The sequence below is a fragment of the Streptomyces sp. NPDC091292 genome (assembly GCF_044757265.1).
Taxonomy (GTDB): Bacteria; Actinomycetota; Actinomycetes; order Streptomycetales; family Streptomycetaceae; genus Streptomyces.
In genome coordinates, this window is sequence record NZ_JBIVUQ010000005.1 from 111,434 (window position 1) to 225,991 (window position 114,558).

Here is a 114,558-nt window from a genome sequence, read left to right on the forward strand (position 1 = left end):
CAGTGGTGCACCTGGGTCAGGCCCGGTTCGACCAACTCCAGACCGTCGAAGAAGGCGGCGACCTGGGCGCGGTCGCGCGCGATCATCGGGATGCCCCGGCTCTCGTACTCGCCGACCAGCTTCTCCGCCTCGTCCTTGGGCGCGAAGTCCGCTGTGCCCGTGGAGATGGCCAGGAAGCTGCCCGAGGGCAGCGGGTCGAGGAGCCGCCGGACCAGGGTGTAGCCGTCGGGGATCGGGATGAAGTGCAGCATCGAGATGATCGTCAGACCGACGGGCTGCTTCAGATCGATCAGCTCCCCGAACGCCTCGGACTCCAGGATCGCGTCCGGATCACGCATGTCCGCGTCGACATAGCCGGTACGTCCCTCGGGCGAACTCCTCAGCAGCGCCTGCGCGTGCGTGAGCACGATGGGGTCGTTGTCCACGTAGACGACGGACGCGTCCGGCCGCTCCCGCTGGGCGACCTCGTGCAGATTCGGCGAGGTCGGAAGGCCCGTACCGATGTCGAGGAACTGACGGACCCCCGCATCGCGGGCGAGATAGCGCGCCACGCGGTGCATGAACAACCGGTTCTGACGCATCGTCACGGGCAGTGACGGCAGTGCGGCGACCATCGCGGCGGCGGCCTCGGCGTCCACGGGGTAGTTGTCCTTGCCGCCGAGGATGAAGTCGTAGACCCGTGCCGGATGTGCCCGGGTCGTGTCGATCCGGCCTGCTACGCCGTCACCATGTGCCATGCCGCAACTCCCGTCGTTTCGCGGATGGTTCAGGAGTCTAGGGACTTTACCGACCGTTGACCCCTGAATCGCCCGCGCGACGGTCGATCACCTCGGAACGACATCTGGTCACAACTGCCGGAGCCGGTCCCCGAGTTGTTCGGTCAGGCCGCTGATCCACGCGGTGGGGTCGGGGCTCATCGGCGAGACCCAGACCTGGTCGATTCCGAGCTTGGCGTAACCGTCCAAGGCCGTGAGGAAAACGTCGACGTCGGCCGCCGGGTCGCCGCCCGCCCAGACGATCGTCTTCTCGATGGTGCTCGGATCGCGGCCCTCGGTCTCGCAGTGGCCGCGCAGTACGTCGAGCTTGTGGGCGACCTCGGCCGGGTCGGAGGCGAAGAGGTTGCACGCGTCGGCGTAGCGGGCGACGAGCCGGAGGGTCTTGCGCTCACCCATCCCGCCGATGAGGACGCGCGGCGACGGCTGCTGGATCGGGCGGGGCAGACAGATGGTCTCGGCCAGCCGGTAGTGCCGGCCTTCGTAGGGACCGTCGTCGTCGCTCCACATCTGCCGACAGATCTGAAGCGCCTCTTCGAGCCGCTCGTACCGCTCGGAGACCGGGGGGTACGGGACGCCGAGACCGATGTGCTCCCGCTCGTACCAGGCCGCCCCGATCCCGAGCATCGCGCGCCCGCCGGACAGTACGTCGAGGGTCGTCACGATCTTCGCGAGAAGGCCGGGGTGACGGTACGTGACGCCGGTGACCAGGGTGCCCAGCGTCATCCGCTCGGTGACGGCGGCCAGATAGCCGAGCGCGGTGTAGCCCTCCAGCATCGGCTCCCGGGGGCCGTTGAGCTGCTCCATCTGGAAGTAGTGGTCCATCACGGTGAACGCGGAGCAGCCGCCCTCCTCGGCGGCGCGCGCGGACGCGGCGAGGGTCGGGGCGATGGAAGGGGTGCCGCCGGGGAGGGTGAAGGAGGGGAAGTGGATCGCGAGCTTCATCAGATCACCTTTTGAATCGGACGTGAATCGGACGAGAAGGTTCCGGCAATCGCGCCCAGATTCTCCCGGGCGGACATGGTCGGCAAGCGCGAGGCGCCCTTTCCCGCCATGCCGGAGGGCCGGGGAGGGCTTGCGGGCGTGCGGGCGTGCGGGCGTGCGGGCGTGCGCACCGGGGCCGAGATAGTAGCCATGGATATAGTATCTATGTACAGTAAGTTTTATGAGTGAGGCACTGGAGGGGGCGACCCCGGGATATCTGGTCTGGCGGCTGTCGATGAAGTGGCGGGTCGCGGTGGATCGCGCGCTGGCGCCGCTCGGTCTCACGCATGCCCAGTACGTTCTTCTGTCGTCGCTGTTCGGCATGCGGCGCGCCGGGCTCCACCCGAGCCAGCGCGAACTGGCCGATCACACCGGCCTCGAAGCGCTGTACGTGTCCAAGCTGGCGCGCTCACTGGAGAGCGACGGCCTTGTCGAGCGCACCCGCGACCCGGCCGACACGCGCGCGATCCGGCTCGCCCTGACGGAGCGCGGGGAGGCGGCCGTACGCCCCGCCCTGACAGCGGTCCAGGCGCTGGTGGATCAACTCCTTGACCCCCTCGGCGGCCAGGACACCCGCCGGACGGCGACCTTCGTCCACGACCTCACGACGCTCCTGAACGCTCCGCTCGACCCGTCGCCGTAGCGGTGACGGTGCACCGGAAGGACTTCCCGTCATGCCTGAGATACGCGTACTCGACTCGACCCTCCACTACGAGGACTCGGGGAACGGAACCGCATTCGTGTTCCTCCACGGCAACCCCGGCTCCTCTCACCTGTGGCGGAACGTGCTGCCCCATGTCGGCCCAGGGCGGCTGCTCGCACCCGACCTCATCGGCATGGGGCGCTCCGGCAAACCCGACATCCCCTACCTCTTCGCCGACCACGCCCGCTACCTCGACGCCTGGTTCGACGCGCTCGGCCTGGACCGTGTCGTCCTGGTCGGCCACGACTGGGGCGGAGCGCTCGCCTTCGACTGGGCGGCCAGGCACCCCGAGCGTGTCCTCGGCCTCGCCTTCCTGGAGAGCATCGTCAAGCCGATGTCCTGGGACGACCTCACACCCCAGGCACGCCTTCGCTCCGAGACGATCCGCACCCCCGGCACTGGCGAGGAACTGGTCCTCGACCAGAACCTGTTCGTCCGCCAGGCGTTCACCGGAGGCGTCCTCACCCCGGTCGGCGACGAGGACCTGGCGACCTACCTCGCCCCCTACCCCACCCCTGAGAGCCGCCGCCCCGTCCTCGCCTGGGCCCGCCAGATGCCCCTCGGCGGCGAACCGGCCGAACTGGTCGCCCGTATCGAGGCATACGACACGTGGCTCGCGGCCAGCCCCGAGATCCCGAAACTCCTCATGACCTTCGAGGGCTCACCGACCCTGCTCATCGGCGAGGACCTGGCAGAGTGGTGCGCCACGCACATCGCCGCCCTGGAGACGGTCCCCTGCGGTCCGGCGGGCCACCACGCCCCCGAGGACCGGCCGAAGGAAATCGGCACGGCGGTCGCCACCTGGGCCGACCGGCACGGGCTGCGGCGGCCCCACGTACGGTAGCCCCCATGCCCGAGCTTCAGCGTCTGCGCCCCGACCATGCCCCCGCCCTACTCGCCTTCGAGCGGGAGAACAGGGACTACTTCGCCGCGTCCATCTCCGACCGGGGGGACGCCTACTTCGCCGAGTTCGACGCCCGGCACGCCGCCCTGCTCGCCGAACAGGCCACGGGGGCCTGCCACTTCCACCTGATCGTGGACGGAAACGGTGAGGTGCTGGGGCGCGTGAACCTCATCGACGTCAAGGACGGGGACGCCGAACTCGGCTACCGGATCGCCCGTGGCGCCGCCGGCAAAGGGCTCGCGACGGCCGCCGTCCGCGATGTGTGCGCGCTGGCCGCCACGGTGTACGGACTGACGTCCCTGCGGGCGGTCACGACGCTCGACAACCTCGGCTCACGGACCGTGCTGGAACGCACCGGGTTCGTGACCACGGGCGAGAGGGAGGTGGCCGGCCACCCCGGGATCGGGTACGTCCGGGACCTCGTCCACTGACGGTCCGGCCCCGGGGCACATTTCGCGTACGTCATGACGTCATCGCTCGGTTCAGCGCGTGCCGGGGCTGTCCGCCTGAACTGGCCGCGACGTCGCGCTGTCCCCCGGGGCGGCCGAGATGGTGTGCGGCGCCGACGAGGGCTCGGGCGCCGGTTCGCCGCGGCCCGGCGCCGACTCGGCGTCGTTCTTCATGGCCTTGGCCTCGCTCTTGAGGATGCGCGCCGACTTGCCCAGTGAACGGGCCATGTCCGGAAGCTTCTTGGAGCCGAAGACCAGAATCACCACCAGGGCCACCAGCAGCAGATGCCAAGGCGCCAGCGCATTGTGGAACATCGTCAGACCACTCCCTCAGATACGATTGCTATGTTGCGCAACTGTATAACCATGGAGTGAGGTCAAGGACCTCCTCCGTGGGCGGACGACCGGGATCACCAGTCCCCGCCGCCGAAATCTCCGCCCCCGAAGTCGCCGCCCCCGCCGAAGTCACCCGGGCTGAAGTCGGCGCCGGTGAACTCCCCGCCGTCCGGGCCGCTGTCGGCGGAGGGTGCGTCGGCGAAGGCCGAGGGGGCGCTGAGCATCGAGCCCAGCATCGTGCCCACGAGCAGCCCGCCCAGGATGCCGCCCGCGCCGCCGAAGTAGCCGCCCGCCCAGGGGGCGTAGGCGGGCCCGGCGTTCCAGTAGGGCTGTGGTCCGTCGGCGGTCTGCACCTGGCGGACCATCGGCTCCTGCCCGCCGGCCAGACGGTCGGCATCGGCCGTACACGCGGGCACCTCGCGGGGCATGCCACCCTGCGGGGCCCACTGCACATCGACGGCCGACGGTCCGTGGCGGGGGTCGAAGAAGCAGGGCGCCCGGCGCTCGGGCAGCGGGGTGCCGGTGCGGCGCGCGGTCAGGGTGGCGAGCGCGAACCGGCCCTCTTCGACGGCCACGGTCACCGGCTGGACGTCCTGCGGCCCGGTGGCGGCGGCCATCAGGTCCTTGGCCCTGTCGTACGCGTCCAGCGCCTTGGTGTAGTCCTGCCGCATCGCGTCGTCGGCGCCGGGCTCGGACGGGTGGAAGTCGAGCCGGTCCAGCTCCTCGCCGAAGGCGGTGATGTCCTCGTCCACGACGACACGCAGGGCGTCCAACTCGGCGCGCTCGCGCTTCTTCCTGGACCGGCGGTACAGGGCATACCCTCCGCCGCCCGCCGCCGCGGCCACCCCTACGGCGACAAGTGCCGCCGTGCCGCCGCTCCCTTCCTCGTCCCCGGAACCGCTCCAGTCGGCCGGGGCCTGCCCCTTGGCCTGCTGTGCCGCCTGGTCGACGAACGCGGTGAGGAGCCCCTCGGGGTCGCCGGGGTGGGAGCGCTTGACGGCGCCGGTCAGATTGCCGACCGCGTTGCGTGACATCACCGAGGAGTCCGCCTGCGCGTTGAAGCCGTCGCCGAGATGGACGGCGTAGACGCCGGTGATGCCGACCTGGGTACGCAGGTCCCGCATCAGGGTCTCGGGAGGAAACTCGGCGCCCTGGGGGAGTACCGCGACGAATACGGGCCTGTCCGCCTCCTCGATCTTCTTCGCGAGGTCTGCGGCACCGGACTCGGAGAGCTGGTCACGGGCGCGCGGATCGACGTATACGGGGCTCTTCCTGAGGGCCTCGGCCACGCTGTCGAGGCCGGTCCCCGCGGCGTGTGCGGGCCGGGGGGCGAGCAGGGCGTACCCCGCCACGAGCGCGAGGACGGCCAGGGTCAGCACCGGTCCGAGCCGTGGCAGCCTCCGGCGGACGACAGGCATGGGGTCTTCCTCCTCCGTACGGTACGTCGGCGTCGAACGTCTGAACCGACAATACTTGCTTAGTTGCGTAATGTAGCAAGTGAGGGGAATGTATGGCGCATGAGGGTTGCTCAGTTGCGCAACCGATTGGGCGTGAGGTCGTCTAGGGGAGAGGGGTGCAGCCGTGGGCGAAGCGGTACATCGCGCGGCCGGAGTGGCGAAGGCGCTGGGTGAGCTTCCGCTGTGCGCTTCACCGCCCGAGGGGCAGGTCCGGTCGGCGTACCGACGCGTCGAGGTGTACGACGGGACCGGTCGGCCCTGGCCCGGCGCCATCACCGCGTGGTGGACGGATCCGGCAGGCGGTGAGCTGTGCCGGTTGCGTCTTTCCGGCGCATCGGCACCGCGATGGACGGTCTTCGACCCCGACCGCATCGTCCTGCTGGTTCAGGGGGGTACCTGATTCCGCTGTTGCTGCGTTCGGCTCTGCCGGGTCGAGCGGTGCCGCGCACCTGCCGATGATCATGCGGACGGCATGGCGGGTAAGGCGCGCGGGAGCGGTGGCATGGACAGCGGTGGCATGGACAGCGGTACGGAACACGGCGGTACGGAACGTGGCGGCGCCCCTCGTCCCGGCGGTCAACTCCCGGTATCGCGAAGCGGCTTGGGCCTGGACCGCAGACGCTTCCTCGTGTGCGCCGCCGGGCTCACCCTGGGGCTGACCACCGCCTGCGACACCGGACCGCGCTCCGCCCACGACTCCGGACCCACCCCCTCCGGCACCGATCGCGCGCCCACCCGTCCGGGCTGGCTCGCCGCCGAACAGGCACGTCCCGGCGACGCGGACTGGCGGATCCGTTCCGTCGGGCCGCCCGACGCGATCGCGGGATACACGGACAGGGCCGCCGTCCTGCCCGGCGAGGAGTGCGGCCTCCACGTCTCCACCACCGCCCCCGGCTTCCGCGTATCGGCCTACCGCGTGGGCTGGTACGGCGGCGCCCAGGCCCGACTCGTCTGGCGCTCCGACCACACCGCCGGACAGTCCCACGGCGCGCAGCGCGTGGTGCCGGGGACCCGCACCGTCCAGGCGGACTGGCCGCGCACCCTCGCCCTGCCCACCGGGTCATGGCCGCCCGGCGCCTATCTGCTGCGCCTCGACGCCGACCACGGACACCAGCGGTACGTGCCCCTCGTCGTCCGGTCGCCGAGCGCGACCGGCGCGACCGTCCTCATGCACGCCCCGGCGACCTGGCAGGCGTACAACACCTGGGGCGGCGCCAGCCTCTACCAGGGTGACGACGGCGCCTACGCGACCCGCTCACTCGCCGTCAGTTTCGACCGGCCCTACGACGCCGACGGCGCGGAGAAGTTCCTCGTCTACGAACGCGCCGTCGTCGTCCTCGCGGAACGCCTCGGCATCCCACTCGCGTACACGACCGGTATCGACGTCCATCAGGCGCCGTCCACGCTGGACGGTGCCACCGCCGTGCTCTCCCTCGGACACGACGAGTACTGGACGCCCGAACAGCGCGACCACGTCACGCGCGCCCGGGACGCCGGCACCAATGTGGCGTTCCTCGGCGCCAACGCCTGCTTCCGCCGGGTCCGTCTCACCCCCGGCGCGAACGGCACGGCCCGCACGGTCACCTGCTACAAGACCGACTACCGCGCCGACCCCTACCTCGCGACCCACCCCGACCGCCCCACCAACGACTTCCGCCAAGCGCCCGCCGCCGCCCCGGAATCCGCCCTGACCGGCGTCCTCTACGAAGGCTTCCCGACCGACGCCCCCTATGTGGTGCACAACCCGGACCACTGGCTCTACGAGGGCACAGGCGTACGGCGGGGCGACAGCTTCGACCATCTCGTCGGCGTCGAGTACGACCGCGTCACACCCGGAATGCCCACGCCCGGGGAGCTGGAGATCGTCGCCCACTCGCCCCTGGTCTGCAACGGCCGCGACAGCCACGCGGACTCCGCGTACTACACCGTGCCCAGCGGTGCCGGTGTCTTCGCCTCCGGGACCATGCGCTGGGCCGAGGCCCTGATGGCGGGCACCTCCGACAACGGCCGCAACCACGGCATGGACGCCCGCACCGGAGCCTTCGTCACCCGCACCACGGAGAACCTTCTCCGCGCCTTCGCCGAGGGCCCGGCCGCCCGAACCCGCCCCGCACCACGGAACAACATCCGGGACGTTTACGACACATGACGCCGGTACGCGGCAGCCCCCCGTCAGTCCGCCCGCTCCGGCACCGGAAACATCCGGCTCAGGCGTGGCAGCCGCCGAGCAGCCTCCTCGCCGTTCCCCGCGTCCCCGTGCTCGCCCTCTGGCTCGGGGTTGCAAGGCAGGTCGACGCCTTCGGCCTCCAACGCGGCCTCCAGGCCGTCCTCCTCACCGGTCAGCAGCTCGAACGCCTCCGCCGCGACGTAGTCCAGCGACTCCCACTCCGGCCACGCGTCCTCCGCCCACATCTGCGAGGGGTGACCGGCCAGACTCCGCAGCTCCGGTGTCTCCGCCAGTGCGTCGGGGTCGGCCGCCGCCCTGCGCACGGTCTCGCGGCCGAGGCCCACGACCCAGAACTGGAAGTACCAGAAGCTGTCGTCGGAGCACCAGCCGCCGAGTATGCGCTCGGCGGCGGCCCACATCTCCCAGGTGTCGAGCGGCCGGCGCGCCTCGTGCAGCAGCGTCTGGAACCGCGCGATCTCGGGCGGCGGCCGACGCACCAGCTGCTCCCGCAGCCAGTCGAGGCGCCGGTCCGGATCGCGATCGTGCCGCTGAGAGCCCTCGATCAGGGCCCAGAAGGTGTCTTCGTCCACACTCGGCACTATGACAGGGGGGTACGACAACGCCCCCTCGCTCCGGCCCACGGCCCCCGGTCAACGGCCCCGCTCCACCCGCGTCACCCCGGACCCCACCGGCCCGATCCGCAGCACGGTACCCGTCGGATCCGTGACCGTCGTGACCTTCACGGGCCCCCGGTCCGGGCAGCCCGTCGCCCGCACGCGGTACGCCTTCGGGTTCGCGTCGCCGATCTCGACCTCCACCACGGCACGGGAGTTGGGCGGCACGGTCACCCGCAGGTCGTGCGTCGACGAGGAGCGGCGTACGGAGACGGAGACCGGACCGCGTATCGACGGCACCGTCCCCTCGACCCGGGTGAGACCACCGGTCCTGGGCTGGATCAGGAACCCCGCCGCGCCCGCCTCGCTGACCTGGACGCCCAGGACATGGCGGGCGATGACGTTCGCGGGCGCGGACGCCCACGCGTGCGAGAAGGTGAGGTTGGGTTTCAGCGCGGGATCCCATGCCTCTGTGACGATGGTCGCCTTGAGGACGTCCAGCATGTGCAGCCACGAGTTCGTCGCCGTCGAGGTGAGCAGGGACAGCGCGGCGTCCGAACGGCCGAGCCGGAACAGCGCGTCGAGCAGGAACTGCGACCCGTACACGCTCACCTTCATCCCGCCCGCCGCGAGCGTGTCCCCCAACCTGGCCCGTACGTCGGCGTCCAGGGCGTCGGCCACACCGAGGGCGACCGGGAACGCGGTGGCGTGCTGGGCGCTGTGACCGGTCCCCACCCCGTCGAGGAAGCGCCCGGCGGAACGGTCCAGGAGGGTGCCGCGCAGTGCGGCGGCCAGGGTGTCGGCCCGCTCGCGCAGAGTCGCGGCGTCACCCTTCTTCCCGAGGACCGCCGCGCACTTGGCGAGGGCGTCGAAGGCCGCGTACTGGAAGGCGTTGACGACGGTGTTGACCTCGGTGAAGACATAGCCGTCACGGTTGCTGACGGGCCAGTCGACCAGGTCGCCGAGGTCCACACTGCTCGACCCCGGCGCCTTGTGCACCAGACCGTCCGGCTTCAGATGGGCGGTGAGGTTCTTCGTCGCCAACAGGTCGTAGTCCTTGGCGAGCTGCCGGTCGTCGCCGGTCGCCAGATAGTCCTCCCAGGCGGACAGCGCGCACATCAGCCGGTACTCGGTCGGCCAGGTGCCCTTGCGGACCAGGTAGTCGTTGGACCAGCGGGCCAGCGCGTACGACCGCTGCACTCCGTACTCGGAGAGCTGGTTGATCAGCGCGTCGCCCTCGTACGGGCCGCGTTCGCGCGTCGGTGTGTCCTGGTAGAGGTCGCCGCGCGTCGCCTCGATCGAGTACCGGCACAGCTCCCAGACCCGGTCGAGCGCCGGGTCCGAACTGCTGAAGGACGCCTGCGTGTCGTCCCAGTCCATCCGCCAGGCCCGCCCGCGCACCACGGCGTCCGACAGATCGAGGGACGTCCGCAGCTCCGCCCAGCGAAAACCCCGGTAACCCCAGTGTTCGAAGCGCTGGGTACCGTCCCGCAGGGTCCACACCTCGCGGTACGTGTTGGTGGCGCGCAGCGCGTATCTCACCGTGCCGTCGGTGTCGAGTTCCTCGCCGAGCCGCACCTCGACCGTGTCCCCTGCGGCGCCCTCGACCGTCAGCGAAAGGCCGCCGACGATCTCCCGCCCGAGGTCCACCAGCCAGCGCCCTTCGGCCACCCGGACCACGGAGGCGGGGACGACGTCGTGCGGCAGCGCGGGCTCGATGAGCGCGGGAACCAGCCCCTCGATCGCGCCGCGCACCACCGGAGTCTCCCAGCCGCCGTCGTCGAAACCGGGCTCGGTCCAGCCCACCGGCTCGTACCGCAGGTCCCAGTACTCCTGCGGCGCGGCGAAGAAACCGGTGCCCGCGCTGCCCCGTGCGGTGAGCAGCCCGTCGTGCCGGCGGGCGCGCCAGCCCGTCCCGGACCCGATCGTGTCCCGGCCGCCGTCCGTGTACGTGATCTCAAGCTGCGCCAGGAACTTCCGCTCGGCGGTGGTGTGGCAGAGCGCGGCCAGCGCGTTCGCCTTTCCGGGCCGCAGCGTCTCCGTGAGGTCGAACGCCTGGTACGCCACTCCCGCGCCGGAGCGTACGGACGCGAAGCCGACCGGGGTCCCGTTGCTCCACACCTTGGCGACGTACTGCCGGGCGGGCGCCGGTGAGGTGGCGGCGACATAGAGCACGGCGGCGGCGACCTTCCTGCCGCGAGGCTGACCGTACTCGTGCCGCAGCAGCGCCCAGGTGTCGTCGGAGCCGTAGGAGGACAGCGAGGTGGCGCGGGCCGGGAAGGTGAGGACGCCGTCCGCGACGGTGCCACCGGAGAAGGTGCCCTTGTCCGTGCGGAAGTCGTCGTCCAGCAGAACGGTGCCGTCGGCCGCGGTGAAGCTGACGCGGTCGTACGTCTGGGACTCCGTACTGCCGTTGCGCAGGCCGACGTTGCCGGAGGCGTAGCGGGAGTCGGTGGTCGTGTCGACCACGGTTCCGTCGACGGTGGTGGTGAAGCTGTCGCCGCGCAGGGTGACGGCGAAGTCGACCCACGCGCCGACCGGCACCGCGAACGGCAGTGTCACTTCGGCGAGGACGGTATAGGTGCCGTTGACGCACACATGCTTGCGCAGGACGCCCTTGGTGCCCGCGCGCAGCTGCCACATGTAGTTGTCGGACGCGCTCGCCGCCCGGAACCACAGCCCCGCGGCCACCGCCGTGATCTTCACCCGGGTGGCGAAGGTTCCGTCGGTCATCGTCGGCCCGGCCCCGACCCAGATCGGCTCGGCCGTCCACTCGTCCTCGACGGACGTGGCCATCAGCACGGGCTCCGACCAGTCCGACCGCCCGTCGGCCCAGGTGCTGACCCGCCACCAATAGGCGGTACGGGGCCGGAGCGGCGGTCCCGCGTACTCCACCGCCGTGGACGCGGCGGACGCCCGCCGCCCGGAGTCCCAGACCAGCCCCCTGCCGTGGAACCCGTCCGGCAGGCTCGCGACCTGCAACCGGTACGCGCGCTGGACGGTACCGCTCCCGGAGTCGGGGACCTGCCAACTGAACCGTGGTCGCTGCCCGGTGGCGGCCACCGCGTGGCGCGGCAGGAGATCGGTGAGCAGCCCGCTGGGCGCGCCACCCCGACCGGCCACCCCGCTCGCCCCGGCCGCCACCGCCGGACTCCCCGCCAGCACGACGGACGCGGCGGCACCCCCACCGAGCTGAACGAGCCGCCGCCGCGACAGATCCCCGACCATGCCCCACCCCATGAATGAAAGGTTTCAGTGAATTGCTGGGGAGGCTATGGCCGTTGTGCTGGGGTGGTCAATGGAGAGGACAGAACCCGAGGGGAGGTGAGTGAAACGATTGAATCGTTCAGTGGCAGACGTGGCGCGATGCCGTAGCCGTATGCTCGCCCGATGACCGAACAGGGGATCACACAGGGGAGCCATCGGGGCCTGCTCGCGGGGCAGGTGGCGATGATTACGGGAGCGTCCAGTGGCATCGGAGAGGCCGCCGCACGCTTGTTCGCGGAGGAGGGGGCCGCCGTCGTCCTCATGGCGCGCCGCGCGGAACGGCTCGACACCCTCGTCAAGGAGATCACCGCGATCGGCGGCAGGGCACGCGCCGTCGCGGGTGACGTCACCGTCACGGCCGATGTCCGGCGAGCGGTCGAAGCGGCCGTGGAGCACTTCGGCGGCCTCGACGCGGCCTTCAACAACGCGGGTTACGCCACCATCGAGACCGCGCTGCACGAGACGGACGACGAGGTGTACGACCGCACCATGGACATCAATGTCCGGGGCGTCTGGAACTGCATGAAGCACCAACTGCCCGTGATGCTGGCCTCCGGCAAAGGGGGCTCGATCGTCAACACCAGCAGTACGGCGGGCCGTTACGCGACCGGCGCATCCGTCCCGTACGTCGCGGCCAAGCACGCGGTCCTCGGGATCACCCGCGCGGCGGCGGCCGAGTACGGCGAACGCGGCATCCGTGTCAACGCGCTTGTCGTGGGCACCACGCGCAGCGAGATGATAGACGAGGTCGTGGGCCAGTTCCCCGTACTCGAAGAGGCGTTCATCGCACCGCAGATCCAGAAGCGGATGGCCGCGCCGCGCGAGATCGCCGAGGCGGCGGCCTGGCTGTGCAGTGGGCGGGCGTCGTTCGTCACCGGTACGGCGATGCCGGTCGACGGCGGCATCTCGGCCCAGGCCAAGGTCGGCTGATACGCCGTCATCGACCTTCGGGACCCCGGCAGGACTCTCCGTCCGGCCGGGGTCTCCCGCTTTCCGCGGCCGGTCACCCATGTCGCCGAGTGCTCCCTTCTGTCACACCCATTGACACCCTGACTGATCAAGTGATCTATTCACTTTATGAGTCGCAGTGAGCAGTCGTTGTCCGAGCGTCTCGCGGACGACATCGTCGAGATCATCCGGGCCGAGGGCCTTGCCCCCGGGGACGCACTGGCTTCGTCACGGGAGCTGGCCCGCCGTTTCGAGGTCACCACACCCACCGTGCGGGAGGCGTTGCGACGCCTGGAGGCCACCGGTGTCGTCGAGTTCCGCCATGGATCGGGCACCTATGTGGGACCGGGGAGCGAGCGACGGCTGCTCGCCAACCCTCATCTCCCACGCAGCAACCGCGAATCGGTCCTGCAACTTGTCGAGGCCCGCCTCGTCATCGAACCCGCCGTCGCCGCCGAGGCCGCCCGTATCCGCGTACCCGAAGCACTCGGACAGCTGGAGACCGCCGCGTCGAACGCGCTCTACCCGCCCGAGGAATCACTGCGCAGATCCGTGCACTTCCATGTGGCGCTCGCCGCGACCAGCGGCAATCCGCTCCTGCGCGAGACCGTCGAGGCGCTGCTCCAGGTCCGCGCACGGGACCAGGTCGAGATCCGGCACCGCTACAACGACCGTGCACGCGACCACGCGGAACACCTGGAAATCCTCACCGCGGTACGCGAAGGGGACGCGGACGCCGCCGAACGTCTCACCCGCGACCATCTCCACGCCATCCGCGACGCCGTCCTTCGCGCCGACTTCACCGGAGGCGCGCAGTGAGTACGGAACTCCCTTGGCGGCTGGCCGAGATGACCACCCAGGAGGCCGCCGACGCGGTGGGCCGCGCGCCGATCGTGGTCGTTCCGGCCGGCGCCTTCGAACAGCACGGTCCCGGTATGCCACTGGCGACGGACACGATCCGCGCCGAACAGGTCGCCGACCGCGTGGCCCGAGCGCTCGGCGGACGCGTCGTGATCGGGCCGTCCCTGCCGGTCGGTGTCTCGCCGCACCATCTCGCGTTCGCCGGGACCGTCACCCTGACCACCACCACCTTCGCCGCCGTGGTCCGCGAGTACGCCGACAGCCTGTACCGGCACGGCTGGCGCAAGGTCTTCGTCCTGACCGGACACGGCGGCAACAACGCCGCCCTCACCACCGTCGCCCAGGACCTGCTCACCACCCGTCCCGACCTCCAGTTCGCCTGGAGCCCGCTCACCGCACTGGCGTCCGACGTGGTCGCCGGTATGGAGGTCAGCGAAGTCCACGGCCACAGCGGCGAGGCCGAGACGGCACAGATGCTCCACCTCGCCCCCCACCTGGTGCACACCGACCGCCTCGCCGCCGGGACCACCTCCACCGCCGGGCTCACCCCGCTCGCCCGCCTGTCGCGCACATCGGGCCACCCCACTCTGACCGTGCGCTACGACCACCTCACCGCCAACGGCGTGCTCGGTGACCCCCGGCACGCCACGGCCCACGACGGCAAGGCCATCGTCGACACCGCCGTCACCCGCGTCACCGCATTCCTCACCCAGTGGCTGGACGCCTGACCCGGGCCCCGCCCTCACCAACCACCCTCAGCAACCTCGCCTTGACGCATTCAGCCGGTCGCCGGGACGCGACCGGCGGAAGGAGCCTGCCATGAAAGGCGCCCCACCACCCGACTACCGCGCACCCCGCGCCAGACGCACCCTCGCCGCCGCCTTCCTGGCCACGATCACCACGCTCACCGGCCTCATCGCACCGGCCCAAGCCGCCACCCCCGCCACCCCCGCCGCCACGGCCACCACTACCGACCGGAGCGCCGTCTCCGCCCGCTCGGACGGCTGCCGCACACCGGCACCCCAACCACCGGGTACCAGCCGGCTGAACTCTCTCACCAGCGGCGGCATCGAGCGCACCTACCAGCTCCATCTGCCCGACGGCTACACGAGTCACCGCGCCTGGCCGGTCGTCCTCGCCTTCCATGGACGAGGCAACACGGGCGCCGGAACGGAGGAGTTCTCGAAGCTCTCCGAACTGCCGGCCGTCGTCGTCTACCCCAACGGGGTCATCGGTACCGGCGACGGCGACCGGCAGGCATGGCAGGGCGCCCCGTACGCCGCGCCCGGCGTGGACGACGTCGCCTTCACCGCCGACCTGCTCACCGCACTCGAAGACTCCCTGTGCGTCGACACCCGGCGGGTGTATGCGACGGGGAAGTCCAACGGTGCGGGATTCACCGGTCTGTTGGCGTGCCGCATGGCCGACCGTATCGCCGCCATCGCCCCCGTAGCAGGCGCCTTCTACCCCGAGACAGGCGCCGACTGCCGGCCGTCCCGGCCCGTCCCGGTCATCGACTTCCACGGCACCGGCGACGCCACCATCCCGTACACCGGCGACGCGGACCGAGGACTGCCCGCCTTGCCCGACTGGGTGGCCGCCTGGGCCCGCAGGGACCGGTGCGCCGCACGCCTGCCCGACCAGGTGATCGCACCCGACCTCACCGTCTCCCGCTGGGTCGGCTGCGCCAAGGGGACGCAGGTCCGGCACATCGCGGTCACCGGAGGCGGCCACACCTGGCCCGGCGCCGACAGCTACAGCGGCGGCGGCTACACCACGCAGACCGTCGAGGCCCATGAGGTCCTGTGGCAGTTCGTGAAGAACTACAAGCTGCCGCTTTCCGGCCGGCACTGATTCCACCCCCTCGCCACCCCCCTCGCCCCCGCCACACCCCTTTCCACCCGCCCGCGTACTCCCGCACGCCCGTTTCCCACCCGGGCGCCCACCCCGTACGGAGCCGTCATGCCCGTCCCCAGCCCCGCGAGACCACAGGCGTCGCCCCAGCCGTCCGATCCCGAACTGCCCCGCATCGTCCGTGCGATGGCCGTGATCGAACGCGCGGGCAACGCCCTTCCGCACCCGTTCTGGCTGTTCTGGATCCTCTCCGCGGTCCTCGCCGTCATCAGCGCCGTCCTCGCCGCGCTCCACGTGGACGTGATCTCTCCCGAGGACGGCAAGACGGTCGCCGTTCAGAATCTGCTCAGCGGCGACGGCCTCGCCATGGCCGTCTCCACGATGATCAGCAACTTCGCCTCGTTCCCGCCGATGGCGACGATCGTCGTGGTCATCATGGGTGTCGCGGTGGCCGAACGCAGTGGATTCCTCGCCGCGTCGATGAAGGTCGGCGTCTCCCGTGTGCCCGCGTCCTGGGTCGTGTTCGCGGTCGCCTTCGCCGGCACGGTCGCCCATGTCGCGTCCGCCGCCGCGTACATCATCCTCGTTCCTCTCGGCGGGCTGGCGTTCCGTGCGGTGGGCCGCTCGCCGATCCTCGGCATCGTCGTCGCCTACACCGCCATCGCCTCCGGTTACGACGCCAGCCCGATCCCCACACCCAACGACGCGATCTTCGCCGGGATCACCACGGCCGCCGCGAAGATAGCCGGGGGAGAGGGCGCGTACGTCTCCCCGCTGAGCAACTGGTTCTTCAACATCGCGTCCTCCCTCGTCCTGGCCGCCGTCATCACCCTCGTCACCCGCTTCGTCCTCAGCAAGCGGCCCGACCTGGACCCCGATCCGGACGCCGATCTGGAGGACATCGGCGCGCTCCGGCTCAGCGACCGGGAACGCTCGGCGCTGCGCCGCGCCGTCACCGCCCTCGTCGTCGCGCTCGTGGCGCTCACCGCCGTGGTGCTCCCGCACTCCTCGCCCCTGCGCGGCGAGGGCGGCAGCATCGTCGAGTCCCCGCTCCTGGACGGCATCGCCGTCGTCGTCGCCGTCCTGTTCGCGCTCGTCGGTGTCGTCTACGGAGCGTCGGCGGGCTCGGTCACCAAGCCCGCCGACGTCCCGAAGCTCATGGTCGAGGGCGTCAAACAGATGGCGCCGGTCCTTGTGCTGTTCTTCGCCATCGCCCAGTTCCTCGCCTACTTCGACTGGACCCGCATCGGCGATGTCGTGGCCGTCGAAGCGGCCCAGGCGCTACGGAACAGCGGCATGCCGATCCTCGTCGTCTTCCTGCTGATCCTCCTGCTTCTGACCCTGGTCAACATCATGGTCACCAGCGGATCCGCCATGTGGGCCCTCGCGGCGCCCGTCCTGGTCCCCATGCTGATGCTCGTCCAGGTCCCGGCCGAGACCACCCAGGCACTGTTCCGGATAGCCGACTCCGGCTCGACCGCCATCACGCCCATGAGCCCCTACTTCGTGATGGCGCTCGGCTTCCTCCAGCGCTACCGGAAGAGCGCGGGCATCGGCACCCTCGCCTCGTACACCCTTCCCCTGGCCGTCGCGATGACGACCGCCTGGACCCTGCTGTTCCTGCTGTGGTGGACCCTCGGGATTCCCCTCGGCCCGGGAGCGCCTGTCCGCTGACCCGGCAGACCGGGGTCATGCCGCGCTGTGGCCCACACCGACCGTGCCGACCGCGCCGTGAAAGGCCGGATGACCGCCGAGGCGTCGTACGTAGTTCCGGAGGCCGTCGTACGAGGAGACGCCGTGGGACGCGTCGAGGCGGACGAGTGCCACCCAGAGGTCCACGTCGGCGGCTGTCAGCACGTCACCCAACGCGTAGGGCCTGTGCGTGAGTTGGCGGTTCAGCAGATCGAGTCGCGGCGTCACGCGCTCCGGCCGGGAGGCCGGCGTGACGTCACGGTCGAGGAGGTCGCGGAGGGCGTCGATCCGCGCGGCGAGAGCCGGCGGGCGGAGTGCGGCGATGCGCGGGTCGCCGGCGTCGGCGGCGTCGGCGGCGAGGCCGCCCAGGTCACGAAGGATGTCGGGCGTGTGGTTGCTGACCACCCGTCCGCTCCATCGGTCGCACAGCGCGGGCACGGTCAGCGGACCGTGGTAGTGGTGCCAGGTGGCCTCGTACGCGCTGCGCAGCGAGGCGAACGCGTCGGATGTGCCGTCGGTGCGGGCGAGGACCGTGGTGGCGACGGACTCCTTGAGGCCGAGCAGGTCCAGGGTGATGGAGACGCGCAGTGAGCGCGGACAACTCGCCGACAGGTGGAGGAGATAGCGGTGGGGCGCGGGGTAGAAGCCGCCGGCGAGGCCGACGCCGATGCGGCCACGGAAGCGGTGCGGGCGGGACGACGGGCGGGACGAGAGGGCCGCCGTGCCGGCACCACGCGAAACTGTCTCGGTCATGACTCTCCCTTGGGGGAACGAGGAAGCCCCGTCTCCGCCGTGCCCGCGTCGATGCGTGAGGAGGCGGAACGGAACCACTGCGCCTGTGTGTTGAGTACCGCGGGGTCTGCGGGTCTGCGGGGTCTGCGGGGACATGAGGGGTCTGCGGGGCCCGATGGAAGGGCCGGACCCGCGTACTACCGGACCCGCGTACTAGCAGGCGCTGGAGACGCGCAGCAGATCGATGTGCAGGCGCCTCGTCAAACAGTTCCAGGGCGATTCCATGTCCACCGGTCCACATCCGGGGCTCGCGAGACGCGAGACCACGCTTGCCCCGCCGCCGCGACGGGACCCGGTCGTCACCCGGGGCACCCCGTCGCGGTGGAAGGGTTGCCTGCCAGCGGGCCGGGGCCGATGACCGCACGAGCAGGCGAACCTGCCCGATGGGCGCTGACAATCGTGACCGTCCCCGCCAGTGTCATCGCGCTCCGTGAAGCCGTCAAGAAGGGGCCGTCGGCCGTCTCACGACGTGGTCACACTCCATCCGGGATGCGGGAATCTCCCGCGGAGCGGCATCGTTATGGCTCAAGACGTGGCGCGGGGCCCGGCATTGCGCACGGCTGTGGCCCTCACGTAGCGTCCCGAAGAGGTGACGAGTGCCGAGGCCGCAGGTCGGAGGTGAAGGACGTGGCGCGAGGGAAAGCGGCGGGAGGGCTGGTGGCGCACAGGCAGGACCTGACGTCCGTGTCCGTCCTCCGTGTCGTCGCCCCGGCCCCGTATCGCCCCGTGCCTGTGCCCGTGTACCTCTACTCCCGGCCGCACATCGACCTGAAGCGTGTCGCCGGCGCGCTCTGTAGTTCCTGACCTGACTGTCACTCCGCCGCCCTCTCCCGACCGGGGCGCGGCGACCCGTACAGCCGATCAGGAAGGCATGCCCGCCATGACCTCAGCATCCCCGTCACGCCCGTCACCCGCTTCGCCCCCCGCCTCCGCCGCCCCGCTGCACCTTGCCGTCGCGCTCGACGGTGCGGGCTGGCACCCGGCCGCCTGGCGCGAGCCGGTCGCCCGCCCCCGGGACCTCTTCACCGCCGGATACTGGACCGATCTGGTCACCGAGGCCGAACGCGGCCTGCTCGACTTCGTGACGATCGAGGACGCACTCGGGCTCCAGTCCTCGCACTTCTCGGCACCCGACGGCCGCACCGACCAGGTACGCGGACGCCTCGACGCCGTTCTCATCGCGGCCCGCGTCGCACCGCTGACCAGCCACATAGGACTGGTGCCGACAGTGGTGGCCACCCACACGGAGCCGTTCCACATCTCCAAGGCCATCGCGACCCTCGACTACGTGAGCACCGGCCGCGCGGGCGTCCGCGTCCAGGTGTCCCCGCGCCGGAACGAGGCCGCCCACTTCGGCCGCCGTAGCGTCCCGGAGTTCCGTTTCGAGGATCTGGACACCCCGGGCGTACGGGAGGCGGTCGTCGGCCTCTTCGATGAAGCCGCCGACTACATCGAGGTCGTACGGCGGCTGTGGGACAGCTGGGAGGACGGTGCCGAGATCCGCGACGTGTCCACGGGCCGCTTCATCGACCGCGAGAAGCTGCACTACATCGACTTCGAGGGCAAGTACTTCAGCGTCAAGGGCCCCTCGATCACACCCCGCCCGCCCCAGGGCCAACCGCCCGTCACCGTGCTGGCCCACGCATCGGCGTCGGGCGCTCCGTTCGGTCTGGTCGGCCGCTCCGCGGACATCGGCTACGTCACCCCGCACGACACCGACCAGGCCCGAGCCGTCGTCGCCGCCGTCCGCGCCGCACAGGAGACGGCCGGGCGCGCCCAGGATCCCGTACACCTCTTCGGCGATCTGGTGGTGTTCCTGGACGACGAGCCCGGCGCGGCGGCGGCCCGACGGGACCGACTCGACACGCTCGCGGGCCGGCCGTACGACAGCGACGCCCGGATCTTCACCGGCACGCCCGCCCAACTGGCCGATCTCCTGGAGGAGTTGCGGTCCTCCGGGCTCACCGGATTCCGGCTGCGGCCGGGCGTCGTCGGCCATGACCTCCCGGCGATCACCCGGGGCCTGGTCCCCGAACTCCAGCGCCGGAACATCTTCCGGCGCTCCTACGAGGCCGACACCCTGCGCGGCCTGCTCGGGCTCGCCCGCCCCGCCAACCGCTACGCCGCCGCCGAGAACGCCTGAGCCGGAGGGACCACTCATGAGCACGTCGCCCGACAAGCCGCTCAAGCAGATCCATCTCGCGGCACACTTCCCCGGCGTCAACAACACCACCGTGTGGAGCGATCCCGAGGCCGGCAGCCATATCGAGTTCAGCTCCTTCGCCCACTTCGCCCGCACCGCCGAACGCGCCAAGTTCGACTTCCTGTTCCTCGCCGAAGGGCTGCGGCTGCGTGAACAGGGCGGCGAGATCTATGACTTGGACGTCGTCGGACGGCCCGACACGTTCACCGTCCTGAGCGCCCTCGCCGCCGTCACCGAACACCTCGGCCTCACCGGCACCATCAACTCCACCTTCAACGAGCCCTACGAGGTGGCCCGGCAGTTCGCGACCCTCGACCACCTCTCCGGCGGGCGCGCCGCGTGGAACGTCGTCACCTCCTGGGACGCCTTCACCGGAGAGAACTTCCGCCGCGGCGGATTCCTCCCGCAGGAGGAGCGGTACTCCAGGGCCGAGGAGTTCCTGGCCACCGCTCATGAACTCTTCGACTCCTGGCGCGGCGACGAGATCGTCGCCGACCGGGCGACCGGCACCTTCCTGCGGGACGCGCGCGCCGGAGCCTTCGTCCACCGGGGACACCACTTCGACATCAGCGGCCGGTTCAATGTGCCGCGCGGGCCGCAGGGCCGTCCGGTCGTCTTCCAGGCCGGCGACTCCGACGAGGGACGCGAGTTCGCGGCGGCCGGCGCCGACGCGATCTTCAGCCGGTACGCCACCCGCAAGGCGGGCCGGGCGTTCTACTCCGACGTCAAGGACCGACTCGCCCGGTACGGCCGCTCCCGCGACCAGCTCCTGATCCTGCCCGCCGCGACCTTCGTCCTCGGCGACACGGACGCCGACGCGGAGGAGCTGTCCCGCGAAGTCCGCCGGCAGCAGGTCAGCGGCGCCACCGCGATCAAGCACCTGGAGTTCGTCTGGAACCGTGACCTGTCCGCGTACGACCCGGAAGGGCCGCTTCCCGACATCGACCCCGACCTCGGGGAACACACCATCGCCCGGGGCCGCGCCCAGGTACGGATGTACCGTGACCCGCTGGCCACCGCCCGCGAGTGGCGGGAGCTGGCCGCCGCCAACAAGTGGTCCATCCGGGACCTGGTCATCGAGACCGGCAACCGTCAGTCGTTCGTCGGCTCCCCGGCCACGGTCGCCGCCACCATCGACGACTTCGTCCAGTCCGACGCCGCCGACGGATTCATCCTCGTCCCGCACCTCACCCCTGGCGGCCTCGACACCTTCGCCGACACGGTCGTGCCGCTGCTCCAGGAGCGAGGCGTGTTCCGTACGGACTACGAGGGCACGACACTGCGCGACCACTTGGGCCTCGCGCACCCCGACCACGTACGCGCCGAACGGAACGCGTCATGAGAACCCGTCACCTGTCACCCGTCACCTGTCACCCGTCGGCGGTCAGCGCGCCGAGTCCCGTTTGACGTCGATGCCGAGCCCTGCCCACAGCTCCTGTTCGACCCGGCTCGGCGGGGTCGAGCAGTGCTGCTCCGGGTGGCCGGCGGGGAGGCCGCGGGGCCGGCCGGTGTTCCCGCGTCGGCCCTGCGCGCGTCCTGGTGGCCACAGCTCCTGCGTCGTGGGGTCGGGGTAGTGGACACCGGGCAGCGGCCCGACGGTGAAGGCACCGAGCTGGATGAGCAGGTTCAACGCGCCGGCGCCGGCCCTGCCGAGCCAGAATCTCAGCCCCATGCCGCTCCTCGATCTCTCCGTCGGACCCGGGGCCGTCCAGCGGCCGGCCCCGTCGGCGTACATGGTCGCCGCCCGCCCTGAAGCGTCGCTTAAAGCGCGTCGCGGCAGGCCGTGACCATGAAAAATTCACACCCCGGGGCAGACGGATTACCGGCCGGATCCATGATCGGCTAAGTGTCCTTGTAGCCGACAACGTGTCAGGGTTCCAGCAGGCGGAAGGAGCAGTGGCATGGAGATCGGAGTTCTCGGGCCGCTCGTGGTGAGCATCGACGGCACGTCCGTGGTGCCGAGCGCGGCCAAACGGCGGCAGCTTCTCGCGCTGCTGGCGGTCAACGCGGGCTGGGACGTCAACGTGACGACGCTGACGGAGGAGCTGTGGGACTCCAGTCCCCCCAGCGGGCCCGCGGGTGTGGTGCAGACCTACGTCAAGCAACTGCGCCGCGCCATCGCCGTCGCCCTGGGACCGGAGCACGCGTGTGCGCCGAAAGAGGTCCTGAGCCGCAGCTACGCCGGGTACGCGCTGCACATGCCCGCGCCCGTCATGGAGGCCGACCTCTTCCAGCAGCTCACCGGCCGCGGACTGCGGGCCCTGGCCGCCGGTGACGACGAGACCGCTTCGAAGCTGCTGGGTGACGCGCTCGCCATGTGGCGCGGGCCGGTCCTCGCCGACGTACGCATCGGACCCGCGCTCCGCGTCGAGCTGCTGCGCCTTGAGGAGGCACGGAGGTCCGCGCTGGAAGGGCGGATCACCGCGGACCTCCGGCTCGGCAAACACGCCGAAGTGATCGGCGAACTCCTCGTGCTCACCGAGCGTTTCCCGCTCCAGGAGAGCCTGCACGGGCTGCTGATGCTGGCGCTCTACCGAGGTGGACGCTCGTGGCAGGCGCTCGAAGTTTTTCGAAAGCTACGCGCGTCGACTGTCCAGGAACTGGGCATCGAACCTTCTACGCGCGTCCAGAAGCTGCACCGGGCGATTCTGGCCGCCGATCCCAAGCTCGACCTCACCGCGCTGAGTTTGGCGGCCCTTTAGCGGTCCCGGGCAGCGTGAGCGCCGCGTCGGCCGGGTCTGCCCACCCCCGTGGACGCACCGCGGACCCGGCCGGCCCCTCGTCCCTGGGACGGAACCGAGACGGAGCGACATGACCCGATACCTGTCCCGGCGGCGTCCGGGCCACGAACCGGACCCTGCGACACGGCTGTTCTGCTTCCCGTACGCGGGCGGCGGCGCCTCGGCGTACCGGCGATGGCAGCGCGGCCTCGACGCCCAGGGAGCCGGAGTACGGGTGATGCCCGTACAACTGCCCGGCCGCGAGGAGCGGTTCGGTGAGCCCAGGTTCACCGATCTGGACGCCCTCGTCGACGACATGGACGCACAGCTCGACGAGGAGCTGGCCGAACCCCACATCTTCTACGGACACAGCATGGGTGCGCTCCTCGCGTACTCACTCGCCCGGCGGCGGCAGTCACGCGGCGCGGCCCTGCCCCGTGCACTCGTGCTGAGCGCCTACCGCGCCCCGCACCTGCCGGCCCCGCCGATCGCCGACCCGGACGCCGGTGACGAGGAACTCGTCGCCGGACTGGTCGCACTCGGCGGCATCCCGGAGACGCTGCTCGACCACCCCGAGTTCCTGTCCGCGTTGCTTCCGGTGGCCCGCGACGATCTCCGGCTGTGCCTCGGCAGCACCGCCGCACCCACCGAACCGCTGCGCGTACCGCTCCACCTGTTCGCCGGACGCGGCGACCAACTCGTCTCCGTGTCCGAGGTGTTCTCCTGGCGGCGGCACGCCGGGAGCGGCTGCGAGGTGCGGTCGATGCCCGGCGGGCACTTCTTCATCCGCACGGACGAGGACGCCTTCCTGCGTGAACTCGCCTCCCTGACACGCCGATACGCCAGGGAGCGGGGCGGGTACGCGGCGGAGCGGGGCGGATGCGGTATGGAGCGCGGTGGACACGGTACGGAGCGCGGGGGAGTGCGACCGGCAGGCACCGTCGGCGCAACGGTGGGGTCGTGAGAATCTCACGTTCCGGTCGTTCCCCTGTCATGTCGCACTCATGGGGGCGTTCCGTCCGCCCGCGAGTCTCTACCTTCCCCCGCGAAAGGAAACAAGTCCCGTGACACACGACGCCACGGAAGGCGCCACCAGGAGTTCGGCCTCACGGCAGGTCCGCGCCGTCTGGGGGCTGCTGGCCGTCCTCCTGCTGATCTGGGCGGTGTTCGAGGCGGCGAAGTACGGCGGATGGGTGATCGTCGCGGCGGTCGCCGGATTCATCGCACCCGACCTGTCGTTCCTCGCCGGCATGTCCGGCCCGCACCAGCACGGCCGACTGCCCCGCAGGGCCGTTCCCCTCTACAACCTGCTGCACCGGCCCGTCGTGGCCCTCGTCGTCATGGCCGCCTGCCTGGTGCCCGACTCCTCGGCGATCGCCGTCCCCGTGTTCAACTTCGGTCTCGCCTGGCTGGTCCACATCGCCGCCGACCGCGCCCTTGGATACGGCCTGCGCACCGCCGACGGCTGGCAGCGCTGACGCAGGATGTGCCACTGACGGCAGGGGGCCCGGCGGCGCCCGCACAGGGTCTCGCGGGCGCTTTGGTGCCGCGCAAGCCCTCGCTGCGAGGCTCGTCCAGGTCCCCGACCGCGCCTCAGCGCCGCGCGTCGGTCACTCGAACCACCGCAGACAAGTAACCGCTGAGCACCTGTTGCCGGAGGAAACGCATGGACACGACGGACACGACGCACGGCGGCCCCGAGACCGGTCAACCGCAACTGGACTACCCGTTCCACCGCCCTTCCGCCGTCGAAGTACCTCCTGTCTACGAGGAGTTGCGGGCCAAGTGCCCCGTCGCCCACGTCCGGCTGCCCAGCGGCGACGAGGGCTATGTGGTCACCCGCTACGACGATGTCCGCACCGTGCTCGCCGACGCCAGGTTCAGCCGGGCCGCCACCATCTCGCCGGACGCACCCCAGCTCACCGCCACGCCTCCCGTGCCGGGCAGCCTGTTCACCACGGACCCGCCCCAGCACACCCGGCTGCGCAGGCTCGTCTCGCGCGAGTTCACGGCCCGCCGTGTGCAGAACATGCGCCCCCGCATCCAGGAGCTGACCGACGGGCTCCTGGACGACATGGAGAAGCTCGAAGGCCCGGTCGACCTCAACACGGCGCTGGCCTTCCCGCTGCCCGTGATGGTGATCTGCGAACTGCTCGGTGTGCCCTTCGAGGACCGCGACCGCTTCCGCGAGTGGTCGGACGCCTTCGTCTCGCTGACCGCGCACACCGCCGAGGACATGGCCGCCCAGCGCCAGGAGATGATCGGGTACCTGGGGGCGCTCGTCAAGCAGAAGCGCGAAGAGCCGACGGACGACCTGATGGGGGCGCTCGTCACCGCCCACGACGAAGAGGGCGCCCTCAACGAGTTCGAGCTGATCGTCATGGCGGCGACCATCCTCGTCGCCGGCCACGAGACGACCGTCAGCATGATCGGCAAGATCGTCCTGACCCTGCTGCGCCACCCCGAGCACATGGCCACGCTGCGCGAACACCCCGAGATGATCGACCACGCCATCGAGGAGCTGCTGCGCGTCAACCCGATCGGTGACGGCGGCCCGCTGCGGATCACCCTGGAGGACGTCGAGGTCGGCGGCACCCTCATCCCGCAGGGCAGCGCGGTCCTGGCGGCGGTCTGCTCGGCCAACCAGGACCCCTCACGTTTCCCCGGCGCGGAGGCGGACGAGTTCGACCCGACCCGGCCCGAGGCGATCCACCACGTCGCGTTCGGCCACGGCCCCCACTTCTGTGTCGGCGCCGCGCTGGCCAGGGCCGAACTGCAGATCGTCGTCTCCTCGCTGCTCAACCGCTTCCCCGGTCTGCGGCTCGCGGAGGACGTCGACGCCCTGGAGCTGACGACCGGGATGATGGTGCACGGCCTGACCCGGCTGCCGGTCACCTGGTGACCCGCACCCGGCCGCCCGTCACCTGCTGAAGCGGCTGACGGTCCCGTACGGCCCGCCCCGGCACCCATGTTCCCCCGGTACGACGTGGTGTGCCGGGGTGGGCGCACAGGAAAGGCCCCGGCCCGCACGATCCGGTGCGGGCCGGGGCCTCCTGCCGTCCGCCGACCCGTACCGTCCCGGTCCGGTCGCGCGGACGCACGGCTCACACCCGGGTGGCGGGGGACTGCGCCTCCACGACGTGCGGCCCCGGCTTCTGGAGCTGGAAGTACGCGCCCCCCAGCACCCGTTCCTTCAGCTTCTGGCTGCGGTCGACCACCCGGTACAGCGAGCGGCGGACGACACCGCCGGCGCCGTGCAGGGCGAACAGCCGCTCCTGCCGCAACTGCAGACCGCGCGAGGTGGCGACCGAACCCTCGCGCACCCGCTGGAACTCCGTACCCGCCCGCAGCAGCGCGGCCTCGCCGCCGCCCGCGTCGATCGCCTCGCGCACCAGCGGCGCCAGCGTCACCGCGTCGATGATCGCGTGGTTGACGCCCTGCCCGAGTATCGGCGTGAGCGTGTGTGCCGCGTCGCCGATCAGGACCAGGCCCGGCATGGACCAGCGCGGCACCAGCGTGGTGAAGATGTCCAGCATCGAGGTGTCGGACCAGGCACGGATCTCACCGCGCACCGAATCGGCCAGCTCGGGAGCGAGCCGGTCCAGCCGCTCGTACAGCGCGGGCAGCCCCTGCGCGCGCAGCTCCTTGAGCCCGCCCTTGGGGATGTTGAAGCCGACGCGCACACTGTCCGGGTGGGTCGGGATGAACAGCCCGTGCTGGTCGCCGCGGATCCGGATGCGATACGTACGGTCGTCCCACTCGGCAGGGAACGGCAGCTTCAGCCACACCACGTCACGGTCCAGCGGCAGCTTCGTGTACGGCAGGCCCGACATCTCACGGACCTTGCTGAACCGGCCGTCCGCCGCCACCGTGAGCGCCGCCCGCACCGTCAGCTCCCCCTCCGGGGTGCGCGCCACCACGCCCGTGACCGGACCGCTCTCGCCGTCCGCGCGCAGCAGCCGGGTGGCCGTCGCCCGGCGCACCAGGGTGAAGTGGTCCGCGTGTTCCTCCTGCCCGAGGTCCGTGAGGGCGGCCAGCAGCGCCGGCTGGGGCAGCTCCACCGGGTAGGGGTGCGGGAAGGGGAAGCGGCGGAAGTCGGCGCGCAACACCGTGCTGCCGGAGTCGATGATCTCCATGCGGTGCATCTGCTGGTAGGCGCCGTCCAGCCGGCCGAGGACACCCAGCTTGTCGAGGAGCCACACCGAGTCGGGGGAGACCGACTCGCCCCGGAACGACCGGTCGAAGTGACCGCTCTGCTCCAGGACCACGACCGAGACCGAACGCTTGGCGAGTTCGACGGCCAGTGTGAGTCCCGCCGGGCCTCCTCCGACCACACACACGTCCGCGGTCAGCTCAGTTGTCGTCATCGTCGCTGCCTTTCAGAAAGGGGCATCCTCCGCCGATGGTCCGCAGTCCGGCTAAAGCAGCTCTTGCGGGTGGCGCGCGGGACGCGTGGCGCAAGCCCGTCTTTAGGGTCCGGGCACAAGCTCGCAAGCGCCTGCCCGCCCCCGCAGAGAGGCGAACCGAACGTGAGCACAGCAGTGACGACGTCCGACCCGGAGCGCACCGCCCCCGCCGCCCCACTCGACCGGCTGCGCGCGCTGCACGGCGAGCGGCGGCTCGCCGCCGACTACCCGGTGGTGCCAGGACTGCTCGCCGAACTCGCCCAGCAGGACGACGGGTTCGCCCAGTTGTCCCGCGCGGGCCGACTGCTCGCCAAGGTCGCGCCCGACGACATCGCGCAGCGGCACCCCGGCTTCGTACCCGCCACCGTCGCCGTCACGGGACACGGCACCATCGACGGGCTGACCGCGCCGCTCACCGCCGAGTTCGCCCGCCACGGCATCCCGCTGCGCCCGCGCGTCGGCGACCACGACGCATGGCGGCGCGACCTGCAGGACACCGGCAGCGACCTGTACGCGCCCGGCACCGAACTCGCCCTCTGCCTGCTCGACGCCCAGATCGTCTTCGACGAACTGCCGCTGCCCTGGGGGACGGAGGACGTCGCCAGGACCGCCGCCGGCACCCTCGAACTCCTCGACGCACTCGCCGCCCGCTACGACGAACACGGCACCGGCACCCTCGTACTCAACACGCTGCCGCTGCTCACCCAGCACACGCAGCAGCTGGTCGATCACCGGTCCCGCACCGAACTCTCCATTGTCTGGCGGGAGTTCAACACCGGTCTGCTGCGCCTGGCCGCCGCGCACCCGCGGCTGCACGTCGTCGACCTGGAGCCGCTGATCGCCGATGGCGGACCGGTCCGCGACCCGCGGCTCGCCGCCTACGCCAAGGTGCACCTGGGCGACGAGGTGCTCGCCAGGTACGCGCGCCACGCGGGACATCTGCTGCGGACGCTGCGCGGCCGGGCGAAGAAGGTCCTCGTCCTCGACCTCGACAACACCCTCTGGGACGGCATCCTCGGCGACGACGGACCCGACGGCATCGCCGCCGCCACCACCTATCGCGGTGAGGCCTTCGGCCGGTTCCAGCGCGTGGTCAAGCAGATCGCGGGCCAGGGCGTCCTCCTCGCGGTGTGCAGCAAGAACGACCGCGAACCGGTCCTCGACGTGCTCCGCGACCACCCCGACATGACCCTCCGCGAGGCCGACTTCGTGCGGATCAGCGCCGACTGGGAGCCCAAGGACGGCAACATCCGCGCCCTCGCCGCCCGGCTCAACCTCGGCACCGACAGCTTCGTCTTCGCGGACGACTCGCCCTTCGAACGCGGCCTCGTCGCCGCCACCCTCCCCGAGGTCGCCCTGATCGGGCTCGACGAGGAACCGGCGCTGCACATCGACCGGCTGCTCGCCGACGGCTGGTTCGACGTACGGGAACTGACCACCGAGGACCGTGGCCGCGCCGTGCAGTACCGGCAGGAGGCGGAGCGGCAGGACCTCCAGCAGGCCACCGGCTCGATGGAGGAGTACCTGCGGGCCCTCGACGTACGGGTCGAGGTCGCCCCGGTACGCGACCACGAGGTGGTCAGGGTCGCCCAGATCACCCTGCGCACCAACCAGTTCAACCTCACCACCCGCCGGCTCCAGGCACCCGACGTCCGCGAACGGCTCGACTCACCGGACCACCTGGTGCTGGCCGTACGCTCCCGCGACCGCTTCGGCGACAACGGCGTCGTCGGCGCCCTCTTCGCGCACCGCGAGGACGAGGCCCTGCGCATCGACAACATGCTGCTGAGCTGCCGGGTCTTCGCCCGCGGTATCGAGCAGGCCACCATCGCCGCGCTCCTGGAGCACGCCGTGGGCGCGGGCGCGGCCGAGGTCCGCGCGAGCTACCGGCCCACCGCCAAGAACCACAAGATGCGCGGCTTCTACCCGTCGCTCGGCTTCGAGCAGGGCGACGAATCGGCGGACGGCACGGTCGAGTTCCGGCACCCGCTCACCCAACTGCCCGGCGTCCCCGGGCACGTGACCCTCGACGCGGCCATACGCGGCGGCACCGGATGACCTGAGCCGTGCACTTGGGGCCGCGCCCGGGTCGCGCCCGGGACCCACCCCGGCCGCGCCTCCCAGGTGCCTGGAACGCACAAGCGTCTCCTTAGCGCCCCGGACGACGATCGTGATGTCAGAGCAACCCGTGGCGCCACGCCAGCGGAACTCGGAGAGGTCGGAGAAAGACGTTGACGAACTTCCGGACCTTCACGGAACTGGTTCTGGAGCACACCGAAGCCCGCAGCGCCGCGGATGCCTTCGTCTTCCTGCCCGACGACGCCCGCGGCTCGGTGCCGCAGCACCTCACCTACACCGGGCTCGACCAGGAAGCCCGCAGGATCGCCTCCTGGCTCCAGGAGCGGAAAGCCGCGAACCGCCAGGTCCTCCTGCTCTACCCGGCGGGCCTCGACTTCATCAAGGCGTTCATTGCCTGCCTGTACGCCGGTGCCGTGGCCGTCCCCGGACCGCTGCCCACCGAGCAGGGCCAGCACTTCTCCCGGGTGTCCGGCATTCTGCGCGACGCCGAGGCGTGCGCCGTGCTCACCGACTCGGCCAATGCCCCGGAGATCTCCGCCTGGCTGGCCGCCGAGGGCTTCACCGACGTGCCGTGCCTGGCCACCGACGATCCCGCCCAGGGCGAAGCGGGCGCCTGGCACGCGCCCTCCCTCACACCGGAGAGCCTGGCCTTCCTCCAGTACACCTCCGGCTCGACCAGCGACCCCAAGGGCGTCGTCGTCTCGCACCGCAATCTGCTCGCCAACGAGGCGGCGATCCAGCGGTCGATCGGCACAGGGCCCGAGTCGGTGTGCGGCGGCTGGCTGCCCTTCTACCACGACATGGGCCTGATCGGGCACATCCTCCACCCGATCTACCTCGGCATCCCCACCGTCCTGATGGCACCCTTCACCTTCCTCAAGCGCCCCGTCCGCTGGCTGAAGATGATCGGTGACTACGGCGTCACGACCGGCGGCGGACCCAACTTCGCGTACGACCTGTGCGTGCGCAGGGTCACCGACGCCCAGCTGGAGACGCTCGACCTGTCCACCTGGACGACCGCCTGCAACGGCGCCGAACCGGTCAGGGCCGAGACGTTCCGCGCCTTCACCGAGCGCTTCGCGCCCGCCGGATTCCGCCCCGAGGCGTTCTTCCCCTGCTACGGCATGGCCGAGACGACCCTGCTGGTCTCCGGCATCCCGCGCGGCGCCGCCCCCCGCGTACTCGACGTCGACGCCGAGGCCCTGGAACAGGGCGAACTGGCCGACCCGCGCGCGGACCAGCCCACCCGCTCCCTCGTCAGCAGCGGGATCGCACGGGACTTCGAGATCCGCATCGCCGACCCGGAGACCCGTGCCGAGAAGCCCGGCGGACACGTCGGCGAGATCTGGCTGAAGGGCGACAGCGTGTCCTCCGGCTACTGGAAGCGGCCGGAGACCAACAAGGAGATCTTCGACGCGGCGCTCTCCGACGCCGCGGACGGAACCGACGGCGGCGGCTGGCTCCGCACCGGCGACATGGGCGTACTCCAGGACGGACAGCTCTACGTCACAGGGCGCCTCAAGGAGATGGTCATCCTCGCGGGCCGCAACCTCTACCCGCAGGACGTCGAACGCGCCGTCCAGTCCACGGACAAGGCCTTCGGCAACGGCGCCGGCGCCGTCTTCGCCGTCGAGACCGACCGCGAGCATCTGGTGGCCGTCCAGGAGATCCGCCCCGGCAGCGTCTCCACCGACCTGCACACCGTCGCCTCCGGCGTCCAGAGCTTCATCAGCAAGGAGTTCAGCATCCCCGCCGGCAACATTCTGCTGGTACGCCCCGGCACCGTCCGCAAGACCACCAGCGGCAAGATCCAGCGGACCCTGATGCGCAAGCTCTTCCTGGAGGGCGGGATCACCACGCTGTACGAGGTCCTGGAGCCGGCCGTCCGTGAACTGATCACGACCGCCCCGGCGGGCGACGCCACCGACACCGGCGACGCCGCCGAACCCCTGGAATCGGTGGTCTGACGTGGAACACCCGCCCTACCGGCTCGCGGAGGAGTTCGACCGCTTCCTCGGCGACCCCGGCGACCCCGACGAGGTCTTCTCGTACGCACGCTGCGCGGAACTCGACGACAAGGAGGAGTTCCCCGCCGACATCTGCCACCGCTTCCAGGAGTGGGGCCTGCCCGACCAGTACGTACCCGTCGAGCACGGCGGCAGGCTGCGCGACTACGAGCAGGTGCTCCAGCTCGTCCGCGCCGTCGCCCGCCGCGATCTGACCTGCGCCATCGGCCACGGCAAGACCTACCTCGGCGGGGTCTCCGTATGGGTGGCGGGCTCCGCGGAGCAGGGCGCCCGGCTCGGCGCCGACATCATGGCCGGCGTCCCGGTCGCCCTGGGACTCACCGAACGCGCCCACGGCAGCGACCTGCTCGCCGGAGAGGTACGCACCGATGACACCGGTGACACCGACGCCACGGACGAACAAGTGGCGGACGCCCCGGGCCACTGGCTGGTCAGCGGTGAGAAGTGGCTGATCAACAACGCGACCCGCGGCTCGGTCCTGTCGCTGCTGACCCGCACCCGCCCGGACGGGGGCCCGCGCGGCTTCAGCGTCCTCCTCGTCGACAAGCGCGAACTCGACGCGGACACCTACCGCCATCTCCCGAAGATCCGTACCCACGGCATCCGTGGCGCCGACATCTCCGGGATCGCCTTCGACGGTGCCCGGGTGCCGCGCGGTGCCCTCGTCGGTGCCGAGGGCGCCGGCCTGGAGATCGTGCTGAAGGCGCTCCAGCTCACCCGCACCATGTGCGCGGCGCTGTCGCTCGGCGCCGGGGACCACGGGCTGCGGCTCGCCCTGGACTTCGCCGAGGAGCGCGAACTGTACGGCCGGCGGCTGATCGACCTTCCGCAGGCCCGGCACGTGGTGGCCGGCGCCGCCGCCGACGTACTGCTGCACGAGGCGGTCGCCCTGGTCGCCGCCCGCGCCGTACAGACCCAGACGGCGGAGCTCAGCGTCATCTCGGCCGTCACCAAGTACCTGCTGCCCACCGGCACCGACCAGGTGCTCGCCGATCTGACCGGGGTGCTCGGCGCCCGCGCGTTCCTCAAGGACGTCCACGCCGACGGCCGGTTCCAGAAGGTCGAGCGCGACCACCGCATCGTCGGACTCTTCGACGGCAACACCCTGGTCAACCTCAACTCCCTGATCAACCAGTTCCGTTCGCTGGCCCGCGGCTTCCGGCGCGGTACCGGCGACACGGCGGGCGGTGCCGCCGCCTGCGACCTCAGTACCCCGCTGCCGCCCCTGGACCCCACGCGTCTGTCGCTGGTCGCCCGGCACGGCAGCGGCGTCGTCGCGGGCCTCGCCGCCTGCGTCGAGGAGATCGACCGGCGCGCGGAACTGAACCCCGCGCTCGGCCCGGTGGCCGGGGCCGCGCGGCGGCTGCTCGACGTCACCACCGCCGTGCACGCCGAGATGGAGGAGTACCAGGGCGTGCTCGCCGAGGTCCCGCCCGCCGCCTTCGAGGTCGCCCGCCGCTACACCCTGTGCTGGGCGGGAGCGGCCTGCCTCGGCCTGTGGACGCACAGCACCGACCACGTCCGGGACGACCCCGGCACCGGGGAGCTGTGGCGCGACGGCCTGTGGCTGCACACCGCACTCGACCGGCTCCTGGTCCGCCTCGGTGAACCCGCGGCGGCCGGCCCGGACACCTACGAAGAACTGCTCGGCGCCCTGCGGACGGCCCGCTCATCGGGACGGCTGTTCTCGCTGCTGCCGCAGCGGGTCCCCGAGCGGCAGCCCGCGACGCCCGGTGCGGTCGCCGGCGAGAGTGAGAGGACGCCATGCTGATCGGCACAGAGTCCCAGGACACGCACCCGGCGACCGCCGCCCGGAACGCCCAGGGGGCACCGGGACAGGAAGCGCGGGCCGCCGCACGGGTGGCGGAACTGGACCGGCGGTTCGGCGACCCCACCGACGAGAGCAACGAACTGTCCTACGCCCGGCTCATCGCGGCGGACGAGGCGGGCGAACTCCCGGAGGCCGGCGAACGCGCCCTCGACGAACTCCGGCTCGGCGCCGACTTCGTGCCCCGCGCCGAAGGCGGCCGACTGGAACGCCTCGACACCCTCGTACGGGTCATGCGGCAGGTGTTCCGCCGCGATGTCGCCCTCGGTCTCGGCTACGGCGTGACCTCCTTCATGGCCGGCGTCAACGTGTGGACCTCCGGCGACGCCGCGCAGCGCGCACGCCTCGCGCGGATCCTCACCGGCGGCGGCAAGGTGTCCGTCGCCTACCACGAACTCGCCCACGGCAACGACTTCGTCCGCAACGAGTTCGAGGCCCGCCCCGCCGAGGGCGGCGGATATCTGCTGCACGGCGCCAAACAGGTCATCAACAACGCCGACCGCGCCGACGCGTGGGTGCTGTTCGGCCGCACCGACTCCGCACCGGGCAGCCGCAGCCACTCCGTGTTCCTCGCCGAGCGCGAAGGGCTCGACACGGACACCTGGCAGGTACTGCCCCGCTACAACGCCGTCGGCGTACGCGGCTGCCATCTGTCCGGACTCCGGTTCGACGGCACACCCGTGCCAGCGTCGGCCCTCGTCGGCGTGCCCGGCGGGGGAGTCGAAACCGCCCTGCGCGCCTTCCAGATCACCAGGGCCGCGCTCCCCGGCATGGCGGTCGGCACCGCCGACACGGCCCTGCGGACCGTCGTACGCTTCGCGCTGGGCCGACGGCTCTACCGCAAGTCCGTCATGGACCTCCCGCACGCCAGAGGCACCCTGTCCGGAGCCTTCAGCGATCTCCTGACCTGCGACAGCCTCTCCCTGGCCGCGACCCGGGCGGTGCACCTGCTGCCCGAGCAGACCAGCGCCCTGGCCGCCGCCACCAAGTACCTCGTACCGAAGCTGCTCACCGACACCCTGCACGAACTCTCCATCGTGCTCGGCGCCCGCTTCTACCTCCGTGACGGCGAGTACGGCATCTTCCAGAAGCACATCCGTGACCTGCCGGTGCTCAGCCTCGGCCACGCAGGCTCCGCGGCCTGCCAGGCCACGATCATCCCCCAGTTGTCCCGGCTCGCCCGCCGCTCCTGGTTCAGCGACGAACCGGCACCCGCCGACCTCTTCCGGCCGCGCGCGGACCTGCCGGACCTCGCCTACGACCGGCTCACGCTGGCGAGCGGACGGGACGCGCTCACCGCCACGCTGGTCGCGGCGGCGGACGAACCGCCCGGCGCCGCACCCGACGAGCGGGCCGTCCACGAGCTGGTGCTGCACTTGGTCGACGAGTTGCGGCAGGTCCAGAAGGCGAGCCGCGCGCTCGCCCCCGAGGACCGGACGGCGCTCGCCCGGCCCGCCGCCTTCGCCCTCGCCGACCGGTACGCCGTCCTGCTCGCGGCGGCCTCGGCGATCGGCGTCCGGCAGCAGGCCGCCCGCGACGGCGGTGACACGTTCCTCGCCGACCCCGCCTGGCTCGCCGCCGCCCTGCACCGGCTGGTCCGGCGGCTCGGCCGGCGGCCCGCCGAACTCCCGGCGTCCGTGGACGCCCGGATGCACGAGGAAGTCCTGCGCAGGTTCCACGCGCGCGGCAGCTACGACCTGTACGACACCCCGCTCGCCGGCTGACGGACACCCGCCGGCCGCACCCGGACCCCGCCGTCCGGGACGGCCGCCGGACGCCGGCACGACAGCAAGCGACCACCTCCCCAAGCTCTCGCTCCCGCTTGAGCAGGGGGAACCCCCATCCCCGCCGAGGAGTGCACCATGCCCGTTCCGACCACCGGACACACCACCGAGTCTCTGACCACGTGGTTGGCCGAGCGCATCGCCCTCTACCTGAAGCGGCGGCCCGCCGAGATCGACCCGGACGTGCCCCTCGCGGAGTACGGCCTCGACTCCGTCGCCGCCCTCAGCCTCTGCGGAGACATCGAGGACGCCTTCGACCTCGTGATGGAGCCGACGGTGGCCTGGGACTACCCGACCGTGCACGCGCTCGCCGGCCACCTCGTGGAGGAGCTGGCCGCGGACACCGCACAGGGCGGCGGCGCTTGATGGAACCCGTGGCCATCGTCGGCATCGACTGCAGATTCCCGGGGGCGCCCGACACCGGCGCCTACTGGGACCTGCTGATGCGTGGCGCGGACGGGGTGGGCGAGGTGCCCCGGCAGCGCTGGGACGCCAAGGAGTTCCACTCGGAGGCCGGCGAAGAAGGACACACCAACACCACCGAGGGCGGCTTCATCGCCGACCCGGACGCCTTCGACAACGAGTTCTTCACCGTCTCGCCGCGCGAAGCCGCCGCCATGGACCCCCAGCAGCGGCTGCTGCTCCAGTCCGCGTGGCGGGCGGTCGAGGACGCGGGAACCGCCCCCCGAAGCCTCGCCGGAACTCGGACCGGGGTCTACGTCGGCATCATGGGCAACGAGTGGGCGCAGCTCCACCTCACCGACTACGCGAACGTCACCGCCCAGATGGGCTCGGGCAACGGCTACTGCATGACGGCCAACCGGATCTCGTACCATCTCGACCTCAAGGGCCCCAGCCTCGCCGTCGACACCGCCTGCTCGTCCTCGCTGGTCGCCGCGCATCTCGCGGTGAACGCCCTGCTCTCCGAGGAGTGCGACACCGCGCTCGTCGGCGGTGTCAACGTGGCCCTCACCCCGGCGCTGTCCATCTTCTACACGCAGGCCGGGCTCTCCGCCCCCGACGGACGCTGCAAGCCCTTCAGCGCCGAGGCGAACGGCATCGGCCGCGGCGAGGGCGTCGGCGTGGTCGTCCTGCGCAGACTGCGGGACGCCCTCGCCGACGGCCAGCGTGTGTACGCCGTTATCAGGGGCATCGCCGTCAACCAGGACGGCCGCAGCAACGGGCTGACCGCGCCCAACCGCTGGGCCCAGCAGGACGTGCTCGGCGCCGCCTACCGCAGAGCCGGAGTGGAGCCGTCCGACGTGGTCTTCACCGAGGCCCACGGCACCGGCACCGGGCTCGGCGACATGATGGAGGTCAAGGCGCTCGGCCACCACCACGCCGGCCGCGGCAAGCCCATGGCGCTCGGCTCGGTCAAGGGCAACCTCGGCCACACCGAGGGCGCCGCCGGCATCGCGGGGCTGATCAAGGTCGCCCTGTCCCTGCACCACCGGACGGTCCCCGCGAGCCGCTTCGCGGCCAAGGAGAGCAGACAGCTCAAGCTCCGCGACCACGGGCTGCGGCTCCTCAAGGCACCCCTGCGGCTGCCCGCGGGCCCCACCGTCGCCGGACTCAGCAGCTTCGGCATGGGCGGCACCAACGCCCACGCCGTCCTGGAGTCCGCACCCGGCCGCGCCGCCCGTCCCGAACCGGCGGACGACGCCACGCCGGGCGGTATCGGCGCCGCCGTCTTCACCCTCACCGCACCGAACGCCGACGCGTTGCGCCGCAACCTGCTGGCCCAGGCCGACGCGGCGGCGGCCCGCCGGGTACCGCTGGGCCCGCTCGCCAGGGCGAGCAACCGCGTCAAGGCCGGACACCGCCACCGCTTCGCGACCGCCGCCGGCGACACCGGAGAACTCGTCGCCCGGCTGCGCGAGTCGGCCGCCGACCCCGAACTGCTGGCCCGGCTCTCCGGCCGGCCCGCCGGACGGCCCCGTACCGCGTTCCTGTTCACCGGGCAGGGCGCGCAGTACCCGAGGATGACCGCAGCGCTGTACGAACAGTCCGCGCTGTACCGCCACTTCCTCGACGAGGCCGACACCGCGCTGCTGCCGCACACCGAGCGGTCCGTACGCGACCTTGTCCTCGGCGGCGACGAGGCGGTCCACAGCACCCGGTGGACGCAGCCCGCATTGTTCGCCGTCGGCTACGCCCTCGGGCGGACCCTGACGGAACTCGGCGTGCACCCGGGCATGCTCCTCGGCCACAGCGTCGGCGAGTTCGCCGCCGCCGTCCTGGCCCGCGCGCTCCCGCTGGACGGCGCCGCCCGGCTGGTCGCCGCCCGTGGCGCCCTCATGCAGCAACTCCCCGCAGGCGGCGGCATGGTGTCGGTCCGCGCCGCACGGGCGGACCTGGCCCCACGGATCGAACGGGAACCCCTGGTCGGCGTCGCCGCGGTCAACGGCCCCGCGTCCACGGTGCTCTCCGGTGACCTGGAGGCCCTGGAGCGGATCGGCGCCGAGATAGCGGAGGCGGGACTCACCACCCGCAGACTCCAGGTCTCGCACGCCTTCCACTCGCCGCTGATGCGGCCCGTACTGGCCCGCTTTGCCAAGATCGCCACCGAGGTCGGCGGGGGAGTGCCCGAGATCCCGCTGTACTCGACGGTACGGGGACGGGTGCTCGACGGCGAGGCGATGGACGCCGCGTACTGGGTCGAACACATCGGTGCCACGGTGCTGTTCGGTGACGCCGCCGCCGCGCTGCTCGCCGACGGCCCGACCCACCTGGTGGAGATCGGCCCTCAGCCGGTGCTCTCCGGGATGGTACGGCGCCTCGACCAGCCCGCCGATTCCACGGCCCCGGCACATGTCCTGCCGGTACGCGGCCCCGAATCCGGGGGGCGCGCCCTCGCCGACGCCCTGGCCGAGCTGTACCGGGGCGGCGTCGAACCGGACTGGGACGCCGCGTACGCACCCGAGGAACGGGTCGCGCATCCGCTGCCGCCGTACGCCTTCTCGACGGAACACCGCTACTGGGCGCGGAATCCGGTGCGGGGTCCGGGAACGGTCGCCGCGCCGCCGCACGCCCCGGCGACGGCGGGGCACCGGGCCGAGGAGTCCGCGCCGGAGTCCGCGCCCGCCTCCGTCCTCACCCTGGACCGGCCCGGCGGCCCGGCGGACCCGGTCGCGGACGCCGTTCTCGGCGCCGTCCGGCTGGTCGGCGGTTACACCGACGCCGCGATCGGCCCGCACGACCGGCTCTACGAGGATCTCGGCTTCGACTCCGTCATGATCATGGAACTCAAGAACCGGCTGGAGTCCCGGCTCGCCGGCATCGGCACCCTGACGGTCCAGGACCTGCTGCCCCGGCTCTCCTCGGTCGGCGACCTCGTCGCCTTCCTGCGCGAACTCGGCGCGACAGTGCCCGGCCCCGCGAACTTCGGCGACATCGGCGAGGACCGGGCGCTCAGGGAAGAAGAGAGGACGGCATGACCACTGCGACCACCGCGACCAGCTATCTCGCCTCCATCGGCACCGCCCTGCCCGGCGACCCGGTCGACAACGCCACCCTGTCCAAGGTCCTCGGCATCAACGAGGAGTGGATCGAGGTCTTCATCGGCACCAGGACGCGGTACTTCGCCCGCGACCTCGGCACCGGCGTCGTGCGCTGGTCGCTCGCCGACCTGTGCGCCCAGGCCGCCGAACGGGCGCTCGCCGCACCCGGTGTCGACGCGTCCGAGATCGAGTTCATCGTCCTCGGCACGGCCACTCCGGACACCCTGATGCCCGCCACCGTCAACCATGTCGCCGACCAGCTCGGTCTGGACCAGGTCCCCACCTTCCAGCTCCAGTCCGGCTGCGCGGGCGCCGTACAGGCACTCGGCGTCGCCCAGGCGATGATCGCGTCCGGCCAGTACCGCACCGGTCTCGTCATCGGCGGCGACGTGTGCAGCAAACACCTCGACCTCCAGCGCGACGTGTCCGGCGCGGCCCCCGGCGACCTTGTCAACTACGTCCTGTTCGGCGACGGAGCGGGCGCGGCCGTCCTCACCGACGAGCCGCGCGGACAGGGCGTCGCGCTGCGCCATGTCCTCAACCGCTTCACAGGGCTTGGCCGCAAGCCGGGTCAGGTCATCGAGTGGTTCGGGCTCGCCGACCGGTACGACGACCGGCAGGCCCTCACCGAGGACTACAAGGCCATCGAGGAGTCCGTGCCCGTCATGGCGGTCGAGATCCTCTGGGAGATGCTCGGTGAACTCGACTGGGAGGCCGACCAGCTCGACTATCTGCTGCCGCCCCAGTTGTCAGGGCGGATGACCCGCCGCATCACCGAGGAGTTGGACCTGCCGACCGCGAAGGACGTCTCGTGCGTCGCGGACACCGGCAACAACGGAAACGCCCTGCCCTTCCTGCAGATCGAGAAGTTGCTGGAGCGGATGTCGGGCGGCGAGCGGGCCCTCGCGGTCGCCGTCGAGTCCAGCAAGTGGATCAAGGCCGGCTTCGCCCTGGAGAAGATATGAGCACCAACAGCACCGACCGTATCGACAGCACCAACCGGATCGACAGCACCGAAAACACAGCCCCCGCCTCCCTTCCCGCCCCGGACGGCTTCACCCTCGACGACTACGTCCGGCTCGTCAACGACGAGATCGGGATGCCGCTCGCCCCCGAGGAGGTGGCCGCCGACTTCGACGACCTCCCCGACTGGGACTCGCTGTACCTCCTCAAGCTCGTCACCGCACTCGAACCCGCCATCGGCCGCAAGGTCCCGGTCGGCAAGGTCCTGGAAGCCCGCAGCCTCAAGGAGATCTACGAGCTGGCGGTGACCGGGTGAGCAGCACCGCCGCCGCCGTACGACGCCGCCGCCACACCCTGTACTTCCTGGAGTGGGCGGCGGCCCAGCGGCCCGTACACCTCGACACCGACGTCGACATGACCCGCATCCAGGCGCACCGCGCCGCCGCCCGCGACAACGGCCGGCGCTATTCGGTCGTCGGCTATCTGCTGTACGCGGCCGGGCGGGTACTCGACCGGCACCCGGCGGCGAACGCCGTCATGGCCCCCGGCTGGCCGGGACTGCTGCGCCGCCCGAGGATCGTCCGCTTCGACGGGGTGACCGCCAAACTCGCCCTGGACCGGCCCGTCGAGGGCGAGCGCACCGTGCTCTCGGCGCTCGTGCCAGGGCTGGAGACCGCGAGCCTGCGCGAGATCCAGGAACGCATCGACCGCTACCGGGGCGAACAGGCCGCCGAACTGCCCGAGTTCAAGGGCGTACGGATGCTGGGCCGGCTCCCGGTCCCGCTCGGCAGAGCCGCCTTCGCCGCGGCGCTGCGCGATCCGCACCGGCGCGCCGGTGTGTTCGGCACCGTCTCGGTCAGCTCGCTCGGCCACCGGAACGTCGACGGCTTCCACTCGGCGGGCGGCACCGCCGTGACCCTCTGCGCGGGCCGCGTCGTGGACCGGGCGGTGGTCCGCGACGGCGTCGTGGTGGCCGCCCCCATGATGCGGCTCGGCCTCACTTTCGACCACCGGGTGATCGACGGCGCGACCGCGGCCGACGTGCTGTCCGATCTCCACCACACGATGGAGACCTTCGATGACGGCACCTGGGCAGCGGACCCCGGGCCCGAGCCTCGGGCAGCCGATCGTGATCCCCGGCCCCTCGGAGGACTGGAGCAGAGTACGCGCTGACCTGGACCGGCACGGCGCCGCCGTCCTCTGCGCCCGCCAGGACGACTGGCGCCCTGAAGGCGCGGGCACGCGGCGGCTGCGCCGGCTCCTGGGCCACGACTGGGAGCGCTACCGGGAGCTGACGCACCCGAGGGTCCGTACCCGGTTCGCCGCCTCCCGTGTCCTGCTGAAGTTCGCCGCCGCCGCCGCGCTCGGCGTACCGCCCGAGTCCGTCGAACTCGGCTACGGCCTCACCGGCCGCCCCTGCCTGCGCGGCTACGACGGTGTGCACCTCAGCCTCAGCCACACCGACGACCTGCTGCTCGTCGGCCTGGCCACCGACGGCGCCATCGGCGTCGACGCGGAGCGCAGCGACCGTGTCCTGTACGGCTCCGGCCTGGGCCGGCACATGTGCACCCCGTACGAGACGGAGCGGATCGAGGCCATGCCGGTCGCGGAACGCAACGCCGCCATGCTCCGCCTGTGGACCCTCAAAGAGGCGTACAGCAAGGCCATCGGTCTCGGCATGCTGTTCCGCTTCACCGACTTCGGCTTCAGCCCGGACGAGGCGCCCACGGACCTGCTGCGCCCCGACGGCACCCCCGGCACGGTCGGCGCATGGGCCTTCCACACCTTGTCGTTCGCCCGCCACTACACCCTCGGCGTCGCCGTCGGTGACGCGGGCTTCGGCCGTACGACGGATCCGGCGGCGGCCACGGCATTGGACCCGGGCATCGTCGACGCCCTGTTGACGGCGTTGCGCGAGGAGGCGCGGGAAGCGCCTGACCGGCGCCGGGGGCAGAACTGCTAGCAGACGCCCCTCGGCACCGGTCAGGCGGACCTCACGCGGCCCGGTGGGCCGGTCGTGACGGGTGGAAGAGCCAGACCCCGGGGCGGACTTCGAGCGGGATCGAAGACGCCACGGCCGGGGCGGCCGACTGGTTCGGCGGTTCCGACGACGCCAGTGCGATGCGGAGGGCGGAGGCCGTGCGCCGCGCGTACTCGGTCCAGCGGTGGTCGCCTGCGGAGCGCGCCGCGCTCTCGCACTCGTCCAAGCGGGCCAGCGCCTCCTCGCGGTGCCCGTCGCACTGCGCCACCAGCGCCAGTCCGCGCAGCGACTCGGCCGCGCCACGCGCGTCGTCGGCCAATCGGCTCACCGACAGAGCGCGTGCGTAGGCGCGTCCGGCCCGCGCGACCTCCCCCAGGGCGAGGAGCACGTCGGCCTCCGCGGACAGACAGCGCCCGGCCGCCGCCTGGTCACCGTGGCGCGTGAACAGGTCCCAGGCGAGGCGGTACCGGTCGATCGCCGACGAGGTCTGGTGGCGCTGCCAGGCCAGGTCCCCGAGGGAGCGCAGGATCACGGCCTCCGCGTGGATGTCGCCCGACCGGCGGGCCGCGTCAAGGGCGAGGTCGTGCGTCGCCTCCCATTCGTCCCACAGGGCGCCCGCCTCGTAGTAGCCGGCCGTGGCCGACGCCAACGCGCTGCACAGACTCCACAACTCGGCCGCATGGGCCTGGCGTACGGCCTCCGCCAGGCCCGCGGACTCCTCCTGGAACCACCGCAGCGGCGCGTTGCCGACCACTTCGTCGGGGGAGACGGCGGGCAGAGGGCCGGCCTCGTACGGGAGCCGTTCCCTGCCGGGTGCCATCCGGGCGTCCGCGTGCCTGGCCAGGGTCAGGAAGGCACGGCACAGCCGTTCCACGGCCGCGGGGCCTTCCTGCGGGGACTCCTCGGCGAGCACTTCATGGGACAGCGAGCGCAGCAGGGCGTGGAAGGCGTAGCGCACGGGGGCCAGCCGTCCCGGCCGCCGCCGCGCCTCCAGGAGATGGGCCTGTACCAGCTCTTCGGTGAGCCGTTCGGCCTCCGCCGGGTCCGTGGCGAGCAGCGCGGTCGCGCTCCACGGGGCGAAGTCGGGCAGGGCGGCAAGGCCGAGGATCCGGAAGGCGCGCCTGGCCGGCTCGGCCACGTCGTGATACGCGGTCAGGAGAGTGCTGCGTACGTCGAGATCGCCCAGTGCGAGCGCGTCGAGCCGGGTCCGCTCGTCGTACAGCCGCTGGGCGAGCCCGGCGGCGGTCCAGTGCGGGCGGGCCGCGAGTCCGGCGGCTGCCACCCGAAGGGCCAGCGGCAGCCGGCCGCAGAGCCGGACGATCTCGCCCGCCGCCTCCGGGTCGTCCTGGATGCGCCGGCCGCCGCACGCCGTGAGCAGCGCCTCGGCCTCGCGCGTGGAGAGCACGTCGAGGGTCAGGCGCCGCACGCTCTCCAGCGCGCCCAGCACATGGCGGCTCGTCAGGATCACCGTGCTGTCGGGCAGGGCGGACAGCACGGGCCGGACCTGCGCCTCCGAGACGGCGTCGTCCAGGATGACGAGCAGCTTGCGGCCCTGGGTGCGGGTGTGCAGCAGTTCCGCCAGTTCGGTCGCGGACGGCGGCAGTGGCTCGGTGCCGGAATCCGTGCCGGAATTCGCGCCCGGGTCCGTCCCCTGTCCCGCTCCGTCGTTCCGCGGTCCGGTCAGTCGCCGCAGCAGCGTCGCCATCGCGGTCCGCGGTTCGACGGCTCGCCCGCCGGCGTCCCGCAACGTCACCAGAACGCGCCCGTCGGGGAACCGGTCGGCCGCGTCGTGGGCGAGCCGCACGGCCAGCGCCGTCTTCCCGGCTCCCGCCCGGCCCGACAGGACGAGCACCTTGTTCCTACCGGACGGATCCCCCGTCAACACCCGTTCACAGAGGGCGAGTTGCTCCGCGCGTCCGGTGAAGTGCGACACGGCAGGCGGCAGCCACACCGTCGGACCCGCACCCCGGCCGTGCCCTGCGGGCCCGTCGACCGAAGCGCTCGACCCGGCCGAAGCGCCAGACCCGGCCGATCCACCTGATCCGCCTGAACCGGCCGCACCGTTCGCCCCATCGGCCGGGCGCCCTTCCGATCCGCCGTCCGATCCGCTGTCGGATCCGCCGACCCGGACGAGCCGGCGCTCGGGCTCACCGTGCCAGGCCAGCGAGGGATCGGACGCGAGCACACGCTCCTGAAGTCTGCTGAGCACCGGCCCCGGCTCCACGCCCAGTTCGTCCACGAGTGAGCGCCGCGCCCGGTGATAGACCTGAAGGGCGTCGGACTGCCGGCCGGCCCGGTAGAGCGCCACCATCAGGTGGCTGTGCAGCGTCTCACGCAGCGGATGCTCGTGAGCCAGGGCCATCAGCTCACCGACCAGTTCCTGGTGCAGACCGAGCCGGAGATCGGCGGAGATCCGCTGCTCCAGCACCTCCGCGCGCAGTTCGTTCAGACGGATCGCCGAGGTCTCCAGCGAGGGGCCGTGCGGGATGCCGGACAGCGCGCGGCCCGTCCACAGCGCGAGCGCGGCGGTCAGCGCCCGCGAGGCGGCCTCGTACTCGCGCCGGCCGTACGCGGCCCGCCCCTCGGCCCGCAGCGACTCGAAGACGGTCAGGTCCAGTTCCTCCGGGGGGACCCGCATCAGATAGCCGGGGGGCCGGGTCACCAGCGGCTGCACCGCGTCCGAACGCGCCTCCGGCCCGCCGGTGTCCTCCAGCAGGGCCTTGCGCAGTTGGGACACGTACACCTGGAGAGTGGTGGTGGCCGTGCGCGGCGGTCCCGCGCCCCACAGCTCGTCGATCAGGGCATGGGTCGACACCACCGTGTTGCTCTGCACCAACAGGGTGGCGAGGACCGCGCGCGGCTTGGCCGCGGACGGTGCACGGGGCGTCATGTGCACAGGGCCGAGAACTCTGTATCTCACGGCGCGGCTCAGCAGTCCTGGAGCACGGAAACGGAGACCCGCGCCACGACCCGGCTGCCCTGGACGAACGACAGGCGCAGCTCCACCACCGGCCGGCCCTCCGCGTCCCGGCACACCCGCCCGTCCGTACGGCGCGCACCCTCGCGCACCGTGCAGTGCAACGGCAGTCCTGGCTCGGCGAAGCCGCGGAACGATGCCTGCCAGCGGGACAGCACCGCGTGCGAGGGGACGAAGCCGCGCAGCTCCGCGGCGGCGAGCAGCCCCACCTGGCGGGAGACCTCCAGGAAGAGCATCGGCGGCACGTCGTCCGGTGCGTCGCCCTCGAACCGCAGCTCCGCCGCGGCCTTGGCGTCGACGGGGAAGGCCAGTCCGTCATGGCCGTCCGCGCCGGTCCGCTCGGGCAGCCCGACCAGCACGTTACGGCTGTCCCGGTGTCCGACCTGTTCGGGCAGCGGTATGCCCGGGGACGCCGGCTCACCGTGCCCGGCCGCCATGGACTCCTCGCTCTGGCGGCGCCCGAGTTCGCGATGGCTGCGGTAGACGCCCTGGGCGAGGAAGACCAGCCGGGCGGACGCGGTGCCGCAGCGCTCGCCGTCGATGGAGACGGAGGCGGCGCACTCCAGGCCGCGCGGCACACCGCCCACCATGTCGAGGGGTGTCATCCCCAGCTCCAGGGCGATCCCGGCCCGGGGGTCGCCGCGGCGCCAGGCGTCCAGACGGGTGATACCGGCGCTGCCGGATGCCACTACGGGGTGCCAGTTCGCGGGCACTCTGAAGTACCGGCTCGCCGCGAACAGCATGGTCTGGCGCAGTGACTCCACGGGGAACAGCAGGTCGTGGAACTGCGATACGGACCCGCCGAACAGCGGGTGTTCTTCGGGTAGTTCCGCGGAGAACGCGAAGTTCTGCCGCATCGGTGCGGTGGCCTTGAGGAGAAACGCCTCGGGGCTGGCCGGCCTGTGGACCAGATGGTGCGCCCCGAGGAGGGAGGGGGACGGTGCGGTAAAGGTGTCCATGGGATGGGGGAATCCTTTGCGGCGGTGTCCGGCGGCTCTTGCGGAACGCTGATGGGGGTAAGTGCGTTGGACAGGCTGCACATTGCCCCACTCCGCTGAAGTACCGGGGAAGCCGCACTGAAGTACGAAAGGTTCGGCGCCCCCCGTACCTCTCGCGCCCCGCCCCCGTACCCCTCGCGCCCGGCCCGTACCCCTCGGGCCCCGCCCCCGAACCTCAGCCCGCCGCCACCGGCTCTCCCTCGACAACCGGGTGGTCCTGTGCCAGTGGTTCCGCCCCGCTCGCCCCGCCGGGCGCCCCGGTCGCGGCGAACACCTCCCGCTCGGCCGTGCCGTAACCGGCCCACTCGTCGGGCAGGGCGTCCTCGTAGAAGATCGCCTCGACCGGGCACACGGGCTCGCAGGCGCCGCAGTCCACGCACTCGTCGGGGTTGATGTACATCTTGCGCGGACCTTCGTAGATGCAGTCGACGGGGCACTCCTCGACGCAGGCCTTGTCCTTGAGATCCACGCAGGGCTGGGCGATGACGTAGGTCATGAGGTCTCCACGGTCCAGGTGTCGTTGCCGGTCAGGAGGGTGGCGAGATCACCCTTCCCGTGCTGTTCGACGGCGGTTTCCAACTGGTCGGACATCAGGGCGTCGTAGACCGGCCGGTCGACGGACCGGAAGACGCCGACGGGTGTGCGGTGCAGGGTGTCGGGGTCGGCGAGGCGGGACAGGGCGAACGCCGTGGTGGGGTTGGTGTGGTGGGCGTCGTGGACGAGGACACGTGCCTCGTTCTCCGGTGTGACCGCGACCACCTTCAGCTCGCCGGTCGACGCGTCCCGTACGACACCCTGGGAACGGTCGGCGCCGCAGCGGATCTGCCGACCGTGCTCCAGGCGGATGACGGCCTCCTCGGCCCGCCCTCGGTCCTTGAGGGCGTCGAAGGCACCGTCGTTGAAGATGTTGCAGTTCTGGTAGATCTCGACCAGGGCGGTGCCGGGGTGGGCGGCGGCCTGCCGCAGCACGTCGGTGAGGTGCGCGCGGTCGGAGTCGATGGTGCGGGCCACGAAGGAGGCCTCGGCGCCGATCGCCAGCGAGACGGGGTTGAACGGCGCGTCCAGCGAGCCCATCGGCGTCGACTTGGTGACCTTCCCGACCTCGGACGTCGGCGAGTACTGGCCCTTCGTCAGACCGTAGATCCGGTTGTTGAAGAGGAGGATCTTGAGGTTGACGTTGCGGCGCAGCGCGTGGATGAGGTGGTTTCCGCCGATGGACAGGGCGTCGCCGTCACCGGTGACCACCCAGACGGACAGATCACGCCGTGAGGTGGCCAGGCCGGTCGCGATGGCGGGGGCCCTGCCGTGGATGGAGTGCATCCCGTACGTGTTCATGTAGTACGGGAAGCGGGACGAGCAGCCGATGCCCGAGACGAAGACGATGTTCTCCCTGGCCAGTCCGAGTTCGGGCAGGAAGCCCTGCACGGCCGCCAGGACCGCGTAGTCGCCGCAGCCGGGGCACCAGCGCACATCCTGGCCGGACTTGAAGTCGCGTACCGACAGCGGAACCTCCGCCTTCGGCACCAGCGACAGAGCCTCAACCGGCATGGACGGCCTCCTTGAGAACGGTGGCGAGCTGCTCCACCTTGAACGGTGTTCCGTCGACCTGGTGGTACGAGACCGCGTCGACCAGGTACTTGGCCCGCAGCAGGGCGGCGAGCTGCCCCAGGTTCATCTCGGGGACGATCACCCGGTCGTAGCGCCCCAGAACCTCCCCGAGATTGGCGGGGAACGGGTTGAGATGGCGCAGGTGGATCTGGGCGATCGGGTCGCCCGCCGCGCGCAGTGCGCGGACCGCGGCGGTGACGGGTCCGTAGGTGGACCCCCAGCCCACGACGAGCGTGCGGGCGCGGTGCGGATCGTCGACGGTGAGGTCGGGGACGGAGATCCGGTCGACCTTGGCCCGGCGGGTGCGGACCATGAGGTCGTGGTTGGCCGGGTCGTACGAGATGTCCCCGGAGCCGTTCTGCTTCTCGATGCCGCCGATACGGTGTTCCAGGCCGGGGGTGCCCGGTACCGCCCAGGGGCGGGCCAGGGTCAGCGGATCGCGTTTGTAGGGCCAGAACGTCTCGGTGCCGTCGTCCAGGGTGTGGTTCGGACCGGTGGCGAACTCCACCCGGAGATCGGGCAGTTCGTCGGCGCGGGGGATGCGCCAGGGTTCGGAGCCGTTGGCGAGGTAGCCGTCCGAGAGCAGGAAGACCGGGGTGCGGTAGGTCAGCGCGATCCGGGCGGCCTCGATCGCCGCGTCGAAGCAGTCGGCGGGGGTCCGCGCGGCGACGACGGGCACCGGGGCCTCCCCGTTGCGGCCGTACATGGCCTGGAGGAGATCGGCCTGCTCGGTCTTGGTGGGCAGGCCGGTGGACGGCCCGCCGCGCTGGATGTCCACGACAAGCAGCGGCAGCTCCAGCGAGACCGCCAGACCGATGGTCTCGGACTTCAGGGCCACGCCGGGGCCCGAGGTGGTGGTCACGGCGAGGGCACCGCCGAACGCCGCGCCCAGCGCGGCGCCGATGCCCGCGATCTCGTCCTCGGCCTGGAAGGTCCGCACACCGAAGTTCTTGTGCCGGGACAGCTCGTGCAGGATGTCCGATGCCGGAGTGATCGGATACGACCCGAGGTAGAGCGGCAGATCCGCCTGCCGGGACGCGGCGATCAGCCCGTAGGACAGCCCCAGGTTCCCGGAGATGTTCCGGTACGTGCCCGGGGGGAACGCCTCGGTGGCGGGCGCGACCTCGTAGGAGACGGCGAAGTCCTCGGTGGTCTCGCCGAAGTTCCAGCCGGCCCGGAACGCGGTGACGTTCGCCTCCGCGATGTGCGGCTTCTTGCCGAACTTCCGCCGCAGGAACGCCTCGGTGCCCTCGGTCGGCCGGTGGTACATCCACGAAAGGAGCCCCAGCGCGAACATGTTCTTGCTGCGCTCGGCCTCCTTGCGGGTCAGACCGAAGTCCTTCAGCGCCTCCACCGTCAGGGTGGTCAGCGGCACCGGATGCACCGCGTACGCCTCCAGCGAGCCGTCCTCCAGCGGTGAGGCGGCCCAGCCGGCCTTCGTCAGCGCGCGCCCGGTGAACTCGTCGGTGTTGACGATGATCTCGGCGCCGCGCGGCACATCCGCCAGGTTCGCCTTCAGCGCGGCCGGGTTCATCGCCACCAGCACGTCCGGCGCGTCGCCGGGAGTGAGGATGTCGTGGTCGGCGAAGTGCAACTGGAACGACGACACACCCGGCAGGGTTCCCGCGGGCGCCCGGATCTCGGCGGGGAAGTCCGGCAGGGTCGACAGATCATTGCCGAAGGACGCCGTCTCCGAGGTGAAACGGTCGCCGGTGAGCTGCATACCGTCGCCCGAGTCACCCGCGAACCGGATGATCACCCGGTCCAGCCGACGGACCTCCTGGGCCGGACGCGCCGTCCCGTCCGTGTCCCCGGGGGCGCTCGAATCACTCGTAGGAGTCGTGTCAACGGCCACCGGCCGCTCCTTCCCGTCGACGCAGCTGGCTGCCTGCCGCCGCACGGTATTGAGCGACCCTTGTGACCGGCCAAAGCCGCCCGGCCGCGCCCCGGGGGCGCCGTCACGGCAGCCAGTCCGCGTTCCGGGCGATGCGGATCGCGTCGACCCGGTTACGCGCGTTGAGTTTGGTGACGACGGTGGTCAGATAGTTGCGTACCGTCCCCGCCGACAAGCGCAGCATCGACGCGATCTCCCGCGCCTCCGCGCCTTCCGCCGCGAGCCGCAGTACCTGGGTCTCGCGGTCGGTGAGGGGGCTCTCGGACTCTCCCCAGGCAGCGAGCGCCAGCTCCGGGTCGACCGCCCGGTGCCCGGCCGCCACGCGCCGTACGGCGGCGGCGAGTTCGGCGGACGGCGCGTCCTTGAGGAGATAGCCGGAGACCCGGGCCTCCAGGGCCCGGCGCAGGGTGCCGGGCCTGCCGAGGCTGGTGAGGATGAGGGCGCGGCACTGGGGGAGTCGTTCGCGCAGCTGAGCCGCGGCCGACAGGCCGTCGACACCGGGCAGATCGATGTCGATGATGGCGACGTCCGGCCGGTGTCTGAGCGCCATGTCGACGATCTCGTCGCCGCGTTCGACCTCGCAGACCACGTCGAGATCGTCCTGGAGATTCAGCAGAGCGACCAGGGCGCCGCGGACCATGTTCATGTCCTCGGCGATCAGTATCCGTATCACTGCGCTCCCGTCTGCGGTCCGTGAGGGGGCCGGATCGTGGCGAGGTGTCGTGGTCCATACCGTTGCTGCAGGGGTACGTGTCGATCGTGCGGCTTATCCATGAGGGGGGAACTTGATCTCCGTTGGTTCCGCGGCCGGGTCCGCGGACGCTTCCGGTGCGTTTCTCGTGGGGGTTTCGGCGAGGAGTCGGAATGTGCCGTCCTTTCCGTGACCGGTTTCGAGACGTCCGCCTATCGCGGTGATGCGGGTACGGAGGTTGCCGAGTCCGTTGCCGCTGTGGGGCGCGGTGTTGTGGTAGGCGGGGTCGGCGCCGTCGTTCTCGATGAGAAGCCGGACCGCCTCGCCGTGATGGACGGCCGTGATGCGGCAGTGGGTGGGGTTGCTGTGGCGGAGCACGTTGGTGACGGCCTCGCGGAGTGTGGTGGCGAGCGCGGTGTCGATGTGGGGGGTGAGCGGGGGGAGTTCGACGTGTACGTCCACGTCGATGTCCGCGGCGTGCAGCATGGATTGCGCCGTTCTGATTTCTTGCTGGAGTGACATGGTGCGATAGCCATGGGCGGCTTTGCGGATATCGGTGAGGGATTGGCCCGCGAGGGTGAGGACTTCGTCGATTTCCTTTCTGGCGCGGTGGGGTTGGGTGGGGATGAGTTGGTGGACGAGTTCGCTTTTGAGGGTGATGGCGGAGAGGGTGAAGCCGAGAAGGTCGTGGAGGTCGCGGGCGAAGCGGAGCCGTTCGCCGGTGACGGCCTGGCGGGCGAGTTCACCGCGGGTGGTGTGGAGATGGGTGGTGAGGTGCGCGAGGCGGGTGAGCCCGTAGAGGACGAGTCCGGTGAGGAGGGTGGTGTGGGGGAAGAGGATGCTCTCGACGAGCGGCCGGCCGTCGAGAAGGGGTGGGGCGAGGGTGCTGAGTCCCACGGTGGTGTAGAGCGGCCAGGCTGCTCGGGGTGGCAGCACGAGGAGGAACGAGGCGGCGAGGTAGCCGGCCATGGTCGCCCAGTAGGCGTGGAAGACGGCGAGTGGGAGGTAGGTGAGGAATGCCTGGAGAGTGAGGGTCAGGCCGATGCGGGGCAGGGGTGTGTGAGGGCTGGTGGGGGTGGAATGGAGGAGTTGCAGCGCGAGCAGCGGCAGCAGCAGGGCCAGGCCGGTCGCTTCGGCGGCGGGGGACACCCCGGCGCTCAGGATCCCGGCGGTGGTGAGGAGCGCGTAGCCCAGCAGTACGGTGAGGACGAGGGTGCGTGCCAGCCGGGGGACCGGAAGGTCGCTGCCGGGTACGGGCGGGGCCACCGCCTCGGGTCTGCCGCCCGTCGACTTGTCCGCACGGTCGGAACGGTCATGACTGTCCATCATCTGCACGGGTCCCCCGCAACCATGTGCGCCATTCTGCGGGGATGATAAGTCAAGGTAGTAAAGACTGTGCAGCGAACAGGGTCTCGCGGGCACAAATTTGCGGAACCAATGGGCTTTGGGGTGAAGAGTTGAAAAGGGCTCAACTTTTTACGCCGTCCATGAGGATGCCATAAAGCGCCCCAGGTCCAACTTCGCCCGGAAGTGCCGGATTCGGAAACGGTCATTGTGGCCACCCGGATTTCGGCGCCGGGTCGGCACCGGCACATGAAGCACATGGGGCACATGGGGCCCACTGATCTCTCGGCGCCCAGGGGCCCCTCCGGCGGAAGGCCGCGTGCCGCCCGCTCTGCACAAGCGGCTCTTTAGAGGCCCCTCGCAGGATGCGGGACGAACAGCACGCGTCGGCGTCGGGCCGGCAGTCTCGGAGAGGTCAGCGATGCGCGTTCTTTTCACCATCTTTCCGACATCGGCACATCTCTATCCAGCCATTCCGCTGGCCTGGGCGCTGCAGAGCGCCGGTCACGAGGTCGTGGTGGCGAGCCCCGAGGGCGTGGTCGACCCGAAGGTGATCGCGAACATCACCTCGGCGGGCCTCACCGCGGTGTCGCTGGGCGGCAAGGAGGAACTCACCGCGTCGCTGGCGCCCCTCATCGCCGGCGCGGGCCCCAACCGGCCGACGCTGGCGCTCGACCCGGACGACGAGAACGCGTGGCGCCAGGCCAGGGCTGTCCTCGCGGGCATGTTCCACGCGTACTACCCGCCGCAGCCGGCGAGCGGCGGGCCCCGCCCCGTCCTGGACAAGTTGGTCGCGTTCGCCCGGGACTGGCGCCCCGACCTGGTGCTGTGGGACCCGCTGGCCCCGACCGGCGCGGTCGCCGCACGCGCCTGCGGCGCCGCCCACGCCCGCCTCCTGTTCGGCATGGACAACATCGGCCTGATCCGCGCCAAGACACGGGAGGAGCAGGCCGATCCGTCCTCCGGCGCCACCGAGGACCCGTGGATGTCGTGGCTTGGCCCGGTCCTTGAGCGCTACGGCCTCGACTTCACCGAGGAGACACTGGTCGGCCAGTGGACCCTGGACCTGACCCAGTCCCGGATGCGCCACCCGCTGGACCTGATGTACGTCCCGGTCCGCCGCGTCCCGTACAACGGCGCCGCCACCCTTCCCGAATGGCTGCACTCCCGGCCCGAGCGGCCCCGCGCCGTCCTCACCCTGGGGGTGAGCCGCCGCCTGCTCGCCGGCCGGCACAGCGGCTTCCCGATGCGCGAGTTCTTCGACTCCGTGTCAGGCCTTGACCTCGAACTCGTCGCCACGCTCAACGGCGAACAGCTCACCGCCGTGGGCACCCTCCCGGACAACGTCCGCGCCATCGAGTACGTACCCCTCAACCAGGTGCTGCCCACCAGCTCGGCGATCATCCACCACGGAGGCGGCGGGACGTTCGCCGCCGCCGTCGCGTTCAAGGTGCCGCAGCTCGTCGCGCCACTCCCGATGTGGGACGAGATGGTCACCGCGCGGTATGTCCTGCGCCGGGGCGCGGGGCTGATCGCCGACCCCGCGGCGATCGACGTGGACAGCGTGCAGAAGGACCTCCTGAGGCTGCTCGGAGAGCCGTCCTTCCAGCTCGGCGCCCGCGGTCTGTACGAGGACATGCTCGCCGCACCGGCTCCCAAGGACGTGGTCCCGGTCCTGGAACGGCTGACCGCCGAGCACCGCGGCTGACCGGCCTCCACCACCGAGTTCGGGACGAAGGGGCGAGCGAGCCGTGCGTATCGAGGAAACCACCATCCCCGGCACGTTTCTGATCGAGCCGGACCACATATCCGACGACCGGGGTGTGTTCTACGAGGCGATGCGGACCGACGCACTGGAGCGCTCCGCCGGGATCACCTTCCAGCCCCGCCAGATCAACTACTCGGTCTCCAGACGCCACACCCTGCGCGGCATCCACAGCGTCCGCATCCCCCCGGGCCAGGCCAAGTTCGTCACCTGCGTCCGGGGCGTGCTCCGCGACATCGTCGTCGACCTGCGGGTCGGCTCCCCCACCTTCGGCAGACACCAGGTGAACGAACTGGACGCCGCGTCGGGCCGGTCCGTGTACGTCCCCGAGGGCGTCGGCCACGGCTTCCTGGCGCTCACCGACGACAGCTGCATCTGCTACGTCGTCTCCAGCACCTACGTTCCCGGAACACAGATCGACATCAACCCGCTCGACCCCGACCTGGACCTGCCCTGGGACTGCGCCGGGACACCGCTCATCTCGGACAAGGACGCGAAGGCGCCTTCGCTGGCCGAGGCCCTCGCGGCAGGCACGCTGTCCGCTTTCGACGCCGCCTGACGTGTCGGCACGCCTGTCCTGCCGGCCGCCGGCGCGCCAGGACGACGCATGCACGGCCGCCACCCGCGCACCAGACCGAAGAGGCATCACCACATGAACCGAGAGGACCTGCCATGAAGGCTCTGGTGTTGGCCGGCGGATCGGGCACCCGCCTACGGCCCTTCAGCTACTCGATGCCCAAACAGCTCATCCCCATCGCGAACACACCGGTCCTGGAGTACGTCCTGAGGAACATCCTCGATCTGGGCGTCACCGAGATCGGCGTCATCGTCGGCGACCGCGGCCCCGAGATCCGCCAGGTGCTCGGCGACGGATCACATCTCGGGGCCCGGCTCACCTACATCCCGCAGGAAGCCCCGCTCGGCCTCGCCCACACCGTCGTCATCGCCCGGGACTTCCTCGGCGACGACGACTTCGTGATGTACCTCGGCGACAACATGCTGCCCGAGGGAATCGCCGGCATCGCCGAAGAGTTCACCGCGCACCGCCCGGCCGCCCACGTCGTCGTGTACAAGGTGCAGGACCCCCGGTCCTTCGGCGTGGCCGAACTGGGCCCCGGCGGCGAGGTGCTGCGCCTGGTGGAGAAGCCGCAGCAGCCGCGCAGCGACCTGGCCCTGATGGGGGTGTACTTCTTCACCCCCGCCATCCACGAGGCGGTACGGGCCATCGAGCCCAGCGCCCGCGGCGAACTGGAGATCACCGACGCGATCCAGTGGCTGGTGTCGTCGGGAGCGGATGTGCGGGCCGGACAGTACGAGGGCTACTGGAAGGACACCGGGAACGTCGAGGACCTGCTCGACTGCAACCAGCGTGTCCTGGAGAGCCTGCGGCCCTCCGTGGCCGGTGAGGTCGACGGCGCCAGCGTGCTCGCGGGACCGGTCGTCGTGGAGGCGGGGGCACGCATCGCGCGCTCCCGTATCGAGGGGCCGGTGATCATCGGGGCCGGCACGGTCGTGGAGGACAGCCACATCGGCCCGCACACATCCATCGGACGCGGCTGCGTCGTCACCGCGAGCCGGCTGGAGTACTCCATCGCCCTGGACGGTGCGTCGGTCACCGGCGTCCAGGGCCTGCGCAGTTCCGTCATCGGCCGCTCCGCCTCCGTCGGCACCACCGGACAGAGCACGGACCGGTACCGCCTGGTCGTCGGAGACCACACCCGAGTGGAAGTCGCGGCATGAGGATCCTCATCACCGGAGCGGCCGGTTTCATCGGCTCCAACTTCGTCCGCAACCTCCTCGCGGACACCTACGCGGGCTGGGAGGGCGCCCAGGTCACCGCCTACGACAAGCTGACCTACGCGGGCAACCGCGACAACCTCCCCGCCTCGCACCCGCGCCTGGAGTTCGTCCGGGGCGACATCGGCGACGCGGCCCTGCTCCGCGAAGTCCTGCCCGGACACGACGCCGTGGTGCACTTCGCGGCGGAGTCCCACGTGGACCGCTCACTGGAGGGCGCCGGGGAGTTCTTCCGCACCAACGTCCTCGGCACCCAGACACTCCTCGACGCGGTGCTGCACAGCCGGGTCGAGCGGGTCGTGCACGTCTCCACCGACGAGGTGTACGGCTCCATCGCGGAAGGCTCCTGGACCGAGGAGTGGCCGCTGCTGCCCAACACCCCCTACGCGGCGTCCAAAGCCTGCTCCGACCTGGTCGCCCGCACCTACTGGCGCACCCACGGAGTGGACCTCTCCATCACGCGCTGCTCCAACAACTACGGGCCGCACCAGCACCCCGAGAAGCTGATCCCGCTGTTCGTGACCAACCTGCTGGAAGGCCGGCAGGTGCCGCTGTACGGCGACGGACGCAACATCCGCGAATGGCTCCACGTGGACGACCACTGCCGAGGCATCCAGCTCGTACTCGACGGCGGCCGGGCCGGTGAGGTCTACAACATCGGCGGCGGCAACGAGCGGACCAACCGCGGCATCACGGAGCGGCTGCTCGAACTGACCGGCTCGGGCCCGGAGATGATCCGCCACGTGGCCGACCGCAAGGCACACGACCTGCGGTACTCCGTCGACGAGACCAAGATCCGTGAAGAGCTGGGCTATGCGCCGCAGACCGGGTTCGACGAGGGCCTGGCCGCCACGGTGGCCTGGTACCGCGACAACCCGGACTGGTGGAAGACCGTCAAGTACGGGGCCGACCGTGCAGAGCGCTGACAACGAGGGAGCCGCCGGGCTCCGCGTCGTGGTGCTCGGGGGCACCGGCTATCTGGGCCGCCGCATCGGCGAGGCGTTCGCCGCCGACGGCGCCCTGGTCCACCTGGTGTCCCGTACCCCGGCCGGGGACGGCCCGGCGGACAGGCGCTCCGTCCGCATGGACCTGCTGGCGACCGGCGCGCGGGAACTCGCCCGGTTCTTCGGCTCGGTGCGGCCCGACGTGGTGGTCAACGCCGCAGGGCGGGTGTGGCAGGCAGGCGAGGCCGAGATGGCCGCGGGCAACGCGGACCTGGTGGCCCGGGTCGCCGAGTCACTCGTCGACCTGCCGCACCCGCCGCGGCTGATCCAGCTCGGCACCGTCCACGAGTACGGCGCCGGAACGCCGGGCGCCGGTACGTCCGAGGAGCACGAGCCCGCGCCCGTCACACCGTACGGGCGCACGAAACTCCTCGGCACCCGGATCGTGCTGCGCGCGGCGGCGGAGGACGGCCTCGACGGTGTGGTGCTCCGCCTGGCCAACGTGATCGGCGCCGGGGTGCCGGCCGGCAGCCTCTTCGGGAAGGTCGCCGCACACCTCGGCGAGGCCGCCCGCGCCCAGCACCTGGGCGAGAAACCGGACGAGCTGAGGCTTCCGCCGCTGCGCGCCCACCGCGACGTCGTGGACGCGCGCGACGCCGTCGACGCCGTACGGGCCGCCGCCACCGCACCGGCCGCCGACATCGGCGGCCAGGTGATCAACATCGCCCGTGGCGAGGCGGTCCCGATGGACGCGCTGATCCACCGCATGGTCGAACTCAGCGGTGTGGACCTTCCGGTGGTCGAGACCGTTACCGATCAGCCCTCGGGCCCCGGCGCCGAGTGGCAGCAACTGGACGTGTCACGGGCGCTGCGGCTCCTGCGATGGCAGCCCCGGCGCACCCTCGACGCCTCGCTGCGCGACCTGCTCGCGGCGGCGGTGCCGGCGCCGGCCAACGGAAGGAAATGACGATGAGTGACACCGCCGACCAGAAGGAACTGGTGCTGGACCAGGTCCGCAAGTACCACCAGGACACCGCGCCCGACCGGGAGTTCGTGCCCGGCGAGACCGAGATCTGGCCGTCAGGGGCGGTCCTGGACGAAGCGGACCGGGTCGCCATCGTCGAGGCCGCGCTGACCCTGCGCATTGCCGCCGGGCCCAGCTCCAAGAAGTTCGAGACCGCCTTCGCCAAGCGGCTGAAGCGGCGCAAGGCCCATCTGACGAACTCCGGTTCGTCGGCGAACCTCCTCGCCGTCTCGGCCCTCACCTCGCACCAGCTCGGTGACCGGCGCCTGAAGCCGGGCGACGAGGTGATCACCGTCGCGGCGGGCTTCCCCACCACCGTCAACCCGATCCTGCAGAACGGACTCCTGCCCGTCTTCGTGGACGTGGACCTCACCACGTACAACACGACGGCCGACCGGGTGGCGCGGGCCATCGGCCCCAAGACCCGGGCGATCATCATCGCGCACGCACTGGGCAACCCCTTCGAGGTCGCCGAGGTGGCCCAACTCGCCAAGGACCACGACCTGTTCCTCATCGAGGACAACTGCGACGCGGTCGGCTCCACCTACGACGGGCAGATCACCGGCACCTTCGGCGACCTGACCACGGTGAGCTTCTACCCCGCGCACCACCTCACCATGGGCGAGGGCGGCTGTGTCCTCACCTCCGACCTCGCAGTGGCCCGCATCGTGGAGTCGCTGCGCGACTGGGGCCGGGACTGCTGGTGCGAACCCGGCAAGAACAACACGTGCTTCAAGCGGTTCGAGTACCAGATGGGCAACCTGCCCGCCGGATACGACCACAAGTACATCTTCTCCCACGTCGGTTACAACCTGAAGGGAACCGACATCCAGGCCGCCCTCGGCCTCTCGCAGCTCACCAAGCTCGACGGGTTCATCGAGGCGCGGCGGCGCAACTGGCGCCGGCTGCGCGAGGGCCTGGACGGTGTGCCGGGCCTGCTGCTCCCCGAACCGACCCCGAGGTCCGAGCCGAGCTGGTTCGGCTTCGTCATCACCGTCGATCCGGAGGCCGCCTTCACCCGCGCCGAACTGGTCGCGCACCTGGAGGAGCGGAAGATCGGCACCCGGCGCCTGTTCGCGGGCAACCTCACCCGCCAGCCCGCCTACATCGGCCAGCCCCACCGCGTCGTCGGCGCCCTCACCAACAGCGACATCATCACCGAGCACACCTTCTGGATCGGCGTCTACCCGGGGCTCACCGACGAAATGCTCGACTACATGACCGCCACGATCAAGGAGTTCGTGGCCCAGCGCGGCTGAGCGCGACGGACCGCCTCCCACCCAGAGATCAGGACGAGGACGATGGACATTGTGGGAACCGGTTTCCTGGCGCGGAGTCTGCGTCCGCTGGCCGGCCGACATCCGGGCACCGTGGCCCTCGCCGCGGGGGAGTCCCGAACGAGCGGCGCCACCGACGCGGACTTCGCACGGGAGGCCGCGCTGCTGCGCGACATCACCAAGCAGTGCGCGGCCGGCGGGCAACGGCTGCTGTTCTTCTCCACCGCCGCGACCGGGCTGTACGGACTCGCCGAGGGACCCGGCAGCGAGGACGCACCCGTGACCCCGTACACCCCCTACGGCGCGCACAAACTCGCCCTGGAGGAGCAACTGCGCGAGAGCGGCGTCGACCACCTCATCCTCCGCCTCGCCCACCTGGTGGGACCGCACGGCCGCTACCACCAGCTCATCCCCACCCTGCTCCGGCAGGTACGCGAAGGCGCCGTCACCATGCATCGGGGCGCCGCCCGCGACCTGATCCGGGTGAGCGACGCGCTCACCATCATCGACCGGCTGCTCGCCGCGGGCCTGCGGGCCGACACGGTCAACGTGGCCTCCGGATTCGCCGTCCCGGTCGAGGCCATAGTCGACCACCTCGCCGCCGCGCTGGGGCTCGCACCGCACAAGGAGTACGTGGACACAGGTGTCCCGTACGACATCTCCACCCGGAAGCTGCGCGCCCTGGTCCCTCAGGTGGCGGACATGGGCTTCGGCCCCGACTACTACCGCCTGGTCCTCAACGACTTCCTCGCGGCCGACCATGCCTGACCCCGCCGCGTACGCATCACGAGAAAGCCGGGGAGTCCCTCCGATGCCGTCCCACATCATCCAGACGCGCGACAGCCAGAGCCTGCCCGCCCGTATCGCACAGTCGGCCGCCACCGTCGAGGGCGCGCATCTGCGTACCGACGACTTCGGCGACTGGCTGGCCGAGCGGGGCAGGGCCAACACCTTCCAGGTGGAGCGGATACCGTTCGCGGAGCTGGACGGCTGGTCGTTCCAGGAGTCCACCGGGAATCTGGTGCACCGCAGCGGCCGGTTCTTCACCGTCGAGGGCCTGCACATCACGGAGGACGGGGAACCCCACGGCGACGGTCCCCACGCCGAGTGGTACCAGCCCATCATCAAACAGCCCGAGGTCGGCATCCTCGGTATCCTCGCCAAGGAGTTCGACGGGGTACTGCACTTCCTGATGCAGGCGAAGATGGAGCCGGGCAACCCGAACCTGCTCCAGCTCTCGCCCACCGTCCAGGCGACCCGCAGCAACTACACCAAGGCCCACAAGGGTGCGGACGTCAAGTACATCGAGTACTTCGTCGGGCCGCGGCGCGGCCGGATCGTCGCGGACGTGCTCCAGTCCGAGCACGGCTCCTGGTTCTACCGCAAGTCCAACCGCAACATGGTCGTGGAGGCGGTCGGTGACGTGCCGCTCCTCGACGACTTCTGCTGGCTCACCCTCGGACAGATCCACGCACTGCTGCGCCGGGACAACGTGGTCAACATGGACTCCCGTACGGTGCTGTCCTGCCTGCCCTTCGCGGACACCTCGGACGGCGCGCTGCTCTCCGACATCGAACTGCTCTCCTGGATCACCGGCGAGCGCACCCGGCACTCCGTACGGACCGAACGCGTCCCGCTGGAGTCCATTCCCGGCTGGAAGCGCGGAGACAGCACGATCGCGCACGAGGAAGGCCGCTACTTCAACGTCGTCGCCGTGTCCGTACGGGCCGGGAACCGCGAGGTGACGGGCTGGACCCAACCCCTGTTCGAGCCGGTCGGCCTCGGGGTCACCGCCTTCCTCACCCGCGAGATCGGCGGCGTCCCGCACGTCCTGATGCACGCCCGCGTCGAGGGCGGCTTCCTGGACACCGTCGAGCTGGGACCGACCGTCCAGTGCACCCCGGACAACTACGCCCACCTGCCCGAGAAGGAGCGACCCCGGTTCCTGGACACGGTGCAGCGTGCGAGCGCGGACCGTATCCGGTACGAGGTCGTGCACTCCGAGGAGGGCGGGCGCTTCCTCAACGCCGAGAGCCGCTTCCTCATCGTCGAGGCCGACGAGGCCGACGCCCCCCTCGACCCGCCGCCCGGCTTCGCCTGGGTCACCCCCGGGCAGCTCACCTTCCTCGTCCGGCACGGCCACTACCTCAACGTCCAGGCCCGCACCATGCTCGCCTGCCTCAACGCGACGGCGGTGAGCGGCCGGTGACCGAACCCCTGCGGGTGGGGGTGCTCGGCTGCGCGGGCATCGCGGTGCGCCGCCTGCTGCCCGCCTTCGCCGCCAGCCCCGACATCGAGATCGCGGCCGTCGCCAGCCGGGACCCGGACAAGGCCCGGCAGATAGCGGCACGCTTCGACTGCCGCCCCGTCCACGGATACGGCGAACTCCTCGAACGCGACGACGTCCAGGCCGTCTACGTGCCGCTGCCCGCGGCCCTGCACGCCCAGTGGACCGAGGCCGCCCTGCGCACGGGCAAGCACGTGCTCGCGGAGAAACCCCTCACCACCGACCGCCACCGCACCGCGGAACTGCTCGACCTCGCCCGCAGCCGCGACCTGGTGCTCATGGAGAACGTCATGTTCGTCCATCACCACCGGCACAGCGCCGTTCAGCGCCTGCTCGCCGACGGCGCCATCGGTGAACTCCGGTCTTTCCAGGCGGTGTTCACCATCCCCCCACTTCCGCCCGGTGACATCAGATACGATCCCGAACTCGGCGGCGGCGCCCTGGCGGACGTCGGGGTCTACCCCCTCCGGGCCGCACTGCACTTCCTCGGCCCCGAACTCGACATCGTCGGAGCCCGCCTCGTCCGGGGCGCGGGACGGCGGGTCGAGACCTCCGGTGCCGCGCTGCTGAGCACCCCCGGAGCCGTCACGGCTCAGATCACCTTCGGCATGGAGGACGCGTACCGCTCGACGTACGCACTGTGGGGCAGCGAAGGCGGCATCACCGTCGACCGGGCGTACACCCCGCCCGCCGACCACGTCCCCGTGATCGGTCTGCACCGCGGCGGGAACACCGAGGAGATCCGGCTCGCGCCGCACGACCAGGTGGCGGCCACCGTCGCGGCCTTCGCCGCCTCGGTCCGCACCGGAATCCTCCCGGACACCCGAGCCACCCTGCGGCAGGCCGAACTCCTCGACGAGACACACCGGTCCGCCTCGCGCCGAGAACCCGTCAGAACTTAGGAGATATGCGTGCGACGCCACATAGCGTTCTTCAACTTTCCGGCCGTAGGCCATGTCAACCCCACGGTCGGCCTGGTCGAGGAGCTGGTGAAGCGAGGTCACCGCGTCACCTGCACCGCGACGGACCACTTCGCCCCGATCATCAAGGCCGCGGGCGCCGAACCGGTCAGGTACGAATCGGTCTTCGGCGACTTCTACCGCGCCCCCCTGACCGCCGCCGAGAACGCGGGCGAAGGGCTGCGGTGCCTGAACGAGAGCACGTCCCTCGTGGAACAGGTCGCACCGTTCTACGAGGAGAACACACCGGATGTCATCGTCCATGACTTCATGGCATGGGGAGCACGTTTCCTCGCCGCCAAGAACGACATTCCGCTGATCCGGACGTACCCGGTGTTCGCGGCGAACGAGCACTTCTCGCTCCGGGAGAAGTTCCCGGTGGCGGAGCTGACCGACCCGCAGATCATGGAAGCGGTGCAGAAACTCGCGGGTGTGCTGCCCCAGTTCGGCCTGCCCGCCGACCCCATGGGCTTCCTCTCGGGGATCGAGAAGCTCGGGATCGCCTTCCTCCCGCGCGAATTCCAGTACGCGGGCGAGACCTTCGACGAACGGTTCGTCTTCACCGGCCCCTGCATCGCCGAACGCCCCTACCAGGGCACCTGGCAGCCGGCCTCGGCCGACCGACCCGTCCTGCTGATCTCGCTCGGCACCTCCGCCCGGGGCTGGCCGGAGTTCTTCACGATGGCCATCGAAGCCTTCGGCGATTCCGAGTGGGACGTCCTCATCACCGTCGGCGAACACACCGACCCCGCAGGGCTCGGACCGCTGCCCGCGAACGTCGACGTACGGCGGTACGCGCCGCAGCTCGACGTGCTCCGCCACGCCCGGCTGTTCCTCACCCACGGTGGAATGAACAGCACCATGGAGTCGCTGAACAGCGGCGTGCCCATGGTGGTCGTGCCGCAGACCAGCGAGCAGCGGGCGAACGCCCAGCGCGTGGAGGAGCTGGGCCTCGGCCGCCGGCTCGCCAAGGAGGACGTCACGGTGGAGAGCCTGCGCGAGGCCGTGGCCGGGGTGACGGGCGACGCGTCCGTGGCCGAACGGGTGCGGGCCATGCGGGAGCGGATGCACGCCGTCGACGGTCCGGCCGTCGCCGCCGACGCCGTCGAGGCATACGTCGCCCAGCAGAGCTGAAGACCCCCGCCGCGACGCGGATCCGTGGCGCGGACGGGCCCGCACCGGTGTCGCACGGCCCTCGCTCACAGGCCGTGCGACACCGGGTCGGCATCGGACGGCCCCGGTCATGCCCGGGGCCGTCCGAACGACACCGCACACCGCACACCGACCGGGACGGTGACCCGATGGACCATCTGGAAGAGTTGAAGGAATTCGCCCGCCTGCACGCCCGGGGCCAGGGCATGACGGCCGAGCACGCCACCCGTGTCCTCGCGCGTGTCACCAACGACACCACGGACGACCCGGACTCCTGGGCCGCGGTGTGGACCGCCGAAGGCCGTGCCGCCGCCGCACGCGACGACCTCCTCGACGCCTGCCGGCACTACGCGCTCGCCCGCTTCCCGTACCACGGTGACGCCGATCGCCTGGCCGCCCAGCGGCTCTGCGTCGACACCTTCGACCAGTGGCGCCGCGGCCAGGAAGGTGTCGAGCGCTTGGAGTTCACCGACCCCGACGGCACGGGCGGCACCATCGCCTGCTGGGCCGCCGGGCTCGACAGGTCCCGCCCGCTGCTGATCGTCATGGGTGGCATCGTCAGCGTCAAGGAACAGTGGGCGCCGCTGCTGCCCCTGCTCCGCAAGCTCGGCTTCGCCGCCGTGGTCACCGAGCTGCCCGGCGTCGGCGAGAACACCGTCACCTACGGGCCCGACTCCTGGCGCACCCTCAGCTTCCTGCTCGACCGGCTCACCGACCGCGCCCAGGTCTCCGACACCTCGATGCTCGCCCTCAGCTTCAGCGGCCACCTCGCCCTGCGCGCCGCCGCCGATGACCCCCGTATCCGCCGCGTCCTCACCGTGGGCGCCCCCGTCTCCGACTTCTTCACCGACGAGACCTGGTGGCCCCGGGTGCCCGGCATCACGGCCCACACCCTGCGCCGCCTCACGGGCAGCGACGACCTCACCGAACTCCGCCACCGGCTACCGGAGTTCGCCCTCACACCGGAGCACCTTCAGCGGGTCCGGATACCCGTCCGGTACGTCGCCAGCAGCCGCGACGAGATCATCCCGGACACGGATCAGACGCTGCTGCGCCGCACGCTGCACGACGTCCGGTTCAAGACGTTCGACGACGTCCACGGCTCGCCCGCCCATCTCGGAGCGATGCGGCGCTGGCTGTTCTCCCAACTGCTGTGGCTGCGCCTCGCGCGCCGCGGTGCCCGGCCGACGCCGCGTGCGACGGTGTCGCGCTGACGGCCGTTCAGGACATGCCCGGCCCCCCGGGGCGGGCGGGCACGGCGTCGCCCGTGGTGTCCGCGGGTGTGTCCGACGGTTTCGCGGGTGCTTCGGCGAGGAGGCGGAAGGTGCCGTCTTCGCCATGGCCGCTTTCGAGACGTCCGCCTATGCCGGCCACCCGCGCGTGGAGGTTGCCGAGTCCGTTGCCGCTGTGCGGTGCGGGGTTGCGGTGGCCGGGGTCGGCACCGTCGTTCTCGACGAGCAGCCGGACGACACCGTCACGCTGGACGGCCTTGATGCGGCAGTACGTGGCGTTGCTGTGACGCAGAAGATTGGTGACGGCCTCGCGCAGGGTGGTGGCGAGCGCGGTGTCCACGCGGGGTGCGAGCGGGGGGAGTTCGACCTCTGCGTGTACGTGGATGCCGCCGGCCTGGAGCATCGATTGCGCGGTTCTGATCTCCGGCTGGAGCGAGAGGGCGCGGTAGCCACCGGCGGCTCTGCGGACGTCGGTGAGTGACTGACCCGCCAGCGTGAGGATCTCGCCGATCTCCTTCATGGCGCGGTCGGGCCGGGTGGGGATGAGCTGGTGGACGAGTTCGCTCTTGAGGCTGATGGCGGAGAGGCTGAAGCCGAGAAGGTCGTGGAGGTCGCGGGCGAAGCGGAGCCGTTCACCGGTGACGGCCTGCCGGGCGAGTTCGGCGCGGGTGGTGTGGAGGTGGATGGTGAAGTGTGTCAGGCGGGCGAGTCCGTAGAGGACGAGTCCGGTGAGCAGTGTGGAGAGGGTGAGCTGGAGGCTGCGGAGGAGGGGCTGGCCGTCGAGGAGGGGCGGGACGAGGGTGCTCAGTCCCACGGTGGCGTAGAGGGGCCAGGCCGCCCGGGGTGGCAGCAGCAGGAGTAAGGAGGCGGCGAGGTAGCCGGCCATCGTCTCCCAGTAGGCGTCGAAGACGACCAGCGGAAGGTAGGTGAGCAGTGCCTGGAGTGTGAGGGTGACGCAGGTGCGGGGCAGCGGGGCCCGGTCGCTGCCCGCTGCGGAGTGGAGGAGTTGCAGCGCGAGGATCGGCGGCAGCAGGAGCAGGCCGGTCGCTTCGGCCGTGGGGGACACTCCGGCGGTGAGGATGCCCGCGGTGGTGAGGAGCCCGTGGCCGAGGAGCGTGGTGACGAGGAGCGTGCGGGCGATACGGGGAGCGGGAACGCAGCCACCGGGTGAGGCGGAGGGTGAGGGTGAGAGCGAGGGCGGGGCGACCGCCTCGGGTCTGCCGTCCGCCGATTCGTCCGTACGGCCGGATCGATTGGAACGATCAAATACGCCGGAGCGGTCACGACTGTCCATCATCTGCACGGGTCCCCCGCAACCATGTGCGCCGTCCCGCCGGGCCGGTCCACGGCCCGGCGGGTGTGTGCGTGTGCACCGCCGGATGCTGCCCGCGGTCGACGGAGTTGATGCGGCCGATTCCGCACCGGGCAACTCCCCGGTCCCGTCAGGAGGATGCGGGCCGCCGTACCGCCGTCAGCCCGCGCCCCGGGGCCCCTCCGCCGCCGTCAGCGCCTCCAGCGCACTGGCCTGGGTACGCCAGTCCGTCTGGTTGGGATGCGTACCGGACCAGCGCTGGCCGAGACGGTTGAGGGAGTCACGGTCGGTGGCCCAGATCACATCGGCCTGCTTCGTGAGGTACGCCCGGTAGGTGGCGGATCGGGTGGCGGATCCGGTGGCGTCCGCCAGGTCGGCGAGGTGCCGCACGAAGACGCCCTTGAACTGCTTCTGGTTGTCGTCGCAGGAGTTCGTGCCGACATCACAGGACTCCGTCAGCACACCGTCGCGGGTCAGCACGGGCGACGAGATCGCCGCGTCGGCCAGGCGCTGAGCCGTCTCCAGGTACCGGCCGCTCCCGGTGGACCGCCACAACTGCGTGAAGGCGCCGATGGCGAGGCCCTGGTTGTAACTCCACACGGTCTGGCCGTTGTTGCCGCAGCCCCGGGTCAGCCCGTCGTTGACCAGACCGGCGGAGTTGATCATCCCGCTGGCCAGATACCAGTCCGCAGCCGTGGCCGCACGGGCACCCCACACGCTGTCGCCGCCGATCCGCTGGTGCAGCGAGGTGGTCAGCCACAGGTACAGGCCGTTGGTCACGGCGTTCTTGTACGTGCGTTCCCGGTCCCACCACACACCGCCGCCGCAGGAGCCGGTGTCCCAGTACTGGTGGACGTAGTCGGTGATCGTGACCGCCTCGTCCAGATACCGTCGTTCGCCCGTGTAGTCGTACGCCGTCAGCCACGCCACCGCCCACCAGGCCGCGTCGTCGATGGCGCGGCTGATGAAATGACCCTCGACCGGATCCGAACTGCGCCCGCCCGCCGGGAAGACGCCACGGTTCTGCTCGAAGGTGCGGGCGATCACCCAGTCGTAGTCGTGCCGCCCGGTGCGCTCGGCGAAGTCCACGACCGAAGTGAGCGCCACGGCCGAGTTCCACCAACTGCTCCGCCACCAGCCCTCGTTGGTGTGGTACGACGCCATCAGCGCGTCCGCTGCCGCGCGCGCCCGCGTCGGCGCGGGCCTGACCCATGCCGTGCAACTGCCCTCCTGGTGGGTGGCCTCCCGGCCGCAGGCACGGACCGCCCCGCCGTACAGCAGGCCGCGCGGGTCCCGTGTGGCGAACATGGTGGTCCGGGCCGAGGCCGCTCCGGACGCCACACTCGTACGACCGAGAGAGGAACCCTCGGGCCAGCTCGCGCCGCCGTCCCAGGAGCGGTCCAGCCAGATCTCGTCACCCGCGCCGCCGTCCGAGACGACGCCCCACGCCATGCCGTTGCGCTGGTCGACGTGCAGGCTGATGGTGCGTCCGAAGAGGGTGGCCGACGGTACGGGGGTGTCGTCGCCCGAGGCGCCGGCCGGATCGGCCCCGTCGCAGAACGAGCCGTCGCACACCCTCGGGTACACCCAGTCGGTGCAGGTGACGGAGGCCGCGTCGGCGCAGGCGCGGATCCAGCCGCGCCGGTGCCCGACCGGGTCGGTGATGTTGTACATCAGCGTGCGGGTGCCGGTCCATGTGCCGGGGATGCTCGCCTTGCCGAGCAGGGGTTCCCAGGTCGCGCCCCGGTCCCAGGACCGGTCCAGCCAGACCGAGTCGCCGGTCACACCGTTGTCGATGCTCGCCCAGGCCATGGTGTCCGGATCGGAGACGTGCAGTCGCAGGACCCGGCCGTTGATGTTCCGGTCCGGGACCGGGAAGGTGTCCTGCCGTGCCTTCGAGGGGTCCAGGGTGTCGCACGCCAGGGCACAGACCGGCGTCGCGGCGTGCGAGACGGTGGGCAGGGCGACGAGACCGGCCAGAGCCAGGATCAGGGCCAGAAGCCTGCCGACGACGGGGCGGGTCCGGGCCGACATGAGGTACCGCCAGTGTGTGGGGGTCGGTGTGCGGAGTGTTGGTACGGGAGTCATGGGGCCTCCCCGTCAGGTTGCGTGCCTCGGAGATGGATGTGAGAGCGCTCTCGGAACGTAGTGAGGGGCGGCCGAGGCGTCAACGGGCCCACCCGTATGCGAGTTGAAAGCGGACCCCTCTGATCCGGAAGTCACCAGGGCCGGACCGGGGGACTGTTGGGGTCGGGTCGGCTCCGGGGATGTCAGGATGCGGGTATGAACAGTGATCTCTTCACGAACGAGCACATGGTGACCCCCGCGACCGCCGTCGGGATGACCGTGCAGAACTCGAAGTCCATCAGATACGCGGTCAACGGCGAGATGCGCGCCCGCCAGGGAGCGATGATCGCCTACCGGGGCAACCTGCAGTTCGAACGGAAGGGCCAGGGCGTCGGCGGCATGCTCAAGAGGGCCGTCACGGGCGAGGGCCTGCCGCTGATGACGGTCCGGGGCCAGGGCGAGGCATGGTTCGCGCACGAGGCACAGAACTGCTTCATCGTCGACATAGTCCAGGGCGACCTGCTGACCGTGAACGGCCGCAACGTCCTGTGCTTCGACCCGACGCTCTCGTACGAGATAAAGACGGTGAAGGGCGCCGGCATGACCGGCGGCGGCCTGTTCAACAGTGTCTTCAGCGGCTACGGCAAGCTGGGCCTGATGTGTGAGGGCAGCCCGCTCGTGATCCCGGTGACCGCACAGCAGCCGGTGTACGTCGACACCGACGCGGTGGTCGGCTGGACCGCACACCTCCAGACGTCGCTGCACCGTTCGCAGTCGGTGGGTTCGATGATCCGCGGTGGGTCCGGCGAGGCGGTGCAACTGATGTTGCAGGGTGAGGGGCTTGTGATCGTGCGCCCGAGCGAGGCGACTCCGCAGAAGCCGCAGTAACAGTGGTCATTCGCCGGTGCCTTGGCCTCCGGCGCATCCTGATCTCCGGCGAGCGGCATCCCGGCGCCCGGCAGTCACGCGCAGCGCGTGCGTGCCGGCTGCCGGGCAGGCGGCGCACCTGGCGCGGCGACCTACGTCAGGAGGAACGCGAGGGGTGTGGCCGCACCGAGTGCCGCCCCGGCAAGGGTCTGTGCGGGGGAGTGGTAGCTGAGCGCGACCCGTGACCAGCACACCGCCGCCACCAGCACGTACCCGACCACCCACCACACACTGTGCACGGTGGCGAGCAGGGACACGGTCGCCGACGCGACGGTGGCGTCGACGCTGATCTTCCACACCGTGTTCACGGCGAGAAGGATCACGGTCATGGACCACAGCGCCAGCATCGCGGCCAGAACGTCCACAGGGGCTCCGCCGACGGCCATGATCGCCGCACCGGTACCGACGGATGTGAGGATGACGAAGAAGATCGGGGCGCGCTGGGTACGGTCGACGACGTGCCGGTCGCCGAACGTCCCCCGCCGCCGCTCCCGTTCGATATAGGCCGCGGGCACGATCCCCGCGCACAACGCGCCGAGCAGCCCCCACAGTGCGCCGCTCCAGTGCCGGGACGCTGCCAAGCCGATACCGGTCATCCCGGCGAGCAGGACATTGCGCGGCTGGAACACATCGGTCACGACCCGGGCGACACGACGGGCCCCGCCCTCGCTGGTACGGGTGTTGGGGTGCTGCGCTTCGTCGGCGTTGTCCCGGACAGTGCTCATGAGCACCCACCTTACTGATCGTTTCAGAATGAGTTGAGCTGCGGGTCTCGCGCTCAGTGATCTTGGTCGGCAGGGTGTCCGGAGTGCGCGCTGAACTTGTTCCTGACGACTTGTGGGAGCGGGTGGCTCCGCTGCTGCCGCCCGCTCCCGAGCGGCGCCACCGCCATCCGGGGCGGTCGCGTGTTCCCGACCGAACTGCACTTGCCGACGTCATGCACGTGCTGCGGACCGGTGTCGCCTGGCGTGACGTCCCCGCGGAGACCGTGGGCAGCGCTGGGGTGACGGCCTGGCGCCGGCCGCGGGGCTGAACCGAGGCGGGCGTCTGGCCCCGCCTGCACGCGTCCCTGCTGAGCGAGCTGTGCCACGCCGACTTGCTGGACCTGGACGACTGCGCCGTGGACGGCTCGCACGTCCGAGCCCTCAAAGAGGGGATCATGTCGGCCCCCCACCCGTCGACCGGGCCCGCCCCGGCTCCAAGCACCACTTGACCGTCGACCGGCACGGGACCCCGCTCGCCGTCAAGCTCACCGGCGGCAACCGGAACGATGTCACCCAACTCCTGCCCCTGTTGGACGCGATCCCATCCATCCGGGGTCTGCCGGGACGCCCCCGCCGCAAGCCACGGCGACTGTACGCGGACCGAGGCTACGACTTCGACAAGTACCGCCGCCTGCTGTGGAAGCGTGGCATGGCAGTCGGAGCGCAGCAGTAGGGTCCTGACGCGTGACCTCTTCTTCTTACGGCGTACCCGCGCCACTCCGCCATGAGCCCGGCCCGGAGACCAGACAAGAGGTGGACGATGACGCGTTGATCAAAGCTCTGCAGGCTCGCGCGTGGGATCCGGGCCTGCGATTCGACCACGCGGACGTCCCTGTCGCGTGGATCGTCGAGCGTTATGGCAAGCCCCGGTTGGAGCGGATACAAGACGACATAGTTTCGTATGGCAGCGATGGGACAGTTGAGCTCAAGGCCGAGACCGAGGAGGTGACCGACTACTACGCCGACGCTCCTCGCGGGCCACTGTTCCCTCCGATCTCCCTGTCAGACGTCAAGAAGGCAGAGCGGAGAATCGGACGTCGTCTTCCCGAACTGCTTCGGCGCCTCTACACCGAGGTCGCCAACGGAGGATTCGGACCCGATGGCGGGCTTGCCTCCCTGACTGATGGCAACAGGGCTCCAGGGCACTTGCGCGACTGGCCGTGCGCGGCCAGCGTCCACGAGCGCAACCTGTCAGAGGGCATGCCGCCATCGTGGCTCTTCCTCACCTACGGCGGCTGCACAATGGAATGGCATGTCTCATTGAGCGCAGTCGACAACCCAGTGCTTCTCTACGACGCCGACGGCTACACCTTCGGGGAAGGCCCTCACGACGGCCTTCGCCATGCGACCGCCTCACTACGGAAATGGTTGGGGACCTGGGCTGACGGCGGCGACGTCTGGGATGAAGTCCTGTGACTGCTCTTGCGAGCAAGAGTGATGTCGCATCCCACGGCCAGCTCATTCCTGAAACGGTCAGTTACGCACCGCCCGACGGCCCACGGCCCGCAGGATCGGCCCCGTCCCCTTCTCCGGGAGGACGGAAGAAATCGTGCACGGCGGCGGAAAAGGGGGAGCGGACAGGACATGCCCGCCCAGGTGTTCGTAGGCTCCAGCCATGAGCAACGAGGGCGCCCCTCCGCGGGTGATCGACGGCCGCTTCGAACTGGTGAAACGCCTGGGCGGCGGCGGTATGGGAACCGTGTGGCGGGCCCACGACCAGATCCTGCACCGGGACGTCGCCATCAAGGAGGTCCGCCCTCCGGACGCCGCGCTGGCCGAGTACGACACCGAGGCGGCCCGCACTCTGCGCGAACGCGTCCTGCGTGAGGCCCGTGCCCTGGCCCGTATCGACCACCCCAACGTCGTCACCATCCACCACATCGTGGACGAGGGCCCCGGCACGTATCCGTGGATCGTGATGGAACTCGTCCCCGGAGGCTCCCTCCAGGACCGCCTCGCGCAGGGCACGCTCGCCCCCGGCGACGCGGCCCGTCTGGGCGGCGGCATCCTCGCCGCCCTGCGCGCCGCCCACGCCGCCGGCATCGAACACCGCGACGTCAAACCCGCGAACGTCCTGCTGCGCCCCGACGGCCGCCCGGTCCTGACCGACTTCGGCATCGCCGCCGTACGCGAATCGACCAGCCTCACCGCCACCGGCGCCGTCATCGGCTCGCCCGACTACATGGCGCCCGAACGCGTCAGCGGCGCGGAGGGCGGGCCCGCCTCCGACCTGTGGTCCCTGGCCATGCTCCTGTACGTCGCGGTGGAGGGCCACCACCCTCTCCGCAGAGCCAGCACCCTCGCCACACTGGCGGCGGTCCTCAGCGAAGACGTACCGCCTCCCCAGAAGGCCGGCCCCCTGACGGACCTGCTGACCGCCCTCCTGGTCCGCGACCCGGACATCCGCCCGAACGCCGAGACGGTCGACCGCGTGCTCACCACGGCCGTCACCACGTCGACACCCCCGACACACCAACAGGCCCCCGGACCGTTGTCGCCCCCGACCCCGCAGGACGCCACCCCGACCGACCCACCCACCCCGTCGGCGGTGGGCATCCCGACACCGTCGCCCACTTCGCCGCCCGACACGTCCTACCGCCTGGCACCCCCCGAGGACCGCATCCCGCACGGAACTCCGGACATCACCCCCGCCCCGCCCCAACCGGGCTCGGGCATGGGATTCGCCGAAACGCGGAGCCGGGCCCGCCGGGCACGCGCCACCACCATCACCGCCTCCCTCCTGGGCACGGCCCTCATCGGCGTCCTGGTGTGGACCTTCCTGCCCCCACCTGACGACAACTCCGACGCCAAGTCACCAGGGACGAGTACGGGTCCCTCCCTCAGCCCGTCCCCGTCCGGCAGAAAGACCACCGCGCCCCCCAACGACAAATCCGACGACAAATCGGACGACACGGCTGACGGAAAGGAAAAGAACCAGGGAAGCAAGGACGACTTCCTGAGCCCCGTCGGAGTCCGCCACATCACGAAGGAACTGCGCGCTGTCGGCATGGACAGCACCCGAGTAACGCGCTTCTCCGTATACAGCACCCATGTGTCGGCGGAAGCACTGATCAAGGGCAGCGACAAACGCTATGACCGCTACACCTACCGTGCCGAATCAGGCGCCACCCGAGACGGAGCCGGTGGCACCGTGATCGGCGACAGTGGCTTCGTCGACCTCGCCGACTACAACTGGGACGCCTTGCCGACCCTGTTCAAAAAGGCCGACCAAACTTTGAACGTCCCCAAGCCGACCCTGCGCTATGTCTCGATCGCTCCCGTATTCGCCATACTGGAACCCGAACCCCCTTTCAACATCTACCTGATCGACGAGTACGGATCCGGTTACCTGACGGCAGACCCCAACGGGAAGATCACGGCTACGCACCCTCAGGAGAAGTGAGAGACCCAGGCAGGGGTGATCATGAGTCAGAGTGGTTCGCAAGCAGCAGCATTCTTCCGAGACGTCCGCCAGAGCGGAGTGGTCTGGTTTGTCAGGGATGACGAGGGAAGCCCGGCTCCTCTCGGCGCCGACGGAACCCGCAGTCTTCCCTTCTGGTCGACGTCCGCCCGAGCCCAGCGGGCGGCGAAGATCTGGGGAGACGGGCTCCGTGTTGAATCCATGCCCTTGGACGCCTGGCGCGACGGCGAACTTCCCGATGCTGCCGAGGAGGGCTTTTTGATCGGCGTCAACTGGAGCGGCCCGCGCCTCGTCGGATGGAGTTTCACTCCGACGGAAGTCCTGAACCGACTGGCAGCGGCCGATTAGCCCCGCTCGGGGGGGGCAGGTCCGCATTTTGCGTGTCCCTTTCCAATTAGTGGTGGCCATTGTCCGGCCCAAAGGACAGCACGGTGAGACGAACTGCTGTGTGATCATTCACTCGTAGTAGTGCTGTTCGCGGTCCCGTTCTACGCAGCGGTCTCCTTCAGCTCGATCGTGGAGACGTCGCAGCTGGTCGAGACCGGGAGCTCTGCGCCCTGCTCTGGCCGCTCGGAGGTGGGGCATGTTGCGGGTGATCGACGAAGTTTCGATGAGTCTCCGTCGTACGGACGGAAAGATCGACGAGGACCTGATCTGGTCGATGTCGGGAGTCGATGTCTTCGAGCCCTCCATCCCGTGGCGTACGTTCCGCCGGCGCAACGGGCAGAAGCACTACTCCGGCACGCACTGGTCTTCCACCATGCGGGACCACGTCGTCTACGAGTCCCGCCTTGAGCTGACACGCCTGCTCTATGCCCGACTTCGACCAGAACGTGACGGCCGTCTTCGCCCAGCCGTTCCTCCTCACCACCGCCGTGGACCGGCGGAAGCGTCGCCACGCCCCGGACTACCTCGTGCTGCGCGAGAAGGACGTTCCCCTGGTCGTGGACGTCAAGCCGCGGCACCTGCTCACCCGGCCGAAGGTGAACCTCGCGCTCGACTGCGCCCGCGAGGTCGTCCTGTCGCGCGGCTGGGACTTCGAAGTGTGGTCCGAGCCGCCAGAGACCGAGTTGGCCAACCTGCTCTCTCTCGCGGGCTATCGGCGCGACTGGCTCTTCGACGAAGACCTGCTCGCGGAGATACGGCAGGCGGATCTGCACGGGGCGACCCTGGGCGAGGCGTTTCACGCCTTCCCCCGACACCCCGACTGAAAGGTACGGGCCGCCGTGCTGCGGCTCTTGTGGAGCCAGCACTTCGTGACCGACCTGACGGAGGTCTTGTACCAGCGGCACGTCCTGAGCGGTGGGCCGGCCACGGTGGTCGGCTCCGGTCGACGCGACCTTCCTCATCCCCTCGACGAGTCCGAGTCCGACGACGGTGACGACGAACCGACCTATCGAATAGGGGGATCTCGTTCGGGAGGACATGTGAACGGAGCCGCAGTACGTGTCGGGGTGGGCACGAGGCTGAAGTACGACGGCGAAGTCGTCGTGGTGGAAGAGATGTTCGGCTCGGCCGCAGGCAACGAGCTCTTGGTCCGCGATGGGGCCGACCGCAGGTTCCGGCTGTCCTTGCGAGTGGCGCTCTCCTCGGGCCGGGCCACGGTCATCGCGACCGGACCAGGGCCGGAGGTCGACGATGACGGCGAGACGGCCTCGGTGCTGTTCGCTCTGCTCAGCGAGGAGGAGCTGGCCGAGGTCAGAGAGCGGGCCGCCCATGTCAACGAGGTTCTGACCGGCTTTCGTTCGGGCAGTGAGGAGGCGCCGCAGCCGGGCGAGCCACGGCCGCAGTACGCGGTCACGGTGCCCAAGCTGCAGCGCTACGAAACGAAGGCCACCGAGGTGGGCGTGAGCGTGCGGACCATCAAGCGATGGGTGCGTGCCTTCCTGGACCGCCACCACCTCGCCCACGAACCACTCACCTGGCAGCCACCCACAACCCTGCTCGACGGATTCGACCTGCCCGGATGTGACCCCCACGCCGTCGCCCTCGCTCGACTGCACCAGCTCATCCGCGGCCCTTCCCAGTCACCCACCGCGGCCGCGCAAAAACTCGACACCATGCCCGAAGTGGTCCGCTACCTCCTTGCCCTCCACCCCGCCCCCACCACCCAGCGCGCAGCTCACGGCTGGCGACCCAACGCGGCCCTGCGTTACGCACGGGAGGCACTGCCACCCGACCCGATCCCACTCGCCTCTACACCGTGCAGCAGCGCACACTCCAACAGATCGGCGACCAGATCGGGGTGAGTGCACGTGTGATCACCAACCTCGCCGACGAATGCGGCATCCCCTACGTCGCTCATGCGAACCCGGACACAATCGACCTGTCCACATCGACCGGGAATGGCTGCAAGAGCAGTACATCGTCCGTCAACGCTCCGCTGCCGATCTCGCGGCCGAGCAAGGCATCGGCGCCTCCACACTGCTCAAGCGCACCAAGGAAGCCGGCATGCAAACCCGCGCACGTGGTGGACGCAGCCACCAACGCGTTCTCCACCCCGGCACCGAACTCCAACACATCCCGCCACCTCTGCGGCCCGCACTCACCGGCAGATTGGCCGCAGCCCCCTACGGCAGTCTCGCCAAGGCCGCCCAAGCCCTCGACATCGTTGACGCAGCCCTTCGAGCTGCCATCCGCCATGTTGAAGCCGACCTCGGTCTCCACCTCATCGAACGCGCCACCCCCACCACGCCGATGCAGCTCACCGACTCAGGACGCCGCATCCCCGCCGCCATCCACGCGTGGCAACAGGAACTGCAGAACGTTTGACAGACCCCGGTGAGATACACGCGACTCCGGGCACACATGGTCGGGGTGGGCGCCCGCCGGATTGAGGCGGCGACCACGGATGTACACGTCGGAGGCGTCGACGTTGACGAAGCAGTGGTCGAGTGCGGAGAGCGGATACTGCTTGTTCAGCAGCAGACGTCTGGTGAGGAAAGCAGGGCGTACTCCAGCGCCAACCACGGCAGGCTGCTGCGGCCTGTCCCGCATGTGATGAACAAGGATCAAGCCCGCGATGCGGAGCGCGCCGGATCGACCAGGTGCCGTCGCCTACCGTCTGGTGGAGCACGCACTCGACCCGGGTGGCTCCCAGGCAGCGTTCGTCCTCGTAGCCCTCGATCGGCGACCAGACCTGGACGCAGGAAATGTCATGCAACTACCCCGTGGCATGGCCACATACGCATCGGGCGTCGACCTCGGTACCACTCCTGGCCTCATACACACTCTTCTCGACACTTGCGCAAACCCCATTAGGGCCCATCAAAAAGAGGCACTTCTCACATCACTGTACGTAATTGATCACTTCGCAATGGATCACTACATGCGATTTATCCGACTTACCCTCACAGTATCTTCACGGTGTGCTCACAGTGACCGGAGCGCGCCAACAGGTGAGGAGCCAGACTGATATGAACTACCGACAGTTCCGTCTACGGGGGCGTAGACAAGGACGGCATCGAGGGAAGTTCCGTCATATATCGAGCTGTTTGGCCCTTGCCATGTCCGTCACGTTGCTCGACGGCGCAGGCAGCGCTGCCTTTGCGGCGCAGGGCGAGGCACCGGCAGTCGACCAACCCCGGAAGCGCGCGGCCACTCAGGCGGCGGATATCGCCTCGGCGCGTGTCGCGGCTCGTCTGTCGGGACTCCGAGTCGAGGCGCTGTCCGAGCGCACGGAGACGTCCACCACCTGGGCCAACAAGGATGGTTCCCTCACAACCGAACTCTCGGCCGGGCCCATCCGCTTCCAGGAGAACGGCCAGTGGCATCCCGTCGATCTGACGCTGGTCGAACGCAGTGACGGCATGGTCGAACCCGAGGGGCACCCCAACGGGTTGCGGCTCAATGCGGGCGCCGGCACCAGAGCCCGTTCGCTGAAGGAGACCACGACCGCGGCGGCGCGGGATCTGGTGACGCTAGGGGAGGGCAACGAACGGATCACATTGCAGTGGAAGGGCGGTCTGCCCGCCCCCGAACTCGACGGTACCCGCGCGACTTACGCTAACGCCGTACCCGGCGCGGACGTCGTCGTCGAGGCGACACGCACCGGATACGAGCAGTTCGTCAATATCAAACAGCGCCCGACGGCCGACGGCTACACCTACACGCTGCCGCTGAAGGCCAAGGGTCTGACGGCCAAGCAGCAGGCGGACGGCGGCCTGGTCTTCACCGACAGCAAGAACCGCAAACGAGCGGTGATGCCGGCGCCGGTGATGTGGGACGCCTCGGTCGACCCGGTTTCCGGTGAACACACCCACCGCGCCAAGGTCGGGCTGAAGGTCGTACAGCGCAAGGGCGCCATCGATCTGCAGGTCACCCCCGACGCAGGATTCCTCGCCGACCCGAAGACACGCTACCCGGTGACCGTCGACCCCTCGACCTCGTCGCTCGGGAACGTCTTCGACACCTACGTCCAGCGGGGCGAGACCGTCGACTGGTCCACTGACACCGAGTTGGACCTCGGCAACCCGGGCACCACCAACGCCGATGGTACGCCGCGCACCGCCCGGTCGTTCATCACCTGGAACACCGCGCCGATCTCCGATGCGCTGGTGTCCAGCGCGAAGCTGAGCCTGTGGAACTTCCACTCCGGCAACACCACCTGCGCCGCCCAGCCGTGGGAGGTGTGGGCGGCCGGCAAGGCGTCCATCTCGTCCCGCTGGACCGCGCAGCCGGCATGGACTGCCCAGCGGGCCACCTCCACCGAGACCAGGGGCAACTCCGCCTGTACCTCCGCCCCGGACGGGTGGATCAACGCGAACGTCACCACGCTCGTGCAGGAGTGGGCCTCAGCCAAGAATGCCACCTCCGGCATGGGCCTGCGGGCCACCAGTGAGACCAACACCGCCCAGTGGAAGCGGGTGAACTCGGCCAACGCTGCGGCCAGCCCGCCGAAGCTGGTCGTCACCTACAACTACCGGCCGCGCACTGGCACTAAGCAAGAAGCCGGCCCGCCGTACTTCTCCTACGGCGGCGCCTACACGGTCAACACGGTGACGCCGACGCTGCGTGACACCTTCGTCGACCCCAACGGCGACAAGGTCAACGGCACCTTCCAGATCTTCGACAGCGCCACCGACACCCAGGTCGGTGAGCCATTCGTGTCCGCCTTCGTCCCCTCGGGACAGGTTGCCTCGGCAACCGTTCCCGCGGGATGGCTGACCAACGGCAAGACGTACAAGTTCCGCACGTCGCCGTATGACGGTACGCACTACAACACCGGCTGGTCGGCGTGGAAGACCTTCACCGTCGACAGCACCAAACCCGCGGCACCCGCGAAGGTCACCTCGACCGACTACCCGACGGGCAAGTGGGCCAAGGGCGCGGGCCAGCCCGGCACCTTTACCCTCACCCCGCCCGGCTCGGACCACAACTGGCTGGAGTGGTCGCTGGACGGCGTCACCTGGACCAAGGTCGCCACCGGCGGCGCCACCGGCGACAAGAACATCTCGGTCACGCCGCCGGAGAACGGGTCCCAGTCCCTGCTGGTGCGGGCTGTCGACAAGGCCGACAACCGGTCCGCTGTCGTCGAGTACACGTTCAACGTGGGGCCGGGCGGATTCCTGCGTCCCGCCGCCAACGAGCGCACCTCCCGCCGACTGACCCTGGAGGCCGAGGGCGACGCGGCGAAGTACGACGCGGTGTCCTTCTCCTGGCGCCGGTCGGCCGCGGACAACTGGGCGCCCATCCCCGCCGGGCACGTCACCTCGGGCGGCACGCCGCTCTCCGCCTGGCCGGTCGCGATGACGAACGGCAGGAACGTGCCGCTGGTCTGGAACGCCGCCGGCACCGTGGCCCCGGACGGATCCGTCGAGATCAAGGCCGATTTCACCGGTCCGGGTGGCGCGACTGGCAGCACGGACCCGCTCAGCGCCGTGGTGGACCGCAACGCGGACGACGCGGCGAGCGAGGAGGTGGGTCCCGGTTCGGTCAACCTTCTCACCGGCGACTACACCATCGGCCAGGAGGACGCCTCGTACTTCGGTCTCACCGTGTCCCGCACCGCCTCCTCCCGCAGCCCCGACGCCGGGGCGAAGCAGGAGGACCAGGTCCCCATCTTCGGGCCGCAGTGGGTGTCGGGGGTCACCTCCGAGACCACCGAGTCCGACTACACGCGCCTGGAGCGGATCTCCGACACCGCCGTCAGCGTCGTGCTGGCGGACGACAGGCCGATCCACTTCACGGCCAACGCCACCAGGACCGGCTGGGTGCCCGAGCCCGGGGCCGAGGAGATGACCCTCAAGGGCAGTGTGAGCGGCAACTTCACCCTCTCGGACACCGAGGGCACGGTCACCGAGTTCGTCCCGGGTGCCACGTCTTCCGTGTGGCAGGTCAGCAGCACCCTGGTGAACGGACTGGCCAACTCCGCCACCACGGTCGTCTCGGAGAACGTCACCGTCGACGGCAAGTCCCTGTCACGGCCGAAGCGCGTCATCGCCCCGACGACGGCGGCCACCGCCGCGGCCTGCGAGGCTTCACCGGCGACGAAGGGCTGCCGCCTGCTGGAGTACGTCTACGCCTCGACCACGACGGCGACCCCGTCGGCATTCGGCGACGTCAGCGGCCAGGTGAAGGAGATCCGGCTCTGGGCCACGGCCCCCGGCGCGGCCTCGGCCACGTCGAAGTCGGTCCAGATGTACCAGTACGACGGCTCGGGCCGACTGCGTCGCGCCTGGAATCCGCAGATCTCCCCGTCGCTGCTCACGGACTACTCCTACGACAATGCCGGAAGGGTCACCGGACTCACGCCGCCGGGCGAGCTTCCGTGGACCTTCAGCTACGGCACGGCCGGAAACGACCCGGCCGCAGGTGACGGCATGCTGCTGAAGGCCGGGCGCCCCGGGCTGAAGCAGGGAACGGCCGATGTCGCCGAAGGGGTCGCCAACACCAGCGTCGTCTACGACATCCCGCTGACCGGGGCCGCCGCCCCGTATGTGATGGGCGTGTCCGACGTGAGGGCTTGGGGACAGCTGGACGCCCCGGTCGACGCGGCCGCGCTCTTCCCCGCCGACACCGCGCCGTCGTCCCACTCCGGTGCGAGTCTCGCTCCGGCCGACTACAAGCGCGCCACGGTCCACTACCTCAATGCCTCGGGGCAGCGGACCAACACGGCGGCGCCAGGCGGGCGGATCGACAGCACCGACCACGACCGGTTCAGCAATGTCGTACGGTCGCTCTCGGCCGGGAACCGGGAGATCGCCCTCGGCACGAGCGCGGCGGACCGGGCGGCCTTGGCGGAACTGGGCATCGCGAATCTGCCGAGCGCCGAGCGCGCGGAGCTGCTGTCCACCCGGTCCGTGTACAACGCCACCGGCACCAGGGAACTGGAGCAGTTCGGCCCACTCGGGCGGATCGACCTCGCCAGGGACCTGAAGTCCGGCACCACCACCCTGGTGGCTGCCGGCACTCCGGTGATCGCCCGCAGCTGGACCACCAAGGCGTACGACGAGGGACGCCCCAGCGGCGACACCGTCGCGGCCAGCGACCAGGTCACCACCACGACCGAGGGCGCGGAGGTCCGTGAACATCCGGGTGTCATGGGAGACGCCCAGGTGATCAAGGTCGAGTACGACTGGGCCAAGGGCCTGGCCACCAAGGTTGTCCAGGACCCGGCGGGACTGGCCATCACCACCACCACGGAGTACGACTCCCAGGGCAGGGTGCTCAAGCAGGGCGCTCCCGGCACGTCCGGCACCGACGCCGGAACGCAGACAGCCGCCTACTGGTCCGCCACCGGCACCGGCACCTGTGCGGGCCGGCCGGAGTGGGCCGACCTGCTGTGCAGCAACGGCCCGGCGGGAGACATCACCGGAGGCGGCAGCAACCCGGCCCAGCTGCCGACCATGACCGTCGAATACGACCTGTGGGGCAACACCGCCAAGACCAGCGAGACGGTCGGCGGAACCACCCGGATCATCACGCGCAGTTACGACGCGGCGGGCCGTGCGACCACCGTGCAGATCACCGGCGGGCTCGGACGGGCCGTCCCCACCGCCACCACCGAATACGATCCGGTCTCGGGCCAGCAGACCAAGACCACCTCGCCGACCGGCGGAACGGTCACCCGCGCCTACGACAAGCTGGGAAGGGAGATCTCCTACACCGACGCCGACGGCGGCGTCACCACCACCGAATACGACATGCTCGACCGCCAGGTCAAAACCGGCAACAACATCCCGAGCACCACCACCTACACCTACGACACCTCGATCGAGCCCCGTGGCCTCCCCACGAAGGTCACCGACTCGGTGGCCGGGGAGTTCTCCAGCACCTACGACCCGGACGGCAGCGTCGCCACGGAGAAGCTGCCCGGCGGCTACACGCTGAAGCAGACCAAGGACTCCACCGGCGCGGTCGTCGAACGCGTCTTCACGAGGGACAGCGACGGAACTGTCGTCTACTCCGACACGGTCACCCAGACCATCCACGGGCAGGCCGCGTCCCACTCCGGCTGGTCGGACCAGAAGTACGGCTATGACAACGCCGGACGGCTGACCCGGGTCGAGGACACGGTGGACACCGTCTGCACCCTGCGCGGCTACACCGTGGACAAGCGGTCCAACCGGACCGCGGTGAGCACGGCGTCGGCCGCGCCGGGACTGGCCTGCCCCACCACTGAGGGCACCGCCACCACAAAGGCGTACGACACGGCGGACCGGATCGTGGGCGGGGGCTACTCGTACGACGGCTTCGGCCGTACGACCACTCTCCCTGGATCCACCGTCTCCTACTACGCCAACGACCTCGCCTACCAGCAGACCGCCGGTACCAAGCGCCAGACCTGGCAGCTCGACGCCGGGCTGCGCTTCCGCTCCTGGACGATCGAGACCAGCAGCTCCGGCACCTGGAGCCAGACTGCGGCCAAGACCAACCACTACAGCGGAGACTCCGACAATCCGAGCTGGATCGTCGAGGACGCGGCCGGCAGCACGCTGACCCGCAACGTCACCAGCGCGACCGGCGCGCTGACCGCCACGACGGGCAAGACAAGCGGCACCGTCCTGCAGCTCACCGACATCCACGGTGACGTCGCACTGCAGCTGCCGCTCGACACGGCCGTCGCGCCGACGGCGCTGGACAGCGACGAGAACGGCGCCACGCGCGCCGGCCAGGCCGCCCAGCGCTATGGCTGGCTCGGCGGAAAGCAGCGGTCGAGCGAGACCCTTACCGGCCTCACGCTCATGGGGGTACGCCTCTACGATCCGGCTACCGCTCGGTTCCTGCAGACCGACCCGGTCTTCGGCGGCAACTGCAACGCCTACGACTACGTCTGTGCGGATCCGGTCAACGGGACCGACCTGGACGGCCGCTGCGGCGCCTGGGGCAACCCGTTCAAGAAGTGCGACAAGTGGCGCATCCTCATGTGGTCCCGCGGGATGAACTGGTACTGGAGGACCATCCGAGAGGGCAGCACGTCCAACGTCAGGGTCGACGGCGTGAAGTACGGCAAGTTCGGCCTCGCGCACATCAAGGACAAGCACGTCGGCCGCGGCAAGAAATCCAACTGGTTGACCAGTTCCGGAATGATCAGTGACCTCAAGAAGGCGCTGCTCTACGGCAAGTGGAAAGTAGACTGGGACCACGGGTGGCACAACACGGCCTGGAAGATCACATACTCGTACAAGACGGGTTGTGGCTGCCGAAAGAAGAAGAAATGGACGGTCACGGTGTTCTACCGGAACATCGCGGCACCTGATGGAAAGCCGCTGGGCGTGACCACGGCATACAAAAACAGGACGGGCTGACACACCGTCCGGTGCCGGTGCTGGCCGCGCGTCACGTGGCTCGCACCAGCACCGGACACTCATTTCGCAAGGCACTGAGGAATCAGGCGGCTCATGAACAGTTCCGCGGACGACATCATCCGCGCGGTGGTCGACGCTCTGGAGCGACGAGCCTCGGCTCGGGGGGAAACCGTGTCGGCCCTCGATTCGGTCCGCGACCTTGTCGCGAACGATGAGGCGGAAATCGCGATCGACTATCTCATCAACGCGGTCAACTCGTTCCGGCTCGCGCTGCGGCAGGACGAGTACGACCGGCTCATGTCGGCGGCCGCCCGGCTGGACTACGCGGACAGCGTGACCGACATCGATCCCCAACTGCTCGTCCCCGCCCCCGGCGACGTCTGACTGCCTGGCCCGGCGGTACCGCCGGGCCAGGCTCTCATCATCAGACGCGCGGGCCGTGAACGCCCTGTGCCCCACCTGGGACGGTGGGGGCGGTTTATTCGCTAGGCACTGGCCAGACCAGAGTCGCCGAGGACCCAGTGCCGACGAAGTCCCAGCGCACGCCGCCGTCCTGCTCGGCAGCGACCCATCCGGTCCCAGGGACATGGGGTATCCGGTGGATCCACACTCCAAGGGACAAGATCGCGAGACGGAAGTTCCATGTCCCATGAGTGAGACACCCGGGCAAGCCCAGGTCGCAAGTACGGTATGGGACATTCCGGATGCGGACCTACACCTGAACCGACTGCCAGCGGCTGATTAGCCCGCTCGGGGCGGGAGCTTCGCGCTGATGGACGTCTCCAGTTCGCCTTGTTCGTGGCCCTGGCCCACCCGGCCGATGTCACCCCGCCGGAGAACCTCGGCGATTCCGCGGTGCTGCACCTTGCCGCCATCGTGGCGGCGTGGCTACGGAACACACCGTGCGCACTGGTGGCCATGAAACTCCGGTCGCCGGCAAGACCTGCGGGCGTCACCGTCACCGTCACCGTCGCCGCGTCGCCGAGACGCTGGCGCACCCCTTTGATGACCATCGCCCGTCAAACGCAACTCTCATCGCCGGACTGGCAAACCGCGCCACGCGTGTTTGAGTGGACCCATGGACGACTTCGAGATCGACGACAGCTTGGTGCGTTCCCTGGTGCGTGAGCAGCATCCGGACCTCGCGGGGTTGGACGTGCGTGAGGTGAGCGGCGGTTGGGACAACCAACTGTGGCGTCTTGGGGAGGAGTTGGCCGTACGCATGCCGCGTACGGCCCGCGCTCCGGCCCTCCTCCGCAAAGAGCACCAATGGCTGCCCACCCTGGCGCCGCGTCTTCCCCTGCCGGTCCCGACCCCTCTGCGAATGGGTGAACCGTCCGCACGCTTCCCGCGGCCATGGACCATCGCGCGATGGGTTCCCGGCGAGCCGGCCGACCGCGCCCCCATCAGCGACGAGGGCGCGGCCGACATTCTGGCGGGCTTCCTCAAGGCGCTCCATGTGAAGGCACCCGCCGAAGCACCGGACAGTCCGGATCGAGGCGTTCCGCTCAAACGGCTCACGGACGGTGTCGAGAAGACACTTGAGGAAGTCGCCTCCGAAGGCGTCAGCGCTGACGTCCTTCAGCAGGTCCGGGACGTCTGGGACGAGGCCGTTGCGGCTCCGGAATGGGAGGGCCCGCCGGTATGGCTGCACGGTGACTTCCATCCGGCGAATGTCGTCGTCTCGGACGGGACGCTCTCGGGCGTGATCGACTTCGGTGACATCTGCGCCGGCGATCCGGCGGTCGATGTCTCCGCCGCGTGGGTGCTCCTTCCTGCGGGGGCGGCTGCACGGTTCTTCGACGCGTACGCGCAGGCGGACGAGGCGATGATCCGGCGCGCACGGGGGCTGGCCGCCATGAAGTGCATTTTCCTCATCCGCATGGGCCGGGCCGGGGAGCGGGGACTGCCCGGCGGCAAGCCATGGGGACCCGCGGGCCGGGCCGGGCTCGACCGCGTGCTGGCAGCGATCCAGGAGCCCGGCGACTCAGGTTGAGGTGTCCGGGACCAGGTGGTCTCCGGGGATGCCCGCCTTGTCCGGGGCGTAGTAGTCCTTGATGCCCTCGGCCCAGGTCTCCACGCGGATACGGTCGTCGGCGGTGGGGCCGAAGGCGTCGAAGAGCGCGTCGATGTTGGCGCGTTCGAAGCCGATCGCCGTCATCAGGGCCACGAACAAGGGTCGTTCGATGAGGCCGTCGCCGTCCGGGTCCCCGAGCGCGGACAGGGCCTCGGCGAAAGCCGCGATCGTCGTGTCGAACCGCTCCGGGGACAGGACACAGGAGGTGTATGCCTCGAAGCTGATCACTTGGTCACCGCCCTTGTCCAACTCGGTGCGCAGCGTGGACCAGTACTGATGGAATGCGGCCCGCATCGCCTCCTTGGCGTCCGCGGCGGAGTCGACCGCGACCTCGACGACGTGATCACCCATGAGCGCGAAGTCCTCGGCTTCGAGAACGCCGTTGCCGTTGGCGTCGAGCAAGGAGAACACGAGCGCGACCCGCTTGGAGGCCTCTGGACGCATGACGGTCACCTTTCTGTAGGTGGTGCCCCGTGCGGCGGCGTGTCGGTGAAACACCCCCGCGCGGGGCACGACAGCGCCGGCCCTCCGAGGGCGACGCGCATGATGACTGTCCCGTCGGCATGCGCATACACGAGCAAGTCGCCCCTATAACTGGAAAGGCTGAACTGCCCTGATGTCCGGGCATGTTGTGGCGAGGTCGTGCAAGGAGCGCGTCTCACTCGTCCCAGTCGAACGTGTACTGCCCGGTGGCGCTGTCACGGCGAGCGGTCATGCGGTGGGGCGTCAACGAGAACTCTGCCTCCGCCCACCCGGCGATGGCCGGAGCGAGGACCGCCTCCGCGTAGTCGGCCTCGAAGATCTCCAGGGCGCGGACCCTGATCAGGACGTAGGGGCTCCTGTCGACGTGCTCGATCCGGTCGGCGACTTTACTCAATCCGAATCGCAGCCAGGCGACTTCACTTGCGGTCAGCGTGATCCGGTTCCCGTAATGGGCGCTGCTGATTTCGGAGGCGTCCAGCCAGATGCGATCGGTGACGGGGGTGCCGACGGCAGGTGAGGTGGTCGTCCGGACGGCCTCGGCCGATACCCCGAGAAACAGACCGAAGCCGCCGCTCTGCACCTTGTAGCGGTAGGTCCGCACACCTTCTGACTCACCCGCAACGCTGTCGACGGCCGGCGCCGACAGACCGAACAGCAGGAACTGGTCAGGGTCGACCGGCGGTTTCGTCACCCCGCCCATTCTGGTGAGCGGATGCCCGCCGGTCGACCCCTGCGAGCCTTCCTCAGACGACGACCTGCCCGGTGTGCAGGGCCGTGATGGTGGCTTGGTCGTAGCCGAGTGCTGTCAGGACCTCGTCCGTGTGTTCGCCGAGGAGAGGTGCGCCCGTGATGTCCGGGGTGAAGTCGGAGAACTTGATCGGGTTGCCGATCGTCAGGCAGGGCCCGCGGCCCTTCTGGTCCACCTCCACCACGGTTCCGCTCCGGCGCAGGGCGGTGTCCTCGGCGATCTCCTTCATGCTGAGCACGGGAGCGCAGGGCACCTCGGACTTGCGCAGGATGTCGACGGCCTCGTACTTGGTCTTGTCCTGGAGCCACTTCTCGATCTCCGCGAAGATGTCGAAAATGCGCTGCTCGCGGGCCTCGGCGGTGTTGTAGTCGGGGTCGTCGGCCCATTCGGGGTGGCCGACGGCCTCGGCGGTCCGCTTCCAGTTCTGCTCCTGGATCGTGAAGTAGATGTACGCGTTGGGGTCGGTCTCCCACCCCTTGCACTTCAGCACCCAGCCGGGCTGGCCGCCTCCGCCCGCGTTGCCCCCGCGCGGGACGGCGTCGCCGAACTCGCCGTTGGGGTACTGCGGGTACTCCTCCAGGTAGCCGACGTTCTCCAGGCGCTGCTGGTCCCGGAGCTTGACCCGGCAGAGGTTGAGTACGGCGTCCTGCATCGACACGGACACCTTCTGCCCGCGCCCGGTCCGCGTGCGGGCGATGAGGGCCGTGAGGACACCTATCAGCAGATGCATACCGGTGTTGCTGTCACCGATGGCCGCCGCGCTGACCGTGGGCGGACCGTCCCAGAACCCGGTGGTCGAAGCGGCGCCCCCGGCGCACTGGGCCACATTCTCGTAGACCTTGAGATCGCTCCACGGCGAGTCGTCGTCGAACCCCTTCACCGAGCCGAAGATCAGCCGGGGGTTGAGTTCCTGGATGTGTTCCCAGGACAGACCCATACGGTCCAGGGCTCCCGGCGCGAAGTTCTCCACGAGTACGTCCGCCTCACGGATCAGCTTCTCCATCACCTCCAGGCCCTCGGGGGCCTTGGTGTTGATGGCCAGGGAGCGCTTGTTGCTGTTGAGCATGGTGAAGTACAGGGCGTCGACATCGGGGATGTCGCGCAACTGGTGCCGCGTCACATCGCCGCCCGTGGTGCGCTCGACCTTCAGGACGTCGGCGCCGAACCAGGCCATCATCTGTGTGCAGGCCGGACCGGCCTGCACACCGGTGAAGTCGATCACCTTGATTCCGGTCAGGGGCAGATCAGTCATGACGGTTTCCCTTCAGTGTGGTGGGCACCTTGCGGTCCGCGTGGTGTTCAGGTCGCCGGATGGGCGACGTCCGCGACCCCCTTGGGATTGAGGCTGGTCAGGTGGCCGCTCTCGGTGCCGTCGGTGGGGTCGATCACGCAGTCGATGAGGGCCGGCTTGCCCGAGGCGAGGGCTTCGCGCAGTGCGCGCTCGACCTCGGCGGGCGTCGTCGCACGGAAACCCAGGCCGCCGAACGCGCCCATCATGAGGTGGTACTGGGCGCTGAGCGCGGTGGGGGCGGGATCCGCGGTGGTGGAGACGTCGTCTCCCCGGTACACACCGCTGTTGTTGAGGACGACGGTGACGATCGGCAGGCCGTAGCGGCAGGCGGTCTCCATTTCCATGCCGCTGAACCCGAAGGCGCTGTCCCCCTCGACGGCGACGACCGGCTCGCCCGTCTCGACGGCGGCGGCGATGGCGTACCCCATGCCGATGCCCATGATCCCCCAGGTGCCGCTGTCCAACCGGTGGCGCGGTACCCGCATGTCGAGCACATTGCGGGCGAAGTCGAGCGCGTTGGCGCCCTCATTGACGACGTAGGCACCGGGGTGGTCGTGGAGCACGTCGCGTACCGCCCGCAGTGCGCCCAGGAATGTCATCGGGCGCGCGGACTCGGCCGCCTCGACGCGCCGGGCCATCTTGGCGACGTTCTGCTCCGAGCGCGCCGCGAGTTCCGCCCGCCATGCCTCCGGGACCGTGATCCGGCCCGGCTTCGTCCGTTCGGCCAGCGCGTCCATCACCGACGCCACGTCGCCGACGAGCGGGGCGGCGATGGGCCGGTTGCCGTCCAGCTCGGTGGGGTCGATGTCGATCTGAATGAAGTGGACGTCAGGATTCCACTGCGGCGGTTCGCCGTGGCCGAGGAGCCAGTTCAGGCGGGCGCCGACGAGCATCACGACATCCGCGCGGCGCAGGGCGAGCGACCGGGCGGTGGCCACCGACTGCGGGTGGTCGTCGGGCAGCAGACCCTTGGCCATCGACATGGGCAGGAACGGCAGCCCGTTCCGCTCGACGAACTCCCGGATGCGCTCGTCCGCCTGCGCGTACGCGGCGCCCTTGCCGAGCACGACCAGGGGCCGTTCGGCGCCCGCGAGCAGTTCGATCGCACGCTCGACGGCGTCGGAATCCGGGAGCTGGCGCGGTGCCGGGTCGACGATCCGGGGGAGTGACGCGGCACCCTTCCGAGCGTCGACGACCTCTCCGAGTACCGCCGCCGGAATGTCGAGATACACGCCTCCGGGGCGCCCGGAGACCGCCGTACGGATCGCGCGGGCGAGGCCGCGTCCGATGTCCTCGGCCCTGTCGACCCGGTACGCCGCCTTGACCAGCGGCGTGGCAGCCGCGAGCTGGTCGATCTCCTCGTAGTCGCCGCGGCGGAGGTCGATGATGCCGCGCTCGCTGGAACCGGAGATCTGCACCACCGGGAAACAGTTCGTGGTGGCGTTGGCGAGCGCGACGAGCCCGTTGAGGAACCCCGGTCCGGACACGGTCAGGTACACGCCGGGCCTACCGGTCAGGAATCCGGCCGCCGCAGCGGCGTGCCCGGCGTCGCTCTCGTGCCGGAAGCCGATATAGCGGATACCGGACGCCTGGGCGAGGCGGGCCAGGTCCGTGATCGGGATACCGACCACTCCGTAGAGGGTGCTGACGCCGTTGTGCAGGAGCGCGTCCACGGTGAGGTGGTAGCCGTCGGTGAACTGTTCCGGGCCGTGATCGGAGGTCTGCTGGGTCCGCGGTGTGGAGACGGTGGTCATGGAGGGCTCCTCGTGAACGTTTTGGGTGATTTTCGCCCGTTTCTTCTGCCACTGTTCGTCAGCCGGTGCCGCCGCGTCCAAGACCTGTCGGCGACCGGTTGATAGGCGTGGGTTGTCAAAGGAACCCGTAAGCCCCGGGCACCCGGCCACGAAGCCCCCGGCACCCGGCCACGCTGCGTCGATAACCGCCGCCTGTCGGCCGTTCGCCGCTGGGTATTGGACCCGCCGCCCCGGCCTGGCGCAGGCTCGCAGGCGAGGGTGACCGAGGAGGTGACGACCATGGCCGCATCCCCGTCCGCCATGGCATCCGCAGGCGCAGCGGTCCCGTACCGACCCCCCGAGGTCACCGGTCTCACCGATCTGATCGAGCGGTCCGTCAAGGACCGGCCCGGCTCGGCGGCACTGATCGTCAGAGGAGACGACCCAGGCGACGCCCCCAATGCGAGTGCCAATACCCATGCCAATGCCGGTGCCCATGCCGGTGCCGGAGACCGCGTCCGGCTGTCCTACGCCGTACTCGACGGTCTGGCGGACGACTTGGCCGCGCGACTCGCCGACACCGGCCTGCGCCCCGGGGACCCCGTGGGTCTGATCGGTGCCAACACCGTCGAATTCGTCGCCGCGCTCCTGGGCGCCGCACGGGCCGGGCTGGTGACCGCCCCGCTGGACCCGGCACTCCCCGGACCTGAGATCGCGTCCCGGCTGACCGGGCTGGGCGTGCGGGCGCTCCTCGCCGGGCCCGCCGCCCCGGCCGCGCCACCGGAGACGCCGGTGCCCACCTGGCCGCTGCGCGTCCGGGTCGCCCCGGCCGGGACCGCCACAGTGAGGCTCGACACCGGTGAGCAGGCGGCGTCACGCGGCGGCCGGGGAGCCGCCGGGGACCTCACCGCTCACGACGCCCTCGTCCTGTTCACCGCCGGAACCACCGGCCGGGCGAAGATGGTGCCGCTCACCCACACCAACGTGGCCGCCGGCGCGACCGGTGTCTGTGCCACCTACGAGCTGGGCACGGCCGACGGGACGGTGGCGGTGATGCCGTTCTTCCACGGCCACGGGCTGCTCGCGGGGCTCCTGGCCTCCCTCGCCTCCGGGGGCCGCGTCGTGCTGCCGCCGCACGGCCGGTTCTCGGCGCACACCTTCTGGGACGACATGGAGGCCGCCGACGCCACCTGGTTCACCGCGGTACCGACCATCCACCAGATCCTGCTGGCACGCGCGGAACAGGAGTACCCGGGACGGCACGCCCGGCCCCTGAGGTTCGTCCGCAGTTGCAGCGCCCCGCTCCCCACGGCCACGGGACAGGCGCTGGAGGACTTGCTCGGCGCGCCCGTACTGAGTGCGTACGGAATGACCGAGTCCACCCACCAGGCGACCGGTGAGCCGCTGCCGCACCACGGACCGCGCAAGCGCGGATCGGTCGGTCCCGCGACCGGAGTGGACCTCCGGATCGTCGGCACGGACGGCCGCGCGTGCCCGCCCGGCGCCGAGGGGGAGGTGTGGGTGAGCGGCCCTGCGGTCGCCCGCGGCTACCTCGGCAACCCCGCCGAGACCGCGCACAGCTTCGTCGACGGACGGTTCCGTACGGGCGACCTTGGCCGGCTCGACACGGACGGCTGCCTGTTCCTCACAGGGCGCATCAAGGACCTCATCAACCGTGGCGGGGAGAAGATCTCGCCCGAGCACGTCGAGGATGTCCTCGCCGCCTGTCCCGGTGTCGCCGAGGCGGCCGTGTTCCCCGTGCCGGATGCCACGTACGGGCAGGTGGTCGGTGCCGCTGTCGTGGTGCGGGAGGACGCGTCCGGCGCGTCCGGCGGGCGGATCCTGTCGTACTGCCGGACCCGCCTGGCCCCCTTCGAGGTGCCGGAGCGGCTACAGGTCGTCGCCGCACTCCCGCACACCGCGAAGGGCGCGCTGGACCGGCGGGCGCTGGCGAGCAGGTACGGGGCCTGAGCCGGTGGTGGGGCCTGAGCCGGTAGGGGGCGGCGTACGTCAGCCGATCCGGTCCCCGCTCCCCGGCGGCTGGTCGAAGAACTCGTCGAGTGACAGTCCGGTCGCCGCGTCCGCGAACGCGCGGGCGATCGGCGACCCGGGCGCCCCCGCGTGGATCCCCACCAGGACCTGCGCCCTCGCATCGGGTTCCACCAGCCGTACGGCGCGCGTCCGGCCGGACACCGGCATCGCGCGCAACCAGGTGTGCGGCACGATGCTCGCCCACTCGCCACTTGCCACATGTGCGTACAGGGAGGCGACCGAGTCCGTCTCCACCTGCGCGGTGACCGTCACGCCGGTGCCTGCCAGCGCGCCGTCGAGCACCTGGCGGATGGTCATGTCCTCCGTCAGCAGCGCCAGCGGCATCTGCGCGGCCTCCGCCCACGTCATCGTGCGGATGTCGGGCCTCAGCAGGTCCTCGGGTGCCAGTAGTACGTAGCGTTCCTCGTACAGCGGTACGGTCAGCAGCCCGTCCAGATCCTCCGGCGGGAAAGGTCCGATCGCCGCGTCCAGCTCGAACTCGCGCAGCTGCCGGGCCAGGTCCGTCGTCGGCAGCCGGGAGTGGATCTGCACCCTGGCCAGCGGGTGTGCCGCGCAGAAGGCGGCCACGGGCAGGGCCACGGTCGTGGACGCGGTGGGTTCCGTGCCCAGCCGCAGGGTCCCGGTGATACCGGACTGGACGGCGGTCACCTCGGCCTTGAACGCGTCGTGCTCGGCGAGGATCCGCTGGGCCCACACCACCAGCCGCTCTCCCTCCGGGGTCAGGCCCTGGTAGGTGTGGCCCCGGTTGATCAGGGTGACGTTCAGCTCCCGCTCCAGCTTGGCGATGGCCGCCGACAGCGCGGGCTGCGACACGTAGCAGGCCTCGGCCGCCCTGGCGAAATGCCTCTCCCGGGCCACCGCCACGAAGTACTCAAGCTGCCGGAACAACATGCACGGGACCTCCCTGCGTGGGGCGCGGCGACCAAAGAAACGGACCTCATCGCTCCGCGTCTCCCTCACCATCCTGCGGGCATACGGTGGTGTCGGCGAGGTGTTCGTAGGGGAGCGGGTACGAAACTTGGCGCCGGACTCACCGAGAACTGACCGGGACAGGGTCCGACGAGTTCCGATGGGGGTATGGGGATGAGCTTCCGACTTGCCGCGTACGCCGTGTCCGTGCTGGACGGGCGGGTGCTGCTCGCCCGCCACGTGTCGGGGAACTGGACGCTTCCAGGCGGCAGGGTCGAGCACGGCGAGGACCCGTTCGACACGGTGATCCGGGAGGTGGCCGAGGAGACCGGCTGCGCTGCGGCGGTCGAACGTCTGCTGGGCGTGGACTCAAGAGTGATCCCAGCGGCAGACCGCCCCCGGCCTGGCCTCCCCGAGCACCAGAACGTCGGCATCTTCTACCAGGTCCGCATCACCGGCGGCCGACTCCGCCCCGAGCCGAACGGCGAGACCGTCGCATCGGTCTGGACTCCGATCTCCGACATCGCCGGCCTCCGCCGATCGTCACTGGTCGACATCGGCCTCACACTGGCGCGGACCACTCCGGCAACGGGCCACGTCGCCCCCGTCCCGATCGGCGGTCTGATCCAGCACTGAGATGTGTCCGCATCGCCGTAGCCGTCGGAGGGGCTTAAGGGCTCCGGAGGCATGCGGGGACTGCGTGCCGCGGGTCGCCTTCTCACCGGACGGCCGTGCCGTCGCGTACGGAGACTCCGAGGTGCGCCTCTGGAGCGTGGACCAGCGGCGCGAGGCCGCGCTGGGATGCCCATCTGCCCGAGGTGCCCTACCGGGACACCTATCGGCCTGCGCTTTCCCGTCGGCACCCCTGCGAAGGATGCCCCGGACGCCCTCCCTCGTGCGGTCAGGATGCCGTCGGTCGTGCGTGGCGTTTCAATGGTTTTCGTGGCGCTTCCATGGTGGGTGATGCGGCCGGCAAGGAGTTGGCTCGGCCGACCGGTCCTGTGCCCGTCCGGCCGGTGCCGGCGGGACGACCGGTGAGTTCGGACGACGGCGTCACCGAAGGGCCGTCCGTACAGCCGCCCGTAGAGCCATCCGTACAGGCATGGGACTCCGAGGCCGTGATCGTCACGAGCGGCCTCACCAAGGTCTATCCGAAGACCGACTTCCGGGCCGTCGACGGCATCGATCTGGTCGTGCGTCACGGCGAGATCTTCGGGCTGCTCGGCCCCAACGGCGCGGGGAAGACCACGACGGTCGGGATGCTGACGACCCGCGTGGTGCCCACCGCGGGCGCCGCCAGTGTCGCGGGTGTGGACGTGGTGCGCAGGCCCACCCTCGCCAAGCAGCTCATCGCCGTGGTCTCTCAACAGAACACGCTGGACCGTGCGTTGACGGTCCGGGAGAACCTGTACTTCCATGGCCTCCTGTTCGGTATTCCGCGGCGCGAGGCGAGGACGAGGGCCGATGAACTCCTCGGCCAGTTCCGGCTGTCACGGTGGGCCGACGCCTCCGTCTACGCCCTGTCCGGCGGGATGGCGCAACGGCTGATGGTGGCACGGGCGATCTTCCACCGTCCGACGGTCCTGTTCCTGGACGAGCCGACGGCGGGTCTGGATCCGCAGGGCCGGCTGGCTCTGTGGGAGACGCTCGACCAGTTGATCGCCCAGGGGCAGACGATCCTGCTCACGACCCACAACATGGAGGAGGCGGACCAGCTCTGCGACCGGGTGGCGATCATCGACCACGGCCGGATCCTCGCCCTGGACACCCCCACCGCCCTCAAACGCGGTCTGGGAGCCGACACCATCGTCAGGGTCGCCACCTCCGGCCGGCCCGAGCAACTGGAGAGCCGCCTCAGCGAGGACATCCCCGACGTCGTCCGTACCCGGCTGGTCGGCGGCGGTGTCGAACTCCAGGTCAAGGGCAACGACCGCCTCCTGCCCCAGGTGGTCGCCAGCGCCGAGCGGGGCGGCTTCGACCTGGTCGACCTCTCGATCACCGAATCCACGCTGGAGACCGTGTTCATCAGCCTCACGGGAAAGGAGCTGAGGGACTGATGTCCGCAGCGCACGCGTCGTCCCGTCCCGTCGACCCCCCGCCGCACGGACTCCCCGTGCCGTCGCGGTCCGCGATGTCCTCCAGCCGCGCGGCGCTGTCGGGGCTCATCCGGCGCGATCTGACCGTCCTGAAGAAGAACTTCGGCGAGTTCGTGGGCCGCACCCTCATGCAGCCGTTCCTGCTCGTGTTCGTGTTCCTGTACGTCTTCCCGTCGATCGGGCAGGGCATCGGGTCCTCCGGAGGGGCGTCCGGGGAGTCGGCGTTCGCCACGGTCCTGGTGCCGGGAGTGGTCGCCATCTCGATCATGTTCCAGGGCATCCAGTCAGTCGCCATCCAGATGTCGCAGGAGTTCGGCTACACCCGGGAGATCGAGGACCGCGTACAGGCCCCCTGCCCGATCTGGCTGGTCGCGGTCGCCCGGGTGCTGTCCGGGGCGGCCCAGGGACTGATCTCCGCCGTCATCGTGTTCCCGATCGCCGCGGTGGTCCACGCGCCGGGGGTCCACCCGGACCTGACGATCCACTGGTGGATCGCGGTCACCCTGATCCCGCTGGCGTGTATCGCGATGACCTCGCTCGGACTGTTCCTGGGTACGTCGTTCGAGCCGCGCAACATCGGCGTCATGTTCGGCTTCGTGATTCTGCCGCTGGTCTTCCTCGGCGGCACCTACTACCAGTGGACCAAGTTGTCCCTGGTGGAGGTCGGCGGATTCCATTGGCTCCAGGCCCTGGTGCTCGTCAACCCGCTGATCTACATCAGTGAGGGCATGCGGGCCGCGTTCACCGACATCTCCCACATGCATCTGTGGATCGTGTACCCGGTCCTGGTGGCGTTCTGCGTCATCTTCCTCGGGCTCGGCCTGCGGAACTTCCGCCGCCGCGTGCTGTCCTGACCACGAGCAGCACGCACTCTCCGGCCTGCACTCTCCGGCCTGGCATTCTGCGCCCCGACGGTCAGTCCGTCGGCGCCCGGCCTCTCTCGCTGAGCGTGAGCGCGAGCCAACTGCCCCAGCCGACGGGCTGGAGAGCCCAGTAGCTGATCACCCGGTACAGCAGGGTGACGGCGATGGCCTGCTGTGCGCTCAGCCCGTCCAGGACGAGGAGCGCGGTGAGGCTCGTCTCCACGACGACCAGACCCCCGGGAGTGAGGCGCAGACTTCCCGCGAACTGAGTGAGCGCGTAGGAGATGACGAGTCCACGCCAGGGCACGCCGATGCCGAGACTCCACATGCAGGCGGCGAGACACGCCATGTCCAGGACCCAGTTGAACAGTGCGAGGCAGGCGGGCCACAGCCGGCCCCGGACCCCGGGCCGGGCGGCGCGGACTCGCCGCCCGAGGCCGGAGAGGTCGTCCTCCAGGGCGAGCAGGCGCGGCGACCGCAGGCCGATACGCCGCCAGGTCCGCCACGCCCGCACCCGGACCAGGTGCGACCGGGACAACCCGTACACCACGGCCACCACCACAGCAGCGAGGGCGGTGAGACCGATCATGACCGGCCGCAGCACGGCACTCGGTCCCGAGTCGCCGCCGAGGAGGGTACCGGCCAGCAGCAGCACGAAGAGGCTCAGGCCCGACAGCGCTCCGGCGACCATCAGCGCACTCCCGGCCAGTGCCTGCCCCGCGCCCCGCAGGCGGTACCGCCGGTAGACCCATGCCGCCGCGAACGCGGCCCCACCGGGAAGCACCCCCGCGATGGCATTGGCCGCCATGACGACGGCGGCGACGACCCGGCGGCGTATCCGTACGCCCCCGATCCGCAACAGCCACCGCTGGAGCGCCACCAGACAGGCGAGCGACACCGCCTCGCACACCGCTGCCGACAGCAGACGCCAGGGACGCACATCGGCGAGCAGGCGAACCGCCGAGACCAGTTCGTCCCTCCGGACGACGGCGGCGACCACCGCCGAGGCGAGAAGGACGGCCGAGACCGCCCACCACCAGGGGCGCACCCTGGTGGCCGAGGTCCGTTCCATACCGTTCCGTCACCCTCTCGGGCTTACCGTCACACAGTCCAGATTAGGGGGAACGGGGTGGGGGACCCCGGCGCCGGAGCCGATCCGCGTCCTCACGCTGAGCGACACCTCGTCCCGCTGGCTGAGTACGCGTGCCCCGTCACGGCGTCGCCAGGCGCCGCCGCCCTAGCCGCTCTGCCGACTCCGCAGAGCGGTGATGAACCAGCTGAAGACCGGCGCGAGGCTGGGCGGAACCGGCCAGCCGTTGATGGTCGACAGCAGTTGCCAGTAGCGCTCCGCCCGGGGGTCCGCGCCGGTCTCCAACCGGGTCACGAGCCATCGCCGCAGGTCGGCGTCGTCCGTACGTCCGAACGTCTCGGCATAGAGCGCCGTGAGGGAATCGACGACGGGCGCCGCCTGGTCGGACGTCGGCTGGATTCCCGTGGCGAGTGCTGCGCCGACCTGGTCACGTACGGCCGTGGTGAGGTCGTGGTGCAGGCCGCTCGTGTCGCCGTGCGCCCGCTCCGCCGCCTGATGTTCGGCCATGGCGCGGACGGCGGTCCGGAAGTCCGCGTCCTGGCAGAGTTCGCCGAGTTCGACCCACGCCTCGACCTGTTCGGGGGCCGGGTCGTCGGGGAGTTGAGGCATGGCGGCACGCATCATGGCGACGAACTCGGGGTTGGCGTCGAGACCGCCGAACGTGTCGTCGATGAAGTCGTGCACCAGCCTTTGGCGTTCGTCGTCGGACAGCTTGGCGAGTCTGTGCATGAGATCCAGCTCCTCAGGTGTGGGCCCGCGTTTGGCCACCGCTCGCAGCACGGACCGCCGCAGTCGGAGCGTACGGATCTGTACGTCCAGGGCATCGGCGTGCGCCGCCGCCACCTCGGGCACGGAGACTTCGCGGTCGAGGACTTTCCTGATGGCGGCTAGGGCGCTTCTGATGGATATCCGTGGGTGAAGGAGCGGCGTTCGGTGCGTGCTCTCGGTGTGCCGCGCGGAAGTCCTCGTAGCGGCGCTACGTGGGCTTTCGTGCGGTGCGGCGAGAGTGCGTGCCGGGCGTCGCGACGCCGCGGAGATCCGTCAGAAGCGCCCTAGGTCGAGACCGAGATCGCGCAGTGTGCGCACCAGATCCAGTCGGGTGACGGCGTCGATGTCGTAGAGCCGGTAGCCGGCCGGGCTTCGGTCGGTCGGCGGCACGATTCCCGCGTCGGAGTAGAACCGGATGGTCTTCACCGTCAGCCCGGTGCGCCGGGCAAGGTCACCAATCGCGTAGAGCGCGTCGCCGTTCATGTGCCCCACCTTGGTGTCTCCCCCTACTGGAGACTCAAGCGGATATCCCCGATGCACCGGCCACCGGCCACCGGCTCCGGCTCCGCTCGCCGTCACGACTTCACCAAAGCCCATCACGACCTCATCAAAGAAAACTTGGATAAGGCCAATATTCGTTGTGCCGAGTACCAAGTCCTGTTAAGTTCCGGGCCATGTCACCTGAACAGCCCGACCTCGCCGCAGGTGTCGGTGCCCGGTTGCGCCGCCGCAGGCGGGCTCTCCATCTGACGCTCAGCGATGTCGCCGACCGGACCGGTCTCACCGAGGGGTACCTCTCGCAGGTCGAGCGCGACCAGGCCAACGCGAGCGTGCGCACCCTTCAGCGGCTCTGCGAAGTACTGAAACTCACCGTCGGCGACCTGTTCGAGCAGAGCGGGTCCGCGGCCGGCCCGGTCCTCCGCTTCCGCGACACCCACGGCATGTCGTTCGGCGAGGGCGCCACGAAGATCAAGCTCACCCCCGGGTCGTTCGACCACCTGGAGGTGCTGCTGGGGCACTTCACACCAGCGGGTTCCACCGGCGTGGAGCCGTACACCCACGGCAGTTCGGAAGAGTTGCTTCTCGTCCTGTCCGGCGAGGTGGAGGTGTGGGTCCGCGATCAGCACCACCGGCTCTCCGCCCTGGACTCGATCCACTACCACAGCAGCGACCCCCACCGGATCGTCGAGGCCACAGGCGAACAAGGGGCGCAGGTCCTTTGGGCCATGGCACCCCCCACCTACTGAATCGCCGTCCGACGCACCACCGCACGTCCTGCTGGAGTCACTCATGACCGCGATGAGCACGATGACCGCGTACCGCAACGGCGAGATATCCCATTGGATGAGGGCCGCGCACACCGGCGCCGGATCGGCGGGCGACCCGTCCCGGCGCCGGACCGCGAGCCTGCCCGACGAGCGGCAGGACCTCGTCATCGTCGGCGGCGGCCTGACCGGACTCTGGGCCGCCTACCACGCGGTCGCGGAGCGCCCCGGAGCGAAGATCACCCTCGTCGAGGCCGAGGAGGTCGGCTACGGCGCCTCCGGCCGGAACGGCGGCTGGCTCTCCCCACTGATCCCGGGCAATCGGGCCGTGTACGCCAAGGCCGCGCGCAAGCGGGGGCAGGACGGGGCCGCCGCGGTCGCCTCCTTCCAGCGGGAGATGGACGGCGCCATCGGCGACACCCTCCGCATCCTTGCGGACGAGGGCATCGAAGCGGACCAGTACCAGGGCGGGCACCTGCGCGTGGCCACCACCCCGGCCGCCATGAAACGCCTCGAAGTGGCTTACGCGGCCGACCTCGCGAGCGGATACCGGACCGAGGACCTCGCACTCCTCGACGCCGACACCGTCAAGGAGCGCATCGCGATCGGCCCGGCACTCGGCGGTCTGCTGACCCGCACCACCGCACGCCTCGACCCCGCCAAACTCGTCCACGGTCTCGCGGCCGTGGTGGAGGCCAGGGGCGTACACATCCTCGAAGGCACCCGCGCCACCCGCATCGCACCCGGCGCCGTGACCACCTCGCGCGGGACCCTGCGCGCCACCACGATTCTGACCTGCCTGGAGGCATACTCCGGGCAGGTCGACAGCGACGCCCGCGGTCTCGGCCGACGGGACGTCATCCCCGTCAACTCCTCCATGGTCGTCACCAACCAACTGCCCGACCATGCGTGGGAGCGGATCGGCTGGCAGGGCCAGGAGTGTCTGGGCGACGCCGCGCACACCTTCGTCTACGCACAGCGCACCGCCGACGGACGCATCGCCATCGGCGGTCGCGGCACACCGTACGCCTTCAACTCCGGTACCCCCGGCGAGGGAAAGGTGGACGCCCGTACCGTCCGCACGCTGAGCGAACGGCTCCGCCTCTTCTTCCCCGACGTACCGTTCACGATCGAGCACGGCTGGCGGGGCGCCATCGGCGTGACCCGCGACTGGTGCGCCGGGATCACCTTCGACCCGGGCACCGGCATCGGTGTCGTACGCGGCTTCGCCGGACACGGCGTGACGGCCACCCATCTCGCGGCCCGGACCCTGCTCGACCGGGCCGCGGGCCGCGACACCGCCCTGACCCGGCTGCCGTGGAACGAGCACCACTCCGGACGCTGGGAGCCCGAACCACTGCGGTGGCTCGGCGTGCACTCCATGTACCGGCTCTTCGGCGTCGCCGACTGGTGGGAGGAGAGCCGCCACTCGCAGAACACCTCCCTCATCGCCCGTCTCGGCTCGCGGCTGGCAGGGCTCGGCTGAAAAGAGCGACCCCGCGACCCCGCAGCTCCGCCGTGTGAACGGGTCCCTCGGTGATCGAGCAGGATCGGAGAAGCGCCGGCCGCCGAGCCCCGATTAGCGTGATCGTCATGATCTCCATCGCATCCCTCACCCTTGAGGTGGCCGACACCACGGCCGCCGAGCACTTCTACCGCACCGCCTTCGGGCTGGGCGCACAGGTGAGCCTCCGGGGCTCCGAGGCGCCGACGACCGGGTTCCGCGGATTCACCCTGTCGATCACCGTTTCCCGGCCGGCCGACGTCAACAGCTTCATCGACTCCGCCCTCGCAGCCGGCGCCACCACGCTGAAGCCCGCATCGAAGTCGCTGTGGGGCTACGGCGGCGTCGTCCAGGCCCCGGACGGCGCGATCTGGAAGATCGCGACCTCGTCGAAGAAGGACTCGGGCCCGGCCACCCGGCACATCGACGCCCTCGTGCTGCTGATCGGAGCCGAGGACGTGAAGGCGAGCAAGCGGTTCTACACCGAGCACGGCCTGAGCGTGGCGAAGAGCTTCGGAGGCAAGTACGTCGAGTTCGCGACCGAAGAGTCCAGCCCCGTCAAGCTCGGGCTGTACCAGCGCCGCGCCCTCGCCAAGGACGCCGGCGTCCCGCCGGACGGCACCGGCTCGCACCGCCTCGTGCTCGGAAGCACCGCCGGCCCGTTCACCGACCCGGACGGCTTCGCGTGGGAAGCCGCACTGCCTGCCACCACGGTCTGAAACCCCCTGAAGGAAGGGGTCTTCACGAAGTGAGCAAGGTTCTTCACGAAGTGAGCGGAGGGAAAGCATGACGGGCGCGGCGCCGCGTGGACCGGAGGAGAGACTGCGGGACACCCGCGCGAGGCTGGAGAGCGACATCGACCTCTGGGTCGCGACGTCGGGCCTCCCGGACGGCGTCCACCTCGTCCCGCTCTCCTACCTCTGGGACGGGGCCGCCTTCCTCATCTCGACACCGCGCGCCTCGGTCACCAGCCGCAATCTGCTGGCGGACCCACGGGTGCGACTCAGCCTCGGGCCCACCCGCGACGTCGTCATCGTCGACGGCACCGCCGAGCCGGTGGACACCGCGGACCTTGCCCAGGAGACGGGTGACGCGTTCGCGACCCACACCGGATTCGACCCGCGTACAAATGGCGAGACGTACCAGTACTTCCTGATCCGGCCGCGGCGCATCCAGGCATGGCGCGAGGCGAACGAGCTACGGGGACGGGACCTCATGCGCGACGGCAACTGGCTCGGCTGACCCCGCACCGGAGGGTCCCCCGACGCCTCAGCTCACCCGCTTGCCCCGTACCACCCGCCACAGCACCCAAGCCTGGGCGAGACCTCCGACCGTCAGAAGCGGGAGATACGCCACGTCCGGGATCGGCAGTACGGACAGTGGGACGGAGAGGGGCAGCGTTGCCCAGATGAGCCAGACAGCCGCGAATCCGGGGTCGTCGAACAGGACGAGCGCCTCGATCCAGAGCGCGAGCCCGACGACGAGCGCGGCGTAGCCGCCCGCGGCCCACAGGGCGATGCGCTCGCGCTCGTAGCGTGCCGGTCCGTGGAATGCCATGGCCATGGTGCTTCTCCTCACTGCGGCGGAGTCCGCTCCGGATCTCCTGCACCCAAGGTTCGCGCCACCGGGGACGACCCGCCTCGGTCCTCCTACTCAGGTTCCGTCTGAGTACGCACGGGTTCGACCTGAGCGAGGCCGACTCCCGACCGCCGCAGGGCGAGGGAGAGCGTGAAGAGGATGATCCCGGCGGCGGGGGCCAGTGCGAGGGCGGCCGTGGGGTCCAGGGTGTCGGCGGCGCGACCGGCGACGAATCCGGCGAGGGCGGAACCGGCCGCACTGGCCGAGTTGTGCCAGGTGAACGCCTGAGTGAGGACACCGGCGTGTACGGCTCGCTCCGTGAGGACGCCGAGTAGGACGAGCGTGGGCGGGACCGCCGCCTCGGTGACCACGGCGGCGGCGCCCAGCCATGTCGCGGACGGTGCGAAGGGAAGCAGGAGCGCTGTGACCGTCAAATAGGCGGTGGCGACTACGAGTTGGCGGGTCGCCGGGATCCGGGGTCGGCGCAGCCCGTAGAGCCAGCCGGAGAGCAGCCCGCCGAGACCGGCGGCGGCGATGATCGGCGCGGCGGCGCCCGGCATGCCGTGTCCGGTGGCGTAGGCGCTGATGGACACCTGCATGGTGCCGAAGTACAGCCCGATGGCCAGGTTGAGGGCGGCGAGGAGAAGGAAGCTTGGCCGGAGAAGGGTGCGCCCGGGGTGGGGGAGTCCGGCGTATGCGCGGGCGGGAGGTGGCGCGGTACGGCGTTGCGCGGCGAGCGCGCCTCCGCCGCCCAGCACCAGCATCGCGGCTACGGCACTGGCCGCAGCGGCAGCACCCATCGCTCCGAGCGCGGTGACCAGGACGGGCCCGAGCAGGAACGCGGCGGCGTTGGCGACCGACCCCAGGGACAGGGCCGTGGGCAGTTCGTCGGGGCGGCCGTCGCGCAGCAGGTGCACCCAGCGCGCCGCCGAGAGCGCTCCGAGTTGCGGCACGGACGCCCCGGCGCATCCGGCGGCGACGATCGCCACCGCCGGCGTGGACGACGCGAGGACGACACCGATGGCGGTGCCGTGGCCGAGCAGAGCCCACGGCAGGACACGCGTCTGGCCGAATCGGTCCACGAGGCGGGCCAGTTGCGGGCCGATCAGCGCCTCGGCCAGCGCGAAGGCGGCCGTGGCGAGACCGGCGGTGGTGTAGGAACCGGTACGGGCATGCAGCAGCCAGACCAGCCCCAGGCCGGTCATGGCCAGTCCGATGCGACCGGCGGCAGCGGTGAAGAAGAAGGCGGCGGCGCCGGGTGTGCGCAGCAAGGGACGGTAACCGGATGCAGTCGAGTGCACGGAGATGTCCTTCATCGCCGCCGGCCAGGGCGGGCCACCCCCGGATCGCCGGCGCCTGCCACTCACACTGGAGGGCGAAACGCGACCCGTGGCCCACCAGGGGGACGTCCATACCGCGGGAGACCGGGACACACGCCCTCACCGCCGCCCCCACATACCGGCGGAACACAAACAACAGACCCGAACCAATGCGGGCTCGGGCGACTGCCGGGACGGTAACAGAGCGGGACCGACGTCGGTCAAGAGCCCTTTACGGTGACCCGCGTTCCCTCACCCGCATTCCCTCACCCACCCGACCCCGCACGAGTCCGCGTAAGGATTTCTCGTAGATCGGGCAGGGGGATTTTCGGGTGGCGGTCGGCTGTGAAGAGGCCGTTGGTTTCCTGTTCCGTGTCGGTGAACTGGGTGAGGCAGAAACCGGCGAGTCCGGAGTTCACGGCGGCGTTCACCAGGGCGGTCATCCGGTCGGCGAAGTCCTGCTCGGTGGCGACGATGTCGTAGCCGAACCACTCGGCGCCCTCGGCCGGTGCGAAGGTGGCGCCGCCGAATTCGCTGAGGACGATCGGCTGACCCTGGTGGCGTACGCCGTCCAGCGTGAGCCGTTTCGCGGCGGGCCACTTTTCGGCGATGTCGCCCTGCCGGAGTGAGGCGTGGCCGTAGCGTTCGCGCAGCACGTCCGCCTGCTGGGAGTAGTCGTGGACGCCCCAGATGTCCGCCGCCGAGATTTCCCAGCCGTCGTTGGAGACGGCCGGGCGGGAGGGGTCGAGGGCCTTGGTCAGGTGGTAGAGGGCGTCCATGAAGTGGCGTTGCGCGGGGACGAGGGCGGGGTTCGGGACGGACCAGGACTCGTTGATCGGTACCCAGGCGACGATCGAGGGATGGCTGAGGTCACGGGAGATCACCTCGGTCCACTCGCTGACGACCCGCTCGACCGTCGGCGTACCGAACGCGTAGGCGGCCGGCATCTCCTCCCAGAGCAGCAGCCCCAGCCGGTCGGCCCAGTAGAGGAATCGCGGGTCCTCGATCTTCTGGTGGATGCGCAGCCCGTTGAGGCCGATCTCCTTTGCCAGCTCGGCGTCGCGGCGCAGTGCGTCGGCCGGAGCGGACAGGTGGGACGCCGGCCAGTAGCCCTGCTGCAACGCGAAACGCAGGAAATACGGTTTGTGGTTGAGGAGGAACACTCCGTCGTCCCAGCCGATGTCCCGCAGGCCGAGATAGGAGGTCACACGGTCCACGGGTGCGCCGTCCGCCGCCTCACTCAACTCCACCTCCGCGTCCACGAGATGCGGCTGCTCGGGGCTCCAGAGCAGTTCGTCGAGGTCCTGCGCATGCCGCAGGGCGGGCAGCGCGATGTCGAACGACGTCTCCTGGCCGTCGGTCCGCATCCGCTGTTCGGCGAGCACCCGTTCGCCCCGGGTGAGACGGACCGTCAGATGCAGCGGTCCCCGCGGCCATTGGCTGAGGCGCAGCCGGCACTGCACACGGGCGTGGGCGATATCGGGGGTCCAGTGCAGAGCCGTCACATGCTGCTCCGGGACCTCCTCCAGCCACACCGGCTGCCAGATCCCGGAGGTGCGGTGGTACCAGATGACATGCGGGTGCCGGCGCCAGTCCTGTTTGCCCCGGGGCTGCGCGGCGTCGAAGGGCTGGTCCTCGGCCCTGACGACCACGACGTGTTCCCCGTCCCGGTCGAGGGATTCGGTGACATCGCAGGAGAAGCCTGTGTGTCCGCCTTCGTGACGGCCCACCAGGTGGCCGTTCACCCAGACGTCGGCCCGGTAGTCGACCGCTCCGAAGTGCAGGAGGAGACGCCGGCCGGGGGCGGGCTTGGTCACGTCGATCGTGCGCCGGTACCAGAGCACCGGATGGAACCCGGTGTCGTGGACGCCCGACGCCTCGGACTCGGGCGGGTAGGGGACGATGACGGTGCCGGTGAACGGCTCGGTGACGTCCGGATCCATCCAGCGGCCGGAGCGGCCGAGGTCCGCGTCGTCGTGGGCGAACTGCCATGGACCACTCAGATCACGCCAGTCGGGGTCGCGAACGAGCTGCGGCCGGGGGTGACCGGCGGCGTCCAGGTGGGTGCGGGGCATGCGGCAACTCCGATGGTGTCGTGCACGAATACGGTGAGTGGCGGCGGCGTCGGGGGTGGGGCGGGTCGTTTCAGCCTTGCCGCTCGCCCCCGCCCTCGCCTTCGCCCCCGCCTCCGCCTTCAGAGGAGCGGAGGTCCACCACGGTGGCGGCGAACGCCAGAGGTCCGGGCAGCAACGGCACCAGCAGCGGCATGGACCAGGCCAGGACCACGGCGAGAAGCACCGCGGCGCCCAGCAGGGCGGAGCCGCGCGGGTCGGCGGCCGACCGGATCAACGCCCTGCGCGCGGACAGTCGGTGCGGCGCGCTGAGCGCGGTGGCGCGCAGGCCCACGACCGTGACGCCCAGGGCCAGCAGCGCCAGCGCGGGCGCCACGACGAAGGCTCCGGGCAGCGCGCCGCGCACCAGCGCGGAATCGATCACCAGGACCACGACGAGCAGCGGCGGCACCAGACCGGCGGCCAGCGAGCGGGCGGACAGATGGGCCCGCAGATGACCGGCGTACGCGACGGCCCTGCTCTGTACGCCGCTGTCCACGGTGGTCCGGAGCGTCGCCGAAGCCGCCGCGAAGGCGGCCGGGGCCGTGACGACCGGAAGGCACGCGAGGCTGGTGAGCAGTCCGACGAGCAGCACGTCGGCGAAGAGCGAGAAGCCCGGACCGAAGACCTCCCCGGGTTCCCGGCGGTCGCCGGCCCGTGCGGGTACGTGGCTCATGGCGGCTCAGCCCTTCAGTCCGGAGGTGGCAAGGCCCTGCACCAGATAGCGCTGGAAGACGACGAAGAACAGCACGATCGGCAGTACGGAGATCACCGACATCGCGAACATGGGCCCGTAGGCGGAGGTGCTGGACTGGTCGACGAAGCTGCTCAGGGCGAGGGTGATGGTGAACTTCTCCGGCGCGAACAGATAGATCATCTGCGTGAAGAAGTCGTTCCACGTCCAGATGAACGTGAAGATGGCCGTGGTGATCAGCGCGGGACGGCTCAGCGGAAGCGTGATCGACCAGTAGGTACGGAAGGCACCACAGCCGTCGATACGGGCGGACTCCTCCAGCTCGCGCGGCAGCCCCCGCATGAACTGGACGACGAGGAAGACGAAGAACGCCTCGGTGGCCAGGAACTTGGGCAGGATCAGCGGCCAGTACGTGTCCACCATGCCGAGCCGGTTGAAGATGATGTACTGCGGAATCAGCACCACATGGTGCGGCAGCATCAGCGTCGCGACCATGAAGGCGAACATCACCTTGCGCATACGGAAGCGCAGCCGGGCGAAGGCATAGGCGGCGAGGGAGCAGGACAGCACATTGCCGATGACGGCGCCGCCGGCGATCAGCAGGGTGTTGCCGAGCAGCCGGGTCACGGAGACGCCCGACACACCGTCCAGGGCGGTCGTGTAGTTGGACCACTCCAGGTGGCTCGGCCACAGGTCGAGACTCGTCACCACCTGGTCCGCGGGCTTCAGCGAGGTGGCGAGGAGCCAGGCCAGCGGATACAGCAGTACCAGCAGGCACCCGGCGGCGACCGTGTGCGGCAGCCACCGCTTCGTGGCGATGTTCATCGCCCCTCCTCGTCCGCGTAGAAGACCCAGGACCGTGATGTCCGGAACAGGATCAGGGTGATGACGCCGATGGCGATCAGCAGCAGCCAGGCCATGGCCGCCGCGTAGCCCATGTGCGAGGCGGTGAATCCGCGCTCGTAGAGGTACAGCGTGTAGAACAGGGTGGAGTCGGCAGGCCCGCCGTCGCCGCCGCTGACGGCGTAGGCCGGGGTGAACACCTGGAAGGAGTTGATGATCTCCAGCACCAGGTTGAAGAAGACGACCGGTGACAGCATCGGCACCGTGATCGACACGAACTGCCGCCACCGCCCGGCGCCGTCGAGCGCCGCCGCCTCGTACAGGTCGGACGGGATCTGCTGGAGACCCGCCAGGAAGATCACCATGGGCGCCCCGAACTGCCACACCGTCAGCAGGACGACCACGTACACCGCCAGATGCGGATCGCCGACCCAGCCACCGGTGTCGATGCCGATCGCGTCCAGCACCCGCGGGACCGAGCCACCGTCGTTGAACAGCGCCCGCCACACCAGCGCGATGGACATGCTCGCGCCGAGCAGCGACGGCGCGTAGAACGCCGAGCGGTAGAAGGCCCGGCCCCGGCTGGCGAGATTCCTCAGCAGCATCGCCGCGCCGAGCGCGAGAGCCAGCTTCAGCGGGACCGCCACCACGACATACAGCGCGGTGGTGCCGACCGACCTCCAGAAACGGGGGTCCCGGGTGAACAGGTCGCCGTAGTTGCGCAGGCCCACCCACTGCGGCGGATCGAACAGGTTGTAGTCCGTGAACGACAGATACAGCGACACAGCCATCGGGACCAGGGTCAGCACGACCGCGCCGATCATCCACGGCGACAGGAACACATAGGCGGGCCACCGCTGTTCCCGTATCCGCTGCTCACGCATCCGGCGCAGACGTCCGGCGGGCTGCCGCCGCTCTGCCGTCCCGTCGGACGGTGCGGGCGCCTTGGTCGACACGGTGCTCATGACCTCAACTCCCGGTTCGCCTCGTTGACGAGTTCGCTCGCCGCTTCACGAGGTGTGGCGAGCCCGAACAACACACGTTGGTACGTGCGGTTGAACGCGCGGTTGATGGCGACGTCGCCCGACGGAGGAGCGGTCGGCGGGGCGTCCAGGCCGTACTTCTCCATCCGGCGCGCGTACGCGTAGGTCTCCCGCTCCGGACCCGTGAGGGTCTTGGCGACCCGGGCCGCGACCAGGCGATTGGGCGGAGTGGACCGGGTGAAGCCCAGAATGTCCCCGGCCCGCAGGTCGTTGAGGAGGAAGTCGACCAGTTCGGCCGCCTCCTTGGGGTGTTGGGTGTGGGCTCCGATGCTCAGCAGCATGCTGGGCTTGAAGTACGAGCCCTGACGGCCACCGGTCGTCGGCGTCGGCGCGAAGCGGACGGAGTCGCCGAGAAGCGTCGTGTACCCGGGGAACGGCGCGTCCCAGGTGAAGTCGGCGGCCGAGAGCCGGCGCCCGATGGGGGTGGTCTCGGTGCTGTTGGCCTGCACGGTGTCCTCCGCCGCGGCGACAGAGCCTTCCCTGCGCAGCCCGTCGAAGAACGTCCAGAACGCGGTGAGGTCGTCCTCGCTGAACCCGAGCCGGGTCTGACCGTCGTAGAGCTGCTTGCCCCGGCTGCGCAGCCAGTTCTCGAACACGTCCTCGTTGCCGCCGCCGTCGTTGGCACCCGTGACCGGACGGCCGTCGGGCGACTTGAGCCCCAGCGCGGCGATCTTCCTGTTGGCCGCCGCCCAGTCCTGCCACGTCCAGCTCGGCTGCGGCGCGGGGACGCCGGCCTTGTCGTAGAGGGCGGAATCGTAGGCGTATCCGGTGATGCCGCGCCCCATGGGCACCGCGTACTGCCTGCCCTCGTAGGTGCCCGTGCGCAGGAAGTCCGCATCCATCTCCGACGTACGGATTGTGCCGTTCCCGAGGTACGGGTCGAGCCGTCCGAGGGCTCCGCCGCCCGCGTACTGGGAGATCTGCCGGTAGTCGATCTGGGCCACATCGGGTATGCCGCCGCCCGCGGCCTGCGTGGCCAGTTTCTGCAGATACGAGCCGTAGCCGGCGTTCGATGTGCGGACCGTGACGCCGGGGTGCTCCTTCTCGAAGAGCCGTACGGCCTCCTGGGTGCGGGCGGCGCGGTCGTCGTTGCCCCACCAGGAGAACGTGAGGGTGATTCCTTGGGACGCCGTGCCGCCGTCGGCGCGGGAACACGAGGTGAGTGCGGCCGTCAGGGCAGTGCTGAGACCGGCGGCGGTCGCGGCCAGGACGGCTCGGCGGTTCGGGTGTCGGCGCCGGCTGCTTCGAGGCTCGGGCATGGGGGCCTACCAGAGGGGGACAGGGGTGGGGTACGGAAGGAGCCGGGCGTGCGGCGACCTGGGTAAGAGGCCGGGTCACCGCCGTACCGGCGACGGGTCAGCTGCCGGGACGGACGTCCGGGCGACCGCACATCAGATGTCGGGATAGACGTCCAGGCGCCCGCACATGCCGAAGCGTCCGCGTGCGGCGGGCCCGGTCGCGGTGGTCCGTGCCTCGGCCAGATGCCGGTGGTCCCGGTCGCGCAGTGCGCCGAGTTGAGCCGCGGTGGCCGTCGCGGCGGCGTGCGCGCCGGCGCGCCAGCGCTGCTCCCACGCGTCCAGCCGGGGCCGCACCAGTTCGGCGGCGGCCCGCTGAAAGGCCGCCAGCGGCTCGGGATCGCCGCTCTCGCCGGCCTTCCGCAACTCCAGGAATCGGCGGGTCGCGAGATCGCGGCGGGCGCGCGCGACCTCCACCTGCTCCGCCTCGGGCACATCGGAGGGGATACGGACCGCCCGCGCATAGGTGTCCGCGTCGGCGAGGTGGTCCCGCGGCAGGGTGAGCACCGCGTCGCCCGCCTCGGGCAGCCCGCTGTTCTGCATCACGACGGTGATCTCCAGGCCGCCGTCGTTGATCAGGCGATGGATCGTGCCGGGCGTGAACCAGGCCACCGTCCCCGGCTCCAGGGGCGTCTCCTCGAAGCCGGACCCGGACCCGGAGCTGGAGCTGGTCAGGGTCTGTACGGCGCCCCGGCCCGCCGTCACCACGTATCCCTCGCTGCACGCGAGGTGCAGATGCGGAGTGCCGCCGCCGGGACGGCCGTCGACGGTCGGCCAGTCGTACACACGCAGCCGCGATACGCCGACCGCCCCGGGGAATCCGTCATACGCCGCGCTCACCACTCCTGCCTCCGCAGGTGCGCGGCGACCCGCTCGCGGTCCCACGCGCCGTCGGCGACAGTCACGCGGTAACCACGGGCCAGAGTGTCACCCGGGGCGAGGACCAGCTCCTCGTGGAACGCCCAGGACGGCGCGACCGCGGCGAACGGATCACTGCGTACGAACCAGTGCGCCGGGTGCGTCCCCCTGTCGCCCGCGTGGTCGTTGGCCGGGGAGTGCTCGAAGACGAGCGTGGCATGGCCGTCGCGCCCGTCGTGCTCGCCGACGTACGCCAGCCAGGGCGCCTGGCTGCCCATCAGATCGACCTTGCCCGCATCGACGTTGTCCGCGTCGGCGGTGAAGACCCGGCCGTCGCGGAAGGCGCGCGGGCCGCGCCAGAACAGCCCGGTGTATCCGGCGGCCGGGCGGCCGTGGGTGGTGGGGCTGCCGAACCGCAGGTCCTTGTCACGGCGGTTGGACACGGCCGATGTCCAGGTGAACGACCAGCTACCGGTATCCGGATCGACGTCGCACACCTCGATCCGGCGCGTTTCCTCGGCCCACAGCTCACCGTCGTACGGATGCCAGGTCAGTCGCTCGGCGATCACGGCACGGTCGCCTGCGGCGGAGACCTCGTCGAAGGCGACATGGCCCATCGAACCCACCTTCTCGGGCAGGGCGACGTAACCCTCACCGTGCACATAGGTGTTGCCGCCCCAGAGGTTCTGGCCCGACAGATGTGAGGCGGTGAGCTGAAGTCCTTTGTGCCAGCGGTGGTCGTTGGGGCGGTAGTCGGTGACGAGTGCGCCGGACAGGGTCCGGATCGGATGGAGGTACGGCTTGGGCGCCTCCCAGGCGGCCTCGGGCCGGTACACATAGGCGAACAGGTCGGTCCCGGTCGCCTCATGGGTCACGGTGATGCGGTCGCCGTGGGCGTGGGTGAGTGCGAGTGTCATGCGGGGGCTTCTTCCTCGCGGGGGGCGGCGGGCGCCCAGTTCGGGGCGCCGCCGTGCAGTGCGCCGTAGTAGGGGTCACCGGGGCCGATGTCGCCCGCGCGGACGGGGGCGTCGGTGAACGCGGACTTGTACAGGGCGGTGATGAATTCGAGCGTCTGCCGACCACCGGCGCCGCTGGTGGCGTGGCGTCGGCCGGCCTTGATGTCGGCGACGAGCAGGCGCAGTTGGGCCAGGTGCGAACTGGGCTCGTCGGTGCCGAAGTCACGCCAGGCCGCCACCGTCTCCTCGGGCACGCCGGGGGCCGGGGTGATGCGCCAGTCCGCGTTGCGGTACCCGTAGAGATGGGTCAGCTCGATCGTGGCGCGTTCGCAGTCGATACGGATCCGGCTGACCTCGTCCGGGCTCAGGACGCTGTTGACGACGGTGCCGACGGCTCCGTTCGCGAAGCGCACCTGCGCCGTGGACACGTCCTCGGTCTCCACGTCGTGCACCAGCCGCGCGGCCATGCCGCGCACCTCGCTCCAAGGACCCAGCAGGTCGAGGAGGAGATCGGTCTGATGGATCCCGTGCCCCATGGCCGGGCCGCCGCCTTCGGTGGCCCAACGGCCGCGCCACGGGACCGCGTAGTAGGCGGCGTCCCGGTACCAGGTGGTCTGGCAGTGGGCCACCAGCGGACGGCCGAAGGCGCCCGACCGCAGGAGACGGCGGACGTGGTGTGCACCGGAGCCGAAGCGGTGCTGGAAGACGACGGAGGCATACGGTCCCGCACCATCGGCCCTCCCCACCGTCTTCTCCACCTCCTTCCGCGCGGCTCTCTCCGCCGCCTCGATCGCGTCGAAGTCCGCGAGGGACGGACACGGCGGCTTCTCGACCCACACCCAGGCGCCCGCCCGGAGCGCGGCCACCGCCTGCTCCCGGTGCACGGCGGGAGGCGTGCACAGCACGACCAGATCGGGGCGGACTTCGGCCAGCATTGCGTCGAGATCCGTCGAGGCGTACGGAATCCCGGCGTCGTCCGCGAACGCGCGCACCGCGCCCGCGTCGACGTCCACGGCGGCGACGATGTCCGTTTCCCCGTCGGCGGCCAGCGTCCGCAGCGCGGGCAGGTGGGTGGAGCGCGCGATACCCCCCGTGCCGACCACGGCCGTGCGCAGCGGGGTGTTCGGGCGATGCGAAGACATGCGGACCCTCTCGTGAGACCGACGGACGGACTGACAGACAGGAAAGAAGGGAGGGAGCGAGGGAGGGAGGGAGTCGGACAATGACATTGCCGTGGGAGCAGGCGGCCTCGGCTCGCACGCGGCGGCCGACGGCCCTCCGAACGAATGCCGGTATGGTTCCCGGCATGCTGTTCCAACGTTGTAACCTCGGTGACTTACCAGGGTCAACCCCTCGTCGCGAACGGGATTCCCTCGCTCCGGAGTGCTGACACTGGGCGTAGGGCCATGCATAATCCGTGGGAATCAAGGCGATTGGGGCTGGTCGGTGACAGCGGTGACGCTCAAGGACGTGGCGGAGCGGGCAGGGGTGTCGATCAAGACCGTGTCCAACGTTGTACGCGATGCTCCCCGAGTGTCCGAAGCCACACGGGAGCGGGTGATGCGCGCCGTACGCGAACTCGGCTACCGGCCCAACCCGTCGGCGCGCCGGCTGCGCACCGGACGCAGTGGTCTGATCGGACTGGCCGTCCCGGAGCTGACCACGCCCTACTTCGCGGAACTCGCCCATCGGGTGCGGGCGGAGGCCGCGGAGCTGGGTTTCACCGTCCTCATCGAGGAGACGCTGGGGGACGCCACCGAGGAACTGCGCCTCGCGACCGGCATTGGCGCATCCCTGCTCGACGGCGTGATCCTCTCACCGCTGCGCGTCGCACCCGACGAACTCGCCCCGGTCGCCGACGAGTTCCCCTTGGTGCTGCTCGGTGAGCGCGGCTACGAACGGGGTGAGGTCGTGGCCGACCACGTCCTGATCGACAGTGTCGCCGCGGCGCGCGACGCCACCGCGCACCTGATCGGCCTGGGCCGTACCCGCATCGCCGCGATCGGCGTCGACCACAAGACGTCGGAGACCAGCCGCCAGCGACTCCAGGGCTTCCAACTAGCCCTGCACCAAGCCGGATTGACCTACGATCCGCGACTCGCACCGCTGGTGAAGGAGTTCAACCGCCCCAACGGCCTGCTCGCGATGCGAACCCTGACCTCCCTGCCCGCCGCCGAACGCCCCGACGCGGTCTTCTGCTTCAACGACATGCTGGCCATCGGCGCCCAACGCGCCCTGTACGAGGCGGGCCTGCGCATTCCCGAGGACGTCGCAGTCGTCGGCGTCGACGGTTCACAAGCGGGTCTCTACAGCACCCCGTCCCTCACCTCCGTCATCCCCGACATGGCAGCCATCGCCTCCCTCGCCGTGAAGTGCCTGGCGGCCCGCATCCGCTCGAAGGAGCCTCTACCGTTCGAGGTCCACCTGGCCCCGTACTGGCTGGACGTACGGGAGTCGACGGAGGGGGTGAGGCGGCCGGTGCGGATGTGAGCGGCGACTGCGGTCGGCGTCTCGCGGGTCCACAGGGTTTCGCGTACGCAGTGCCGTGACGCCGACGGGTGTTTCCGGTCGCAACGTCTCGCAACGTCTCGTACCGGCCGTAGTGCAGGCGGCACGGCGGCCACGGTCATGCTTGTCGAACGGCACCGCGCCTGTCCCGGGACACTCCTGAGTGGGACTTCCGGGCGATTGGATTGCAGGCTTTTCGCCGCCCGCCGATGCCGTGCCCGAAGTAATCGGTCGGCAGCGGAGGGATTCTGCGTGGATTCCTAGGGGTGGCTCGCACGGATGGCGTTGTGCCAGTCAACAGACAGCGGCCAGCCATCAGTAGACGGTGGCCAACGGATATCCTCCCTTTTCGAAAGTCTCCTGGCACACAGACATCCCGAACGCCATCTCCAGACCTTTCAGAAACCGGTTCCGCCAGTCGGGTATCAAACCGTCGTTCGCGAAGACCGGACGGCCGTCGACGTATCGGACTTCCGGGCGGCACCCTGCCTCGTGCATGGCCCAGTTGAGGAAGGACATCTCCGGCGCGTAGTCGAAATAGTGACCGCCGCTCGGCTCTGCCTTTTCTGGCAGATGGCTGTAGATCTCGCCACGCCACACCCGATGCCCTTCTTCGAAGTAGGCCATGCAGTTCATGCCCTTTGCGGCAACGTGGTAAAGGAGGACGACTCGGCCGGTTCCCCGCGGCAGCGCGAAGCCTTCGTGGGAATAGATCAGAAAGTCGAAGTTCCCGGCAAGGAAGGACCAATCACCTTCCTTGCCGTAGACGGTCAGGCGGGGTTCATCGGGGACCCGGGTGTGGGGGTGGGTCCGGTCGTAGACAGCCTTGGCCTCCGCACTCACCGGCTCGGGGATTTCCCAGGGAACGGCACCGAAGGTCACTGCCAGATCCTGTGGCGGGATTCCTTGTGCGAATACGAGACCCGCCTGGTCCCCAAGTGCGGGGTCGCTCGGCCAACACCCGCCGAGCCACGTGATTCCATCGTCCTCTGCCATGGCCGGGGAGCGTAACAGCGAGGTCCGACAACGAGCGGCGATAATGCCACTCCCGCCGTCGCTGGCTCAGTCCATCCGCAAGGACTCCGCCGCGTCGCCGACCCGCCGCACCTGGGCTGCCGTGAGCCGCCGGGTGTCCCAGATCAACTCGGCAACTTCGGCAGCCGTCAGGTCCAGCGGCGGGATGCCGTCGGGGGGTTCGGGGAGTGCGACACCCGTGAGGACGGACAAGTCGTCGGCGAGAATACCCAGCACCGCGGAGAAGTCGACCAGGAGTTCAGGGGTCAGCTCCCTTCGGCCGTGTCCCACCATTCCGTAGGTGGCCGCGGACCAATACCGGCCGGTGACCAGGAGGAATGTCTTGGCCGCACTGTTCCAGCCGAGGTTCCGGTTCCGGACCAGGCGCATCAGCATGGCGCCGGGGCCCGCAGGATAGTTCTCGTGCGTCGGCAATGCGGGGGCGGCCGACGCGTGCTTCTCGTGCCGGAGCGACGCCATGAGTCGGCGCACGGAGTTCCTGTCCTCCGGGGACAGGTGCATGGCGTGCCGCGCGAGCCCGGGTACCCACACCCCGGCCGAGCGGTCCACGGGAGCGAGGTCGTCCGGTACCGGCACATCCGCGATCGCAAAGACATCCGCCGTGTGCAGACCGAGCGCGGGCGCGAGCCGCCGCAGCGACGACGGGCCGGGCACCCCGGAACCGGCGACATCCCCAGGCCACCCCGGAGCGCCGACGTCCAGCCCCCGATGCTCCGACAACCGCGCCAACTGCACGCTCCCACACACATATCCGGCCATCCCGTCAGCCTAGAACCACAGAGATCGAGCCGCCCGTCCGCCCCCGCGCCCCTCGAACCAAGCCCCGGCGGCGGATGTCTGTCACACCCTTGACGCACCCTCGTAACCTGCGTACGTTCCTCGGTCATACGTAGAAGCAACCCCCGTTGTGGGGCTCCGCGTTACTGCTCATACGTATGAGCAAAGCGACAGCAGATGCAGAAGCAGAAGCAGGACCAAGACCAGTACCAGGCGCTCCATCCCAGCCACCCCTCTCGCCCCCGTACGAGACAGCCAGGAGTCAGCCATGCCCACCCGGAGAACCTTTGTCCGTGCCGCCGTCGCGGCCTTCGCCGTCCCGCTGGGGGTGAGTTCCTGCACGGCCGGAACCGGTGCCGGCGGCAGCGGCGGAGGCGGAAGCACCGACACGCTCGTCTTCGGCAAGACCGACGGCGGTACCACGTTCGTCCGCAACTTCAACGTCTTCGGTCCGGCCGCGCAGAAGGCTCCCGGCTCCGAGATGATCTACGAGCCGCTGGCCCGCGTCGACTACAGCGACGGCGCGAAGGTCAAGCCGTGGCTGGCCAAGTCGATGGTCTTCGACAAGGCCGGCACCACACTCACCGTCCGCCTCCGCGACGACGTCACCTTCTCCGACGGGAAGAAGATGACCGCGGACGACGTCGAGTTCTCCCTGGGCATCCCGCTCAGCGACCCCAGCTTCAACACCGGCGGCGTCACCTACGACAAGGTCGCCAAGGTCGACGCGACCACGGTCACGGTGCACTTCCCCAAGCCCGCGTTCAGCGAGCTGGGCCAGCTCGGTGCGGTCGCCATGCCGATCGTGCCCAAGCACATATGGGCACAGCAGAACCTCAAGACGTGGGCGAACCCGGATCCGGTCGGCACGGGAGCGCTCGCCCTCAGCAAGTTCTCCGCCCAGCAGGTCACGCTGACGGCCCGTGACGACTACTGGGGCGGCACACTGCGGATGAAGCGCGTCAAGATCATCCCGAGTGGGCCGGACGCGGTGAGGGCCCAGCTCCTCCGGGGTGACATCGACTGGGCGCTCAGCGCCTGGAGCGGCGCGGAGAAGGAGTACGTCGCCGAGGACCCGAGCCACCACCTCTACCAGCGCTACGCGACAGGCGGCGCCTACGCCCTCTTCTACAACACCGCCAAGGCACCCTTCGACAACGTCCATCTGCGCCGCGCACTCG

Annotated in this window: 95 protein-coding genes, 3 pseudogenes and 1 riboswitch (2 of these 99 only partly in view); of the genes and pseudogenes, 59 read left to right on the top strand and 39 right to left on the bottom strand. The window is 70.3% G+C overall.

Translation table 11 applies throughout. The features are described from left to right. Together ACIQNU_RS16930 and ACIQNU_RS16935 are read right to left on the bottom strand one after the other, a co-directional pair. Positions 1-737, bottom strand: partial view of an SAM-dependent methyltransferase gene (locus ACIQNU_RS16930; RefSeq protein WP_401366610.1) — the 5' portion only. It extends 76 nt beyond the left edge of the window; the window shows 737 of its 813 coding nt (coding positions 1-737); the start codon lies at positions 735-737; its stop codon lies off the left edge, out of view. Between the two features lie 108 nt (positions 738-845). Then, positions 846-1,718, bottom strand: coding sequence for an LLM class F420-dependent oxidoreductase (locus tag ACIQNU_RS16935; RefSeq protein ID WP_401366612.1), 873 nt, complete (start codon positions 1,716-1,718; stop codon positions 846-848). A 220-nt stretch (positions 1,719-1,938) separates the two neighbouring features. Between ACIQNU_RS16935 and ACIQNU_RS16940 the strand changes: the two genes are divergently transcribed. The 3 genes from ACIQNU_RS16940 to ACIQNU_RS16950 are packed head-to-tail and all read left to right on the top strand — an operon-like array spanning position 1,939 to position 3,795. Further along, complete coding sequence (locus ACIQNU_RS16940) at positions 1,939-2,400, top strand: MarR family winged helix-turn-helix transcriptional regulator (RefSeq protein ID WP_401366614.1); 462 nt, start codon at positions 1,939-1,941, stop codon at positions 2,398-2,400. Positions 2,401-2,431: 31 nt separating this feature from the next. Next, complete coding sequence (locus ACIQNU_RS16945) at positions 2,432-3,304, top strand: haloalkane dehalogenase (protein WP_401366616.1); 873 nt, start codon at positions 2,432-2,434, stop codon at positions 3,302-3,304. Between the two features lie 5 nt (positions 3,305-3,309). Beyond that, a complete protein-coding gene (locus ACIQNU_RS16950; protein WP_401366618.1) occupies positions 3,310-3,795 on the top strand; it encodes a GNAT family N-acetyltransferase in 486 nt (161 codons plus the stop codon). Between the two features lie 51 nt (positions 3,796-3,846). On the opposite strand, the gene tatA is transcribed toward ACIQNU_RS16950, so the two are convergent. Together tatA and ACIQNU_RS16960 are read right to left on the bottom strand one after the other, a co-directional pair. Next, a complete protein-coding gene (tatA, locus tag ACIQNU_RS16955; protein ID WP_401366620.1) occupies positions 3,847-4,128 on the bottom strand; it encodes a Sec-independent protein translocase subunit TatA in 282 nt (93 codons plus the stop codon). 95 nt (positions 4,129-4,223) lie between these two features. After that, the gene (locus tag ACIQNU_RS16960) at positions 4,224-5,567 is read right to left on the bottom strand and encodes a hypothetical protein (RefSeq protein WP_401366622.1); all 1,344 of its coding nucleotides are present in this window, start codon (positions 5,565-5,567) and stop codon (positions 4,224-4,226) included. Between the two features lie 163 nt (positions 5,568-5,730). On the opposite strand from ACIQNU_RS16960, the gene ACIQNU_RS16965 reads away from it, so the two are divergent. Next, positions 5,731-6,006: a hypothetical protein gene (locus ACIQNU_RS16965; protein WP_401366624.1), complete on the top strand. Its 276-nt coding sequence runs from the start codon at positions 5,731-5,733 to the stop codon at positions 6,004-6,006. Between the two features lie 102 nt (positions 6,007-6,108). Beyond that, a complete protein-coding gene (locus ACIQNU_RS16970) occupies positions 6,109-7,755 on the top strand; it encodes a N,N-dimethylformamidase beta subunit family domain-containing protein (protein ID WP_401366626.1) in 1,647 nt (548 codons plus the stop codon). Positions 7,756-7,778: 23 nt separating this feature from the next. On the opposite strand, the gene ACIQNU_RS16975 is transcribed toward ACIQNU_RS16970, so the two are convergent. Then, positions 7,779-8,363: a DUF4240 domain-containing protein gene (locus ACIQNU_RS16975; protein WP_401366628.1), complete on the bottom strand. Its 585-nt coding sequence runs from the start codon at positions 8,361-8,363 to the stop codon at positions 7,779-7,781. 60 nt (positions 8,364-8,423) lie between these two features. Continuing rightward, positions 8,424-11,627, bottom strand: coding sequence for a family 78 glycoside hydrolase catalytic domain (locus ACIQNU_RS16980; RefSeq protein WP_401366630.1), 3,204 nt, complete (start codon positions 11,625-11,627; stop codon positions 8,424-8,426). Between the two features lie 150 nt (positions 11,628-11,777). Here ACIQNU_RS16980 and ACIQNU_RS16985 point away from each other — a divergent pair, with 150 nt between their 5' ends. From ACIQNU_RS16985 to ACIQNU_RS17005, 5 genes are all read left to right on the top strand, one after another. After that, positions 11,778-12,584, top strand: a complete 807-nt coding sequence (locus ACIQNU_RS16985) for an SDR family NAD(P)-dependent oxidoreductase (protein WP_401366632.1) — start codon at positions 11,778-11,780, stop codon at positions 12,582-12,584. A gap of 147 nt (positions 12,585-12,731) precedes the next feature. After that, entirely contained in the window at positions 12,732-13,421 is a 690-nt protein-coding gene (locus ACIQNU_RS16990) for a FadR/GntR family transcriptional regulator (protein WP_401366634.1), read from the top strand. After that, positions 13,418-14,191 carry a creatininase family protein gene (locus ACIQNU_RS16995; RefSeq protein ID WP_401366636.1) on the top strand — a complete coding sequence of 258 codons (774 nt, stop codon included), beginning with the start codon at positions 13,418-13,420 and terminating at the stop codon, positions 14,189-14,191. The genes ACIQNU_RS16990 and ACIQNU_RS16995 overlap by 4 nt, the downstream gene beginning before the upstream one ends. Before the next feature lie 91 nt (positions 14,192-14,282). Further along, positions 14,283-15,317, top strand: coding sequence for an alpha/beta hydrolase family esterase (locus ACIQNU_RS17000; protein WP_401366638.1), 1,035 nt, complete (start codon positions 14,283-14,285; stop codon positions 15,315-15,317). A 108-nt stretch (positions 15,318-15,425) separates the two neighbouring features. Further along, positions 15,426-16,991: an AbgT family transporter gene (locus ACIQNU_RS17005; RefSeq protein ID WP_401366639.1), complete on the top strand. Its 1,566-nt coding sequence runs from the start codon at positions 15,426-15,428 to the stop codon at positions 16,989-16,991. Positions 16,992-17,006: 15 nt separating this feature from the next. Here the strand turns inward: ACIQNU_RS17005 and ACIQNU_RS17010 are convergent, their stop codons facing one another. Then, positions 17,007-17,762 carry a glutathione S-transferase C-terminal domain-containing protein gene (locus tag ACIQNU_RS17010; RefSeq protein ID WP_401366641.1) on the bottom strand — a complete coding sequence of 252 codons (756 nt, stop codon included), beginning with the start codon at positions 17,760-17,762 and terminating at the stop codon, positions 17,007-17,009. A 299-nt stretch (positions 17,763-18,061) separates the two neighbouring features. Further along, a riboswitch (SAM riboswitch) is annotated at positions 18,062-18,206 on the bottom strand. A gap of 84 nt (positions 18,207-18,290) precedes the next feature. On the opposite strand from ACIQNU_RS17010, the gene ACIQNU_RS17015 reads away from it, so the two are divergent. The 3 genes from ACIQNU_RS17015 (at position 18,291) to ACIQNU_RS17025 (ending at position 21,346) form a co-directional block, all read left to right on the top strand. Next, positions 18,291-18,605, top strand: a complete 315-nt coding sequence (locus ACIQNU_RS17015; protein WP_401367110.1) for a putative leader peptide — start codon at positions 18,291-18,293, stop codon at positions 18,603-18,605. Between the two features lie 76 nt (positions 18,606-18,681). Then, positions 18,682-19,944, top strand: coding sequence for an LLM class flavin-dependent oxidoreductase (locus ACIQNU_RS17020; RefSeq protein ID WP_401366643.1), 1,263 nt, complete (start codon positions 18,682-18,684; stop codon positions 19,942-19,944). A 16-nt stretch (positions 19,945-19,960) separates the two neighbouring features. Then, positions 19,961-21,346: an NtaA/DmoA family FMN-dependent monooxygenase gene (locus tag ACIQNU_RS17025; protein WP_401366645.1), complete on the top strand. Its 1,386-nt coding sequence runs from the start codon at positions 19,961-19,963 to the stop codon at positions 21,344-21,346. 42 nt (positions 21,347-21,388) lie between these two features. On the opposite strand, the gene ACIQNU_RS17030 is transcribed toward ACIQNU_RS17025, so the two are convergent. Further along, entirely contained in the window at positions 21,389-21,676 is a 288-nt protein-coding gene (locus ACIQNU_RS17030; RefSeq protein WP_401366646.1) for a hypothetical protein, read from the bottom strand. Between the two features lie 229 nt (positions 21,677-21,905). On the opposite strand from ACIQNU_RS17030, the gene ACIQNU_RS17035 reads away from it, so the two are divergent. From ACIQNU_RS17035 to ACIQNU_RS17050, 4 genes are all read left to right on the top strand, one after another. Next, complete coding sequence (locus tag ACIQNU_RS17035; protein WP_401366648.1) at positions 21,906-22,706, top strand: BTAD domain-containing putative transcriptional regulator; 801 nt, start codon at positions 21,906-21,908, stop codon at positions 22,704-22,706. 109 nt (positions 22,707-22,815) lie between these two features. Next, positions 22,816-23,688: a thioesterase II family protein gene (locus ACIQNU_RS17040; RefSeq protein ID WP_401366649.1), complete on the top strand. Its 873-nt coding sequence runs from the start codon at positions 22,816-22,818 to the stop codon at positions 23,686-23,688. A 100-nt stretch (positions 23,689-23,788) separates the two neighbouring features. Beyond that, complete coding sequence (locus ACIQNU_RS17045) at positions 23,789-24,202, top strand: DUF4260 family protein (protein ID WP_401366651.1); 414 nt, start codon at positions 23,789-23,791, stop codon at positions 24,200-24,202. A gap of 188 nt (positions 24,203-24,390) precedes the next feature. Next, positions 24,391-25,626, top strand: coding sequence for a cytochrome P450 (locus ACIQNU_RS17050; RefSeq protein ID WP_401366653.1), 1,236 nt, complete (start codon positions 24,391-24,393; stop codon positions 25,624-25,626). Between the two features lie 202 nt (positions 25,627-25,828). On the opposite strand, the gene ACIQNU_RS17055 is transcribed toward ACIQNU_RS17050, so the two are convergent. Then, a complete protein-coding gene (locus tag ACIQNU_RS17055) occupies positions 25,829-27,091 on the bottom strand; it encodes an FAD-dependent oxidoreductase (RefSeq protein ID WP_401366655.1) in 1,263 nt (420 codons plus the stop codon). 162 nt (positions 27,092-27,253) lie between these two features. Here ACIQNU_RS17055 and ACIQNU_RS17060 point away from each other — a divergent pair, with 162 nt between their 5' ends. From ACIQNU_RS17060 to ACIQNU_RS17105, 10 genes are all read left to right on the top strand, one after another. Next, positions 27,254-29,188, top strand: a complete 1,935-nt coding sequence (locus tag ACIQNU_RS17060) for an HAD-IIIC family phosphatase (RefSeq protein WP_401366657.1) — start codon at positions 27,254-27,256, stop codon at positions 29,186-29,188. A 173-nt stretch (positions 29,189-29,361) separates the two neighbouring features. Further along, on the top strand, positions 29,362-31,176 hold the full coding sequence (locus tag ACIQNU_RS17065; RefSeq protein ID WP_401366658.1) for a fatty acyl-AMP ligase: 1,815 nt from the start codon (positions 29,362-29,364) through the stop codon (positions 31,174-31,176). A 1-nt stretch (position 31,177) separates the two neighbouring features. Then, positions 31,178-33,007, top strand: a complete 1,830-nt coding sequence (locus ACIQNU_RS17070) for an acyl-CoA dehydrogenase family protein (RefSeq protein WP_401366660.1) — start codon at positions 31,178-31,180, stop codon at positions 33,005-33,007. Next, on the top strand, positions 33,001-34,788 hold the full coding sequence (locus tag ACIQNU_RS17075) for an acyl-CoA dehydrogenase (protein ID WP_401366662.1): 1,788 nt from the start codon (positions 33,001-33,003) through the stop codon (positions 34,786-34,788). Before ACIQNU_RS17070 ends, ACIQNU_RS17075 begins: the two co-directional genes overlap by 7 nt. A 138-nt stretch (positions 34,789-34,926) precedes the next feature. Next, positions 34,927-35,214: an acyl carrier protein gene (locus ACIQNU_RS17080; RefSeq protein ID WP_401366664.1), complete on the top strand. Its 288-nt coding sequence runs from the start codon at positions 34,927-34,929 to the stop codon at positions 35,212-35,214. After that, on the top strand, positions 35,214-38,285 hold the full coding sequence (locus tag ACIQNU_RS17085) for a type I polyketide synthase (protein WP_401366666.1): 3,072 nt from the start codon (positions 35,214-35,216) through the stop codon (positions 38,283-38,285). The genes ACIQNU_RS17080 and ACIQNU_RS17085 overlap by 1 nt, the downstream gene beginning before the upstream one ends. Beyond that, complete coding sequence (locus ACIQNU_RS17090; protein WP_401366668.1) at positions 38,282-39,313, top strand: 3-oxoacyl-ACP synthase III family protein; 1,032 nt, start codon at positions 38,282-38,284, stop codon at positions 39,311-39,313. The genes ACIQNU_RS17085 and ACIQNU_RS17090 overlap by 4 nt, the downstream gene beginning before the upstream one ends. Continuing rightward, positions 39,310-39,627: an acyl carrier protein gene (locus ACIQNU_RS17095; RefSeq protein WP_401366670.1), complete on the top strand. Its 318-nt coding sequence runs from the start codon at positions 39,310-39,312 to the stop codon at positions 39,625-39,627. Before ACIQNU_RS17090 ends, ACIQNU_RS17095 begins: the two co-directional genes overlap by 4 nt. Further along, positions 39,624-40,484: a 2-oxo acid dehydrogenase subunit E2 gene (locus tag ACIQNU_RS17100; RefSeq protein WP_401366671.1), complete on the top strand. Its 861-nt coding sequence runs from the start codon at positions 39,624-39,626 to the stop codon at positions 40,482-40,484. The genes ACIQNU_RS17095 and ACIQNU_RS17100 overlap by 4 nt, the downstream gene beginning before the upstream one ends. Then, complete coding sequence (locus ACIQNU_RS17105) at positions 40,390-41,274, top strand: 4'-phosphopantetheinyl transferase family protein (RefSeq protein ID WP_401366673.1); 885 nt, start codon at positions 40,390-40,392, stop codon at positions 41,272-41,274. The genes ACIQNU_RS17100 and ACIQNU_RS17105 overlap by 95 nt, the downstream gene beginning before the upstream one ends. Before the next feature lie 31 nt (positions 41,275-41,305). Here ACIQNU_RS17105 and ACIQNU_RS17110 read toward each other — a convergent pair whose 3' ends face one another. The 7 genes from ACIQNU_RS17110 to ACIQNU_RS17140 all read right to left on the bottom strand — a co-directional run bounded on the left by ACIQNU_RS17110 (position 41,306) and on the right by ACIQNU_RS17140 (position 50,789). Then, positions 41,306-44,182 (bottom strand): BTAD domain-containing putative transcriptional regulator, encoded by a 2,877-nt coding sequence (locus ACIQNU_RS17110; protein ID WP_401366675.1) that lies wholly within the window; start codon positions 44,180-44,182, stop codon positions 41,306-41,308. Between the two features lie 38 nt (positions 44,183-44,220). Next, a complete protein-coding gene (locus ACIQNU_RS17115) occupies positions 44,221-45,228 on the bottom strand; it encodes an AfsA-related hotdog domain-containing protein (RefSeq protein ID WP_401366676.1) in 1,008 nt (335 codons plus the stop codon). A gap of 214 nt (positions 45,229-45,442) precedes the next feature. Next, positions 45,443-45,763 (bottom strand): ferredoxin, encoded by a 321-nt coding sequence (gene fdxA, locus ACIQNU_RS17120; RefSeq protein ID WP_401366678.1) that lies wholly within the window; start codon positions 45,761-45,763, stop codon positions 45,443-45,445. Next, a complete protein-coding gene (locus ACIQNU_RS17125; RefSeq protein WP_401366680.1) occupies positions 45,760-46,815 on the bottom strand; it encodes a 2-oxoacid:ferredoxin oxidoreductase subunit beta in 1,056 nt (351 codons plus the stop codon). The genes fdxA and ACIQNU_RS17125 overlap by 4 nt, the downstream gene beginning before the upstream one ends. Beyond that, positions 46,805-48,643, bottom strand: coding sequence for a 2-oxoacid:acceptor oxidoreductase subunit alpha (locus ACIQNU_RS17130; RefSeq protein ID WP_401367112.1), 1,839 nt, complete (start codon positions 48,641-48,643; stop codon positions 46,805-46,807). Before ACIQNU_RS17130 ends, ACIQNU_RS17125 begins: the two co-directional genes overlap by 11 nt. A 190-nt stretch (positions 48,644-48,833) precedes the next feature. After that, positions 48,834-49,442 (bottom strand): DNA-binding response regulator, encoded by a 609-nt coding sequence (locus ACIQNU_RS17135; protein ID WP_401366682.1) that lies wholly within the window; start codon positions 49,440-49,442, stop codon positions 48,834-48,836. Between the two features lie 93 nt (positions 49,443-49,535). Then, a complete protein-coding gene (locus ACIQNU_RS17140) occupies positions 49,536-50,789 on the bottom strand; it encodes a sensor histidine kinase (protein WP_401366683.1) in 1,254 nt (417 codons plus the stop codon). A 436-nt stretch (positions 50,790-51,225) separates the two neighbouring features. Here ACIQNU_RS17140 and ACIQNU_RS17145 point away from each other — a divergent pair, with 436 nt between their 5' ends. The 11 genes from ACIQNU_RS17145 (at position 51,226) to ACIQNU_RS17195 (ending at position 63,223) form a co-directional block, all read left to right on the top strand. After that, positions 51,226-52,512: an activator-dependent family glycosyltransferase gene (locus tag ACIQNU_RS17145; RefSeq protein ID WP_401366684.1), complete on the top strand. Its 1,287-nt coding sequence runs from the start codon at positions 51,226-51,228 to the stop codon at positions 52,510-52,512. 43 nt (positions 52,513-52,555) lie between these two features. Beyond that, on the top strand, positions 52,556-53,128 hold the full coding sequence (locus tag ACIQNU_RS17150) for a dTDP-4-dehydrorhamnose 3,5-epimerase family protein (RefSeq protein WP_401366685.1): 573 nt from the start codon (positions 52,556-52,558) through the stop codon (positions 53,126-53,128). Positions 53,129-53,241: 113 nt separating this feature from the next. Then, positions 53,242-54,309 (top strand): glucose-1-phosphate thymidylyltransferase, encoded by a 1,068-nt coding sequence (locus ACIQNU_RS17155; protein WP_401366687.1) that lies wholly within the window; start codon positions 53,242-53,244, stop codon positions 54,307-54,309. After that, positions 54,306-55,292, top strand: coding sequence for a dTDP-glucose 4,6-dehydratase (rfbB, locus tag ACIQNU_RS17160; protein ID WP_401366688.1), 987 nt, complete (start codon positions 54,306-54,308; stop codon positions 55,290-55,292). Before ACIQNU_RS17155 ends, rfbB begins: the two co-directional genes overlap by 4 nt. Next, the gene (locus ACIQNU_RS17165; RefSeq protein WP_401366690.1) at positions 55,279-56,277 is read left to right on the top strand and encodes an NAD-dependent epimerase/dehydratase family protein; all 999 of its coding nucleotides are present in this window, start codon (positions 55,279-55,281) and stop codon (positions 56,275-56,277) included. Before rfbB ends, ACIQNU_RS17165 begins: the two co-directional genes overlap by 14 nt. Before the next feature lie 2 nt (positions 56,278-56,279). Then, positions 56,280-57,593 carry a lipopolysaccharide biosynthesis protein RfbH gene (gene rfbH, locus ACIQNU_RS17170; RefSeq protein ID WP_401366692.1) on the top strand — a complete coding sequence of 438 codons (1,314 nt, stop codon included), beginning with the start codon at positions 56,280-56,282 and terminating at the stop codon, positions 57,591-57,593. 42 nt (positions 57,594-57,635) lie between these two features. Beyond that, on the top strand, positions 57,636-58,379 hold the full coding sequence (locus ACIQNU_RS17175) for an NAD-dependent epimerase/dehydratase family protein (RefSeq protein ID WP_401366694.1): 744 nt from the start codon (positions 57,636-57,638) through the stop codon (positions 58,377-58,379). Between the two features lie 43 nt (positions 58,380-58,422). Further along, a complete protein-coding gene (locus tag ACIQNU_RS17180) occupies positions 58,423-59,820 on the top strand; it encodes an NDP-hexose 2,3-dehydratase family protein (RefSeq protein ID WP_401366696.1) in 1,398 nt (465 codons plus the stop codon). Beyond that, on the top strand, positions 59,817-60,800 hold the full coding sequence (locus tag ACIQNU_RS17185) for a Gfo/Idh/MocA family protein (protein WP_401366698.1): 984 nt from the start codon (positions 59,817-59,819) through the stop codon (positions 60,798-60,800). The genes ACIQNU_RS17180 and ACIQNU_RS17185 overlap by 4 nt, the downstream gene beginning before the upstream one ends. 9 nt (positions 60,801-60,809) lie before the next feature. Next, positions 60,810-61,991: a macrolide family glycosyltransferase gene (locus ACIQNU_RS17190; RefSeq protein WP_401366699.1), complete on the top strand. Its 1,182-nt coding sequence runs from the start codon at positions 60,810-60,812 to the stop codon at positions 61,989-61,991. A gap of 167 nt (positions 61,992-62,158) precedes the next feature. Then, positions 62,159-63,223, top strand: coding sequence for an alpha/beta hydrolase (locus ACIQNU_RS17195; protein WP_401366701.1), 1,065 nt, complete (start codon positions 62,159-62,161; stop codon positions 63,221-63,223). A gap of 7 nt (positions 63,224-63,230) precedes the next feature. On the opposite strand, the gene ACIQNU_RS17200 is transcribed toward ACIQNU_RS17195, so the two are convergent. Further along, complete coding sequence (locus tag ACIQNU_RS17200) at positions 63,231-64,538, bottom strand: sensor histidine kinase (protein ID WP_401366703.1); 1,308 nt, start codon at positions 64,536-64,538, stop codon at positions 63,231-63,233. Positions 64,539-64,712: 174 nt separating this feature from the next. Then, positions 64,713-66,587, bottom strand: coding sequence for a glycoside hydrolase family 76 protein (locus ACIQNU_RS17205; protein WP_401367114.1), 1,875 nt, complete (start codon positions 66,585-66,587; stop codon positions 64,713-64,715). A gap of 249 nt (positions 66,588-66,836) precedes the next feature. Here ACIQNU_RS17205 and ACIQNU_RS17210 point away from each other — a divergent pair, with 249 nt between their 5' ends. Continuing rightward, positions 66,837-67,508, top strand: coding sequence for an AIM24 family protein (locus tag ACIQNU_RS17210; RefSeq protein WP_401366705.1), 672 nt, complete (start codon positions 66,837-66,839; stop codon positions 67,506-67,508). 131 nt (positions 67,509-67,639) lie between these two features. Here the strand turns inward: ACIQNU_RS17210 and ACIQNU_RS17215 are convergent, their stop codons facing one another. Then, complete coding sequence (locus ACIQNU_RS17215) at positions 67,640-68,272, bottom strand: hypothetical protein (RefSeq protein ID WP_401366707.1); 633 nt, start codon at positions 68,270-68,272, stop codon at positions 67,640-67,642. A gap of 83 nt (positions 68,273-68,355) precedes the next feature. On the opposite strand from ACIQNU_RS17215, the pseudogene ACIQNU_RS17220 reads away from it, so the two are divergent. The 10 genes and pseudogenes from ACIQNU_RS17220 to ACIQNU_RS17265 form a co-directional block, all read left to right on the top strand. Beyond that, positions 68,356-68,963 (top strand): annotated as a pseudogene (locus tag ACIQNU_RS17220) (IS5 family transposase); the annotation flags it as partial. 101 nt (positions 68,964-69,064) lie between these two features. Next, positions 69,065-69,727 carry a hypothetical protein gene (locus ACIQNU_RS17225; protein WP_401366709.1) on the top strand — a complete coding sequence of 221 codons (663 nt, stop codon included), beginning with the start codon at positions 69,065-69,067 and terminating at the stop codon, positions 69,725-69,727. Between the two features lie 199 nt (positions 69,728-69,926). Next, positions 69,927-71,714: a protein kinase gene (locus ACIQNU_RS17230; RefSeq protein ID WP_401366711.1), complete on the top strand. Its 1,788-nt coding sequence runs from the start codon at positions 69,927-69,929 to the stop codon at positions 71,712-71,714. Between the two features lie 21 nt (positions 71,715-71,735). After that, positions 71,736-72,080: a DUF2750 domain-containing protein gene (locus tag ACIQNU_RS17235; RefSeq protein ID WP_401366713.1), complete on the top strand. Its 345-nt coding sequence runs from the start codon at positions 71,736-71,738 to the stop codon at positions 72,078-72,080. Positions 72,081-72,544: 464 nt separating this feature from the next. Then, entirely contained in the window at positions 72,545-72,943 is a 399-nt protein-coding gene (locus ACIQNU_RS17240) for a TnsA-like heteromeric transposase endonuclease subunit (protein WP_401366715.1), read from the top strand. 216 nt (positions 72,944-73,159) lie between these two features. Further along, entirely contained in the window at positions 73,160-73,981 is an 822-nt protein-coding gene (locus tag ACIQNU_RS17245; RefSeq protein WP_401366716.1) for a hypothetical protein, read from the top strand. Between the two features lie 31 nt (positions 73,982-74,012). Beyond that, positions 74,013-74,504: a LysR family transcriptional regulator gene (locus tag ACIQNU_RS17250; protein WP_401366718.1), complete on the top strand. Its 492-nt coding sequence runs from the start codon at positions 74,013-74,015 to the stop codon at positions 74,502-74,504. Between the two features lie 734 nt (positions 74,505-75,238). Beyond that, complete coding sequence (locus ACIQNU_RS17255) at positions 75,239-81,481, top strand: DNRLRE domain-containing protein (RefSeq protein WP_401366720.1); 6,243 nt, start codon at positions 75,239-75,241, stop codon at positions 81,479-81,481. A gap of 93 nt (positions 81,482-81,574) precedes the next feature. Then, complete coding sequence (locus ACIQNU_RS17260) at positions 81,575-81,865, top strand: hypothetical protein (RefSeq protein WP_401366722.1); 291 nt, start codon at positions 81,575-81,577, stop codon at positions 81,863-81,865. A 694-nt stretch (positions 81,866-82,559) separates the two neighbouring features. After that, complete coding sequence (locus ACIQNU_RS17265) at positions 82,560-83,477, top strand: aminoglycoside phosphotransferase family protein (RefSeq protein ID WP_401366724.1); 918 nt, start codon at positions 82,560-82,562, stop codon at positions 83,475-83,477. Here ACIQNU_RS17265 and ACIQNU_RS17270 read toward each other — a convergent pair. The 4 genes from ACIQNU_RS17270 to oxc all read right to left on the bottom strand — a co-directional run bounded on the left by ACIQNU_RS17270 (position 83,469) and on the right by oxc (position 87,834). After that, entirely contained in the window at positions 83,469-84,002 is a 534-nt protein-coding gene (locus ACIQNU_RS17270) for an EF-hand domain-containing protein (protein ID WP_401366725.1), read from the bottom strand. The genes ACIQNU_RS17265 and ACIQNU_RS17270 overlap by 9 nt on opposite strands. Positions 84,003-84,216: 214 nt before the next feature. After that, positions 84,217-84,732, bottom strand: a complete 516-nt coding sequence (locus tag ACIQNU_RS17275; protein WP_401366727.1) for a hypothetical protein — start codon at positions 84,730-84,732, stop codon at positions 84,217-84,219. 52 nt (positions 84,733-84,784) lie between these two features. Next, positions 84,785-86,041 (bottom strand): formyl-CoA transferase, encoded by a 1,257-nt coding sequence (gene frc / locus ACIQNU_RS17280; RefSeq protein WP_401366729.1) that lies wholly within the window; start codon positions 86,039-86,041, stop codon positions 84,785-84,787. 47 nt (positions 86,042-86,088) lie between these two features. Continuing rightward, positions 86,089-87,834, bottom strand: a complete 1,746-nt coding sequence (gene oxc / locus ACIQNU_RS17285; protein WP_401366730.1) for an oxalyl-CoA decarboxylase — start codon at positions 87,832-87,834, stop codon at positions 86,089-86,091. Positions 87,835-88,113: 279 nt separating this feature from the next. On the opposite strand from oxc, the gene ACIQNU_RS17290 reads away from it, so the two are divergent. Beyond that, a complete protein-coding gene (locus ACIQNU_RS17290; protein WP_401366732.1) occupies positions 88,114-89,784 on the top strand; it encodes a FadD7 family fatty acid--CoA ligase in 1,671 nt (556 codons plus the stop codon). A 39-nt stretch (positions 89,785-89,823) separates the two neighbouring features. Here the strand turns inward: ACIQNU_RS17290 and ACIQNU_RS17295 are convergent, their stop codons facing one another. After that, positions 89,824-90,756, bottom strand: coding sequence for a LysR family transcriptional regulator (locus ACIQNU_RS17295; protein WP_401366734.1), 933 nt, complete (start codon positions 90,754-90,756; stop codon positions 89,824-89,826). Between the two features lie 192 nt (positions 90,757-90,948). Here ACIQNU_RS17295 and ACIQNU_RS17300 point away from each other — a divergent pair, with 192 nt between their 5' ends. The 3 genes from ACIQNU_RS17300 to ACIQNU_RS17310 all read left to right on the top strand — a co-directional run bounded on the left by ACIQNU_RS17300 (position 90,949) and on the right by ACIQNU_RS17310 (position 93,724). Continuing rightward, a complete protein-coding gene (locus ACIQNU_RS17300; protein ID WP_401366736.1) occupies positions 90,949-91,410 on the top strand; it encodes an NUDIX hydrolase in 462 nt (153 codons plus the stop codon). 398 nt (positions 91,411-91,808) lie between these two features. Further along, the gene (locus ACIQNU_RS17305) at positions 91,809-92,831 is read left to right on the top strand and encodes an ATP-binding cassette domain-containing protein (RefSeq protein ID WP_401366738.1); all 1,023 of its coding nucleotides are present in this window, start codon (positions 91,809-91,811) and stop codon (positions 92,829-92,831) included. Continuing rightward, entirely contained in the window at positions 92,831-93,724 is an 894-nt protein-coding gene (locus ACIQNU_RS17310) for an ABC transporter permease (protein ID WP_401366740.1), read from the top strand. Before ACIQNU_RS17305 ends, ACIQNU_RS17310 begins: the two co-directional genes overlap by 1 nt. Positions 93,725-93,785: 61 nt before the next feature. Here ACIQNU_RS17310 and ACIQNU_RS17315 read toward each other — a convergent pair whose 3' ends face one another. From ACIQNU_RS17315 to ACIQNU_RS17325, 3 genes and pseudogenes are all read right to left on the bottom strand, one after another. Then, complete coding sequence (locus ACIQNU_RS17315) at positions 93,786-94,805, bottom strand: YbhN family protein (RefSeq protein ID WP_401366742.1); 1,020 nt, start codon at positions 94,803-94,805, stop codon at positions 93,786-93,788. A gap of 165 nt (positions 94,806-94,970) precedes the next feature. Continuing rightward, positions 94,971-95,714: pseudogene (locus tag ACIQNU_RS17320) on the bottom strand (MerR family transcriptional regulator); the annotation flags it as partial. A gap of 165 nt (positions 95,715-95,879) precedes the next feature. Further along, a pseudogene (locus ACIQNU_RS17325) lies at positions 95,880-96,074 on the bottom strand (MerR family transcriptional regulator); the annotation flags it as partial. Between the two features lie 191 nt (positions 96,075-96,265). Between ACIQNU_RS17325 and ACIQNU_RS17330 the strand changes: the two are divergent. From ACIQNU_RS17330 to ACIQNU_RS17345, 4 genes are all read left to right on the top strand, one after another. After that, complete coding sequence (locus ACIQNU_RS17330) at positions 96,266-96,838, top strand: helix-turn-helix domain-containing protein (protein ID WP_401366744.1); 573 nt, start codon at positions 96,266-96,268, stop codon at positions 96,836-96,838. A gap of 43 nt (positions 96,839-96,881) precedes the next feature. Next, positions 96,882-98,342, top strand: a complete 1,461-nt coding sequence (locus ACIQNU_RS17335; protein WP_401366746.1) for an NAD(P)/FAD-dependent oxidoreductase — start codon at positions 96,882-96,884, stop codon at positions 98,340-98,342. 107 nt (positions 98,343-98,449) lie between these two features. Next, positions 98,450-99,079 (top strand): glyoxalase, encoded by a 630-nt coding sequence (locus tag ACIQNU_RS17340; RefSeq protein WP_401366748.1) that lies wholly within the window; start codon positions 98,450-98,452, stop codon positions 99,077-99,079. Positions 99,080-99,146: 67 nt separating this feature from the next. Then, positions 99,147-99,602 (top strand): pyridoxamine 5'-phosphate oxidase family protein, encoded by a 456-nt coding sequence (locus tag ACIQNU_RS17345; protein WP_401366750.1) that lies wholly within the window; start codon positions 99,147-99,149, stop codon positions 99,600-99,602. 27 nt (positions 99,603-99,629) lie between these two features. Here the strand turns inward: ACIQNU_RS17345 and ACIQNU_RS17350 are convergent, their stop codons facing one another. The 10 genes from ACIQNU_RS17350 to ACIQNU_RS17395 form a co-directional block, all read right to left on the bottom strand. Further along, the gene (locus ACIQNU_RS17350) at positions 99,630-99,923 is read right to left on the bottom strand and encodes an SCO4225 family membrane protein (RefSeq protein WP_401366751.1); all 294 of its coding nucleotides are present in this window, start codon (positions 99,921-99,923) and stop codon (positions 99,630-99,632) included. An 86-nt stretch (positions 99,924-100,009) separates the two neighbouring features. Further along, the gene (locus ACIQNU_RS17355) at positions 100,010-101,239 is read right to left on the bottom strand and encodes an MFS transporter (RefSeq protein WP_401366753.1); all 1,230 of its coding nucleotides are present in this window, start codon (positions 101,237-101,239) and stop codon (positions 100,010-100,012) included. A gap of 284 nt (positions 101,240-101,523) precedes the next feature. Beyond that, positions 101,524-103,332, bottom strand: coding sequence for a sugar-binding domain-containing protein (locus tag ACIQNU_RS17360; RefSeq protein ID WP_401366755.1), 1,809 nt, complete (start codon positions 103,330-103,332; stop codon positions 101,524-101,526). Positions 103,333-103,402: 70 nt separating this feature from the next. Continuing rightward, the gene (locus ACIQNU_RS17365) at positions 103,403-104,044 is read right to left on the bottom strand and encodes a hypothetical protein (protein WP_401366756.1); all 642 of its coding nucleotides are present in this window, start codon (positions 104,042-104,044) and stop codon (positions 103,403-103,405) included. A gap of 6 nt (positions 104,045-104,050) precedes the next feature. After that, complete coding sequence (locus tag ACIQNU_RS17370; protein WP_401366758.1) at positions 104,051-104,887, bottom strand: carbohydrate ABC transporter permease; 837 nt, start codon at positions 104,885-104,887, stop codon at positions 104,051-104,053. Further along, positions 104,884-105,870: a carbohydrate ABC transporter permease gene (locus tag ACIQNU_RS17375; protein ID WP_401366760.1), complete on the bottom strand. Its 987-nt coding sequence runs from the start codon at positions 105,868-105,870 to the stop codon at positions 104,884-104,886. The genes ACIQNU_RS17370 and ACIQNU_RS17375 overlap by 4 nt, the downstream gene beginning before the upstream one ends. Further along, positions 105,867-107,207, bottom strand: a complete 1,341-nt coding sequence (locus ACIQNU_RS17380) for an ABC transporter substrate-binding protein (protein WP_401366761.1) — start codon at positions 107,205-107,207, stop codon at positions 105,867-105,869. Before ACIQNU_RS17380 ends, ACIQNU_RS17375 begins: the two co-directional genes overlap by 4 nt. A 132-nt stretch (positions 107,208-107,339) precedes the next feature. Further along, positions 107,340-108,083, bottom strand: coding sequence for a cupin domain-containing protein (locus ACIQNU_RS17385; RefSeq protein WP_401366762.1), 744 nt, complete (start codon positions 108,081-108,083; stop codon positions 107,340-107,342). Then, positions 108,080-109,018, bottom strand: coding sequence for a PmoA family protein (locus ACIQNU_RS17390; RefSeq protein ID WP_401366763.1), 939 nt, complete (start codon positions 109,016-109,018; stop codon positions 108,080-108,082). The genes ACIQNU_RS17385 and ACIQNU_RS17390 overlap by 4 nt, the downstream gene beginning before the upstream one ends. Next, the gene (locus tag ACIQNU_RS17395) at positions 109,015-110,199 is read right to left on the bottom strand and encodes a Gfo/Idh/MocA family protein (RefSeq protein ID WP_401366765.1); all 1,185 of its coding nucleotides are present in this window, start codon (positions 110,197-110,199) and stop codon (positions 109,015-109,017) included. The genes ACIQNU_RS17390 and ACIQNU_RS17395 overlap by 4 nt, the downstream gene beginning before the upstream one ends. A 304-nt stretch (positions 110,200-110,503) precedes the next feature. Between ACIQNU_RS17395 and ACIQNU_RS17400 the strand changes: the two genes are divergently transcribed. Beyond that, a complete protein-coding gene (locus tag ACIQNU_RS17400) occupies positions 110,504-111,547 on the top strand; it encodes a LacI family DNA-binding transcriptional regulator (RefSeq protein ID WP_401366767.1) in 1,044 nt (347 codons plus the stop codon). A gap of 333 nt (positions 111,548-111,880) precedes the next feature. Here ACIQNU_RS17400 and ACIQNU_RS17405 read toward each other — a convergent pair whose 3' ends face one another. Both ACIQNU_RS17405 and ACIQNU_RS17410 read right to left on the bottom strand, forming a co-directional pair. Then, positions 111,881-112,561, bottom strand: coding sequence for a hypothetical protein (locus tag ACIQNU_RS17405; protein WP_401366769.1), 681 nt, complete (start codon positions 112,559-112,561; stop codon positions 111,881-111,883). A 66-nt stretch (positions 112,562-112,627) separates the two neighbouring features. Continuing rightward, positions 112,628-113,359, bottom strand: coding sequence for a hypothetical protein (locus tag ACIQNU_RS17410; protein WP_401366771.1), 732 nt, complete (start codon positions 113,357-113,359; stop codon positions 112,628-112,630). 286 nt (positions 113,360-113,645) lie between these two features. Between ACIQNU_RS17410 and ACIQNU_RS17415 the strand changes: the two genes are divergently transcribed. Beyond that, positions 113,646-114,558: the 5' portion of an ABC transporter substrate-binding protein gene (locus ACIQNU_RS17415; protein ID WP_401366773.1), read on the top strand. It continues 749 nt past the right edge of the window; 913 of the gene's 1,662 nt are visible here — the first part of the coding sequence; it begins with the start codon at positions 113,646-113,648; its stop codon lies beyond the right edge, outside the window.

What these genes read in the sequence shown, in the direction of transcription:
- ACIQNU_RS16935 (WP_401366612.1), bottom strand. Translation starts at nt 1,718, where the DNA reads ATGAAGCTCGCGATCCACTTCCCCTCCTTCACCCTCCCCGGCGGCACC.
- ACIQNU_RS16940 (WP_401366614.1), top strand. Translation starts at nt 1,939, where the DNA reads ATGAGTGAGGCACTGGAGGGGGCGACCCCGGGATATCTGGTCTGGCGG.
- ACIQNU_RS16945 (WP_401366616.1), top strand. Translation starts at nt 2,432, where the DNA reads ATGCCTGAGATACGCGTACTCGACTCGACCCTCCACTACGAGGACTCG.
- ACIQNU_RS16950 (WP_401366618.1), top strand. Translation starts at nt 3,310, where the DNA reads ATGCCCGAGCTTCAGCGTCTGCGCCCCGACCATGCCCCCGCCCTACTC.
- tatA (WP_401366620.1), bottom strand. Translation starts at nt 4,128, where the DNA reads ATGTTCCACAATGCGCTGGCGCCTTGGCATCTGCTGCTGGTGGCCCTG.
- ACIQNU_RS16960 (WP_401366622.1), bottom strand. Translation starts at nt 5,567, where the DNA reads ATGCCTGTCGTCCGCCGGAGGCTGCCACGGCTCGGACCGGTGCTGACC.
- ACIQNU_RS16970 (WP_401366626.1), top strand. Translation starts at nt 6,109, where the DNA reads ATGGACAGCGGTGGCATGGACAGCGGTACGGAACACGGCGGTACGGAA.
- ACIQNU_RS16980 (WP_401366630.1), bottom strand. Translation starts at nt 11,627, where the DNA reads ATGGGGTGGGGCATGGTCGGGGATCTGTCGCGGCGGCGGCTCGTTCAG.
- ACIQNU_RS16985 (WP_401366632.1), top strand. Translation starts at nt 11,778, where the DNA reads ATGACCGAACAGGGGATCACACAGGGGAGCCATCGGGGCCTGCTCGCG.
- ACIQNU_RS16990 (WP_401366634.1), top strand. Translation starts at nt 12,732, where the DNA reads ATGAGTCGCAGTGAGCAGTCGTTGTCCGAGCGTCTCGCGGACGACATC.
- ACIQNU_RS17000 (WP_401366638.1), top strand. Translation starts at nt 14,283, where the DNA reads ATGAAAGGCGCCCCACCACCCGACTACCGCGCACCCCGCGCCAGACGC.
- ACIQNU_RS17005 (WP_401366639.1), top strand. Translation starts at nt 15,426, where the DNA reads ATGCCCGTCCCCAGCCCCGCGAGACCACAGGCGTCGCCCCAGCCGTCC.
- ACIQNU_RS17010 (WP_401366641.1), bottom strand. Translation starts at nt 17,762, where the DNA reads ATGACCGAGACAGTTTCGCGTGGTGCCGGCACGGCGGCCCTCTCGTCC.
- ACIQNU_RS17015 (WP_401367110.1), top strand. Translation starts at nt 18,291, where the DNA reads ATGCGGGAATCTCCCGCGGAGCGGCATCGTTATGGCTCAAGACGTGGC.
- ACIQNU_RS17020 (WP_401366643.1), top strand. Translation starts at nt 18,682, where the DNA reads ATGACCTCAGCATCCCCGTCACGCCCGTCACCCGCTTCGCCCCCCGCC.
- ACIQNU_RS17025 (WP_401366645.1), top strand. Translation starts at nt 19,961, where the DNA reads ATGAGCACGTCGCCCGACAAGCCGCTCAAGCAGATCCATCTCGCGGCA.
- ACIQNU_RS17030 (WP_401366646.1), bottom strand. Translation starts at nt 21,676, where the DNA reads ATGGGGCTGAGATTCTGGCTCGGCAGGGCCGGCGCCGGCGCGTTGAAC.
- ACIQNU_RS17035 (WP_401366648.1), top strand. Translation starts at nt 21,906, where the DNA reads ATGGAGATCGGAGTTCTCGGGCCGCTCGTGGTGAGCATCGACGGCACG.
- ACIQNU_RS17040 (WP_401366649.1), top strand. Translation starts at nt 22,816, where the DNA reads ATGACCCGATACCTGTCCCGGCGGCGTCCGGGCCACGAACCGGACCCT.
- ACIQNU_RS17050 (WP_401366653.1), top strand. Translation starts at nt 24,391, where the DNA reads ATGGACACGACGGACACGACGCACGGCGGCCCCGAGACCGGTCAACCG.
- ACIQNU_RS17055 (WP_401366655.1), bottom strand. Translation starts at nt 27,091, where the DNA reads ATGACGACAACTGAGCTGACCGCGGACGTGTGTGTGGTCGGAGGAGGC.
- ACIQNU_RS17075 (WP_401366662.1), top strand. Translation starts at nt 33,001, where the DNA reads ATGCTGATCGGCACAGAGTCCCAGGACACGCACCCGGCGACCGCCGCC.
- ACIQNU_RS17080 (WP_401366664.1), top strand. Translation starts at nt 34,927, where the DNA reads ATGCCCGTTCCGACCACCGGACACACCACCGAGTCTCTGACCACGTGG.
- ACIQNU_RS17085 (WP_401366666.1), top strand. Translation starts at nt 35,214, where the DNA reads ATGGAACCCGTGGCCATCGTCGGCATCGACTGCAGATTCCCGGGGGCG.
- ACIQNU_RS17090 (WP_401366668.1), top strand. Translation starts at nt 38,282, where the DNA reads ATGACCACTGCGACCACCGCGACCAGCTATCTCGCCTCCATCGGCACC.
- ACIQNU_RS17095 (WP_401366670.1), top strand. Translation starts at nt 39,310, where the DNA reads ATGAGCACCAACAGCACCGACCGTATCGACAGCACCAACCGGATCGAC.
- ACIQNU_RS17105 (WP_401366673.1), top strand. Translation starts at nt 40,390, where the DNA reads ATGACGGCACCTGGGCAGCGGACCCCGGGCCCGAGCCTCGGGCAGCCG.
- ACIQNU_RS17110 (WP_401366675.1), bottom strand. Translation starts at nt 44,182, where the DNA reads ATGACGCCCCGTGCACCGTCCGCGGCCAAGCCGCGCGCGGTCCTCGCC.
- ACIQNU_RS17115 (WP_401366676.1), bottom strand. Translation starts at nt 45,228, where the DNA reads ATGGACACCTTTACCGCACCGTCCCCCTCCCTCCTCGGGGCGCACCAT.
- fdxA (WP_401366678.1), bottom strand. Translation starts at nt 45,763, where the DNA reads ATGACCTACGTCATCGCCCAGCCCTGCGTGGATCTCAAGGACAAGGCC.
- ACIQNU_RS17125 (WP_401366680.1), bottom strand. Translation starts at nt 46,815, where the DNA reads ATGCCGGTTGAGGCTCTGTCGCTGGTGCCGAAGGCGGAGGTTCCGCTG.
- ACIQNU_RS17140 (WP_401366683.1), bottom strand. Translation starts at nt 50,789, where the DNA reads ATGATGGACAGTCATGACCGTTCCGACCGTGCGGACAAGTCGACGGGC.
- ACIQNU_RS17145 (WP_401366684.1), top strand. Translation starts at nt 51,226, where the DNA reads ATGCGCGTTCTTTTCACCATCTTTCCGACATCGGCACATCTCTATCCA.
- ACIQNU_RS17155 (WP_401366687.1), top strand. Translation starts at nt 53,242, where the DNA reads ATGAAGGCTCTGGTGTTGGCCGGCGGATCGGGCACCCGCCTACGGCCC.
- rfbB (WP_401366688.1), top strand. Translation starts at nt 54,306, where the DNA reads ATGAGGATCCTCATCACCGGAGCGGCCGGTTTCATCGGCTCCAACTTC.
- rfbH (WP_401366692.1), top strand. Translation starts at nt 56,280, where the DNA reads ATGAGTGACACCGCCGACCAGAAGGAACTGGTGCTGGACCAGGTCCGC.
- ACIQNU_RS17175 (WP_401366694.1), top strand. Translation starts at nt 57,636, where the DNA reads ATGGACATTGTGGGAACCGGTTTCCTGGCGCGGAGTCTGCGTCCGCTG.
- ACIQNU_RS17180 (WP_401366696.1), top strand. Translation starts at nt 58,423, where the DNA reads ATGCCGTCCCACATCATCCAGACGCGCGACAGCCAGAGCCTGCCCGCC.
- ACIQNU_RS17195 (WP_401366701.1), top strand. Translation starts at nt 62,159, where the DNA reads ATGGACCATCTGGAAGAGTTGAAGGAATTCGCCCGCCTGCACGCCCGG.
- ACIQNU_RS17200 (WP_401366703.1), bottom strand. Translation starts at nt 64,538, where the DNA reads ATGATGGACAGTCGTGACCGCTCCGGCGTATTTGATCGTTCCAATCGA.
- ACIQNU_RS17205 (WP_401367114.1), bottom strand. Translation starts at nt 66,587, where the DNA reads ATGTCGGCCCGGACCCGCCCCGTCGTCGGCAGGCTTCTGGCCCTGATC.
- ACIQNU_RS17210 (WP_401366705.1), top strand. Translation starts at nt 66,837, where the DNA reads ATGAACAGTGATCTCTTCACGAACGAGCACATGGTGACCCCCGCGACC.
- ACIQNU_RS17215 (WP_401366707.1), bottom strand. Translation starts at nt 68,272, where the DNA reads ATGAGCACTGTCCGGGACAACGCCGACGAAGCGCAGCACCCCAACACC.
- ACIQNU_RS17230 (WP_401366711.1), top strand. Translation starts at nt 69,927, where the DNA reads ATGAGCAACGAGGGCGCCCCTCCGCGGGTGATCGACGGCCGCTTCGAA.
- ACIQNU_RS17235 (WP_401366713.1), top strand. Translation starts at nt 71,736, where the DNA reads ATGAGTCAGAGTGGTTCGCAAGCAGCAGCATTCTTCCGAGACGTCCGC.
- ACIQNU_RS17240 (WP_401366715.1), top strand. Translation starts at nt 72,545, where the DNA reads ATGCCCGACTTCGACCAGAACGTGACGGCCGTCTTCGCCCAGCCGTTC.
- ACIQNU_RS17250 (WP_401366718.1), top strand. Translation starts at nt 74,013, where the DNA reads ATGCGGCATCCCCTACGTCGCTCATGCGAACCCGGACACAATCGACCT.
- ACIQNU_RS17255 (WP_401366720.1), top strand. Translation starts at nt 75,239, where the DNA reads ATGTCCGTCACGTTGCTCGACGGCGCAGGCAGCGCTGCCTTTGCGGCG.
- ACIQNU_RS17260 (WP_401366722.1), top strand. Translation starts at nt 81,575, where the DNA reads ATGAACAGTTCCGCGGACGACATCATCCGCGCGGTGGTCGACGCTCTG.
- ACIQNU_RS17265 (WP_401366724.1), top strand. Translation starts at nt 82,560, where the DNA reads ATGGACGACTTCGAGATCGACGACAGCTTGGTGCGTTCCCTGGTGCGT.
- ACIQNU_RS17270 (WP_401366725.1), bottom strand. Translation starts at nt 84,002, where the DNA reads ATGCGTCCAGAGGCCTCCAAGCGGGTCGCGCTCGTGTTCTCCTTGCTC.
- frc (WP_401366729.1), bottom strand. Translation starts at nt 86,041, where the DNA reads ATGACTGATCTGCCCCTGACCGGAATCAAGGTGATCGACTTCACCGGT.
- oxc (WP_401366730.1), bottom strand. Translation starts at nt 87,834, where the DNA reads ATGACCACCGTCTCCACACCGCGGACCCAGCAGACCTCCGATCACGGC.
- ACIQNU_RS17290 (WP_401366732.1), top strand. Translation starts at nt 88,114, where the DNA reads ATGGCCGCATCCCCGTCCGCCATGGCATCCGCAGGCGCAGCGGTCCCG.
- ACIQNU_RS17295 (WP_401366734.1), bottom strand. Translation starts at nt 90,756, where the DNA reads ATGTTGTTCCGGCAGCTTGAGTACTTCGTGGCGGTGGCCCGGGAGAGG.
- ACIQNU_RS17300 (WP_401366736.1), top strand. Translation starts at nt 90,949, where the DNA reads ATGAGCTTCCGACTTGCCGCGTACGCCGTGTCCGTGCTGGACGGGCGG.
- ACIQNU_RS17310 (WP_401366740.1), top strand. Translation starts at nt 92,831, where the DNA reads ATGTCCGCAGCGCACGCGTCGTCCCGTCCCGTCGACCCCCCGCCGCAC.
- ACIQNU_RS17315 (WP_401366742.1), bottom strand. Translation starts at nt 94,805, where the DNA reads ATGGAACGGACCTCGGCCACCAGGGTGCGCCCCTGGTGGTGGGCGGTC.
- ACIQNU_RS17330 (WP_401366744.1), top strand. Translation starts at nt 96,266, where the DNA reads ATGTCACCTGAACAGCCCGACCTCGCCGCAGGTGTCGGTGCCCGGTTG.
- ACIQNU_RS17335 (WP_401366746.1), top strand. Translation starts at nt 96,882, where the DNA reads ATGACCGCGATGAGCACGATGACCGCGTACCGCAACGGCGAGATATCC.
- ACIQNU_RS17340 (WP_401366748.1), top strand. Translation starts at nt 98,450, where the DNA reads ATGATCTCCATCGCATCCCTCACCCTTGAGGTGGCCGACACCACGGCC.
- ACIQNU_RS17345 (WP_401366750.1), top strand. Translation starts at nt 99,147, where the DNA reads ATGACGGGCGCGGCGCCGCGTGGACCGGAGGAGAGACTGCGGGACACC.
- ACIQNU_RS17350 (WP_401366751.1), bottom strand. Translation starts at nt 99,923, where the DNA reads ATGGCCATGGCATTCCACGGACCGGCACGCTACGAGCGCGAGCGCATC.
- ACIQNU_RS17360 (WP_401366755.1), bottom strand. Translation starts at nt 103,332, where the DNA reads ATGCCCCGCACCCACCTGGACGCCGCCGGTCACCCCCGGCCGCAGCTC.
- ACIQNU_RS17365 (WP_401366756.1), bottom strand. Translation starts at nt 104,044, where the DNA reads ATGAGCCACGTACCCGCACGGGCCGGCGACCGCCGGGAACCCGGGGAG.
- ACIQNU_RS17370 (WP_401366758.1), bottom strand. Translation starts at nt 104,887, where the DNA reads ATGAACATCGCCACGAAGCGGTGGCTGCCGCACACGGTCGCCGCCGGG.
- ACIQNU_RS17375 (WP_401366760.1), bottom strand. Translation starts at nt 105,870, where the DNA reads ATGAGCACCGTGTCGACCAAGGCGCCCGCACCGTCCGACGGGACGGCA.
- ACIQNU_RS17380 (WP_401366761.1), bottom strand. Translation starts at nt 107,207, where the DNA reads ATGCCCGAGCCTCGAAGCAGCCGGCGCCGACACCCGAACCGCCGAGCC.
- ACIQNU_RS17390 (WP_401366763.1), bottom strand. Translation starts at nt 109,018, where the DNA reads ATGACACTCGCACTCACCCACGCCCACGGCGACCGCATCACCGTGACC.
- ACIQNU_RS17395 (WP_401366765.1), bottom strand. Translation starts at nt 110,199, where the DNA reads ATGTCTTCGCATCGCCCGAACACCCCGCTGCGCACGGCCGTGGTCGGC.
- ACIQNU_RS17405 (WP_401366769.1), bottom strand. Translation starts at nt 112,561, where the DNA reads ATGGCAGAGGACGATGGAATCACGTGGCTCGGCGGGTGTTGGCCGAGC.
- ACIQNU_RS17410 (WP_401366771.1), bottom strand. Translation starts at nt 113,359, where the DNA reads ATGGCCGGATATGTGTGTGGGAGCGTGCAGTTGGCGCGGTTGTCGGAG.